Annotated in this window: 93 protein-coding genes and 1 tRNA gene (1 of these 94 only partly in view); 39 read left to right on the top strand and 55 right to left on the bottom strand. The window is 42.7% G+C overall.

Translation table 11 applies throughout. The annotated features are described in order from the left end of the window. The 7 genes from A3774_RS00750 to A3774_RS16715 form a co-directional block, all read right to left on the bottom strand. Window positions 1–2,835: the 5' portion of an efflux RND transporter permease subunit gene (locus A3774_RS00750; protein ID WP_067862022.1), read on the bottom strand. 312 nt of this gene lie to the left of the window's left edge; 2,835 of the gene's 3,147 nt are visible here — the first part of the coding sequence; the start codon lies at window positions 2,833–2,835; its stop codon lies off the left edge, out of view. Between the two features lie 3 nt (window positions 2,836–2,838). Continuing rightward, on the bottom strand, window positions 2,839–3,915 hold the full coding sequence (locus A3774_RS00745; RefSeq protein ID WP_231867904.1) for an efflux RND transporter periplasmic adaptor subunit: 1,077 nt from the start codon (window positions 3,913–3,915) through the stop codon (window positions 2,839–2,841). Window positions 3,916–4,066: 151 nt separating this feature from the next. Further along, complete coding sequence (locus A3774_RS00740) at window positions 4,067–5,362, bottom strand: TolC family outer membrane protein (protein ID WP_067862018.1); 1,296 nt, start codon at window positions 5,360–5,362, stop codon at window positions 4,067–4,069. A 13-nt stretch (window positions 5,363–5,375) separates the two neighbouring features. Beyond that, window positions 5,376–8,426, bottom strand: coding sequence for an efflux RND transporter permease subunit (locus A3774_RS00735; RefSeq protein WP_067862016.1), 3,051 nt, complete (start codon window positions 8,424–8,426; stop codon window positions 5,376–5,378). Window positions 8,427–8,432: 6 nt separating this feature from the next. After that, complete coding sequence (locus A3774_RS00730; protein ID WP_067862014.1) at window positions 8,433–9,491, bottom strand: efflux RND transporter periplasmic adaptor subunit; 1,059 nt, start codon at window positions 9,489–9,491, stop codon at window positions 8,433–8,435. A gap of 163 nt (window positions 9,492–9,654) precedes the next feature. Further along, on the bottom strand, window positions 9,655–10,239 hold the full coding sequence (locus tag A3774_RS00725) for a LysR substrate-binding domain-containing protein (protein ID WP_231867903.1): 585 nt from the start codon (window positions 10,237–10,239) through the stop codon (window positions 9,655–9,657). A gap of 65 nt (window positions 10,240–10,304) precedes the next feature. Beyond that, complete coding sequence (locus A3774_RS16715) at window positions 10,305–10,535, bottom strand: LysR family transcriptional regulator (protein ID WP_231867912.1); 231 nt, start codon at window positions 10,533–10,535, stop codon at window positions 10,305–10,307. Window positions 10,536–10,786: 251 nt separating this feature from the next. Between A3774_RS16715 and A3774_RS00720 the strand changes: the two genes are divergently transcribed. After that, window positions 10,787–10,981, top strand: coding sequence for an RSP_7527 family protein (locus A3774_RS00720; RefSeq protein ID WP_067862011.1), 195 nt, complete (start codon window positions 10,787–10,789; stop codon window positions 10,979–10,981). Window positions 10,982–11,043: 62 nt separating this feature from the next. On the opposite strand, the gene A3774_RS00715 is transcribed toward A3774_RS00720, so the two are convergent. The 4 genes from A3774_RS00715 to A3774_RS00700 form a co-directional block, all read right to left on the bottom strand. Then, the gene (locus tag A3774_RS00715; RefSeq protein ID WP_067862008.1) at window positions 11,044–13,035 is read right to left on the bottom strand and encodes a methyl-accepting chemotaxis protein; all 1,992 of its coding nucleotides are present in this window, start codon (window positions 13,033–13,035) and stop codon (window positions 11,044–11,046) included. A 153-nt stretch (window positions 13,036–13,188) separates the two neighbouring features. After that, the gene (locus tag A3774_RS00710; RefSeq protein ID WP_067862006.1) at window positions 13,189–13,644 is read right to left on the bottom strand and encodes a DUF4442 domain-containing protein; all 456 of its coding nucleotides are present in this window, start codon (window positions 13,642–13,644) and stop codon (window positions 13,189–13,191) included. A 181-nt stretch (window positions 13,645–13,825) separates the two neighbouring features. Further along, window positions 13,826–14,332 carry a disulfide bond formation protein B gene (locus tag A3774_RS00705; RefSeq protein ID WP_067862003.1) on the bottom strand — a complete coding sequence of 169 codons (507 nt, stop codon included), beginning with the start codon at window positions 14,330–14,332 and terminating at the stop codon, window positions 13,826–13,828. A 108-nt stretch (window positions 14,333–14,440) separates the two neighbouring features. Next, window positions 14,441–15,628, bottom strand: coding sequence for a pyridoxal phosphate-dependent aminotransferase (locus tag A3774_RS00700; RefSeq protein ID WP_067861999.1), 1,188 nt, complete (start codon window positions 15,626–15,628; stop codon window positions 14,441–14,443). 316 nt (window positions 15,629–15,944) lie between these two features. Here A3774_RS00700 and uvrB point away from each other — a divergent pair, with 316 nt between their 5' ends. The 4 genes from uvrB to A3774_RS00680 all read left to right on the top strand — a co-directional run bounded on the left by uvrB (window position 15,945) and on the right by A3774_RS00680 (window position 21,742). Continuing rightward, window positions 15,945–17,966: an excinuclease ABC subunit UvrB gene (uvrB, locus tag A3774_RS00695; protein ID WP_067861997.1), complete on the top strand. Its 2,022-nt coding sequence runs from the start codon at window positions 15,945–15,947 to the stop codon at window positions 17,964–17,966. Between the two features lie 42 nt (window positions 17,967–18,008). Further along, a complete protein-coding gene (locus A3774_RS00690; RefSeq protein ID WP_067861994.1) occupies window positions 18,009–18,752 on the top strand; it encodes a FecR family protein in 744 nt (247 codons plus the stop codon). Between the two features lie 112 nt (window positions 18,753–18,864). Beyond that, window positions 18,865–20,169, top strand: coding sequence for a porin family protein (locus tag A3774_RS00685; protein ID WP_156473631.1), 1,305 nt, complete (start codon window positions 18,865–18,867; stop codon window positions 20,167–20,169). A 10-nt stretch (window positions 20,170–20,179) separates the two neighbouring features. Further along, window positions 20,180–21,742, top strand: a complete 1,563-nt coding sequence (locus tag A3774_RS00680) for a FecR family protein (protein WP_067861988.1) — start codon at window positions 20,180–20,182, stop codon at window positions 21,740–21,742. A 17-nt stretch (window positions 21,743–21,759) separates the two neighbouring features. Here A3774_RS00680 and A3774_RS00675 read toward each other — a convergent pair whose 3' ends face one another. After that, window positions 21,760–22,527, bottom strand: coding sequence for an MBL fold metallo-hydrolase (locus A3774_RS00675; RefSeq protein ID WP_067861986.1), 768 nt, complete (start codon window positions 22,525–22,527; stop codon window positions 21,760–21,762). 457 nt (window positions 22,528–22,984) lie between these two features. Here A3774_RS00675 and A3774_RS00670 point away from each other — a divergent pair, with 457 nt between their 5' ends. Continuing rightward, window positions 22,985–25,180: a CHASE2 domain-containing protein gene (locus A3774_RS00670; protein ID WP_067861983.1), complete on the top strand. Its 2,196-nt coding sequence runs from the start codon at window positions 22,985–22,987 to the stop codon at window positions 25,178–25,180. 2 nt (window positions 25,181–25,182) lie between these two features. Here A3774_RS00670 and A3774_RS00665 read toward each other — a convergent pair whose 3' ends face one another. The 13 genes from A3774_RS00665 to A3774_RS00605 all read right to left on the bottom strand — a co-directional run bounded on the left by A3774_RS00665 (window position 25,183) and on the right by A3774_RS00605 (window position 41,783). After that, window positions 25,183–26,775, bottom strand: coding sequence for a GAF and HD-GYP domain-containing protein (locus A3774_RS00665; RefSeq protein ID WP_067861980.1), 1,593 nt, complete (start codon window positions 26,773–26,775; stop codon window positions 25,183–25,185). Between the two features lie 498 nt (window positions 26,776–27,273). Then, entirely contained in the window at window positions 27,274–28,662 is a 1,389-nt protein-coding gene (locus A3774_RS00660) for an ATP-binding protein (protein ID WP_067861977.1), read from the bottom strand. Then, window positions 28,659–29,324 carry a response regulator gene (locus A3774_RS00655; RefSeq protein ID WP_067861975.1) on the bottom strand — a complete coding sequence of 222 codons (666 nt, stop codon included), beginning with the start codon at window positions 29,322–29,324 and terminating at the stop codon, window positions 28,659–28,661. Before A3774_RS00655 ends, A3774_RS00660 begins: the two co-directional genes overlap by 4 nt. 22 nt (window positions 29,325–29,346) lie before the next feature. Next, window positions 29,347–29,970, bottom strand: coding sequence for a tetratricopeptide repeat protein (locus A3774_RS00650; RefSeq protein ID WP_067861971.1), 624 nt, complete (start codon window positions 29,968–29,970; stop codon window positions 29,347–29,349). Window positions 29,971–29,982: 12 nt separating this feature from the next. Beyond that, a complete protein-coding gene (locus A3774_RS00645) occupies window positions 29,983–30,768 on the bottom strand; it encodes an SDR family oxidoreductase (RefSeq protein WP_067861968.1) in 786 nt (261 codons plus the stop codon). Next, window positions 30,765–31,418, bottom strand: coding sequence for a TenA family transcriptional regulator (locus tag A3774_RS00640; protein ID WP_067861965.1), 654 nt, complete (start codon window positions 31,416–31,418; stop codon window positions 30,765–30,767). Before A3774_RS00640 ends, A3774_RS00645 begins: the two co-directional genes overlap by 4 nt. Window positions 31,419–31,434: 16 nt before the next feature. Continuing rightward, complete coding sequence (locus A3774_RS00635) at window positions 31,435–32,925, bottom strand: AMP-binding protein (protein ID WP_067861962.1); 1,491 nt, start codon at window positions 32,923–32,925, stop codon at window positions 31,435–31,437. After that, window positions 32,922–33,629: a thermostable hemolysin gene (locus tag A3774_RS00630; protein ID WP_067861959.1), complete on the bottom strand. Its 708-nt coding sequence runs from the start codon at window positions 33,627–33,629 to the stop codon at window positions 32,922–32,924. The genes A3774_RS00635 and A3774_RS00630 overlap by 4 nt, the downstream gene beginning before the upstream one ends. A 520-nt stretch (window positions 33,630–34,149) precedes the next feature. After that, window positions 34,150–37,449: an FG-GAP-like repeat-containing protein gene (locus A3774_RS00625; protein WP_067861955.1), complete on the bottom strand. Its 3,300-nt coding sequence runs from the start codon at window positions 37,447–37,449 to the stop codon at window positions 34,150–34,152. A gap of 37 nt (window positions 37,450–37,486) precedes the next feature. After that, complete coding sequence (locus A3774_RS00620; protein WP_067861952.1) at window positions 37,487–37,942, bottom strand: hypothetical protein; 456 nt, start codon at window positions 37,940–37,942, stop codon at window positions 37,487–37,489. Window positions 37,943–38,008: 66 nt separating this feature from the next. After that, window positions 38,009–38,677 (bottom strand): QcrA and Rieske domain-containing protein, encoded by a 669-nt coding sequence (locus A3774_RS00615; protein WP_067861949.1) that lies wholly within the window; start codon window positions 38,675–38,677, stop codon window positions 38,009–38,011. A 93-nt stretch (window positions 38,678–38,770) separates the two neighbouring features. After that, window positions 38,771–40,549 carry a PQQ-dependent dehydrogenase, methanol/ethanol family gene (locus tag A3774_RS00610; protein WP_197467982.1) on the bottom strand — a complete coding sequence of 593 codons (1,779 nt, stop codon included), beginning with the start codon at window positions 40,547–40,549 and terminating at the stop codon, window positions 38,771–38,773. A gap of 646 nt (window positions 40,550–41,195) precedes the next feature. Then, on the bottom strand, window positions 41,196–41,783 hold the full coding sequence (locus A3774_RS00605) for a CBS domain-containing protein (protein ID WP_067861946.1): 588 nt from the start codon (window positions 41,781–41,783) through the stop codon (window positions 41,196–41,198). Between the two features lie 725 nt (window positions 41,784–42,508). Here A3774_RS00605 and A3774_RS00600 point away from each other — a divergent pair. From A3774_RS00600 to A3774_RS00530, 15 genes are all read left to right on the top strand, one after another. Next, window positions 42,509–43,585 (top strand): TRAP transporter substrate-binding protein, encoded by a 1,077-nt coding sequence (locus tag A3774_RS00600; RefSeq protein WP_067861942.1) that lies wholly within the window; start codon window positions 42,509–42,511, stop codon window positions 43,583–43,585. 169 nt (window positions 43,586–43,754) lie between these two features. Next, complete coding sequence (locus A3774_RS00595; RefSeq protein ID WP_067861939.1) at window positions 43,755–44,291, top strand: TRAP transporter small permease subunit; 537 nt, start codon at window positions 43,755–43,757, stop codon at window positions 44,289–44,291. A gap of 12 nt (window positions 44,292–44,303) precedes the next feature. After that, on the top strand, window positions 44,304–45,593 hold the full coding sequence (locus A3774_RS00590) for a TRAP transporter large permease (protein ID WP_067861936.1): 1,290 nt from the start codon (window positions 44,304–44,306) through the stop codon (window positions 45,591–45,593). Between the two features lie 217 nt (window positions 45,594–45,810). Continuing rightward, the gene (locus A3774_RS00585) at window positions 45,811–46,878 is read left to right on the top strand and encodes a TRAP transporter substrate-binding protein (RefSeq protein WP_067861933.1); all 1,068 of its coding nucleotides are present in this window, start codon (window positions 45,811–45,813) and stop codon (window positions 46,876–46,878) included. 666 nt (window positions 46,879–47,544) lie between these two features. Beyond that, window positions 47,545–47,724: a hypothetical protein gene (locus tag A3774_RS00580; RefSeq protein ID WP_067861929.1), complete on the top strand. Its 180-nt coding sequence runs from the start codon at window positions 47,545–47,547 to the stop codon at window positions 47,722–47,724. A 110-nt stretch (window positions 47,725–47,834) separates the two neighbouring features. Continuing rightward, a complete protein-coding gene (locus A3774_RS00575) occupies window positions 47,835–48,902 on the top strand; it encodes a type II secretion system protein (RefSeq protein ID WP_067861926.1) in 1,068 nt (355 codons plus the stop codon). A gap of 190 nt (window positions 48,903–49,092) precedes the next feature. Continuing rightward, window positions 49,093–49,953, top strand: coding sequence for a prepilin-type N-terminal cleavage/methylation domain-containing protein (locus A3774_RS00570; RefSeq protein ID WP_067861923.1), 861 nt, complete (start codon window positions 49,093–49,095; stop codon window positions 49,951–49,953). Then, on the top strand, window positions 49,941–50,942 hold the full coding sequence (locus A3774_RS00565; protein ID WP_067861920.1) for a type II secretion system protein: 1,002 nt from the start codon (window positions 49,941–49,943) through the stop codon (window positions 50,940–50,942). Before A3774_RS00570 ends, A3774_RS00565 begins: the two co-directional genes overlap by 13 nt. Then, window positions 50,942–52,663 carry a hypothetical protein gene (locus A3774_RS00560; RefSeq protein ID WP_067861917.1) on the top strand — a complete coding sequence of 574 codons (1,722 nt, stop codon included), beginning with the start codon at window positions 50,942–50,944 and terminating at the stop codon, window positions 52,661–52,663. The genes A3774_RS00565 and A3774_RS00560 overlap by 1 nt, the downstream gene beginning before the upstream one ends. Next, the gene (locus A3774_RS00555) at window positions 52,663–53,298 is read left to right on the top strand and encodes a hypothetical protein (RefSeq protein WP_067861914.1); all 636 of its coding nucleotides are present in this window, start codon (window positions 52,663–52,665) and stop codon (window positions 53,296–53,298) included. Before A3774_RS00560 ends, A3774_RS00555 begins: the two co-directional genes overlap by 1 nt. Continuing rightward, the gene (locus A3774_RS00550; RefSeq protein WP_067861911.1) at window positions 53,298–54,386 is read left to right on the top strand and encodes a type IV pilus twitching motility protein PilT; all 1,089 of its coding nucleotides are present in this window, start codon (window positions 53,298–53,300) and stop codon (window positions 54,384–54,386) included. The genes A3774_RS00555 and A3774_RS00550 overlap by 1 nt, the downstream gene beginning before the upstream one ends. 4 nt (window positions 54,387–54,390) lie before the next feature. Beyond that, entirely contained in the window at window positions 54,391–56,022 is a 1,632-nt protein-coding gene (locus A3774_RS00545) for a GspE/PulE family protein (RefSeq protein ID WP_067861908.1), read from the top strand. Beyond that, the gene (locus tag A3774_RS00540; RefSeq protein ID WP_067861906.1) at window positions 56,019–57,233 is read left to right on the top strand and encodes a type II secretion system F family protein; all 1,215 of its coding nucleotides are present in this window, start codon (window positions 56,019–56,021) and stop codon (window positions 57,231–57,233) included. Before A3774_RS00545 ends, A3774_RS00540 begins: the two co-directional genes overlap by 4 nt. 7 nt (window positions 57,234–57,240) lie before the next feature. Beyond that, window positions 57,241–57,648 carry a hypothetical protein gene (locus tag A3774_RS00535; protein ID WP_067861904.1) on the top strand — a complete coding sequence of 136 codons (408 nt, stop codon included), beginning with the start codon at window positions 57,241–57,243 and terminating at the stop codon, window positions 57,646–57,648. Beyond that, entirely contained in the window at window positions 57,648–59,423 is a 1,776-nt protein-coding gene (locus A3774_RS00530) for a type II secretion system protein GspD (RefSeq protein ID WP_067861902.1), read from the top strand. Before A3774_RS00535 ends, A3774_RS00530 begins: the two co-directional genes overlap by 1 nt. Before the next feature lie 57 nt (window positions 59,424–59,480). Here A3774_RS00530 and A3774_RS00525 read toward each other — a convergent pair whose 3' ends face one another. The 3 genes from A3774_RS00525 to A3774_RS00515 all read right to left on the bottom strand — a co-directional run bounded on the left by A3774_RS00525 (window position 59,481) and on the right by A3774_RS00515 (window position 62,469). After that, entirely contained in the window at window positions 59,481–60,005 is a 525-nt protein-coding gene (locus tag A3774_RS00525) for a HugZ family pyridoxamine 5'-phosphate oxidase (RefSeq protein ID WP_067861899.1), read from the bottom strand. A gap of 8 nt (window positions 60,006–60,013) precedes the next feature. After that, on the bottom strand, window positions 60,014–60,427 hold the full coding sequence (hutX, locus tag A3774_RS00520; protein ID WP_067861895.1) for a heme utilization cystosolic carrier protein HutX: 414 nt from the start codon (window positions 60,425–60,427) through the stop codon (window positions 60,014–60,016). A 77-nt stretch (window positions 60,428–60,504) separates the two neighbouring features. Then, window positions 60,505–62,469 (bottom strand): TonB-dependent hemoglobin/transferrin/lactoferrin family receptor, encoded by a 1,965-nt coding sequence (locus tag A3774_RS00515; RefSeq protein WP_067861892.1) that lies wholly within the window; start codon window positions 62,467–62,469, stop codon window positions 60,505–60,507. 270 nt (window positions 62,470–62,739) lie between these two features. Between A3774_RS00515 and A3774_RS00510 the strand changes: the two genes are divergently transcribed. From A3774_RS00510 to A3774_RS00485, 6 genes are all read left to right on the top strand, one after another. Further along, window positions 62,740–63,600 (top strand): energy transducer TonB, encoded by an 861-nt coding sequence (locus A3774_RS00510; protein ID WP_067861889.1) that lies wholly within the window; start codon window positions 62,740–62,742, stop codon window positions 63,598–63,600. A 178-nt stretch (window positions 63,601–63,778) separates the two neighbouring features. Further along, window positions 63,779–64,183, top strand: coding sequence for a MotA/TolQ/ExbB proton channel family protein (locus A3774_RS00505; RefSeq protein ID WP_197467981.1), 405 nt, complete (start codon window positions 63,779–63,781; stop codon window positions 64,181–64,183). Next, the gene (locus tag A3774_RS00500; RefSeq protein ID WP_067861883.1) at window positions 64,180–64,599 is read left to right on the top strand and encodes an ExbD/TolR family protein; all 420 of its coding nucleotides are present in this window, start codon (window positions 64,180–64,182) and stop codon (window positions 64,597–64,599) included. Before A3774_RS00505 ends, A3774_RS00500 begins: the two co-directional genes overlap by 4 nt. A 59-nt stretch (window positions 64,600–64,658) precedes the next feature. Further along, entirely contained in the window at window positions 64,659–65,498 is an 840-nt protein-coding gene (locus A3774_RS00495) for a heme/hemin ABC transporter substrate-binding protein (RefSeq protein ID WP_075107879.1), read from the top strand. Next, a complete protein-coding gene (locus A3774_RS00490; RefSeq protein WP_067861877.1) occupies window positions 65,498–66,520 on the top strand; it encodes a FecCD family ABC transporter permease in 1,023 nt (340 codons plus the stop codon). The genes A3774_RS00495 and A3774_RS00490 overlap by 1 nt, the downstream gene beginning before the upstream one ends. 2 nt (window positions 66,521–66,522) lie before the next feature. Then, a complete protein-coding gene (locus A3774_RS00485; protein WP_067861873.1) occupies window positions 66,523–67,281 on the top strand; it encodes a heme ABC transporter ATP-binding protein in 759 nt (252 codons plus the stop codon). Between the two features lie 33 nt (window positions 67,282–67,314). Here the strand turns inward: A3774_RS00485 and A3774_RS00480 are convergent, their stop codons facing one another. Further along, complete coding sequence (locus tag A3774_RS00480; RefSeq protein ID WP_067861870.1) at window positions 67,315–68,193, bottom strand: ATP adenylyltransferase family protein; 879 nt, start codon at window positions 68,191–68,193, stop codon at window positions 67,315–67,317. 220 nt (window positions 68,194–68,413) lie between these two features. On the opposite strand from A3774_RS00480, the gene A3774_RS00475 reads away from it, so the two are divergent. Together A3774_RS00475 and A3774_RS00470 are read left to right on the top strand one after the other, a co-directional pair. Then, window positions 68,414–69,685, top strand: a complete 1,272-nt coding sequence (locus A3774_RS00475; protein WP_231867902.1) for a cache domain-containing protein — start codon at window positions 68,414–68,416, stop codon at window positions 69,683–69,685. A gap of 15 nt (window positions 69,686–69,700) precedes the next feature. Then, on the top strand, window positions 69,701–70,354 hold the full coding sequence (locus A3774_RS00470; protein ID WP_067861864.1) for a response regulator: 654 nt from the start codon (window positions 69,701–69,703) through the stop codon (window positions 70,352–70,354). A 148-nt stretch (window positions 70,355–70,502) separates the two neighbouring features. Here the strand turns inward: A3774_RS00470 and A3774_RS00465 are convergent, their stop codons facing one another. Beyond that, on the bottom strand, window positions 70,503–72,134 hold the full coding sequence (locus A3774_RS00465; protein WP_067861861.1) for a methyl-accepting chemotaxis protein: 1,632 nt from the start codon (window positions 72,132–72,134) through the stop codon (window positions 70,503–70,505). A 686-nt stretch (window positions 72,135–72,820) separates the two neighbouring features. Here A3774_RS00465 and A3774_RS00460 point away from each other — a divergent pair. Then, window positions 72,821–72,897, top strand: a tRNA-Val gene (locus tag A3774_RS00460). Between the two features lie 627 nt (window positions 72,898–73,524). On the opposite strand, the gene A3774_RS00455 is transcribed toward A3774_RS00460, so the two are convergent. The 6 genes from A3774_RS00455 to A3774_RS00430 all read right to left on the bottom strand — a co-directional run bounded on the left by A3774_RS00455 (window position 73,525) and on the right by A3774_RS00430 (window position 80,393). After that, complete coding sequence (locus A3774_RS00455) at window positions 73,525–74,307, bottom strand: IclR family transcriptional regulator (RefSeq protein ID WP_067861858.1); 783 nt, start codon at window positions 74,305–74,307, stop codon at window positions 73,525–73,527. A gap of 117 nt (window positions 74,308–74,424) precedes the next feature. Further along, a complete protein-coding gene (locus A3774_RS00450; RefSeq protein WP_067861855.1) occupies window positions 74,425–75,921 on the bottom strand; it encodes a CoA-acylating methylmalonate-semialdehyde dehydrogenase in 1,497 nt (498 codons plus the stop codon). Window positions 75,922–76,010: 89 nt separating this feature from the next. Continuing rightward, entirely contained in the window at window positions 76,011–77,168 is a 1,158-nt protein-coding gene (locus A3774_RS00445) for an iron-containing alcohol dehydrogenase (RefSeq protein ID WP_067861852.1), read from the bottom strand. A gap of 73 nt (window positions 77,169–77,241) precedes the next feature. Next, the gene (locus tag A3774_RS00440; RefSeq protein ID WP_067861849.1) at window positions 77,242–78,597 is read right to left on the bottom strand and encodes a TRAP transporter large permease; all 1,356 of its coding nucleotides are present in this window, start codon (window positions 78,595–78,597) and stop codon (window positions 77,242–77,244) included. A gap of 8 nt (window positions 78,598–78,605) precedes the next feature. Continuing rightward, entirely contained in the window at window positions 78,606–79,208 is a 603-nt protein-coding gene (locus tag A3774_RS00435; RefSeq protein ID WP_067861846.1) for a TRAP transporter small permease subunit, read from the bottom strand. 108 nt (window positions 79,209–79,316) lie between these two features. Next, a complete protein-coding gene (locus tag A3774_RS00430; RefSeq protein ID WP_067861843.1) occupies window positions 79,317–80,393 on the bottom strand; it encodes a TRAP transporter substrate-binding protein in 1,077 nt (358 codons plus the stop codon). A gap of 716 nt (window positions 80,394–81,109) precedes the next feature. On the opposite strand from A3774_RS00430, the gene A3774_RS00425 reads away from it, so the two are divergent. The 3 genes from A3774_RS00425 (at window position 81,110) to A3774_RS00415 (ending at window position 88,936) form a co-directional block, all read left to right on the top strand. Then, on the top strand, window positions 81,110–83,191 hold the full coding sequence (locus A3774_RS00425) for a putative bifunctional diguanylate cyclase/phosphodiesterase (RefSeq protein ID WP_067861840.1): 2,082 nt from the start codon (window positions 81,110–81,112) through the stop codon (window positions 83,189–83,191). Between the two features lie 65 nt (window positions 83,192–83,256). Continuing rightward, entirely contained in the window at window positions 83,257–87,999 is a 4,743-nt protein-coding gene (locus tag A3774_RS00420; RefSeq protein ID WP_067861837.1) for a CHASE domain-containing protein, read from the top strand. A 1-nt stretch (window position 88,000) separates the two neighbouring features. Continuing rightward, entirely contained in the window at window positions 88,001–88,936 is a 936-nt protein-coding gene (locus A3774_RS00415; RefSeq protein WP_067861834.1) for a diguanylate cyclase, read from the top strand. Between the two features lie 10 nt (window positions 88,937–88,946). Here the strand turns inward: A3774_RS00415 and A3774_RS00410 are convergent, their stop codons facing one another. From A3774_RS00410 to A3774_RS00395, 4 genes are read right to left on the bottom strand one after another with little or no spacing between them, the layout of a single operon-like run. After that, window positions 88,947–89,927, bottom strand: coding sequence for a magnesium transporter CorA family protein (locus A3774_RS00410; RefSeq protein ID WP_067861831.1), 981 nt, complete (start codon window positions 89,925–89,927; stop codon window positions 88,947–88,949). Window positions 89,928–89,947: 20 nt separating this feature from the next. After that, window positions 89,948–90,973, bottom strand: coding sequence for a succinylglutamate desuccinylase/aspartoacylase family protein (locus tag A3774_RS00405; protein WP_067861825.1), 1,026 nt, complete (start codon window positions 90,971–90,973; stop codon window positions 89,948–89,950). 5 nt (window positions 90,974–90,978) lie between these two features. Then, window positions 90,979–91,884, bottom strand: coding sequence for a 30S ribosomal protein S6--L-glutamate ligase (rimK, locus tag A3774_RS00400; protein ID WP_067861822.1), 906 nt, complete (start codon window positions 91,882–91,884; stop codon window positions 90,979–90,981). Continuing rightward, window positions 91,881–92,354: an ATP-dependent zinc protease family protein gene (locus A3774_RS00395; protein WP_067861819.1), complete on the bottom strand. Its 474-nt coding sequence runs from the start codon at window positions 92,352–92,354 to the stop codon at window positions 91,881–91,883. The genes rimK and A3774_RS00395 overlap by 4 nt, the downstream gene beginning before the upstream one ends. 359 nt (window positions 92,355–92,713) lie before the next feature. Here A3774_RS00395 and A3774_RS00390 point away from each other — a divergent pair, with 359 nt between their 5' ends. Next, entirely contained in the window at window positions 92,714–93,472 is a 759-nt protein-coding gene (locus A3774_RS00390) for a substrate-binding periplasmic protein (protein WP_067861816.1), read from the top strand. Window positions 93,473–93,546: 74 nt separating this feature from the next. On the opposite strand, the gene A3774_RS00385 is transcribed toward A3774_RS00390, so the two are convergent. The 8 genes from A3774_RS00385 to A3774_RS00350 all read right to left on the bottom strand — a co-directional run bounded on the left by A3774_RS00385 (window position 93,547) and on the right by A3774_RS00350 (window position 100,197). Beyond that, the gene (locus A3774_RS00385; RefSeq protein WP_067861813.1) at window positions 93,547–95,376 is read right to left on the bottom strand and encodes an ABC transporter ATP-binding protein; all 1,830 of its coding nucleotides are present in this window, start codon (window positions 95,374–95,376) and stop codon (window positions 93,547–93,549) included. A gap of 55 nt (window positions 95,377–95,431) precedes the next feature. Beyond that, window positions 95,432–95,941: an MOSC domain-containing protein gene (locus A3774_RS00380; RefSeq protein ID WP_067861810.1), complete on the bottom strand. Its 510-nt coding sequence runs from the start codon at window positions 95,939–95,941 to the stop codon at window positions 95,432–95,434. Window positions 95,942–95,951: 10 nt separating this feature from the next. Next, window positions 95,952–96,131, bottom strand: a complete 180-nt coding sequence (locus A3774_RS00375) for a CPXCG motif-containing cysteine-rich protein (protein WP_067861807.1) — start codon at window positions 96,129–96,131, stop codon at window positions 95,952–95,954. Between the two features lie 122 nt (window positions 96,132–96,253). Continuing rightward, a complete protein-coding gene (locus A3774_RS00370; RefSeq protein WP_067861804.1) occupies window positions 96,254–96,748 on the bottom strand; it encodes a DUF4405 domain-containing protein in 495 nt (164 codons plus the stop codon). Window positions 96,749–96,956: 208 nt separating this feature from the next. Further along, a complete protein-coding gene (locus tag A3774_RS00365) occupies window positions 96,957–97,304 on the bottom strand; it encodes a RidA family protein (protein ID WP_067861802.1) in 348 nt (115 codons plus the stop codon). Between the two features lie 10 nt (window positions 97,305–97,314). Next, on the bottom strand, window positions 97,315–98,391 hold the full coding sequence (alr, locus tag A3774_RS00360; RefSeq protein WP_067861799.1) for an alanine racemase: 1,077 nt from the start codon (window positions 98,389–98,391) through the stop codon (window positions 97,315–97,317). Window positions 98,392–98,479: 88 nt separating this feature from the next. Beyond that, on the bottom strand, window positions 98,480–98,863 hold the full coding sequence (locus tag A3774_RS00355; protein WP_067861796.1) for a Rid family detoxifying hydrolase: 384 nt from the start codon (window positions 98,861–98,863) through the stop codon (window positions 98,480–98,482). Between the two features lie 77 nt (window positions 98,864–98,940). After that, window positions 98,941–100,197: a D-amino acid dehydrogenase gene (locus A3774_RS00350; RefSeq protein WP_067861793.1), complete on the bottom strand. Its 1,257-nt coding sequence runs from the start codon at window positions 100,195–100,197 to the stop codon at window positions 98,941–98,943. Between the two features lie 141 nt (window positions 100,198–100,338). Here A3774_RS00350 and A3774_RS00345 point away from each other — a divergent pair, with 141 nt between their 5' ends. The 4 genes from A3774_RS00345 to A3774_RS00330 all read left to right on the top strand — a co-directional run bounded on the left by A3774_RS00345 (window position 100,339) and on the right by A3774_RS00330 (window position 104,255). Further along, a complete protein-coding gene (locus A3774_RS00345; RefSeq protein ID WP_067861790.1) occupies window positions 100,339–100,833 on the top strand; it encodes a winged helix-turn-helix transcriptional regulator in 495 nt (164 codons plus the stop codon). Between the two features lie 641 nt (window positions 100,834–101,474). Next, window positions 101,475–102,848, top strand: a complete 1,374-nt coding sequence (locus tag A3774_RS00340; RefSeq protein ID WP_067861787.1) for an alanine/glycine:cation symporter family protein — start codon at window positions 101,475–101,477, stop codon at window positions 102,846–102,848. A gap of 197 nt (window positions 102,849–103,045) precedes the next feature. Beyond that, a complete protein-coding gene (locus A3774_RS00335; protein ID WP_067861784.1) occupies window positions 103,046–103,519 on the top strand; it encodes a c-type cytochrome in 474 nt (157 codons plus the stop codon). A 79-nt stretch (window positions 103,520–103,598) separates the two neighbouring features. Then, complete coding sequence (locus A3774_RS00330; RefSeq protein WP_067861781.1) at window positions 103,599–104,255, top strand: cytochrome b/b6 domain-containing protein; 657 nt, start codon at window positions 103,599–103,601, stop codon at window positions 104,253–104,255. 103 nt (window positions 104,256–104,358) lie between these two features. Here the strand turns inward: A3774_RS00330 and A3774_RS00325 are convergent, their stop codons facing one another. The 3 genes from A3774_RS00325 to cydD all read right to left on the bottom strand — a co-directional run bounded on the left by A3774_RS00325 (window position 104,359) and on the right by cydD (window position 109,222). Continuing rightward, the gene (locus A3774_RS00325; protein WP_067861778.1) at window positions 104,359–105,729 is read right to left on the bottom strand and encodes a class II fumarate hydratase; all 1,371 of its coding nucleotides are present in this window, start codon (window positions 105,727–105,729) and stop codon (window positions 104,359–104,361) included. 156 nt (window positions 105,730–105,885) lie between these two features. Then, on the bottom strand, window positions 105,886–107,517 hold the full coding sequence (locus A3774_RS00320) for an amino acid ABC transporter ATP-binding/permease protein (RefSeq protein ID WP_067861775.1): 1,632 nt from the start codon (window positions 107,515–107,517) through the stop codon (window positions 105,886–105,888). After that, complete coding sequence (gene cydD / locus A3774_RS00315) at window positions 107,510–109,222, bottom strand: thiol reductant ABC exporter subunit CydD (RefSeq protein ID WP_067861772.1); 1,713 nt, start codon at window positions 109,220–109,222, stop codon at window positions 107,510–107,512. Before cydD ends, A3774_RS00320 begins: the two co-directional genes overlap by 8 nt. Before the next feature lie 100 nt (window positions 109,223–109,322). Here cydD and A3774_RS00310 point away from each other — a divergent pair, with 100 nt between their 5' ends. Beyond that, window positions 109,323–110,648, top strand: coding sequence for a sigma-54 interaction domain-containing protein (locus tag A3774_RS00310; protein WP_067861770.1), 1,326 nt, complete (start codon window positions 109,323–109,325; stop codon window positions 110,646–110,648). 99 nt (window positions 110,649–110,747) lie between these two features. On the opposite strand, the gene cydX is transcribed toward A3774_RS00310, so the two are convergent. The 4 genes from cydX to A3774_RS00290 form a co-directional block, all read right to left on the bottom strand. Continuing rightward, window positions 110,748–110,843 (bottom strand): cytochrome bd-I oxidase subunit CydX, encoded by a 96-nt coding sequence (gene cydX / locus A3774_RS00305; protein ID WP_067861767.1) that lies wholly within the window; start codon window positions 110,841–110,843, stop codon window positions 110,748–110,750. 9 nt (window positions 110,844–110,852) lie between these two features. After that, window positions 110,853–111,989, bottom strand: coding sequence for a cytochrome d ubiquinol oxidase subunit II (gene cydB, locus A3774_RS00300; RefSeq protein ID WP_067861764.1), 1,137 nt, complete (start codon window positions 111,987–111,989; stop codon window positions 110,853–110,855). Next, the gene (locus A3774_RS00295) at window positions 111,982–113,565 is read right to left on the bottom strand and encodes a cytochrome ubiquinol oxidase subunit I (protein WP_067861761.1); all 1,584 of its coding nucleotides are present in this window, start codon (window positions 113,563–113,565) and stop codon (window positions 111,982–111,984) included. The genes cydB and A3774_RS00295 overlap by 8 nt, the downstream gene beginning before the upstream one ends. Before the next feature lie 223 nt (window positions 113,566–113,788). After that, the gene (locus tag A3774_RS00290) at window positions 113,789–115,102 is read right to left on the bottom strand and encodes an FAD-dependent oxidoreductase (RefSeq protein WP_067861758.1); all 1,314 of its coding nucleotides are present in this window, start codon (window positions 115,100–115,102) and stop codon (window positions 113,789–113,791) included. Window positions 115,103–115,343: the final 241 nt, after the last annotated feature.

Below are 115,343 nucleotides of genomic sequence, written 5' to 3'. Positions count from 1 at the left end.
TTTGGCAAATTCGACTATAAGAATGGCAGATTTACTGGCAAGCCCAATTAACATAACAATCCCAATTTGCGCATATAGGTTGTTTGTTAAACCGGGGATGAGCCACAGAGGGAGAATGGCACCCAAGAGCGCGACAGTAATTGATAGCATGACCGCAACCGGTATAGTCCAGCTTTCATATTGGGCGACCAAGAATAAATAGGCAAAGAGAATAGCTAATGACATAATTATGATGACATAGCTGCCTGCTTCTTGTTCTTGTTGTGTGCTCCCTGTCCACTCTAAACTATAGCCATTAGGTAAGGTTTTTATCGCTAAATCCTCTAATAATTTAATACCTTCTCCACTCGAAACACCTTCATCTAATAGCGTTGTGATGGCTGCTGAACGTGATTGGTTATAACGGGTAAGTGATTGAGGCCCGAGAACGGGTTTGATTTCAATAAGCGCACTTACCGGGATTAGGTTGCCATTGTTACTTTTAACATTTAGATCGTTTAAATCATCTACATTGTCCCTGAAGGCTGAATCGGCTTGCAGCATAACGCGGTAGTTACGACCTAACATATTAAAATCATTGACATATTGAGTACCGAGCTGAGCTTGTAAAGAGCTAAATAGGCCACTTATGGACACACCTAACGCGAGGGCTTTGTCTCGGTCAACGACTAACTCAAGCTGAGGTACATTAGCTGAATAGGTGGAGTAAACCTGACTAAATTCAGCTTGCTGATTAGCGGCGAAAATTAGCGCATTAACGGCTTGTGCAAGGGCTTGAGGGGAGCCATTCTTTAAATCAAGAATGTTGGCTTCTAGCCCTGCAGCATTACCTAATCCAGGAATTGGTGGGGTAGGGAACGCCATAATATTTGCGCCGGGAATTGCCGCAAGTTTCTCATTCAGTTGGCCTAATATGTTATACCACGCTAGTTCGGACGTTTTACGTTCATCCCAATGGGTTAAGATAGGGATCGCCAAAGCTGAGTTGGGCGCAGCACCCCCCAGAATACTGAAGCCTTTAATGGCGATTCGGTTTTCTACACCGGGTTGCTCCGAGAGAATCTGATCAATTTGGGCAACAATTTCATCGGTTCGATTGAGAGACGCACCATCAGGTAACTGCACATTAATGAAAAATGCACCATTATCTTCGTAAGGCAAGAACCCCGTAGGTGTGGTACTGAATAGGTGGTAAACACCACCCCCCATTGCAGCTAATAGGCCTAAACTAAGCCATAAACGGCGGTTTAAAAAAGTAACTTTTTTGACGTAACCGGTGCGAGTCCAATTAACCAGCCGATCAAACCTTTTTAACAGAACATTGGGCTCGGAGGCAGGTTTCAACAATAAAGCACAGAGGGCGGGGGACAGCGTAAGTGCGTTGAGTGATGAAAAGCAAACAGCAACGGATATAGTAACAGCAAATTCGGTGTAAAGTTTACCCGTAATGCCCGGCATAAATGCAACGGGAACAAACACGGCTAATAGCACGAGTGTTGTGGCAATCACTGGCCCCATCACTTCTTTCATTGATACTGCGGTTGCTTCTTTAGCTGAAAGTCCTTCTTGAATATGCCGTTTAACGTTTTCAACAACGACAATCGCATCATCGACCACAATGCCGATTGCCAATATCAATGCAAAAAGAGAAATGGTATTTATGCTTAAGCCAAATGCGGAAAGAACTGCAAAAGTGGCAATAAGTGAAACTGGAATTGTGGCGGAGGGGATAAGTGTGGCACGCCAGTCAGCTAAAAATAGAAAGGTAACAAATACAACTAACCCAAAGGTAATAAGCAGTGTTTCGATTACCTCTTGTAATGAGGCTTTTACCGAGAGTGTAGTGTCATACAACACGCTATATTCAATATCATCAGGGAAACGCTCACTTAGCCTTTCAAGTTCGGCGTAAACTTCCTCGGCAACATCTAGCGCGTTAGCGCCTGGGCTTTGATAAATCGCGATTGTTGCTGCTTGATTACCGTTCATAATGGCTGAGGCGCTGTAGCTTTGAGAACCGAGTTCCACCCTTGCTACATCTCGCAGACGTACTGATGCTCCACTTTTACCTGTACGTAGAATAATGTTTTCAAATTCTTCGACATTTGCGAGTCGCCCTTTAGCGCGTAAATTATATTGAAACTGTTGGTCTTGAGCTAAAGGAGGCTGGCCGATAATGCCAACGGCCGCTTGAATATTTTGCTGTTCTATTGCACTTGATACATCGCTAGGGGTTAGAGAAAGGGCTTTTAAGCGATCAGGATCTAGCCAGACGCGCATACCATAGTCCATGGGGCTGAACTGAGAGGCTGAGCCAACACCATTGATACGTGCCAGAGAATCTTGGATATAAAGGGATGCGTAGTTACTTAAAAATAGCTCATCATAGCTCCCCTCAGGCGAAAAAAGGTTGATAACAAGCAGCATGTTAGCTGCTTGCTTTTTGGTGGTGATGCCCTGATTTATAACCTCTTGGGGGAGAGCTGATTCAGCTAAAGCAACACGATTTTGGACGTTGATCGCGGCCTGATCTGGGTCGGTACCTACAGCAAACGTGATATCTAAAGTGTAGCTACCATCATTAGATGCAGTTGATGACATATACAACATGTTATCAACCCCGTTCACTTGTGCTTCGATGGGGGTAGCAACGGCTTGCTCGACGACTTCGGCATTTGCGCCTGGATAAGTCGCTTGGACTTGGACTTTTGGGGGGGTAATGTCCGGAAATTGAGCAACAGGGAGGCTATACATTGATAAGCCCCCTGCGAGCATTAAAACGATGGAGATAACTAAGGCAAATTTCGGTCTATTAATAAAAAATATAGAGAACATCTTCTATTCCTCTACCGCATTAACCTGAATACCAGATTTAACCTTTTGAAGACCTTCTGTAATGATAAGATCGCCTACGTTTAGGCCGCTAAGTACCTGCCATTGCCCCCCAGCTTGTGGTCCCATTTCAACGCGTTGCATGCTGACCCGCTTTTCTGCATCAACCCGTAATACAAAATAGCCTTCTCGATCTCTCTGTACTGCGGATTGCGGGATTTGGATACCGCTTTCAGCTTGTTTGCGTTTGATCTCAACATGCACAAATTCTCCAGGTAGAAGAAGGTATTTGGGATTGGGAAAGGCTGCGCGTAGGGTGATTGTATCGGTGTTTCGATCAACTTCAGGTGAGATGAAATTAAAACTGCCTGGCTGCTCATAGATGCTGCCATCTGATAGCATCAGGCGTGGCGCCACTGGCGGGTTATCAAGATCGATACCTTTACGGCGAGCATCTAGCATCAACTTTTCACTAACAGACATCTCAACATAAACGTGGTCTATTTTTACGACGGTGGCTAAGGGGCCGCTGCTGGTATTTACTAGGTCGCCGACTGAAAATTGAGCCTTACCTATACGGCCACTAAAGGGGGAGCGCACTTCGGTATAGCTTAGATCTAATGCGGCTTTGCTTAAGCCCGCTTCTGCTTTAAGTACCTGTGCCTTGGCTTGATCCCTATCTGCTACCGATTGATCAAACTGGGCTTGGGAAATTGCTTTACGTTGACGTAGTTGGCTATTACGGTTGAGAGTTGCTTGTGCATTTTTTAAGGCTGCTTTAGCCGAAGCTAAATCTGCTTTCGCTTGTTTTAATGCAATCTCATAATTAGCTTTTTCAATACGGAACAGTATTTGCCCTGCTTCTATATCGCGGCCTTCTGTAAATAAGCGTTCTTCAAGAAAGCCGGAAACTCTTGCTAGAAGGTTGACTCTTTCTGTTGCTTCGATTCGGCCGACAAGTTTAAATGTAGGGGTTAAATCCGTTGTTACCACTTTATGCACAAGAACTGCAGGTAGCGGTTTTTCGGTGGCAGCCACTGTTATCGAAAAAACTAACATAAGTGATGCGAGTAATGATTTCAAAGCAAACTCCTTATTAAAGTGGTGCTAATGCTTGTGTCATTAGTTGGGAATAGCTAGGTACTTCGTTACTCATAAAATGTAAATGATTATAGATGAAGTGTTAGAGAATAGAGTGGGCGTAAGGCACCCACTCTGGAAGGTCTTAATCGATTTACTTTAACCAGCGATCTAGTTCGTTAATATCTTCAGGGTTCAGGGTGCCAATCTGTTGTTTGAACGTGGTTAAATTTTGTACAAAATTAAATCGCGCTGTTGCGTAATCTCTTTTTGAAGTATAGAGCTGTTGCTCAGCTTGAAGTACATCTACAACATTTCGAGTGCCTACGTTGTAGCCTTCTTCTGTAGCTTGTAAGGCAATTTCGCTAGATTTAATACTTTGTTTCAGGGCCCTAACACTTAATGCACCAGTACGCAGGTCACGTAAGAGGCTACGAGTGGATTGAGTAACAGCTCGTAACGTATCATCTTTGTTAAACTGAGTTTGAACGAGCCGTTGCTCTAATTCTCGTGATTTAGAGCTGATAGATCCACCCGAATATAAAGGAACTGACAGAGTTAATCCTATAGAGCTTGTGTCAGTTCCATAATCTGTTGATGAGGTACCATCATCGTAATCATAACTAGCACTTAGGCTCAGTGTTGGGTAGTGGCCCGCATGACCCGCTTGAGCTGCACGGCGTGCTGACTCAGTAGCGAGGTTGGCAATCTTTAGATTTAGGTTGCTCGTCATCGCTTTATCTAACCATGGTTTTGCTTGTGCAGGGGTCGGTTCTTCAATTGGGTAGTCTTCAGAAAGCTCCGCGATAACATCAAAGTTTTGTCCGGTTAAGCGTGCTAACTCTTCGTAGCTATTATCTAAATCACCTTCTGCAGCGATTCTAGCAACACGCGCGTTATCATATGATGCTTGTGCTTCTTGCACATCAGTATTAGCAATTAAACCTACTTCAAACTGAGCGTTGACTTGGTCTAAACGGCGTTTGATTGCTCGCTCTTGGGCTTCTGATGTTTGTAACTCGCTTTTTGCACGTAGGACGCTCAGATAAGCTTCAACTGTGCGACTAATGAGGGTTTGTTGTTCTACATCAAACTGGAGAGACGCTTGCTGAGAGAGGACCTTTCCTTGCTTGAACGTGAACCAAGATGCCGCATTAAAAACCGGTTGGCTCAATGATAAGGTGTAGCCATGGTTGTTGTAATGAGCTGTATCTGAATCCATGGATGTTGTATTTGCACTCAAGCTTAAGCTAGGTAAAAGAGACGCGCGGCTTTGGATTTCAATCTCTTTGTCTGCGTTATAGGCAGCTTCGGCAGCTTTTAATTGCGGATCATTATTCAGTGCAAGTTGGTAAATATCAGCAAGTTGCCCAGCATTTGCCGAGGTTGTAAGCACTGAGCTAATCGCTAATGTTAGACACGAGACTTGTAATAGCTGTGTTGTTTTCATGGAATAAATGTCCTTAAGCCTGTTCAGGTTGAACTTCTTTGAAAGTTCGCTTACCTAGGTAGCTGTAAACTGTTGGTATTACGAATAATGTTAATAGTGTACCAAATGTCATCCCGCCGACAATAACCCAACCTATTTGTTGTCGTGATTCGGCGCCTGCGCCAAAGGCAAAAGCGAGAGGGAATGTACCTAATACGGTTGCACCAGTTGTCATTAATATGGGTCGTAAACGTAAAGATGCCGCTTCTAAAATTGATTCTTGCAGTGTTTTACCTTGATCTTGTAGCTGATTGGCAAACTCTACGATCAAAATACCATGCTTAGTGACTAGCCCGACTAAAGTGATAAGCCCTATCTGGCTATATACACTTAAAGAACCGCCACTGTAGTGTAACGCAAACAGGGCCCCAAAGATTGCAGGGGGTACAGAGAGCATAATAATCATTGGGTTTTTGAAGCTCTCGAATTGAGCAGCAAGTACTAGGAATACAACAACTAGCGCTAATACAAAGGTGATCTGCATGCTATTGCTAGACGTTTTAAACTCCCGAGAGGAACCGGTGTAATCATAGGAGGCTTGAGGTGCAATTTCTGCTAACTCTTGTTCTAAAAACGCGAGGGCTTCACCTAGGCTATAACCGGGAGCGAGCTGTGTTTGTATTTTAACCGCCTTAACTTTATCAAAATGATTGAGCTCACGTGGGGCTACAGTCTCATTGATTTCAACTAAGTTAGATAGTTGAACCATATTGCCGTCATTCGTTCGCATATATAGGTCAGTTAAGTCACTGGGGTCACGGCGTTGCTCATCATCGACTTTAACTATGACTTCATATTGCTCACCTAGACGTTTAAAGCGGGTTACTTCACGGCCAGCCATGTAGCTTTCTAAAGTGCGGCCTAAATCGGAAACATCGACATCCATATCTGAGAGTTTGTCACGTTTTACATCGATCTGTAGTTCAGGTTTATTGAGTTTTAGATCAGAATCTGGTTGAGCAAAGCCCTTGTTTTCATAAACTTTAGCCATTAATTGATCGGTAATATTTTTTAAATCTTCATAAGTCCCATTTGTTTTGACGATGAATTCTACGGGGCGAGATATGAAACTCTGTCCAAGGGATGGGCGGTTAAGCGAGAAGCTCATAATGCCTGGAATACCGCCGAAAAGCTTAGGCGTTTGCTCCTGCACTATTGCTTGCTGTTTCTTATCTCGATCTTCCCAGCGTTTAAGGCCTTGGAATACCAGCGCGTTAGTTTCTGAAGGGAATCCGACAACGGTAAAGTAGCGTTCAGTTTCAGGTGTTTTGCTGATTGTTGCTTCGATCTGGCGAGTATAACGATCAATATAATCTACAGATGAACCGTCGGGAGCTAGGGCGAAGTTAAGAATTGTACCGCGATCTTCATAAGGTGCTAATTCTTGTGGAAGTTGTTGATAATAGAAGGCGGCACCGGCAAAGCTTAATCCCATAATAAGTAAAGCTAATAGACGGGATTTGAGTAGTTTCCTCAACAGCTTTTGATAGCTACGGGTGATCCAATTAAGAAAGCCTTCAATTAAATTGAAAAATGCAGAGTGGCGTTTTTCATGTTTAAGCAGACGTGAGCACATCATCGGCGATAAGGTCAGAGCGACAAAGGTCGATACGACTACAGCGCCTGCAAGTGTTAGTGCGAATTCAGTAAAGAGCTTTCCTGTACGCCCTTCAGAAAAGGCAACAGGGGCAAAAACGGCCACTAGCACAATTGTTGTGGCTAATACGGCAAATCCGATCTCTTTTGCGCCTTTAAAGGCTGCTTGAATAGGATGTAAGCCTTCCTCTACATGGCGATAGATATTTTCTAGCATAACGATTGCATCATCGACAACGAGTCCTATTGCTAGTACGAGAGCCAGTAAGGTTAGTGTGTTAATGCTGAAATCCATCCAATACATCATGGCTAAAGCGCCGATGAGTGATAATGGAATCGTTACAACGGGAATAAGTGTGGCCCGAATATTTCTTAAAAAGAAAAGCAGTACCAATATGACGAGAATGCCTGCTTGTATTAATGTTTGATAGACGGACTTGATGGATTCTTCGATAAAAATAGAGGAGTCATAAGCTACTTCTACCTTCATGCCTTCTGGTAGCGTGGGTATTACTTTATCTAGTGTAGCTCGGATGCCCGTGGATACGTCTAGTGGGTTTGCTGTCGATTGTTTTACTATACCAAGCGCAACGGCATTTTCACCTTTGTAACGAGTGATACGGCGAATGTTTTCTGGGGCGATTTCCACGCGAGCAACATCTTGTATACGGACAGGATAGCCATCAACATTACGAATAATAAGTTGCTTGAAGGCTTCGACATCGTTTACGTCAGTTTTGGCTAATAGTGTGAACTCTCGTTCTTTACTTTCAATACGGCCAGCGGGGATTTCAATGTTTTGATGGCTTAATGTTGATTCTATATCGTTCGGGATAACTTTATAAGCAGCCATCCGAGCAGGGTCGAGCCATATGCGCATAGAATATTTGCGTTCACCAAAAATTCTGACGTTAGCTACACCTGAAACTGTTTGTAATTGATCTTTAACACGCTGATCGGCTATTTCCGTCACTTCCATCATATTATGGCGGTCTGAGTTGAAAGCGAGCCAAATAATCGGTTGGGCATCGGCTTCTGTCTTTGTCACAACGGGGGGATCAACATCATCCGGTAACTGCCCAGTAATGCGGCTTACTCGGTCTCTGACATCGGCAGCGGCTGCATTTGGATCGCGTTCAATATTAAATGTGACACTGATTTGTGATGTTTCGGTACGACTGATCGAATTCATAAAATCGATTCCTTCAATACCGGACAGGGAATCTTCAATAATCTGTGTGACTTGGGTTTCAATAATGGATGCGCTTGCCCCAGGGTAGTTTGTTTCAACCGTGACTACAGGGAGGTCGATTTTTGGATATTCACGTATAGATAAACGATCATATGAAATAAAGCCGATGAGCAAAACCAATAAGCTCATCACTGTCGCCAGTACAGGACGTTTTATGCTGATTTCTGAAAGAATCATGGTGGCTTAGTCCTGTTTATCGTTTGTTATTTCTTTTTGACTACCATCAACAAAGATAGGGGTCACCGGCATACCTGGGTTAAGTTTGATCTGCCCAGCGATAATAAGCAGATCACCTGCAGACAGCCCTTCTGTGATTTGGACAACACCTGGACGGCGTTGGCCCATTTTGATCGGTGTCATTGCGACTGTATGTTCTTCTGTAACGGTCATTACAAAGAATTTACCGTCTTGGGGGATAATGGCTTGCTCAGGTACTACGACGCTTTCTTGTTGATCGACGAGTAATGAAACTTGTGCAAAAAGCCCAGGCCTTAGTTTACCTTCGTCATTGGCGATCTCTGCGCGGATCTCAATATTATGGGCATTGTTGTCGGCACTTGGGGAAACCGCGGTTACTTTTCCTTTAATGATTTCACCTGGTAATGCATCGACATTAACTTCGAGTATGCGGCCATTTTTTAGCTCTGAGAGATAGATTTCAGGGAATTTAAGGTCCAGTTTTAATTTGCTGTAGTCAGTCAATCTAACTAGATTTTCGCCCTGATCGACAAAATCACCAGGGCTTACCAGCCTTAAACCTGTATAGCCGGTAAAAGGCGCTTTTATTGTCATTTTATCTAGTTTAGCTTGAGCGAGTGCTTGGTGCGCTTGATCTACGCGTAGTTGCGCTAAAGTACTGTCCCTATCTTGTGCGGACCCGACTTTTTTCTTTAGTAGGCTTTTTGCGCGTTCATAATCTACACGGCTTAACTGCACGCTAGCTTGTGCTGATTTAAGTTCTGCAATGTAAACTGAACTATCTAGTTTAAATAATGGTTTGCCTTGCTCTACCTTTTCACCTTCTTCAAAGAGAATTTCTTCAATTCGTCCACTTTGTTCAGGGCGCAACATCACCGATTCATTGGCTCTCAAACTGCCTACTGCAGATATTTTCTTATCTAAAATAGAGTTGGCTACAGTGATAACTTCTGCAGGTAACCCTTTAGCGAAAGAGGATAAAGAGAATAGTGCGGTTAATATGGCAACCGCGAAAGTGAGATAGGATTTATTAAGCATACGCATTATTATCGTCCCTAAGAAATTGTAGATGCTATTGTAACGGGATGCATAGCGCTCACAACGCTTTATAGTGTTGAGAAATGCAACAATCTGTTCTTGAATCTGTGTTAGTTGTTGTGTCCGACCATAAAACCGGTCGGTTTATGCCAAGCATACATAAAGACCTTTACAGTTGTTGTAGTGAACGCTGTTCCGTTTGCATCTCATCGAGAATCCAATCTCTAAAGGCTTGCATGCTCTCCGTTAGAGGGCGTCCTTTTTGATAAACTAAATAGAACGATTTTTGTGTATCTAAGGATATATCCAGTGGGCAAATGAGTTGTCCATATTCCAGTTCTCGTTCTGCAAGACCGCGGTCAGCTAAGGTGATGCCTAAACCTTCCATTGCTGCACCTAATGCTAGTGATGTACTGGAAAACGTCATGCCCCGTGTATTCTCTATTTCATTGCCGCCGTTTTGTTCCAATAGGGATTGCCACTCGGTATCCCGTTTAGATATGTGGATAAGTGTGTGCTGTAGAAGGTCCTTAGCTGATTTTATTGGAGGCTTTCCCTCTAAAAGCTTAGGGCTGCATACCGGTACTAAGTGTACGTTGCGTAATAGATGGTAGTGGAGATCAGGCCAGTTACCATCACCATAAAACACCGCCATATCCATATCGCTGTAGCGAAAATCGATCTGGCTCATTGATGCGGTTAATCGAAGCTCCACATCAGGGCTAAGTGATTGGAAGTGATTAATTCTTGGCACTAACCAACGTGTGAGAAAAGCTGGCGCAACACTTAAATTAACAATATTAGAGTTGGGGACCGTGACTATTTTTTTGTTGCTTCATCTATTTCATCTAAAGCTGATTGAATAGCGATAAGGTATCGTTCGCCGGGTGGCGTGAGCGCTACACGTCGTTTAATACGTTCAAAGAGCTGGACGCCTAAGAAGGATTCAAGGCCCTTTATTTGATGACTTACAGCAGAAGGTGTAACAAATAACTCTTCTGCCGCTTTGTGGAAACTGCCTGCACGGGCGGCTGCTTCAAAGCTGCGCAGGGCATTAAGAGGAGGAAGGCGCCTGATAGAAAACTCCTATAGATGAGATAAATTCATCTATTTGGTGAAAAACTGTCGTTTGTTAATGTCCTTGGTAGACTTTAGTATGTACAACATCGTTAATCAACAAGTGATCTGTTTATCTTTAGTTACAGTAACTTATTTTTATTTGTAGCTTAGATTTGATGAATTTATTTGTTCGAGCAGCGGGGCTTCTTTTAATTGTTTTGTTGATTTAATTTGGTGTATGTGTGAATAACGAATTTGAAATGTCAGTACGTCTTAATGCTTGTGGTGATGTAGATACTGCATATTACATGGCTCTAGCCAAAGAGCAGCGTAGTGAGGCTTTTGTTGGTGCTATAGCGGTTGCTGTAGCGGCGGTTAAAAAGTTACTGAGCTCTTCTCATTCCAACCGTTTATCGGTACCTACATACACTTATTGAAATTGATTAGTTACATCCTGTTATTTTGCCCGCTTTTAAGCGGGCTTTTTTATACCTGAAATTTATAGTTTGAAGGTAGTAATGACGCTGTTTAATTTATTAGACAGGTCGCTCATTTGGCTACATGCTTTTGCTGTCTCATCAGCTCCTTGAGCCGTGAGTTCACTTGCCTTGTTTACGTGTGAAATACCGAGTTCAATATTTTGAGCGTTCTCTGATTGCTCCTCTGCATACAGAGTGATGTGATCGTTCATTTTTGAAATGGTAGAGATTGATTCTGTTATCTCATGTAAGGCTGTACCTATTGATTTTGATTGCGCTGCTGTTTGTTCTGCTTTTTTTGCACTGTTCTCCATAACAACCACGGCGCTATCGATCCCTTTTTTGAATTCGTTCAGCATGCACTCAATCTCTTCAGTAGAGCTGTGAGTTCGCTGAGCTAAGTTTCGCACCTCATCGGCCACGACGGCGAACCCCTTTCCTTTATCACCTGCTCGGGCGGCCTCTATTGCCGCATTCAGTGCGAGTAAGTTGGTCTGCTCGGCAATGCCCTTGATCACATCTAGCACTTTAACTATATTGGTGCTTTTTGCGGCCAGTTGGTCAATTGATTGGCTTGATTTACTTAAATGTGCTGATAGTTGCTCAATTTGATCTAATGCGCTTTGGACTTGTACATGGCTTTTGAATGCTAATTCATTGGTTTGAGAGGCTTCCGCAGAGGCGTTATTGACTTCGTAACTGATTTTTTCAGCTAAAGCGGACATTTCAGTAATAATTAATGACATCTCTGTGGTTTGTCGTTTTTGTTGCTGAGCTGATTGGCTAGAGTTGTAAGCGGTCGTATCTAAACTTTTTGACTGTTCTTCGACACTGCTTGCAGTATGTTTTAGTTGCTCAATTAGAATATGGATCCGCTGTCTCATCTCATTAAATTGATTACTCAGTTGTGCCATTTCGTCTTTAGATTGTAAGTCGATGGTCGTTGTTAAATTCCCTTGGGCTATTTGCTTTGCTGCATTGAGGACTTGTTTCATATTTCTTTGTACAGAAATATTAAATCCAAGATAAAAGTAGGCAGCTAAAAGAATAATTAAAGAGATTGCAGCGACTAAGCTATATAGCTGTCGTTTTTGTACTTCGAGGCGTTCTTTTAATATATGTGATGCATAGCCGAGGGCTAGATCAGAAAAGTGGAAGATATGTTCGAGATCCTGACTGGACGCGTTAAAAAAGGTTTCCCAAGACTGCTCCATATTTTCGCCAACAATAATATCTCGATCAAGACGATCAGCAAAATGGAGGAGTGCTTGGTGAGATTGGCGACTTAATTCAACTAATTGTGGGTCAATATCCTGAAGGTTCTCTAGTTTTTTTGTGATTGCGTTTAATGACATGGCGCTTTTTTGTAAGCGATCATAAAGTTGGTTTAAATGATCGAGTGCTGCTGAACCAAGATATCCGGTTGACAGCCCATGTCCTGCATAATCTCGTGTGGCGCCAATGTTTTCTAGGGTTGTGGGGATATCTTCAAGTAGTGCTCTTAAGATGATATAGATTCGAGTATCTAGATCGCGAGTGATACCTGAGTTAAAGCTTTCTTCTTCACTTACTTTGACTAAGGATAGACTTAACTGATTAAAATATTGGAAGCGGTTTTCAATATCTAAGTTCAATGTTGAAAACTGTGAGGTATCTATTTTTTGCCATAAATTCGCGAGGTCAGATTCAGGTATAAGCTGTGTAGTTATTATCTTTCTTAGCTCAGTGAATTGTTGTTCTTTTTCCGGTTTTAGTGGTTGATTTACGAAACCAATAGTAAATCGCAGGTCTCTATAATCTGTAAACGCCTTTAGTAATTGATAGTTAGTATGGAGCTTTTTTATAGCGATGGCTCTATGTTGTGTGTCAGTAATATCGGTTCGTAAATACTGAATTTGGACAGTACAAAGTAGAGCGAGAGGAAGCGTAAATACAGTGCTAACCAAGATGAATTTGTATAGATAAGGCAGTCTATCCATCAGTCGAATGACGGGGGTTAGAATGAAAGTCATTGTAAAGTTCCGGATGCTGTTAGTTGTTTTTATTTTAAGCGTGATCTAGTCAGATTAAGATTGTTTAAAAATTGATCCTTTATCTTAATTTAAAGGGCAATGGCGGCGGAGTCAGTGACAGAAAGCAGGTAATCTAGTAACAAATTGCTTCAGCTATAGGGTAGGGCGTCGTTTTACATAGAGAATCTTTTTAACATGGGCGATTAGGCTTTGATCGCTATCCCATATTTCTACATGAAACTCGGGAAACTGCTTTTCTCCTGTTTGGGCTGAGGTTTTGATCTGTTCTATCTGCTCGTCTAATAGGTGGATCTGTGCAGTTATTTTTTTCTTGGTTGCTTTTATAAAAGTAATTTCAGCTGCGCTATCCCAAACCCAATATTCCTTACCAAGTTTTTTCATAAGAATAAGCATGATATGTGGGTCGATCATTGAATAGATACTACCGCCAAAATGAGTGCCGACGGCATTACGGTTATACCAGCGGACTTTCATTGATACGGTGATATGGTTCCAATCGTCGGATATGTTTTCTACTTTTATGCCAGCACCAATATAGGGAGGGTATAAGTTGAGTAGATGTTTCATTGTTCTTGCTGACAGCTTCATACATAGGCTCAAAAGCAGAGAAGGGGAATGTTGTATTTTTAGGATAGTTGGTCGGTGTGTCAGTGACAGAAAAGGTTCTTTTTACTAACTGAATCGTTCAGTTTATGAGATGGCTTAAATAATCTGGAATGATTTAGGCGAATGAATAGATTATTTAAGCCATATGTAGCGTTAGTTGTGGCTATTTACGGCGAAATTGAAGTGCGCTAAATAAAATAGAAACACTTACAAGTAAAATAGATATAAGCATTAATCCTTCAGCCATTGTTATACCAAACAGAAGTTCTGGTGTGTATCCGCAAGGCTCCCAAGGTTCAAATACTTGCGGCATCCACTGATCTAATGCAAACCAGTTAGGTAGGCCGCTATTCATGCTACAGCTATCAATGATCCAACCGCGTTCAACGGCTAAGGTTTGCCAAGAGCGCTCAGTTAATCCAAGGCTAACAAGAAGCATCAGTAAGTGGGATAGTTTAGCCCCCCAGAGGGATTTTCTAACAAAGAATCCTAGAATCGCTACAAGAGTGAAAGCCATAACCCAGATACGAATATGGATGCAGAGTACGCAAGGGCCGTAATTTAATCCGTATTGAAAGAATAGTGCGACGCCTTCCATGCTAAGGCCAAGTATAATGAGCCCAAGCCAATACCAAGACGAACGACTTAAACCGCTTAATTTACTTAGCATCGACTATCTCCTTTTATATAAGTGGTTTCTCTGATGCCGAAGTCGCGAGAAGGTTCCAATAGATAGAAAAAACCGAGCATATAAGCTCGGTTTTTTGTGTTCACCCGTTTAGGCAGAAAGTGCTTTGCTGATACGTCCAAGCGCATCTTCAAGTACGTCCATGCTGGTCGCAAATGATAAGCGCATATTGCCGGGGGCGCCAAAAGCGGAACCGGGTACTAGTGCGACACCCGCTTCTATTAATAAGAACTCAGCGAGCGCTATATCATCTTCAAAGCGGTCATCATTATCGATCACTTCCTGAAAACTAGGGAAAGCATAAAAGGTACCGTCAGCAGGAATACAGCTCACACCGGGAATGCTGTTAAGTGTTTTAACAACATACTCGTGGCGAGCTTTGAAGGCGACGACCATCTCTTTAACACAATCTTGTGAGCCTTCAAGTGCTGCTTGTGCGGCGACTTGAGCGATCGATGTTGGGTTTGATGTGCTTTGCGATTGGATTTTTTTCATTGCACCAATCAACCAAGCAGGTCCCGCTGCATAGCCTATGCGCCAGCCAGTCATTGAATAAGCTTTTGAAACACCGTTTAGCACGATTGTACGATCATAAAGCTCAGGGCATGCATTTAAGATATTCACGAATGGCTTGTCATTCAAGCGAATGTGCTCATACATATCATCAGTTGCAATCAATACCTTTGGATACTTCAGTAGAACATCTGCTAATGCTTTAAATTCGTCGAGTGTATACGCAACGCCGGTTGGATTTGATGGGCTGTTTAAAACCATTAGGCGTGTTTTATCTGTGATCGCTGCTTCAAGCTGCTCAGGTGTCATTTTGAAGCGTTGAGCTTGTGTTGTGGAAACAATCACAGGCTTTGCGTCGGCCATAAGTACCATGTCGGGGTAAGATACCCAGTATGGAGCAGGCACAATAACTTCGTCCCCTTCGTTTAACAGAGCAAGGGAAAGATTAAAGAAGCTTTGTTTTCCGCCGCAGGAAACGAGGATCTGATTAGCTTCGTAATTTAGGCCATTATCATCTTTGAATTTATTAATAATCGCTTTTTTTAGGGATGGCGTTCCGTCTACAGCGGTATATTTAGTGAAACCTTCATTCAACGCCTGGATGGCAGCCTGCTTGATGTGATCGGGCGTATCAAAGTCTGGCTCACCAGCACCCAGGCCAATAATGTTCTTACCTGCCGCGCGTAATTCGGCTGCACGGTTAGTAACCGCCAGCGTTGGTGAAGGTTTTATGTTATTGACGCGGTCTGAAAGTTGAACGTTCAAGCCTAAATCCTCAAAAATTACCTGCTTGTATAAGTGATATGAAAGGGGCGCATCAGCAGGTGGCGATATTAATCAGTGTAGGTATTGCAAAGCAAAAACTACATCAGACGTCCCCAAACCCGCTAATAATACAGCAAAGAAAAGCCATCATGAATCCTGTTTTGGTTAAAAAACGCCTTTTTAGATCAATATATTGATCATAATTCTATTAAAGGAAACTTTATTGCTTCGATTATGTTCTTTGTAGGGGAAATAACTGCTCAAAATAAAAGGGAGTGGGATATAATGCGGAGTTTTATCTTCACATGGTTATGCTATGAAAGAGCGCTTTAAAGTTCATTCGCAATTCGCTCCGGCGGGCGATCAGCCGCAAGCAATTGCAGAACTCGTTGATGGTATACAGTCGGGCTTAGCTTCACAGACACTTTTGGGGGTAACGGGGTCTGGTAAAACCTTTACGATAGCCAATGTCATAGCTCAAGTTCAGCGCCCCACGATTGTGATGGCCCATAACAAAACCTTGGCAGCCCAGCTTTACGGTGAGTTTAAGGAGTTCTTTCCGGATAATTCGGTTGAATACTTTGTTTCCTACTATGACTATTACCAGCCCGAAGCTTATGTTCCCTCCTCAGATACCTTTATCGAAAAAGACGCATCGATTAATGATCATATAGAGCAGATGCGGCTTTCAGCAACCAAAGCCTTGTTGGAACGGGATGATGCCATTATTGTTGCTACAGTTTCTGCTATCTATGGTTTAGGTGATCCGAAATTGTACCTCGGCATGATGTTACATATAGATCGGGGCGATATTATTGACCAGCGTGCCGTATTGCGTCGTTTAGCTGAATTGCAATACACCCGTAATGATGTGGAACTACACCGTGGTACTTACCGCGTAAAAGGGGAGGTTATCGATGTATTCCCCGCAGAATCAGAGCAGGAAGCGATCCGTATACAGCTGTTCGATGAAGAGATTGAAGAGATCAGCTATTTTGATCCATTGACCGGCGAAATACTACGTCGGGTTCCCCGTGCTACCATTTACCCTAAGTCCCATTATGTAACCCCCCGTGAAACCTTGTTGGCGGCAGTTGAGAAAATTAAAGATGAGCTACGAGAGCGATTAAAACAGCTGCGTGATAATCAAAAGTTAGTTGAGGCGCAAAGACTAGAGCAGCGTACCCTCTACGATATGGAGATGATCATGGAGCTTGGATATTGCTCCGGTATCGAGAACTATTCCCGCTACCTTTCTGGTAGAGAGCCGGGAGCCGCGCCACCGACCCTATTTGATTATCTGCCGGATAATGCCTTGCTTGTACTGGATGAATCTCATGTCACTGTGCCGCAAATCGGGGCGATGTATCGTGGAGACCGTTCACGTAAAGAGACGCTGGTTGAGTATGGTTTTCGTCTACCTTCTGCATTAGATAATCGACCGATGAAATTTGAAGAGTGGGAGGAAGAGTCCCCTCAAATGATTTTTGTATCTGCGACACCGAGTAAATACGAGGCTGCTAATCAACAAGCGATTGTTGAACAGGTGGTGCGCCCGACGGGATTGATTGATCCAGAAGTTGAGGTTCGGCCTGCTTCAACTCAAGTGGATGACCTGTTATCAGAGATACATAAAGTTGTCGCTAAAAAAGAGCGTATTATCGTCACTGTGCTGACAAAGCGTATGGCTGAGGATCTGACTGAATACCTCGATGAGCACGGGGTTAGAGTTCGGTACCTTCATTCCGATATAGATACGGTTGAGCGTGTAGAAATTATTCGAGACCTTCGGATTGGTGAATTTGATGTCTTAGTCGGCATTAATTTACTTCGAGAGGGTATTGATATGCCTGAAGTGTCTTTAGTGACTATACTTGATGCTGATAAAGAGGGTTTCCTCCGTTCAGAAACGTCGTTGATTCAGACCATTGGACGTGCGGCTCGAAATGTTAATGGGCGCGCTATTTTATATGCTGATCGCATAACTGGTTCAATGCAAAGGGCAATAGATGAAACCCAGCGACGTCGAGATAAGCAGATTGCTTATAATGAAGAGCGCGGGATTGTGCCTAAAGGTATTACGAAGTCGGTCGCTGATATTATGGAAGGAGCGAGTACGATCCCAGGCCGCAAAGCAACACGAACGGCGAAGAAGGTTGCGGAGCAGACGGGTGAATATCAAATAGATCCATCACTGATGTCAGTTAAAGAGTTATCAAAAGCGATGACACGCATCGAAGATAAAATGTATGAAGCAGCTAAAAATCTAGATTTTGAAGTTGCAGCGCGGTATCGCGATGAATTGCAGAAATTAAAACAACATACATTTGTTAGTTGATTTTTTATCGATTTGACGACAGTTTAAAACAAGGAAAAAATCATGGCACGGCTCTCTAGAGTATTGATATTTTCAGCGGTGCTATTAATGAATGCAATCGGTTCAAACCTGAGTGTGGCTGCGGCTCAAGAAGCGGCCGTAGTTGTTTTAAGTATAGGGGGGAATAAGGCCCAACTGCCTCAGCAACCTAGTCGTGATCTCAAACGTAAATCTAGCATATATACGCAGGATTTAATCTCAACGGGGCCTAAAGGGCAGCTTCAATTGCGTTTTAGTGATAGTTCCCGTTTCTCTTTGCGAGAAAAAACTGTATTCAGTGTTGAAACCTACCAATTTAATAAAGATACACCGGAAACGGGGAACTCAGTTTATCGCCTATTAAAAGGTGGACTGCGGACCATTACCGGTGCGATTAGTCATACTAATGTGGAGCACTACCAAGTACATACACCTATAGCCACTATTGGGGTTCGAGGCACACATTACACGCTTTTCTACTGCGATAGCGCCTGCCAAAAAGATACACAGGGCATAATGGGGCTGTACGGCTATGTATTGGAGGGGGAAATCGTTGTAGAAAATGATTTTAGTAATGCGCCTGTTTCCGCTGGAAATTACTTCTTCTTAGCAAGTAGGGAGAGCCGAATAGAGATGAAAGGCACCCCTTTCGATATTTTTGAAACAGTTAAAGACCTAGGGCCTGTTTTAATCGATGGTGTTAATGATAAAAACATTCCTGCGACAGAGGTTTTGAACTCTAGAGCGTTACCACCACAATATCAGTAACAAAAAAAGCGCTAAGTTTTATTAAAATTGTAGATGTATCGTCTTTATATAGCTGTTAGCCTTAAACTAATAGTGTTTGAAAACCACTTATAATCTTGCTCAGGAGTCGTCAGTGTTCAGGAAATTATCCCTCTGTATAATGCTGAATTTTATGTGTTTGTCAGTAACGGCAATGGCCGATGTCATCAGTGATGTATCCCAACTGCTTGAGAAAGGAGAGTCTGTAAAAGCCTACCAGTTATCGCTTGATAACCTTGATGAGATGGAAGGTGACCCTGCGTTTGATTTTCAGTATGGCGTAGCAGCCATTGATAGTGGGCATCTTAGTGAAGGTATTTTTGCTCTTGAGCGTGTTCATATGTTGGAACCTAAAAACTCGCTAGCGACGTTGGAACTGGCACGTGGTTATTATTTGATCGCTCAATATGAAAGAGCGCAGGTGTTATTTCAGCAGGTTGATGCAGAAAATCCACCCGATGTAGTCCGCGCGCGTATTCAGCAGTTTCTGACCCTGATTACAGAAAAAACGTCAATTTCACCGACTAAATTTAAGAGCTTTGTCGAGCTGTGGGCAGGTTACGACTCAAATATAAATTCAGGTCCCGGCGGACAAACCAATGTGGTCATATTGAGTGACAACGCATTAGGTCGTGGCGATTCATATGCGCAAGTCAGGGTTGGGTCGAGTGTTGAGCATGCTTACAATCCCGACAATGCGCTTGTGTTTAGTGCCAATGTCGATTCGCGTATTTACGATAGCGAAGATGAGCAAGACTACAATAATATTAATTTAAGTGCTGGGCATATATGGAAAGGTGAAGCTAATCAATTTCAATTCAACTTCAACCTACAAAAGTACCAGTTAGCCAATAACAACTACCGCGACATGTTTGGTATCACAGGCACGTGGAGTAAGCAGCTTAGTAAACGTTCGGTCATGAAGTTTTTCGTAGGGGCCAATGACCTCGCTTATGATGACCAGTCATGGAAAGATGCAACCCTGAGTAATGTAGGTGCAAGCTATATCTATGCAGGGGAGGGTGGCTGGCGTCCTCTTTATTTTATCAGTGCTTTTGCCGGAACAGAAAATCCAAAAACCGCGGGTATTTTAGCAAATGGCCAAGTTGACCGGGTTTTCCACGGCGGGAACTTAGGGATTCAGCTATCGCCTACTAGCGATATTAAATTGACACCCGCTATTACTTATCAACGCAGCGAATATAAAGGTAAAGATTGGATCTATAATATTAAGCGTAGGGATGATTTTACTATGTTTAATGTGAATATGGAGTGGATGGTCGCGCCCTCTTGGACAGTGTTAGCTAATTATAGTTTTACCGATATAGGCTCGAATATTGAGCTTTATGAATATGACCGCCAGCAAGTAATGCTGGGTTTGCGTTATAACTTTCAGTGAGATTTAGACTATGAAAACCTATGTCACGGCGGCTCTATTTATTCTTTTTTCTAGTTTTGTTTCTGCTGCGCCTCAAAGCGTAGGTACCGTTATTCTGAGCTTTGGTCAGAATACGGCAGAGTCTGAGGGCACTCAGCGAGTTTTAAAGCGCAAGGTAGACATTTATGCCGATGACCTGTTGAAGACAGGAGATACGGGACGCTTACAGATACGCTTCACCGATGGCGCGCGCTTATCATTAAAGCCGGGTACTGAATTTAAAATAGCTGAATATCAATTTGATGAGGCTAATCCTGAAGATGGAAAAGCCGTTTACCGGTTATTAAAAGGCGGTATGAGAACGCTGTCTGGCCAGATAGGTAAAGTGGATAAAGAGGATTACACATTAGATGCGGTTGTGGCGACAATCGGTATTCGTGGTACTGACTTTACCGTTGATAAGCAGGGCGATGAGGTCAAGGGGAGCGTTAATAATGGTGCGATTAACGTAGCTAATAAAGGGGGAGCCAGTGATGTAGCAAAAGGCTTCTCTTTTCAGTTGGTGGGCGCTGATGGGGCGATCAATATATTCAGGACACCGGCGACGGTTCGTCGCTCCCTTGACAGTAAGGATGTTTCTGTTCCGGCTACTCAGGTGGAGAGTGAGAGCACACAGCAAATTACAGTGGCAGCGTCGCCTAATCCTACAGGAAATGGTGAAACCGCATCGGATGAAAGTGTCGTTGCTTTAGCTTTCTCGCAAGTTAAGCTTGGAGGTGTGGATGTCTCAGCAGGAAGTGTCGAAGGTACTGACAGCAATGCGGATATTACAATAGATCGTACGTTGGGTGGTGGGGATGTTGTAACGGGTGTCGTCTTTAACGATGAAAGTAGTTTGTCGTCCGATCCTTGCTCTCCTTGTGTTATATCTAGCCCGCCTATTTTGGGAGTTTTGCTTGATCAAGACGAAATGACCGTTGGTACTGCTGAAGTTAGTTGGGGGCGCTGGGGGAGTGGTTATACAGTAGTGGAAAATGGTTTTCCGACGGTCACATCGGGTAGCTTTCATTTTATGTACAGTGATGATTTGACCCCAGATTCGGTTATTACAAATAAAACAGGCGATTTTGTTTATCGATATGACGCTACGCATGGTGGATATACAAGCCCACAAAACGAAACGGGCGCCACAGGTACATTGAATGATTTTTCAACAGTCACTGGCACGGGTGGGCATGTATATAGTGGGACCTACTTTCGAGTCGATTTTGATGGGCAAAAGTTACTAGAAATAGGCGTTGAAGCCGATATATTGGGCAATTCTTATGAGTTGCGCGAAGCTGCGAGTGCTGATTTGAACTTAAGTAGTGTATTAAATGGTGAAGAGGTTGCATTAACCGGTACCTGTAGCGGACTAACCTGCGGTGCTGGTGTTGTGTCTACTGATCTTTCCGGTCATATGAGTATCGATTTTGTGGGTGATAATGCGGAAGGTGCTGTCACAAGTTATGCTGCTGAAGGGGTGAATGGATTGACCGGCGTATCGTCCAGCATCAATGGTACTATTTTTCTTGAAGGGGAGTCCTCTCCATAACTTAGGCAAGAAAGGCCTTAAGGAGAGCTTAGGTTAATTATCTGGTTGTGATGCAAACGATAAATCTGTTTATCAGGCAATAGTTGATGACACTGTTGCATAATGGTGTCTTCAAACCCAGGCTTTAAATGGGTGATCATGATTTTGCAATCATGGTTTAGCTGGGCTAATTGCTCTCGTAAGTGGCTTGGGGTTAAGTGCCCACTTAAGCGAGCAAGCTCATCTATCTCGTCGGTAAACGAGACATCAATAATCAGTAAATCCGGTTTGCGATCATTTAATATAGGCCAAAGTTCATCGTTAATACCTGAATCGCCGGTAAACGCAAAAGATGCGTTTGAGTCAGATATTAAATAGCCAACCGTTGGAGTAGGGTGCTGCGCGGGTAGCACTTCGATGTTTTTGTCTTGTAGAGAGAGCTTGTCGCCTTTTTTGATCTTGTGCAGGCGGATAATAGGCGACCCTTCAGGCAGGCAAGTGTAATCGGGCCAAATAGTCCAGTTAAAGATATGCTGTTTCAAGGCATCAATAACTTCAGGACGTGCATAAATATTTAGAGGCTCTTTATGCTGATCAAAGATAGTGGCAAGCATGAGAGGCAGGCCGATAATATGGTCTATATGTGCATGGGTAATGATAACATCGCGTATTTTTAACATACGCTCCATTGTTAGTAGTTCGAGACCTGTACCTGCATCGAGCAGTAACGAATCATCTACCAAAAATGTTGTAGTTTTTAAGCCTTGACCTATACCGCCACTACAACCTAACACGTCGATCTTCACGTTCCACCTCAGCTGTGGCTATCTAAATTAAGTACACTACTATGTACATTATGGTAGTTGGGTATGATAAAAGCGACAGCAGAAAGAATGCAGCAATTTTGTTCATAATTAATTGATAGCTTGCTAACAATATATCAAGCTAAGGCACTGAAGCTACGCACTTTTTGGTGAAACAAAATTTTTGCTGAATACAACGGTTTTATATAAACGCCAACGGTTATTCAAGATACAGATATTAGTCCGTTGCAGCAAATGAATCAGTTTGAAATTTCAGGTTATAAAAAGGTGTGCGCTTTCTATATTCGACTCTGTAGCGGAAGTTCAACATTTGACTTGCTTTATAGCTGTCGTGCGCAAATAAAACTGTTATTTTTATACAGTACAAATCTAATAAAGCGTATGCAGAATGGAGTGATCTTCCATAGTTACGCATTGTAAAACTGTTGCTGAGTAGTCAATGAGACAAAGAAAAATCAGAACATTGTTGGGCATTCTACTCACCGTTCTAATGATAGTTCCTGTGGTGACTGGCGATCGTCCTGAGTTATTTGAACGCTTTGAACATGATCTTTATGACTTACGTTTACGTCAGTTTCTTTCCAAAGAGGAAGATCCGCGTATTGTTATTGTTGATATTGATGAAAAAAGCCTTGCTGCGGAAGGGCGCTGGCCATGGAATCGTTCAAAGTTAGCACGTATGGTTGATCAGTTATTTGATAACTATGGTGTGGCCATCGTAGGCTTTGATATGGTGTTTTCAGAAGCGGATCAAAGTATTGATTTAGTTGAGCTTAAACAGTTTTTTGAAAATAAAAGTACCGATCACGATGTAACTACGCTGCTTAAAACGCTTAACTCGGATGCTCATTTTGCCCGTGTAATAGCTGATAGGCCTGTTGTATTGGGTTATCTGTTTGACCGTAGTACTAAGCAGCTACAAGTAGGCCATCCAGGAAAAGCGGTGATAGGTGAAGATCCCGCTTTAGCTGAGTTGCCTATTCCTGAAGCGAACGGTGTGATCTCTAGTTTGAATGCGCTACAAAGTAAGGGCGTTCGTAATGGCTTTTTTGATAATCCAATGGTTGATTCCGATGGTGTTTATCGACGCGTACCTATACTGCAGCGCTTTGAAGGTCAATATTATCCATCCTTAGCCTTAGCGATGCTGTTAGCGTTGTTTGAGGAAGATCAGGTGCTGCCGGTTATTGAAACGGATGCAACAGAGGAGAGGAGTGCTTTAGTGGCCGTTGAAGGAGCAGGTATACGTATCCCTGTTGATCAACATAGCGCAGTGCTGGTTCCTTATCGAGGTCCACAAGGGAGTTTTCCTTACGTTTCGGCAACCGATATTATTAATGGGGTTGTTGATCCTGAGGTACTTGAGGGCACGATTGTTTTAGTTGGAACAAGTGCGGCGGGTCTTTTGGATCTTAGGGTAACACCGATGAGTAATCGTTACGCTGGAGTGGAGGTCCATGCCAATATTTTATCCGGCATGCTGGATGGGAGATTTCAGCACCAACCTGATTACACGCTCGGAGTTGAGATTGTTCAGCTTATTTTTTGCGGCCTACTCTTATCGATTGTTATTCCTCGATTATCCGTATTTTTATCAACGATTATCACACTGGCTATTGGTGGGGTGGTCATCGCCCTTAATCTCTATGCTTGGCAGCAGTTACTATGGGTTATCCCTTTGGGTTATACCTTGATCTTAATAAGTGTTTTATACCTTTTTCAGCAAACGACAGGTTACTTTTTTGAAACCCGAAATATAGCCCAATTGGCGAATCAGTTCGGACAATATATTCCGCCCGAGGTGGTGGAAGAGTTAAGTCAACAGGACCAATCAGTACAGCTTTCAGGTGAAAGTCGAGAGATGAGTGTGTTTTTCTCAGATGTTCGGGGTTTTACCAGCCTCTCAGAGCAGCTGACGCCTCAACAATTAACCCGTTTAATGAATATCTATTTAACGGGGATGACTAAAGTTATTCATGAGCAGCGCGGCACAGTGGATAAGTATATAGGTGATGCTGTGATGGCTTTTTGGGGAGCGCCGCTTAAAGATGAAGATCATGCTCGTCATGCCTTGCAAGCCGCGTTAGAGATGCTTGCTTTGCTGCCGGAACTTAATCAGCAATTAGAACGTGAGGGGTTACCCGCGGTTCGTGTAGGTATGGGTATCAACAGTGGAATAATGAATGTGGGTAATATGGGCTCCTCTTTCCGTATGGCGTATACGGTCATGGGAGATGCAGTTAATTTAGGTGCACGTTTGGAAGGGCTGACCAAATATTATGGTACGCCGTTGCTTGTAAGTGGTGAGTTAGCGCAAAAAGTACCTGAGTACCTATACCGTAAATTAGATAGAGTGCAGGTTAAAGGTCGTAATGAGGCGGTGGATGTTCTAGAGCCTATAGGGTTACGTGAACAGTGCACACAACATGAAAAAAACGCAGTCGATCTATTCCAAAAAGGTATTCAGGCCTATTCGACAAAACAGTGGGATGAGGCTCAGGATATTTTTGAGGCTTATCTATGTCAAGCTACAGAAGATACAATGGCACGGATTTATCTGCACCGTATTGCTGAATATAAAGATGCTACGCTCCCCGCTGATTGGTGCGGAGTTTTTAGCCATACCAGTAAGTAAGCTTATTGCAAACCAGGCAGAGAGTGTATATCAAAGGTATCTATCTGGCGGGGTGTCATATGCTTTTGTGCATAAGTGAGATAAGCTCCACTTTCTGCAAACAGTTTGAATAAGTCACCATCTAAATGATTATCCTCTACCATACGTCCTAAAATGGTCATGGCTTGGGATAAAAACATGCCTTTTTTATAAGGTCGATCGGGGGAGGTTAGGGCCTCAAAAATATCTGCGATGCACATAATGCGTGCGCGGGTTGATAAATCGTCCGCCTTCAAACCACGAGGGTAACCACTGCCATCCAAGTGTTCATGGTGATTGCAGGCGATTTCTGGCACCTGTTTTAGTTGTTTAGGGTATTTTAGAGATTCCAGCATATCGATGGAAACCTTAATATGATCCCGCATCACCTGACGTTCATCTTCAGTTAGCGTCCCTTTGCGAATACATAGATTGTCGGTTTCATCTTTGCTCAAGAGTTGGCGGGTTTTCCCCTCTAAATCAACCCAGCTGATATCTGCAATACTTAGAATACGGGCGATATCCTCATCAGCCATAAACTCCGATCCAGCATTAGAGCGTTTAATAAAATCGAGATCAGCGTCTAGTGCCTGTTTTTGCTGTTCTAATTGGAGGTAGGCCTTTGCGCGCTCTTTATCAGATATCGCTGAGTTTGAGGTAAGAAATTGAATTTCTAAATGAAGCTTATATTCACGAAATCGGGACTCAATTAAGTGAATACGGTCAAACATTGTATGTAGTTTGGTGGCTTTATCGATTATATATTCTGGTGTTGTGATCTTGCCACAATCATGTAGCCACGCGGCGATGCGTAGCTCGTACATCTCTATTTCACAAAAAGCTTTATTTGCGAATTCGCCTTGGGTTGCCGTATTGACAGCATCGGCTAGTAGCATCGCAATTTCTGGTACCTGCTCACAATGCTTGCCGGTAACAGGAGATTTGTGGTCAATTGCACGGCCAATCAACTTAATAAATGATTCAAAAAGGTGGCGTTGAGCATCAATCAAACGTCGTTTGGTTAGGACTGTCGCCGCAAGAGAGGCAAGGGATTCTACCAAATGTTGTTGGGTCGCTAAGAAAGGGATGATCTGCCCTTTCTCATCAATGGCGTTTATTAACTGTAACACACCGATAATCTCCCCTTCATGATCTTGTAAGGGGACACAGAGAAAGGACTTAGAATGATAGTTTAATTGTTTATCAAAGTTACGAGTGCCTGAAAAATCATAATCTACACACTCATAAGCATCGGGAATATTAATGGTTTCTCGCTGAACAAAGGTTTGAACGACAACGAGTTTAGATGCTTGTTTTTGAGAATTAAAAATATCTATAGCGGGTAGGTCGTGAGGCTTACGGTGAATACCTAAAGAACGATTATGCAATATAGTAAATGCCAACTCATTCTCATTCTCTTCATTCAAGGTATATAAGGTACCACCATCAGCATTAGTCAGGTGCATACAACCGAGAATAATACGATCTAATAGTTTGGTATGATCATTCTCTGTCGTTAAAGCTCCCGTCAAATCAGCCAGTTGCTTTGCAATTTCTTCTGGATCTAAGTGAAGCATAGCTATTCCGATCTACCTATTTAGATGTAAGTGTCAATGTGGCGCTCAAGGGCAGTCGTGTCAAGGGGGAGCAGCGTTAAATCACCAAAATATAAAGGTTTTATCTCTAGTTAGGTTATAGGAGCGGATTTAGAGCGCTCTTATTGTCAACTTGCCCATTTTAGACAGCATAATAGCAGTATTAGAGGGAAAGCAGGTTTGAGCTAGGTTAGTTATTGTGAGTTTAAGGCTCTAGTCCTAGATGTTAGGCATAAGATTAAGCTAAAAAACATATAAATCAAACAGATGCATGCTTGGCAGAGATTGATATCTGAGGGTTTATAAAAAGGTTCAGCAATGCCTAGATGAATACATCTATGGGGGGGGATGGAGGATATATTCAATTTTAGCGCTTTTTTCCTGTTCAAACTGTTGTCGTTGTTTTAATTGATTAGGGTAAAGGCAGATATATGTCCCCGTAGAAGAAATCTTATCTAAGGGGTTAAGACTCAAAAAAGGCTAGTTGGGGATCTCTAATGTGACTGTTAAGCCTGATTCATAAATATCTGAGTCAGCTAAGGTTATGTTGTACCCACTACGGTCACATATCTCTTTGACTATAGATAAACCTATTCCACAGCCGTCGGTATCTTGGCTTGCTGCTCGGTAAAATCGTTCAAATACATGTGTTTTTTGTTCATCACTTAAACCGATTCCATTATCTGAAAGGACAAACTTAACTTTAGCATTGAGTTGTTCTGCTTTTATTCTGATTTCTCCCCGTTCCGGAACATATTTAACCGCATTGTCGATTAGATTTCGCAGTAAGATGGAGAGTGTTTCTTGATTTGCTTGAACAGAAATTTTTTCATCTATAAGTATGCTAAGTAGGATCTGCTTATTACTAATTACACTGTTTAGTTCGGATATAACCTCATTAACTAAGCCGTTAATATCGACCTTTTCTTTCTTGGTGGGTTCGGTAGAGGACTCAGTTTGGCTTAAGGTAATTAGTTGGTTGAAAAGATGGGTTAGTTTATCTATGCCCGAAATAATATGGGTTTGAATCTTGGTGAGCCTCTCATTCTCTGGGTGCATGTTTTGCGCGTGAACTTTTATCGCGGCTAGTGGTGTTCTTAACTCGTGAGCTGCATTACCGGTGAAGCGTTTTTGTCTTTCTAAAGCGGCACCGAGGGAAGACATTAGATGGTTGATTGATCCAACGACTTGTTGCAGTTCATTAGGTACAGAGGAGAAACTTAATGGGGTTAAGTTGTGATTTCCTCGCAATGAGATCTGCTTGTTGATCTCATTAAGTGGAGAAAGTCCTTTACGTACGATCAAGGTGATTAAGATAAAAATTACGGGTAATAGGATCAATAAAATTGATGCGTTAACAGAGGCTATCTTATGGGTTACATCCTCTCGTATCTCTATGGATTGTGAAACTTTAATCCAAATAGATAAGGTTTCACTGTACCTAACAAAGGTTCGCCACTGTTTATCTTTAATAGTTTCGTAGCTATAACCAGGCTGGTCTGAAAAACTCAAATCTGCATCATCTTCCCCACTTCCTAGTAGGGGAACCCCTTTACGACTCCAAACTTGAAAAGCTAATTTCTTCTCATATTTATGACCATCTTTGTTGTACTCACCCTCCGCAATAATCTCAGGAGAAATGATCAGTTTTTGTTTATCGTGGGTTGTTTCTGAAATATGTACACCGGTAAATTCAAACTCGATACTTAGTACAGCTTCTAGTACTCGGCTGATTTGAGCCAGCTCCGCGTCGTATAGTTCTTCGGTTTCGTGAGTGATACGTTGATAGCTCATGGCGATTGAGGCCGCAATGGCAAGGCCAATACCGATGACTAAGGTGAGTGTTAGATAGGCACGTATGGAATTCACTCTGAGGTGCTCCCTAATTGATAACCAATACCACGGACGGTTTTAATAATATCTTTGCCTAGTTTTTTTCTAAGATGATGCACATAGACTTCAACTGTATTACTGCTTACTTCATTGTCCCAGTTATATAATTTATCCACTAGAGCCTCACGGCTAAATACTTGGTTTGGGCGATTGATTAAGTGGAGTAACAGATCGTATTCATGGCGGGAAAGAGGTATAGGTTTTCCATATTGAGAGAGAGAAAAGTTGGCTGGATTGATCTCAATACTGCCATGAGTGATGATTGAGCTTTTCTGTTGCGATTCCCTGCGTTGTAAGGCCCTCAATCGCGCCATGAGTTCCGGTACATCAAAAGGTTTCACCATATAATCATCTGCGCCACGGTCTAGCCCCGTGACTTTTTCGCCGGAAGTGCTCCGCGCAGTGAGGATTAGAATCGGTGTTAATATTTTATTATTTCTTAACTCTTGCAGAACATCTAAGCCATCCCTATCAGGAAGGCCTAGATCCAGTATGATGACATCAAATTGACTTGCGTTAGCAAAACTAATCGCTTGCTTGCCGGTTTTCACCCACTCCACAATATATGATTGATAGGTTAACGCATCAGCTATACCTTGACCCAGCAAGGGATCATCTTCCACAAGTAATATCTTCATGGTTTGGTTAATAACCCTCAGCTTAAAGTTGCTCTAACAGTGCCTTTATCTCTAGGCGACGGCCACTATCAGCAACCTCGCGGCCCGGCCTTGGTGATGCCTCTAGAGCATGTTCTAAGAAAGCTTTAGCCTCATCTTTTTTATGCTGTTCAATCAGAAAATCGGCATTGAAAAAGTTACTATCAATACCATCTGGGTTGATTTCAAGTGCTTTTGTTAGAAACACTTTTGCTTTTTTATCACTACCAAATCCAATCGGCCAGCCGGGTACCTGATAATAAAGGCTTCCTAAGCTAGTGTATGCTGAACCTTGTAGAGCTGTTGGGTCAATCTCTATCGACTTTTCAAGTAGCTGTTTAGCCTCCTTTACTAAGCTTAACGCACCTAAACCACCTTTTTCGCCTGCATAAGTGCTAAGAATAATGGCACGCCAGATCATAATATCTGCCGACTCTGGAAATTGGGATAGAGTCTCTTCGGATTGTTCCGCAAGGGATTTAAACATTATCTCTTGCTGATCTTTTTCTAGCTCATATTTGATATGCGCCCACTCTGTTTGTAGTGTGAGCCGCGCATCATCAACGGGTGCAGCAAGTATACACATGCTGAAGAGTGTGAGTGCTGTAGTGATAAATAGGTTTTTCATAGTAAAACTCTCTTAGCCAATATATTTACGGACAATGGGAAGTTGTTTTTTTAACTGTTGGCTCACAATAGATGGCAGCACAGCGTTAACTTTTACAAACAGTTGTTCTGGCCAACCTAAGTGACAGCTATCTTTATCCGTTTCGAGGAAACGTATCAGTTCATTAGCAACGTACTGAGTGCTATCTGCTTTATTGCCCAGTTCAGTATTCATGGCGTTAGCACTATCGGAATTAATACTGGTTTCTGTGGTACGAGGGGCAAAGTATTTGATGTTAATAGGTTTGTCTGCCAGCTCGCGGGACAGTGCTTCACAAAAACCGCGCAGTGCAAACTTTGATGCGCAATAGGTTACATAACCGGGCAGGCCAATGGCGCCAAGCGTGGACCCGACGTTGACTAAGGTGCTATTACTACGTGTTTCTAATAGGGGAATTAGGTCGTGAGTCAGTAGCATAATGGCAGTGAGGTTGGTGTAAATCATCGCTTCAATTGATTCTGTTGTTTGTTGTTCAAATGCAGTTAACTGATTGATACCGGCTACATTAATAATAGTGTCAATCGGCGATCTGCTAACCTCAGTTACAATGGCTTCACGGCCTTGCGCACTGACGACATCAGCGATAAGTAATGTGTGTTGATCCTGATGTAGAAGATTAGCTTTTAGGTCTGCTAAAGCGGTTTCATTACGCCCGCATAGAAAAATGTTTTGTCCCTGTTCGGCCAGTTTTTTAGCGACGGCCTGACCGATACCGCCGGATGCACCAATAATCAGTGAGGTCTTGGTCTCTAAGCTCATTCTGCACCTTCCACTGATGAGAGCACTTCACCGTAAAGGTGATAGAACACTTGTGCTGCATGAATGATTGTTTGTTGAGCTGCAGGGCACTCAATTTTGTTCATTAGATCTTCAAAAAATTTCACATGGGCTATATCGAGCGAGCCATGGGAGCGAAGATAGCTAAAGGCTTCATCCGGTAAACCTAATCGGCCTTGTACTAACTCGGATGTGTGAGTGGCTAACGCGATACTGGTGCCTTCTAATACATGGACCATGCCGAAAAAGGCAAGTGGATGGACACGGTCGATTTGATTGTAAGCGTAAGCGACCATTACTTCAGTGGGCAGGGAAGGGATACCTACTTTGACACTTAATGGGTCTAGACCGGTTTGCTCTATATCGTTAAGAATCCACTGTTCATGACCAATCTCTTCTTCAATATATTCCGCAATCGCTTTTTGCAGCCAGTTGAACTCTTCAGGTAATCGAGAACCGCAGGCCATCAACAAAGGAACGGTGTGCTTAACGTGGTGGTAGGCTTCAGTTAAAAACGCTTGATAGCGAGCAAGTGAAATATCCCCTGAAAGTGTTTGTTGAATAATAGGGCGCGCTAGAAAGGCGTGCTGAGCGGCTACTGTTTCTTGTGACAACTTATCAAAAAATACCATGTTATTTTTCCTACAGTTATATAGTGACGCTGTGGTAGCAGTCTTCAATCTGCTGTGCGTAATAGTGTTTAATGGTTTCCCGCTTGATTCGACCATTAGCGGTTAATAATCCGTGGTTGGTAAGTACTTCAGCCGACATAGGTAGAGTGGCTTTGATCTGGGCGTAATCGGGGAGTGATTGGTTTAACTGTTGAATCTGCTGTTGAATCTGAGACTCACTGACTCCGGGTATAGTTTGAATGAGCGCCGTGATATAAGGTTTACCATCCCCGAAAATAGCGGATCGTATGACACCGGATAAACCGTTGATTTCAGCTTCAATCCACTCTGGACTGAAGTTGCGACCAAAGCTGTTGATCTGGATATTTTTTATACGACCTGTAATAAAGAGAAAACCATCTTCATCTATATAACCGAGATCACCTGTTGATATGTGGTCAGAGACTGATACCGGTTCATCTAGGTATCCACTCATATGCGGGCCATAGACCAGTATCTCACCACTGTCTGATATCTTTACATTACAGTGAAGTAGAGGCTTACCGACACTTCCTAGTTTGGTTGCATTAGGTGTGTTGAGTGCAACTACAGAGCCGCATTCACTTAAACCGTAGCCCTCATAAACAGGAATATTTAAGGCGCAGGCTTGTTGGAGTAGGCGTTTTGGTACTTTGCCGCCACCTACCGCAACAAGTTTCAAATAATCGAGCGCTTGGCCTTGCTGTTTTAGTAGGAGTAAAAGTTTCAGTAACTCCGGCGTTACAATCAAACTATGCGGTTGCTCCGCACTAAGGTACAGACCCAGCTGCTGAATATCTGGCTGTGATGAGCCCCTAAGTCCTGTGATTTCTGAGCTATCAATTACAATAGTTTCACCTGCATAAAGTGGCAAAAATGCCCCTGCAATATTTTCTAGCATGACAGCAAGAGGTAACAGGCAGAGGTGTTTTTGTACACCTAGGTTATGGGTGAGTGAATGTAGAGAGCTACACATTTGATCAATCAAATCAAAATCTATACACACTCCTTTTGGCGTGCCCGTGCTGCCCGATGTGAAGGTGACCAATGCTGTGCTTAAATTAGTCGTGCTGCCTGTATGAGTAGATTTTTGATAAGCGGATAAGCCGCTAGGTAATGGGAGTTGAGCGTTCGTATAGCTTTCAAAATCAACTTGTGGGTAGGCTAATTTTAATCGTTCATCTAAAACAATCAGCTCAATATTTGCGCTGTTAATCAGGTGTTGTACTTGAGAGGGACTAAAAAATATGGGCATCGGGATTACATTAATACCTGCAGACATCGCTGCTAACTGAGTAATCACCCACTGGGGGGAGTTGTCCGCCCAAATACCTAAAATAGCGCAGTGAGTCTGTTTTAAGTGTGTTGCAAGTGACTCTACTTGTTTATAGAGCTCAGCATAGCTGATTTGACCTAAGTGACTCTTAAACGCTGTTTTATCAGGTTGGGATATTGAGTAAGCTTGTATCTTTTTTAATAATTGACTCACTCGACTGTTCCTTCTTTTACCGCTGAGTTATGAGTGATTGATACGGCACAGTCGCTCACTGGTGTTTTTAAACGGGCGAGCAGTTTGCCAATGACAGGGTTGTTTTTGAGTACGTTAATACCGGCATCTATATCGCCTATATAAACCTCTGGGTTATGTTCGTAATAACTCCCCCAGTTTGAATTTGTATCTATAACTGCGCTTGCATCCGCCTTGCATACCTTGTGTAGGTCTAAGCCAATATTGAGTTTCTCAAAACTATTTTTGACGTGAGATGTCGCGGTGATGACTAACCATTTATAACCTTGCTTTTGAAAATGACAGGCTAAGTTGAGAATTAACCGTCGCGTCGCCCCAGGGGAGAGCGATGCGAGGTTACCTACTTCCAGTATTTCACTACGACGAGGTTTATCGATATTTAGCCGAGCGGCAATGGCATCTTCAATTGGCTGATCTAAATAATGTTCGAGATAGAGGCTATGTGATTCCGCTGATTGATAACCCACAGATGCTTGGACGGCTAGCTGGTTATCTAGTAGTGCAAGCATATGGGGAAGAAAGTCATTTACATCAGCGTTATATGCTGCTTTAAAGCGAGCCTCCGCAAATCGCCTGACCATCTCTTTATTCTCATGACGAGAAACTAAAAGAAGATCTGATTTTGGAATAAATTGCTCGCTGGGTTTGAGCATTACAATACTCATATGCCATCTCCATTAGTTGATGACATATAAATTAGCGTTGCTTTCTTAAGGGTTTCTTAAAAGTTTCAAAGATAGATCATGGGGTGAAGAAAGATTGTTTACCTTGTTGTCGATCCGTCCAATCAAACAAACAAAAAGAGGGACATGCACTCTTTAAGGAAGTATCTGGTTTTATGCTTTTCTTAATTTGCATTTTGGTTCTGCTACCATTCTAATGGTTGATTGATAGATTTGAGTATCTATAGGGTGTTTTTAAGACAGCCGTATATCTCAGTGATTGGAAAATCTAGGGGCAGGTTTAACAAGCTAAAAATATATGTCTTAGTCCTGTTATTGGCGCATATCAGTTACATTTGTAGTGTTTAGCTACTTGTCTAAATGTTTTATTGATCATCTTTGACAGATGAGATCATAGTTAATTTAAAAACTATTATATTGTATGTTTTTTCCGTTTATATGATAGGGCGAGAAAAATAAGCAGCTATAAGAATTATAATCGCTATAGCTGCTTATTTTTTAATTAATTAATACTAACCGCTGCTCTCGTTTCTGTTTCTGAGAGGGCTTGCTTAATTGTATAGAATTTATTGATTGGGATGTCTGTATGAATGCTTTCAGATCTATCTGGTCCTGGCCAGACGATTCTAATTTTATTGATAATATCCGCATCAGCCAAACCAAAATGTAACTCGGTAGGTGAACTGGAAATAAAATTACCGCCAGCCCTTACTTCCTGTAATTGCGTAATACCATTGGCTGTGACATACACTTTTGCGCCAACTGCTTGTGTGTTTTTTCCTAATCCTTTTAGCGTTAAGTTAATAAACCCGTTATTTGCGGAAATTGAAGCGTTATTTTTATAGAGTAAGAGTCTGTCTTGATGGTTACTCACTAAAATATCCACATCACCGTCTCTATCGTAGTCAAAACACGCAACTCCACGGCCTGATAAGGTATCAGTAATACCTAGTTCCGTCCCTTTTTCCGTAAAGGTACCGTCTTGGTTAGAGATAAAGAGTTTACTTGGTGTGTTTTCAAACTCCCGCATGGAACGTTTTAACTTCATATATGCATGGGGAGTCTTCCCTAAATGTTTGCGTAGCTCGCTGTCTAAGTCAAAGCCGTTAACATGGAAGATATCAGGCCATTGATCATTGTTGAAGTCAGCGAAGCATGCTCCCCAAGCCCATAGACCTTCGGCAACACCGGCAGTATCGGTTACGTCAATAAATTTCCCATCTTCATTGTTGTATAACCGATTACCTTCAATGCCCCAACTACCTTCTGCAATACCATTAGGATCTGATACGCTGCTGACAAACCAGTCTAGGTCGCCGTCATTGTCATAATCTGCAATGGCGCTGCCCATACCGTTTTTGTCGTTAATTTCAGATAAATTAGTGGCTTTTTCAAAGCGCCCATAACCACTGTTCATATAAACTTGGCTGGTTTCAAAGTCAGCGGCCATCAATAAATCAGGGTAACCATTATTATTGATGTCTGAAAAGGCGCCTGTAAAGGTAAAATCAGTATTACCTATCATTTCCATTAAGTTAGCTTTTCTATCGGCAGGTATAAATGATAGAGCATTGTCTGTACTTACATTTTCCCAGAGATGGTTCGGTTGTTGGCCGCCTAATCCAGGTCCGCGCCAATGGGTTGTGAGGGCATCTAAATCGCCATCCCCATCGTAGTCAGCAAAGGCAAATGACCAGCTGGTTAATTTAGCACCAATGCCTGAAGTAGTTAAAGGAGTGAACTTCTGGTTATCTTGATTAATGTATAGTGTAGGGTTTTGGGCTTGTTCATCGCCTTGCATACGGCCGGCAACAGAAGAGAGGTCGGTATGAATGAGGTTTGATGTGATGATATCTAAATCCTTATCTCCATCAATATCAACCATCGCTACCCCGTTTGATAGCTCTTTTGATGTAATGCCCCATTGTTTAGAGATGTTACTGAAGCTACCATCTTGGTTATTACGGTAGAGTACGTCTGGTAAGCCATCTCCTGTGGGCTGGAAAATGTCCGCCCAGCAATCACCATCAACATCTCCTGCGGCAACACCACCACTAAAGATCAATCGTTGTGCCGACTGAAGGTTATAAAGTGGCCATGAAATGTGATGTTGTTTGGTTAATCCAGACTTTAGTGCGACTTCAGAAAACTGAAGAGGCATTCTTTCTACTGTATTGGGTTGGGTGTTTGTGCAACCAAGTTCAGTCGATTCTATAATTACTGAGGTTTTTGTACCTGAGCTGGGTGCCGTATTGTGAGATTGTTGCTCTAGAGCATCGCTGTCTGACTTGATCGGTTTGGGTGGTGTAGAAAAACTACCGAACTTAGCTTTTAAGCGCAAATCGTCAGGAGCAGGCTCGTTTTCATTTGGAATCCAAGTAGATAAACATGCTTTATCCGTTAAGCAAGGGTCAGTCAATGCGTCTAAAAACGCGATGAGTGCTTTGCTTTGATGTGTATCCATTTTGACATTCGTAGGAAGCTTACTAGAGCCACTTATTTGCTGCCTAAGAAGCTGAATTAAGGGCTTTTGTGAATGCTCTTTAGCATGCGAATTTAAGGCGCTAAGATGCTTCATTTGTGGATTATTTGAGAAACTAAAATCGAAGTTCTCAACTGATTTTACAGGATTGATATGGTGTTCAATTACATCGGATAGTTGGGTAAAAGCACCGGAGTGAGTGTATGGACCGGTTTTGGCTACATTTAGTAAGGTTGGTGTTCTAAAGGCAAAACGATCTGCATCATTTTGTGTGACATTTCGGCGGCCAAAGTCTTCTCCATTTGGTTGTTTTCCTTTGCCAAATTGAGGTACAGCAATATTATGATATTGTTCATCAGTGAAAATTGGTGGTGTATGGCAGGCAACGCAGTCAGCTCCGCCTTCTTGCACCGTATTAAAAAATATTAAAGCCCCTTCAACCTGTAAATCCGTGAGTGCTTGCTCATCCCCATCAAGGTAAGCGTACCAATTATTGTTAATTAGCACTTGTGTCGATTGATAATAAGACAGTGCTTTTTCGATATTAGTGTAAGTAATGAGTGTTTCTGCATCGGCATCCGGTTTTGAAAAGGCAGCGCGAAACATGCCTAGCCAGGCTTTGTTTTTATCATCTTTCCTTAACCTTTCAACGAGAGCGTCACGGATACCCGCATGGGTTTTAGTGGTTGCAAAACTGTAGCCGAGCATTTCATCGTTGGAAACGACAGGGAAGCGAGCCTGACTAGCTAAAAGGTCATCGCCAGGGGCTGCATCGGCTTGCCATAAATTACTGTCAGGTGTGCGATGTGCTTGCCCTTGGCCGCTATCTTTGACTTCGTCATCTAAAACAAAAATACGGCCATCGTAAAACATGGCTCTATTGTAGAGAGATGAATTAAAAATACTTTGAGCATGGCGTGCTACATTTGGCCCGCCATCGGCTGTGGGGTCTGATGATGCTTTCCAGTCATGCCAGCGCCCAGGGCCAAGTAATTCTGGGTCGTAGGCTGATTCGCCAACAGGTAAACTTAATTTGTCCCCCCCTGCAAGATAAGGGTGATGGCAGCTGACGCACGCGACATCTTTGCTTCCGCTTAAGGTGCGGCTAAAAAAAAGCTCTTTACCCAAGGCAAACAGAGGTGTTGTTGTGGATTTTTTTTCTACTGTAGGTTGCAACGGGTATTGTTGTTCAAGCGAGCTTAAAACATCTTTAAGTTTTAATCGGTCAGCTTCAGCTTTTAATTGGGCTGCACTTTTTTCTTCAGTACACCCCATTAAAAGCAGCAGGAGAGTGGTAAAGCAAGCTAGTTGCTTTACCACTGTGGTGTATCCTGTTGTGCTCCGTTGTCGTTTAGCTTTATGGACTGACTGATGCACAATTTTTACCTCGCAGATAGGTATTGTTTACAAACCTAATTGCCAATTTACCGTCAGTTGTGTCGATCTTGTTGATTGGCTCCTTGCCTTGATAAATCAGCGATGATTGGCCTGTTACGCTGCCGATATTCATGCAGTTAGGACTGTAAATTGCGCTATATTGCTGCGCGTCATTCACTTCTTTGGCAAAGACAGTAATAACGCCTGTGCCGCATTGAACCATGGCATAAATGTCATCTGTTTGGTCATATACTTCAACATGTTTTTGGGTGGCTTCATCAATCCAATGAATATGTTTATCAGGTGTCCTTACAAAGAAGCCATTATTACAGGTAACACCTGCTATTGGTTTTGCTGCAGCTAGAGCTGTAGACGCAATACTTAGGCCTAAAAGTATTTGCGAAACAACAATTAAACTTATACTTATTTTTTTCATAATAAACTCTACTTAAGTTATCTATGGGTCAGATTACCCTGAGGCTTTTAATAGAACTAAGCCCGTCTATTTCGGTGGTTTTCCAAACCCAATCCAACTATTAAATTCAGCAGCAACAACCAGTTCACCATTTTCTTCGGTTAACGGTAATGCCGGTAAATTTCTGGCTGCTGGTCCCGAGACAACACTTCCGCCATTCTTAGGATCGAATACGGATTGGTGGCATGGGCACATATAATTTTCTTCATCTTTTACCCAGCCTGTAACAGGGCAACCGTTATGGGTGCAGATGGCGGTGTAAGCGACAATGCCATGTGTTGAAATTTTTTGAGTATCTTCAGATAAATGCTCTATTGATAACTTCTGAAGCAGAATCTGGTTGTAACGTGAACCATCACGTACTTCACCTGTATTAGGATCTATTGGTACAACGAGGGTTTGTTTATCTGAGATTTCAAGGTCCGATATAGTTAGCTTAGGCCCGCGTAAACGTTTATTGAAGTAAGTTAACCTATCACCCACTTGTGGAGGTAGCTTACTTTCAGGTGATTTTTTCTTCATTGCAGCTAGCGCTGTATTCCCTGTTAGTAGATTTGCTGCGGGAATGGAGGCAGCTAGGTATTTTAGGATGCTTCTTCTTTTGTTGTCTGTAACATTGTTTTCATTGGCTTGTGAACAAGCGCAGCATGTACTTTTGTTTAAATCGGCATGCATATCATTATTATCTTTTGTCATTGCGCACCTCAAATTTCAGCGGCTAAATAAAGTCTTTTTAGTTTTATTGGTTTAGGGAGAAAAGGGGGAGACGACAGCTCCCCCATAGAAGTATTAAGCGTCAGGTAACGCAAATACCCAAATTACACCACCTTCAGGTACGTCAGTGATCCATTCACCACTTTCGTCTTTGGCAGCTAGTACACCGTTAGTCCAGTGTGCATCAACGCCGTAACCTGCTGTGATAGCAATATATTGCTTACCGTCAACTTCGTAGCTAACAGGTGGCGCAATAGCAGTTGAGTTCAGAGGGAATTCCCATAGAACTTCACCTGTCTTAGCGTCAAATGCTCTTAGCATACGGTCGTTGGTACCAGCACTGAACACAAGGTTGCCTGATGTTGATAGTACAGGGCCCCAGTTCATAGTTTTGCCATAGTCGTGCTGCCATACTTTTTCACGACTATTTACACTCCATGCCTGCATTTGACCTACGCCTTTGCTTGGATCAGCTACGTAAACATCTAGCTCTGGAATGTCTATGCCTGCCCAGAATTGACCTGAAGCTGGCTCAATGTCATCTTGCCACTTACCAATAAAGGAGTTACAAAGATTGTCGTTCGCTGGAACGTACATCATGCCTGTTTCTGGGTTATATGATTCGTACGGCCAGTTTTTACCACCCCATAAGCTTGGGCAGTAGTCAACACGCTTGCCTGTAACTGGCACATGATCGTAATCATATGTGGGACGACCTGTTTTAGGGTCTAAAGATTTAAACGCGTTATTGTCTACAAACTCTTTACCTTCAAGGTAGCCGATCTTGCCTTCGGCCTTTCTTTCTAGCCAGTACATGTAGCCGTTACGTTGTGGTGAAACGAGGCCTTTTACTTTTTTACCGCCATCCTTAATACCATCGATTAACATTGGAGCATTCATTGCTGCCCAATCCCATGAATCGTTGTAATGGTATTGGTAATGACCTTTGATTTTACCGTCGTCAGGATTCATCGCTAACGCTGATGCAACGTATAAGTTATCACCTGGACGTTGATCACCTAACCAAGGTGAGCCGTTACCGACACCCCAGTAAAGCATATCTGCTTCAGCATCGTAGTTACCTGGCATCCACATACTACCGCCGCCGTATTTCCAAGCGTCAGGGCGTTTGCCTTGTTTTTTCCATGTTTCATGGCCTGGTTCTCCAGGTCCTGGAACACTGTAAGTTTTCCAAGCGGTTTCACAAGTATCTGCATCCATTGCTTCTAAGAAGCCTCGAACACCATATTCGCCACCAGATGGCCCCACCATTATTTTACCTTTAACTGCGAGAGGGGCAGAGGAAATGTAGGCACCAATGCTCCAGTCACCAATTTGGCTCTGACATAGACGCTCGCCTGTTTTCGCATCTAAAGCATTTAACGTACCGTCTAAGCCAGCGGCATATACTTTGTCACCCCATAGCGCAACACCACGGCTGGTGTTATGCATAACACTTAAATCAGCAGGGTTATCGTGCTTATAACGCCAGTACAATTGGCCTGTTTTCGCATCTAGCGCAATAACGTTGTTGTAAGGTGTAGATACAAACATTACGCCATCGTTTACTAGAGCTGGTGCTTCATGTCCTGAATCCAAGTTAGTGGAATAAGTCCATACAGGTTTAAGCTGTTTAACGTTCTTAGAGTTGATCTCTTTCAGTTTACTGAACATCCAGCCTTCGTAGTTACCTTTCGGTAGCAACCAGTCTTGTGGAGCTGCTTCGACTAAACGTTCGTGAGTGACTGTTTTGTAATTCTCAATCTTTTTATTCAGCGTTGTCAGGTTAGCTGCTGCGACTGAGTAGCTAGACATCAGTCCCACTGCCCCAATACAACAGCTAAGATATTTCATTTTAAATCCAAAAGGTTTCATTATTGTCCACGCCTCTTCTTTGAGTTTTTGATTGGCACACTGTTCAATCAATTAACATGCCAATAAGGCGGGCCTGTTTTTAAAAATTTAACTTATTGAAATATAATGATTTATTTTTAATGCTTTTCGTTGGGCCTAAATGGCTTTTTTAATTAGTACACAGTTGTCGCAGGAGCGCTGCGAAAATGATACACCGGTTTTTTGTAGTTATATGTTGTGCTGGGTCATAGTAAGTAAGTGTTCGGTGTTTGAATATTATAATGAGTAAAGTGGGAGAAGGGCTTTAAGTAAACAGTTTTAGATTAGTATTTGAGTACGTGTAGTCTTTAGTGAAAACTGTTCATATTTGCATGTAAATTTTTGCTGCAATAAGTGGCTTATGTGCTTGTATGGGTTATCTGCTGCGGTTAGCTCTTTGATTGTCTATATGATGTTGTTATTAATTTTAAATACGTATGCATTAGTTAATGTTTCGCGTCGAAGATTGAGACTTTGTCGCTAATTCGATTACATAAATACCTCAGATATAAAAGAAGCGTGATATCAGTACCTAGCGTTTAAGCGAGCTATAAAAAACCTCCTAGGTAGGAGGTTTATTTATAAAGGGGGTATCGCTTTGAGCTATTTAATACTCTTGCCCTGATGCAAGAATACCGACCACCTCTTGGAAACTATTTGCGCGTTTAGAGATATCAACAGAGATATTTAATCGGCGCGCAATATCACTACTTGATATCACACCGCGAATACTATTCTTCGTCGTATCCACAACCAAAATATGTGGTGTTCCCTCATGTTTCAGTGTTTGTAATAAGTTGCCTATTTTAGCGGACTGAATTTCTGATAAAGGGATTGCTTTTAGCTTAGCGCGTGGGGTCATAACATCTCGAATAGAGATGTCCTGGCGTTTGATACCTGCTGTTGTTGCAATGCTGAGTGCTGAACGGCTTTCTAGATCGGCAAGTGTCAGGAAGCCTTTAAAGGTTTCATCTGAGTCGATAACCAATACTGACCGTACATGCACCTTACGCATCATATGACGAGCATCATCTATAGATACGTCAAGCTCCATTGATAGAGGTTGGACGTGTAAGAAGTCAGTTAAAATATTTATCGCAGGAGTTTCTAACGTGTATTCAGTCAGTTCTTCAGGACGCATAACAAGATCTGACTCTTCCAAAAATACGGTATTAAGTTCGTTGTAATTTTTCATTGTTAAATCCTTGCCAATAGTGGCAGCACAAAAAAGATAAAAAGTTTAAAAGTATTTGTACTAGCCGTATTGTGGTGGGGCTTGTGACAAGGGTTTAAGCCATTTTTTGTGACTTAGGTTATGGTTTGTTGTTAGGTCTGCTTTTTGTCGTGGCAGAAATGGTGTATCTATCAGCGTTGAATGAATAGCGATGAGTTCATCATAATCATTATCAACAGCTGTAAAAGGAGGTGCAGACGATTGAAGATTAGTTTCGGATGATAGAATTAAATGGGATAGGGGTGATGTAGAAGGGATACTGGATATTTGGGAAACGATAATGAATAGAAATAACAATAGTCCCCGCACGCTATAGGTGAGGTTTCTTTTATTTTTATGATGGCATATAGAAAATCTAGCTATCTTATTCATAAAACTAGTCTAATCTAATTTAAGCTCAATAAGCTAAAAAAATCACATCTTGATAAAATAATTCATGTGCTACGTAATAGTACGTAGGTTAGCTAAGTATTCATGGCTAATCGCTTGCGCAGTAATTCTAATGGGAGAGCAGACTCTTCTATGTGATACTGTTTAGGCTGAATCATCGATTCTTAGCCGATTGATTCTTAGCAGATTGTGCTACTTATGGTCGTAATGTTGTTGGGCAGGAGATCCTTGCCATTACGACCAATTTTTTGACGGTTTTTCAAACGCAGTTATATAGCTAGAGGGCGATAATAAAAATGTTCAAAATGACTTATAAAAAAACCTTGATCACTGCAGCAGCGTGTACAGCTGTATTAGCCATGCCAGCGATGGCGGCTGATAAAGTTTACAAGTTGAAACTGGCTGAAACTTGGCCAACAAATTTTCCGATATTTGGCGATGCGCCAAAGAATATGGCTGATTTGGCAAATAAAATGTCTAACGGCCGCTTGCAAATTACTATTGATTCTAAGAATAAGCACAAAGCACCCTTAGGTGTTTTTGATATGGTGCGTGCTGGCCAGTACGATATGGGCCATTCGGCATCTTATTACTGGAAAGGTAAAGTGCCAAACACCCTTTATTTCACTACTATGCCTTTTGGTATGACAGCACCTGAACAATACGGCTGGTTCTATCATGGTGGTGGTCAGGAGCTTATGGATGAGGTTTATGGTAAATATAACCTTATGTCCTTCCCAGGCGGTAATACGGGTAACCAGATGGGCGGTTGGTTCCAGAAAGAGATTAATTCATTAGATGACCTAAAAGGTCTGAAAATGCGTATTCCAGGTTTCGCGGGTGAGGTTATGGCTAAGCTGGGTGCTAAGCCGACAAATATCCCACCAGGTGAGCTATACACTGCACTTGAGCGTCGTACAATTGACGCACTTGAGTGGGTAGGCCCATCACTTGATTTACGTATGGGTTTCCACAAAATTGCACCGTTCTATTATACGGGTTGGCACGAGCCTGCAACTGAGTTGCAGTTCCTTATCAACAAACGCTCTTATGAGAAGTTGCCAGCAGATCTACAGCAAATTCTTAAAACCGCTATGCGTACCGCAGCGTATGATATGTACATTCAGTCTTACCATGCATCTGCAGAGAACTGGGCTAGCATGAAATCTGAGTTCCCAAATATTCAGGTTAAAACTTTCCCGCCAGAAGTTATCGCAGCAATGCGTAAAGCAAATGATGAGTTGTTAGCGGAGAAAGCGGCAGCAGATCCATTAGCTAAGAAAATCTTAGATTCTCAGTCTTCGTACATGGCTAAAGCACGTGTGTGGACTAATATCTCTGATAAAGCTTACTTGAACAGTTTGTCTGACTAAGCGTATCTCTAATAAGGCCTGTTGAAGGGGCAGGCCTTATTTTATTTACGTTGATCTATTGGGTAATTCTTTAGTTACCTTTTATTATCTAAAGTTAAAGAACCTCCGTTGGTATTTTGAGTGTTGTCCCTATTCAGGGTGCCATTATCTATTTTTTCTTGGAGCTAGCATGTTTCTATTGAGACTGGAGCAGGTGATCAACAGCTTTTCAGAGCTGATGGGTAAGATCTCTGCAGTCCTGTTTGTGTTAATGCTATTCAATGTCTTTATCGATGTTGTTATGCGCTATGTTTTTAATGATGTTTCTATAGGGATGCAGGAGATGGAGTGGCACCTTTACGCTGCTGTCTTTCTTTTAGGCGTACCTTATACATTAAAGGCCGGCGGACATGTACGTGTGGATCTTATTTATGAAGGTCTCAGTGCAAAGACTAAAGCTGTAATTGATATGTTAGGTTGCTTGATACTGTTATTTCCTTTCTGCGCGTTAGTGGGCTGGTATGGTATTGATTTTGCGCGTGAGGCATTTGAGTTGGGCGAGACATCGGGTGATCCCGGTGGTCTACCTTATCGCTGGCTTATTAAGTCTGTAATTCCTTTTGCTTTCTTCGCTATGTTAATTAGCGGTGTGGGTTTGCTCCTTAAATCTTTAAACGTTTACCTAGGTAATAGCCAGGCAGACGATTATCAACCCCCACAACATTAAGAGGCCTTAGTAATGATTGGTATTGTCATGTTCGCGGTGGCGCTGCTTATGCTGCTTGTCGGCTTCCCAGTTGCTTTTACTTTTGGTGGCGTTGCTTTGCTTTTCGGTGTCTTTGCCGAAGGCGCAGAAATGTTCGCTTTTATGCCATTCCGTATTCAGAGCATTATGGAAAATACGGTATTGATGGCGGTTCCTCTGTTTATTTTTATGGGGATTGTTTTACAAAAAACTCAATTGGCTGAGCAGTTGCTTGAGTCGATGGGTAAGCTTTTTGGTGGGGTGCGCGGTGGCTTAGCGATCTCTACTGTATTAGTCGGTGCACTTTTAGCCGCATCTACAGGTGTTGTAGGTGCATCGGTTGTGGCAATGGGGTTAATCTCTTTGCCTGTTATGTTGAAGTATAAATACGACAAATCTCTAGCCTGCGGAACTATTTGTGCGTCAGGTACTTTAGGTCAGATTATTCCACCGTCGATCATTCTAATTATCTTAGGTGACGTACTTGGTATTCCTGTTGGTGATTTATTTAAAGCCGCGGTAGGTCCAGGCCTAATGTTGATCGGTATCTACGTTGTTTATATCTTGATTTATAGTTATTTGAAGCCCGAATCGGCTCCCGCACTGCCTTTAGATGATGATGTGAAGAACAAACGCGAGCAATATACTAAAGCGTTGATCGCTATTATTCCGCCGCTAGCATTAATTTTGATCGTTCTTGGTTCTATCTTTGCTGGTATTGCTACACCAACAGAGTCTTCTGCACTAGGTGGTGTTGGTGCGATTGTTCTGGCTGCACTTTACCGTCAGTTTAGTTGGAAAATGGTTTTAGACTCAGCTAAAGAAACGGTTAAAGTGACGGCGATGGTGTTTGCTATATTGCTGGGTGCTACTGCCTTCTCAATGGCATTTACCTACACAGGCGGTGATTACATTGTAGAAGAGGTTCTATCTGATCTGCCGGGTGGTGCGACAGGCTTCTTGATTCTGTCTATGCTAGCTATTTTAGTACTTGGCTTCTTTATCGACTTTGTAGAGATCAGTTTTATTATTGTACCAATTCTTGCGCCTGTGGCAGATGCTTTTGGTATAGCGCCTGTTTGGTTTGCGATTTTGATTGCGATGAATTTGCAGACCAGTTTCTTGACGCCTCCATTTGGATTTAGTCTATTTTATCTGAAAGGGGTTGCACCGCCGCAAGTCACTACAATAGATATTTACCGAGGTGTGATGCCGTTTATCATCATGCAAGTAGCCGTTGTTGTTTCAATACTTCTATTCCCAGCTTTCTACGGGCTTTCCTAAGGATCAGTGATGTATTAACGGCGGTTGTATCTTTATGGGCTAGTGATAGCCCATTTTATAATCGATTCCCATGCTTGGCTTTGTTATATGAGCTGATTACTTGCCTCGTTTTACGGGGCATTTTTTTATCTAATTTTTGTGTTTGATTTGAGAGGTGGGGTTGAGCATATTACTATGCAGGCTTTAGTTACTTAATGATGCTTAGGGATATCGATAGATGTGGGTGAAGAAAATAAGAAGCTGTATTTTACTGTGTTGTTTCCTGCTTACTACGCTGGTACAAGCAGAAGATAAGGTTTATCACCTAAAATTAGCTGAAACATGGGGTACTAATACCCCTCTGTTAGGGGATACGACAAAACGTTTAGCTCATTTGACCGATACGATGTCAAATGGACGTCTTAAGATTAGAATTGATTCTAGCAACAAACATAAAGCACCGTTCGGTGTGTTCGATATGGTGAGAGCTGGCCAGTATGACATTGGCCATACCGCTTCCTACTATTGGAAGGGCAAGCTACCTAATAGCCTTTATTTCACAACAATGCCTTTTGGTATGACAACCCCTGAGCAGTATGGTTGGTTCTATTATGGTGAAGGGCAGGCGTTAATGAATGAAGTCTACGCTCCTTTTGGCATGTATTCTTTTCCCGGTGGAAACACGGGCTTACAGATGGGTGGGTGGTTCCAAAAAGAGATCAATTCTCTTGAAGATGTGCAGGGCTTAAAGATACGCATTCCAGGTTTTGCCGGAGAGATCTGGGCGAAATTGGGAGCAAAGCCGGTTAATATAGCACCGGGTGAGTTATATACCTCATTGGAGCGCCGTACGATTGATGCGGTTGAGTGGATAGGTCCATCATTAGATATCAACATGGGCTTCCAAAAGGTAGCTCCTTTTTATTATACGGGCTGGCATGAGCCTGCAAGTGAATTACAGTTTTTGGTCAATAAAAAAGCATTTGAGCGCTTACCGGCTGATCTACAGCAAATTTTAAAGACTGCAATGCGTGTATCTGCTTATGATATGTATATCCATTTTTATCATGAGTCGTCTGTTCATTGGGCGCGTATGAAAAGTGAATTTCCAGATATACAGGTTAAAGTTTTTCCTAAAGATGTGCTTAATGCAATGCAACAGGCTAACATCGACTTGTTGCTTGAGTATGCGGAAAAAGATCCGTTAGCTAAGCGTATACAGCGCTCTCAAGCAGCTTATATGGCTAAAGCGCGTACTTGGACAGATATCTCTGACAAAGCTTATTTGAACAGTATGTCTGAGTGAGTTAACGACATATTTTTCATAAATAGAGGGATAAGTTAAGAAGGGAACTTCTTAGCTTGTCCCGACAGTTTTTATCTTTATCTATCGAGCTCCCTCCTGATCCTCTGTTGTTTTTTTAGCCCGCGCCTCTTTAGTCGCTATCTCTTTAGCGCTCGCCAGCCTGCTGTCTTCTATCCCATTAATTTTCAATAATTAAAACTTTTAGGGTAAGTTGGTAATTGCCGACTCGACTTTTATCCTGTTTGAAGGGCTATATATTCTGTTGGTAAGTATCGCTCGATTAAATGTTTAAAACAGATGCTGAGATTAACTGGTTAATAAACTTCATTAAAAAGGGATATTTTCCTGTAACGCGCTTTTCATTTATGAATATATTATCGGATGTATAAAGTTACACATAGGATGATAAAGCAGATTTTGGAGTCATTAAATGGATTTTTCCAGTATAAACAGGATGTTAACTTAGTGTGAGCTAATGAGTTTGGGAATATTTCCCGATAGATTTAGGAGAAAGGAATATCCCAAAGTTTCTGGGCTTTCTTCCTAAATACAATACTCTTAAACGCTAGCTGTCACTTAGTATCAATAGTAGTTATTACAAAATAGTTACGAATATAAACTCGCTGTTATAAACATTGAATTAAAAAGCAAGGTTGGAGCTGTCCCGTGCAAGTTAATAACAAAAACGCTGAGTCGGCGAAACAGAAGCTAATGGAATTGTTTGATGAAGTGCTTAAGCACGACGGCTTTGGCGAGATACGTATTGAAACCAAGATTCTTAAACGTCAGCAAAAAGAAGTTATTTTACATTGTGGAAAGCAATACCGCTTTGTTGTTGATGTGTAAAAAATAGATATGAGATAAGAGTGCAATGCGGGTTTGCATCTTTAAAAAATAAAATTAAGAAATCCAAAAGTCTGTACGAGACAGATGCGGTAAATGTGTTGAGAAAACCGATGAACACTAAAAAAATAAAAAATACGATAGCTAAATTTAAGAAAGCTGACTTATCCCAAGTTAAAGACGTGGAGTTGCGTAGTAAGGGTGAAAAATTACAATCGAAGCAGGGTGGTTTTACCTTGCTTGAGCTTTTGGTTGTAGTGGCAATTTTGGCCATTATTGCCGGTGCAGTTATCTCTAATATGGACGGTAAAGAGGAAGGCGCAGCACAAGCGACCGCTGTTCATACTATGGCGACCCTAGAAAATAGTATGAATATTTTTAGTGTTGCAGAAAAACGTTTACTGCCGGGTGGATTAGATTCGTTGATTTGTTCTGCTGGTGTTAGTGATTCAGGCGGTGAGTTGGTAGTAGATTTAACTTCTTTAAATGGAGCATCGTCAGCGGTATTGAGTGCTAGTGGACTTACATCTAATGTGCCGCGAGTACATGGTGGTCTTACTAACGATATGTATGAAAAGTTGGAATTGGTCGATGTGACGTCCGGCGCTTTAAGTGCATTATCTGCGAATGGTTTAACTTCCCTTCGCTATGCTCTTGGTACTGTTTGTAATGCTACGGCAGAAGAGACGATTGCTGGTAGTGCTGAGGATGTGGCACTGGTAGATGTTACTAAGCCATCGATGATTTTTAATGACCTTGTGGCAGACGACGATGAGTGGGAATTTGGTGCAGGTGCTGCTGCGGACTTTACTGATCTAACTTCTATGGGAACCGATACTGTTCCTATGGCATTCTTTAATGAGCCTGAAGAATTAGGGCAAGATGAAGAAGCTGTATTAGCTGTCTTTGGTGTTGGCCCAAGTGCTGATTTAGGTTCAGTGATTGCCCGTGCGCCACAGGATGGTAATGCACCTGCGGATAAATATTCTAACTTCTCTATTGTCGTTAAAGTAGCTGAATGTCCGGATGGTTCAAATATCGAAGATGATATTGCAGGTACTTGTGCACCTGCTTTGTGGGAAGACGTAGGCGAGGATATGGAAGTTATTGCAGTACTTGATGCTGGTGGCGATGCTTACGATGATGAGATTGCAGAAGCAAAAGGTAACGAGGAAGAGTAATCACTCCTAATGTTGGCAGAGGGGGAGAGCCCTCTGCCTTTTTTATTATTTAATCGAGTGATTGTATGGTTTGAAATGGTCGTGAGTGATGTCTAGCCAAGGGCTAGACATTATTTAACAGATCGACAGATCACATAGCTAGTTTGTTCTAGCAATTATTATAAAAACAATAAAAATCATGTGGCTATCAATGTATTTAGCAGACAGACAAAAAGAAGTTGTTCTATTAGACCGTTTGCCTAAAAGTGTCAAGGACGATCCTTTTAGGCAAGCGGTTTTCCGCTACCAGTCCGGTTTTACTTTATTAGAGATGATGGTGGTTGCCGCATTGTTGCTAGTAGTGGCGGGCGGCGTTGTCACTTCATTTCGGGATGTAGGTTCAGACGCATCTGAGCAAGCGGCCCGTTATCAAATGCAACAAATAGGTGACGCGATAGAAGCCTATTATACCGATACTGGTGTGATTCCTTCCCGTGAAACGCCTGCCGATCTGTCTTTTCTTTTTAAAAACCTAGACCCCAGCTATGACGAAGATGAGAGTTCTTGGAATCCCGATTATCGCCGCGGTTGGCGCGGCCCCTATTTAAGCGGCCATAAATATCTTTATGTGGATATAGGTGATGATCTGACTGCTAGTGGCGCTGATGCTACGCAGGGACAACCCTATTTCATCTATAACACCGAGTTAGAATCGGTGGTTGCCATTGCGGACCCATTTGATCATTACCCCGTGGATGAGGGGGTCAGTCGTAGTAACGATGGATGCCATAGCTCTCCTTGTTTATTGGAATGGCGCAAAGTTTCAGAGGCCGATAGTACGTTATTTTCTCAGCTAGGGAGGCCTTATCTGGCCATAGATTTGGATCTATTGGCAGGCGAGCGCGATCCATTTGTGCCAGGAGCTGCGCGTTTGGTGAGTTTGGGTTCTAATGGTGTGTATGAGCCCAATAGCTGTGATTACGCTGAAACAGATGACGAGGAAGACGATTATTGCAGTCAAGATCTACTATGTAGCAGCAGCGGGGATGATATCGTTTTATGTCTACGTTAATTGCTACGCATTCAATTGGCAAAAACCGGTGTCGTGCTAAGGTTAAGCAGCAAGGCTTCACATTGCTCGAATTAGTCTTAGTCATGCTCATTATCGGTTTAATCGCTAGTACCCCTTTAGCTTTTATTGATAACCAAGATAATCAACTTCGTTACGATGAAAGCTTAGCGAAAATGAAGCTTATTAAACGGGCTATTTATAACCAATCAACCTACCAAAACCAATCACTTTTATCGGGTTTTGTGGTCGATAACGGTGTGCTACCACCCACTAGCGGTACGGCCTCGCAAGCTGCTTCTGAGTTATTTCCATTGATTTATAAAGATGACGTGTGGAACAAAGATGGTAGTAATGATTGGGCTGCTTTTGGCAGTGTAACTCCCTACCTGAAGTTGAGTGCTTCAGGTAGTTCTTTAGCATCTTCCTCATATGCTCAGCTAAAAGGTTATCGCGGGGCTTATTTGCAGGAAGGTATCGATAGTAATAACGAGTTTTTAGATGGTTGGGGGGTAGGTTTTGAAGTGAGTAGCACAGCGGTTGGTGACTACTACTTTAATTTTAAAGGCGATGACAGGCAACATCCTTCACCCTTCGATGTGCCTGTTTCTGGTGCGGTTTCGAGTTTAGATTGGCAAGTTCCGTTGAATCAGCTTGATATTCAAGTAACGAATTACAGTGCAAACCCTCAGAAAGTTGCGCTAGCTGTTTTTAAAAATAAAGCAGTTTCCACCCCAGCGGAGCGTTGGACTACCTATTATTTCTCAGTAGCTGCGGCTTCTGGGGGAGTACCTTCAATCGAAAGGTCTCGCTTGTTTACTTCATCAGAGTGGATGGAAAGTGGTGCTAGTGTCACGCCTTCAAGTACTTATATTCCCGCAGGGCAGCATGCTGTTTTTGTGATTGATGACGCTAATGTCATTACAGGCTATGACCGTCTCTTAGTTATCCCTCGTTCTACGCAACCATCTTTACAGTTCGAGGTTGATTAATGTTGTCGTTCCTTCATAAAAAAATAGCGGGAAAAGGAATTCTTGTTCTTAAAGTCAACGGTTTTGATTTAAAAGCGACAGTTATTAATGGGAATCGTGATGAATTAAAAGTAACAGTTTCTGTTACCTCTCATAAGGTTGAGCCTATTGCTGCTTTAGGTGATGTCTTTGAGCAGTTGCAAAATGTATTAGGTAAAAATATGCCTAATACAGTGCTATTACTGCATGTTAGCGCGATCTCCGGTTTGGTTGAGGTGACCGAGAGTTTTGAATCTGAAGATAAAGGCAATCTTCTGGAGATGCTGCGTTGGGAGATGGAAGGCATTGTTGCAACTCAATCGCCAAATTGGGACTTAGGTTGGTTACTGATGGGGCGTGGTTATATAAATGCTGAGCAGCGCGAGACACTAACAACCTTAGTAGCTGAAGAAAAGGCTCAACCAAGTGGGCGAGGTCCGATGCGGTATGGTGAAGTCGCTATTCGTGAACAGATGGTATCTAAAGAGCAGATTTCAGAATGTTTACATATTCAACAGCAGTTGCAGTTATCTGATCAACGTTTAGTTACTCAATGGCGGCCTCAATTGGATAAAGCGTCTGATCCCGTGGGGATGCTGGATGCGGGCGATGCAGCCAAAAAATATTTATGTACCTCTATGCCTATTGCCCAGCATCAACAATGGTTGGAAGCTGTCAAAAAAATAAGTGGTTCAGCTAAAGTACCTCGCCTTAATTTAAGACAGGTCTACCCCTTTGCTGGTTCGACAGTCCCTTTGCTAGGTGAGAGTGACGAAACCATTCTACTGACTGAATTTCACCAAGCTTATATTTACTGCATGGTACTTTCTAATGGCCGCGTATTAGATGCTGCAATGATTAAGTGTTCTAACCAGCCGGTAGATATCTCATCGGTGGCTGACCTTATAGGCAATGGGGCTTTTGTTGATATAGCACGTTGGTTTGTTGCTGATTTTGATCATGCTTATTCCGAGCAGGTCTCATATCTTGAAACTGTTTTGGGGCTGACGCCAGAGTCTCTTGTTAGTCGTACGCAACTCAATGATGAGGCGCTGTTATGTGAACTTGGTGTTGCCCAACACTTTTTGGGGGCATCACCACTCTTATTAGCTCCACTAGCGGGTATGCCGCCGCCAGATCCTTTTTATCGCAGTAAAAACTTTAAAGTCTTTATGGGAGTGCTAACTGTTCCGCTTTTTATTGCCGCTTATGAAGGTTATTACCATTGGACGCTTGAAGAAATTAGGCAGGAGCTGATTGCGAAAGAGGAGCAGCTTAATCGATTTAAAGCGTCTAAAAAAGAGCTGCGTAAAGAATCTCAAGAAGCGGAAAAAAATATCCAGCTATTTAAGGAAAAACAGAAAAATCTAACGCTGCTCCAATCTGAAAAGCAGCTGGTAGAACAAGTTATTGTTAAACGACAAGCATTTATGGCGCGTTTATTACCCGTACTGTCAGAAAGTATTAATGATGGAGTGGTGCTTGAAACACTCAAAGAAACCAAGTGGTATGAGTTTTCGTTGACAGGAAAAGCGGTAGATCAGGCCAGTATTGATGACTTCAACCAAGTGCTATCTATCAGTTTAGAGGCGCTGCATATGTATGTAGCTAAAAGCCCTAGTAATTTTAGTGGTGATACGGCTTTGATGCAAAACGGTGTTTATGCTTTTGAGTTTTTGCTTAAACATCAGGAGGCAGAATAATGTCGTTGTTTGAGACTATGGCGCCGCGGGAAAAATTGTTGTTACTGGTTTTAGGGTTGGCTTTGGTTCTAGGTGGCTACTTTTTTACTCGAGGGGCAGATCTAAATACACAAGTTTTGATTTTAGACGAGCAGTTGCAATCGGCTAAAAATAAACTATCCCGCGAACAAAAGAGGGGTAAGAAAGTTGTACTTCCTGAACTAAATGGTAAACAGATTAAATCCAAAGACATTAAAAAACTGGATCAGCAGGTTGAGGAAGAGAAAGCACTCTTATCTGGGTTTGGGCATGTATTTGTTGACCTACGCGATAAAACTAAAGTTGCTCAATTGGTAGGCGATGTGAATCGTAATGCGAAAGAAAGTAACTTGCAGCTGCTCTCAAAAGTTCAAAGCCAAGCGAACCTTATTCAGTTTGTCTCTACAAAAACGAAGAAGGCTTCTGCCTCATCGCTGAATAGACCATTGTACGACCTGCATTTACAGGGTGGTTATAGTGCATTGCATGGTTTTATTCAAAGACTCTCTAAATTGGAATACTCAGTTGTTCCCATCAAAGTACAGATTAGCCGAACTGACCGTACAGCATTGGGTGGCGGGCATGTGTTAGATATTCAGATTACGTTGGCATTGTAATGAATAGTCATTTTTATAAACAACAATTTGAAGATCTTTTGGCGTCTATGTTGGCACTCGGTGCCTCTGATATGCATGGCTCTGTAGATGTTTATCCGGTTTTTCGTATACAGGGAGAATTACTCGAACAGAACCAGTTGCCTGTTTTAGAAAGAGGGACGCTGAAAGGGATGGCCGAGGCGCTTTTATCAGCAGAGCAGTTCGAGCATTTAACAACTCAACGTAGTTGTGATTTAGGTTATAGCAACGCAGAGGGTGAACGTTTCCGTTTAAATTTTTATTTCGAACGAGGAGGCTTAGCATTTGCGGTACGTGCCTTAAATAATGCGTTTTGTACTTTCGAAGAGTTACGTCTTCCCGAGCAACTAGAAGTGATTGCAGGCCAAAAGGATGGGCTGGTTCTTGTTACGGGTACTACAGGCAGTGGTAAATCCACAACCTTAGCGAGCATGATTAACAAAATTAATGAGGAGCGTGCTTGCCATATTTTGACGATTGAGGACCCGATAGAGTTTGTTCACCCTAATAAATGCTCTGTCGTCCATCAGCGAGAAGTAGGTGAGGATGTACTGAGCTTTGCTGATGCTATTCGCAGTGCTATGCGAGAAGATCCTGACGTTATGCTGTTAGGCGAAATGCGAGATCTTGAAACTATGCATGCGGCAATTACTGCTGCGGAAACTGGACACTTGGTTTTTGCCACACTGCATACTAATGATGCTGTAGGTGTGATCGATCGTCTTGTCGGTATGTTTCCCGGTGATCTACAAAATACTGTCCGTCAGCAACTTTCCATGAGTTTGCGTGCTGTTGTTACGCAAATATTAGTGTCTTCCGCAGACGGATCGGGTCGTGTACCTGTGAATGAAATCCTGATGGTTAACGGTGCAGTGTCGAATCTGATCCGTGAGAAAAACTCTGCACAGATTCGTTCAGTGATGGAAACAGGTCGCTCACAAGGTAATCAAACCCTTGAATATGCTTTAGCTCTGCGTGTTAAAGATAAGCTAATTACTTATGAAAAAGCGCTGCAGTTAACCTATAGAAAAGAGCAGTTTGAAAACGCGCTCAAGGTTTTAAATAGGTAGGCTTATGGCGATTCGAGGAAAGGCTCTGCTTGAGGCAGCATTAAATCAAGGACTTATAACTCCTGAACAGCAAACAGGGGCGCGCTTAAATGCACGTCGTTTTCAGTTGGATGAGGTGACTGCACTTTGTTATCAGCAGCGTCTATCTTTGAGTAGCTTTTACCATGCTTATGCCAGTGAACAGGGATTACTCTTCGTTCGTTCATCACAGGTTCGGGTTAATAAGAAACAGCTAAACTTAATACCTCAAAGTCTTGTTCGTCAGTGGCGTATTTTACCGATTGAGGTTGCATCTAATGAAGATGAGGCGATCTATGTTGTTACTGACTCGCCTGAAAACCCTGCACTGGAGAAGCAAGTACAACGGATTTTTAAAACCGATATTAAGCTTTGTGTAACCGATCCGGAAACCTTCGAAAGCTGCTTACGTATAGATCTAGAGATACACACCCCTGAAGTAGGGTTTGATGCGGTGGAATCATTTAAGCAGCTATTAAATTCTGCCTATATGCACCGCGCTTCGGATATACATATTGAGCCTCAGACTGAATTTTATTTGATTCGTTTTAGGGTTGATGGACGTTTACAGCAGTATGGTAAGCGTTTTTCGCTAGCTGAAGGCAGCTCTTTGGTTAGTCGTATTAAAGTAATGTCCCATTTAGATATTGCGGAAACGCGCATGCCCCAAGATGGTGGTGCTGATTATGTAACACCTTCCAATATAGAGTTTGAAATGAGGGTGGCGACTGCGCCAACCAAACATGGTGAAAGGGTTACACTGCGACTATTAGGGACTGATAATCAATTATTAACCTTAACCCAACTGGGTATGTCATCTGAAAGCTTACGCCAGTTTAGCCGTGTTATTGCGCAACCTCATGGCATCGTTCTTATTACAGGGCCTACCGGTAGTGGTAAATCAACAACACTCTATGCCGCGCTTACTCAGTTAAAGTCCGAAAGTACTAATATTCTAACGGCGGAAGATCCTGTGGAGATGGTTGTCGAGGGTGTTTCGCAAGTACAGATGAATGCCAAAGTAAATTTCGCCTCAGCGCTACGTAGTTTTCTACGTCATGATCCCGATGTGATTATGGTGGGGGAGATACGTGATCCAGAAACGGCTGAAATTGCACTTAAAGCCGCGACTACAGGTCATATGGTTCTGTCCACTTTGCACACTAACTCGGCGATTGCTAGTGTTACAAGGCTTAAAAATATTGGCTTAGAGCCGTTTATGATCGCTTCTAGTTTACAGGGAGTCGTGGCACAGCGCTTGGCGAGAAGGCTTTGCCAGCATTGTAAGTTAGAGATGGAGGCTGACTTAGCTGAGTTAGATGCTTTAGGTATAGAGGAAACCGATCAAGTGGTAATGCTGTCCCATCCTCAGGGTTGTTCTCTTTGTGATGGCACAGGTTTTAAAGGTAGGATCGCGCTGTTTGAAACCTTGTGGGTGGATGATCTCCTTCGTGAGTTAATTACCCAGGGTGCTGACGAACAACAGTTACGTAAGCATGCGCAATACTATGTCAGCCTAGCCCATGATGGCTGCGAGAAAGTGATTCAGGGGTTAACTACATTAGATGAGCTTAAGCATTTAGGTTTAGTGCATAGGTTAGTGGAGGAGGGTAGATGAAGTTCTCCTACAACGGTATTAGCACATCGGGCGATGCTCGCAGTGGCACTATTTCGGCGGTCGATCATGATGCGGCAATCGCCAAACTGCAGAATAAAGGTATCTATATTACCGATATTCATGAAAGTACATCTAAAAACGAGAAAAATAAGCCGAATGTTGGTTTATTGGATGAGATCAGTGCGCTTCTACCGATTAAAAATTCACAAAAAATATTTTTCTTTAGGCAGTTTGCGTTAATGCTTCGCTCTGGGCTTTCGGTGACTGAAGGGCTCAATATATTAAGGGGAATACAGCGGGGAGGAATGCTTCGGATCATTGATGATATGAATGATCAAATTAGCGCAGGCAGATCTTTCTCCCAAGCGATGGAAAAGCATGAAGCTATATTTACGCCTTTAGCCTTGCATATGATTCGAAGCGCAGAAGCTAGTGGTGAATTAGAACCAGCGTTAGTACGTATCGCGAGTTTTATGGAGCGTCAGGCGGAGATTAAAAGCCAATTAATTTCCACCATGACCTACCCTGCGGTTGTGCTGTTTATGACGGTGGGTGTGTTTATCTTCTTGATGTCTACTGTCATACCTAAGTTTGCTGCTTTCTTTGCAAAAACGGGTCGCGTTCCGCCACCCGAAATGCTGCAGATGATGGGTATTTCCAATTTTATTCATCAATATTGGTGGCTGATTATCGTTTGCATCATTGCCATCTTAGTTTCCATTTTTATTACCTATAGGCAGCCCAAAGGGCGTTTGTTTCTAGACCTGATTCTTCTTAAGACACCGCTTATTGGCAAGATGATTTCGGCTAGCTCAATGTCACAGATTACTTGGGGGTTAACCAGTATGTTGCAAAGTGGCATATCTGTTGTGCAGTCGTTACAGATTATTAGCTCTTTGATTAATAACAAAATGATTGCACGGGATATATCTCAAGCAGCTGAGGATATTTTGCGTGGCGATGATATGGGGAAAAGCTTTCGTAAACCTTATATTGAAGGGCTTATTCAAGAGATGACGCTGGTGGGAGAACGTACCGGAAATATGGTGCAGGTGATGCAAGATGCTGGCAGTTTTTATGAGGAGCGGGTGCGTTCTATTACGAAAGCGTTGGCCGCTGCGATGGAGCCTATATCAATTCTGATGATCGGTGGGATTGTTGGATATGTTTACTATGGCTTCTTTAAATCAATGTTTGCTGTATCGGGTTAGGTGTTTTATGAATCGGATTTTTTTACTAATTACTTTGGTTGTTTGGAATACCGCGCATGCAGAGGAAGTTTTGGTGATGCGTGACCCTTTTAGTGAGCCACAAACACTTAAAAATACAGATGAGGCCGGTGGTCTTAACGGGGTGTTGAATACGTTTGGTCGTGGTTTTAGACGTATGCCTGATGATGTCAAAGTGCCGGTGCTGTTGTTTAAAGGGTATGTAGATAGGGGAAAAAGCCTCCCACCTATGGCATTGATCGAAGTTGCTGGGGATCGTGTTCACATGGTAACGGTAGGGGATGAGATTAATATTGATCCAACCAATCCTAGGCACGCAATAAGAATAACAAAAATTTCAAGGTTAAGTCTCACGATTGAGGCGGGTACTTTGGGGCAGATGAAGGTGCTTCGCTAATGGGTAATATCAAGATAATAATCAGTGCTGTATTACTTGCTTTCGCTCTTAATACTTCAGCTGCGGTTAAAATTTCTGAGATTGAGTTTTCTGAAACCCGCTTGGGTGATGTCGTTAGGGTGCTATCTGAATTATCACAGTCCAATATTATAGCGACCCCGAGTGCGATCAATAAAAGCATTACGATACACCTTAAGAACGTTTCAGAGGTTGATGCAATCAAATCCATCTGCCGCATTAGTGATCTCTGGTATCGTTATGATGAAGATACTCACACTTATCGAATCATGGGGCGAGAAGAGTACACGCGCGATTTAGTTGTACGAGAGAGTCAACGGATTGAGGTGTTTAGATTACGTAATGCAAATGTGCAAATTGTTGCTCAAGCGATTGAAGATCTTTATGGAGATCGTGTTGAGCTATCGCTAGGTATTGAAGCAGGGCAGTCTACATCGAGCCGAAGCGGCAGTCGCTCAAATAGTACATCCAGTCGTTCTTCAAGCCGTTCTTCAAACAACTCGTCACAGCGCTATGGCAGTAATGGCAATGCAGATACCTCTGAATTTTCAGTAGCGCAGATAGAGCAGCTGACACGGGTAAACAGCAGTAACAGTGTTATGCCTTTAGATCCTAATAAAATACAAGCGGTCACCTTACAACCCCAGCCTATCTATATAACAGTGAATAACGAGCATAATATGATCATCGCCCGAACAGACGATGATAAAGTGCTGGCCTCCATTTCTAGTTTGGTTAAGCAGATGGATATCCCTGTTCCACAAGTGATGCTGGAAATGAAGATTCTTAGTATCTCGTTGGGTGAAGATTTTAACTCTATTTTTAATTTTGAATTGGCCCCTTTTGGTAGTAATGATTCACTAACACCAACCTCATTTGGTAATAATGGCCTCTTAAATTCAGGCTCATTCCTTTACGAATATCTGAATGATCGTTTACGCGCTAACATTGAGTTTCTTGAAGAAAATAAGCGTTTAAAAGTCTTGTCCAATCCGATGGTATTGGCGTCTAACCATCGCGAGGCTGACCTCTTTATTGGTGAAGAGAGCCTTATGACGCGTGGTTTTACGTTTAACCCAGCGACCATCGATAGCGGTGTTGTTATTTCCCCTGCTTATATTGAGACGCAAACGGAGCTCAGAGAGATTGGTATCTCGTTAAAGATTACACCACGTATCAACTCTGATGGTTCTGTCCTGTTGGATTTAGAACAAGAGAGCTCAACCTTGAACCCCGGTGGCGGGACTGTTCCTGTGACCGACGGAACAGGTAATGTCGTTAACCTTTCGATAGATACAATTAATACGTCTCGCTTAAGAGGCGTAGTGGCGGCTCAAAATGGATTAACCGTTGCCGTAGGTGGTTTAATCCGCTCTACGGTTTCAAACAATGAGCGAAAAGTTCCACTTTTGGGTGATGTTCCTGTTTTAGGTGCTGCTTTTCGCAGTACGATTGAAGAGGAAGAAGAAACTGAAATGGTGTTGTTAATTACACCACGTATTTTGAATACACCGTCTAGCAGCCAAGAGTTAGAAAGAAGTAATAACCGTTTTTATCAGCAGTATAATCAGGGATTTCCTGATTTAGAAAAACCAGAACCGCGTTTTTTTAAGGAAGAAAATAAAGCCTGGAATAGCCGAGCTCAACAACCGGAAGTTAAGCCTGTTCAGCCACTACCGTCAAAGTCATCGAAAGGTACAAGTGCAACACAGGAGTGGTGGGATGCTGCGGATGAAGTTATGTTTGATGCGGGTTAATAACTGCTTTTAAAGAGAGGTGAGTGGCAGGATACCACTCGCCTTTTTTAAATATTCTTATGCCGCGTTGCGTTTTGTATGTCCACCGGTCATATGCTGCACTTCGCTACCCGTTAGCCCATCGCCTGCTAACGTGTAAGCTTTACCAAACCCTTTAACGTATCGGCCGCCTGTGGGGGTTAATTTAAATAGCTTAAAGTCTGATAATTGGCTGAGTTTATTGATTCGATCCCCATGACGTTCCGCTAAGGTATTGATGCCTAAGCTCCACTCTGGGCTGTCATAAGATAGAAGTTCAGCTTTTATAGAGTAATTAACACGCTTACGTGCAAACAACTCTTTGGCGCTGTCTTCATCCTGAATAATCATAACGGCAGCAACTGAATTTTCTTGCAGATTGGTCGCATGTACGGCCATTTCACTCAGTAACACGTATAAACAATCATCGCCAATTGCGAAGGGGGAATATGAGGCATAAGGCTCGCCGTTTTTTCCTGCAGTCGCTAACTGTAAGCTTTGGCGGCTATTGATAAATGTTAAGACTTCTTCCTGTACACGAATTTGTAGTGAATCATTGCTCATGGGAATTCCTATTCTTTTCTTAAGCTTAACTGCTGTTTGATTTGTTTAAAACGGGCTACTTGATCGGCGATTAATGTACCGTCCTCTGTTCGTCCTAAAAATACTTTAAAAATGTTGCTATCGTCTTTATCTTGGAAATTGAAGGCGTAACTTTCCTGACCTCGATGAGGTTTATCTTGAAAGTTAATATGATGAATGAGGTTTAAATTGATATGTCCATGAAAACCAGGAACCGGACCTGTTAGGTTGTAGTAACCATGGCCAATTTCACCTTTTGGAAAGGCCCCTTTAAACTCAAATACGGACCCACCATGTAAAATAATCGTAGTGGTATTGCCCCAAGTTGCTAACTCCTTCAGTAGTGCTTCAGCTTGATCACCAGTAAGTTGCGTATTTAGGGGTTGAGTATCTTCTTTATTCATTACTTTTTATGCTCTAAGTGGAAAATTAGCAGGGTGATTTGAAGGGGGAATCACCCTGCTAATTTAGGTGCTTTTATTTAGAACTTATACGTGGCGGCTAAAGATACTTCGCGACCCGCTTCATAAATTTCAGCCCATGCACGGCGGTAATATTCATCTGTTGCATTATTAACCGTGAGGTTGATGGTCAAATCTTTGAGAGCTGCTGGCTGCCAAGCTGCATATAGGTCGGTTATAGTGTAGTCATCATAGACATCACCTGTGGATAAGTCTTGCTCTTCCGCATGTAGCACACGTACCCCAGCTTTTAACTGGTTATTTAGGAAGCTAGAGCTTAGATCTGCAGACCAAGTATTAGCGGGAATATTGTTGAGTGGATCACCTGTCGCAAGGTCTTTACCACGTGTTTGGCCATAACCTAGTGCTAAATTAATATCGTTCTGGCTATACAAGGCGTTAATCTCAAACCCGTGCAGTTTTGCTTTATCAACGTTTTCCCAATAAGTGTTACCGGGGAATGGATTCATCGATACGGTCTGCTCAATAAAGTCATCTACACGGTTTTCAAAAATAGATGTTTTCAATGTCCATGCATTATTGATCTTTAATTTGGCCATTAACTCTGTATTAGCGGCTTTTTCTGCTTTTAAATCAGAATTGGGTAAAAAGGTGTTACACATGCCTGGCCCCATACAGAAGTGGGTGCCTGTACTGTAAAGCTCCTCAGCTGTTGGTGCTCGGAAGGCTCTGTCGTGTCTAAGGGTCAGTTCTAAGCTATCGGTTGTTTGCCAGATCAGTGCTGCGGAAGGGGATAGTTCATTATCCGAGCGGCTTTCACCTATGTTTTTTGCTTCTGTAGAGAAATAGTCATAGCGTGCACCTAGCTCCACTGTCCATTTATCTGATAGTGGAATAACCCCTTGGGCAAAAGCACCCCAGACATCAATGTCTGCATCAGGAGGGGTTGGACGATCAGCACCACTACGTTCAGCAGAAAAATTACTATGTGATCCATCAATTCCATAAAGCAGTGTGAAATTATCAAACTGTGATAGGTTATTAAGGTTTAGACCGTATGTGTCTTTTTCGGTGTTATCAATCCGACCATCACTTACCCGTGATTCATCCACATCGACACTATTCCAGTAAGCCATTACCTGTGCATTGAGTAGTGGTGATTCTGTATTGATTCTATAGTCTGCAGATAGGCTATTATTAACTTGATCTTTGTCTATCAGGAAAACACTGCTGCCATTGACATGGGATGCTCCATTAGAAGGAACCCCGCCTTCAACCGTTGCATGGCGCGCATTAAAAGCGATGGATTGGTCTTCGTTAATTTGCCATTCAACCTTAGCTAAAGCGCCTTGATCTTCTGAAGCCGAGTCTTCTAACGGCTGGCCGTTACCCATTTCTATGTTATTAGAATCACGACCATAACCACTAATTAGCCAGTCGACAGAATCGGTACGACCAGCGACAACAGCTGTTGTCGTCAATTGATCATTGTTAAAGTTAAAGCTACTTTTTACTAAACCGCCGACATCATCATCGCTCTCTAAAATATCAGCGGCATCAATAGTAGTTTGTGCGACTACACCGCCTAAAGCGCCTGACCCCCAAAGAGTACTAGCAGGTCCTTTAACGACCTCAACTGACTTCAGTATTATTGGATCTAAAAAGTAGCTTGCACGGTGCCCAGATTCAAAATCTTGTCGTACACCATCAACGGTTTGTAGCACACGATTGTCGCCTAAACCTCGGATATTAATGGTTTGGAAGCCAGGGCGAGAGCCCCCGTCAATTAATATATTAGGTTCATTCGCTAGGACTTCAGCGATCGACTGCGGTTGAATGTTATCGATTGTTTCCTTATCAACAACAGTGATAGGGCGTGAAACTTCATCAGATTTCTGTTCCATTCGGGTTGCGTTCACAACCACTTCACCGACATTAAAGACTGGGCTGTTATCAACAGCATCGGCCATTGCTGGAGCTGAAATAATACTACTGATGAGCACCGCTAAAGGTTTAGGTTTCATGAATTCCCCTATTACGTCAATGAGAATTGAGTTTTCTAGCTTGCTGCATATAGCGTTATCAGCAATGGCTAGCTCGTTAAATTTAGAGTTTTTTCTATCTCTCTAGGTCCTGATTGAGGGGATGCTACTATTTAATAAACACAATGTAAATGATAATGACTTGTATTTGCATTAGGTTTTATCCTGTTTTATTATGGCGGTCATTATTAGTCTTAAAGAATCATCGGGCGCTTTTTGCGCAAAGGTTATAGGGTTAGGTAACGGGTATTTATGACTCAGTTGGTTAAGAGAAAATGGGGTTTACTTGGCTGGCGAGTGCTGTTCATTAGTGCACTTATTTTGCTGCAAGAATGGGCTTTCGCTGCGTTGGAAAAACCGAGCTTTATGGATGAGGCCTCGGGGAAAGGTAGTCAGCTATCGCTCGCGATCTCGTTTAGTCGGCCACAGCCTGAACCTACTCAGGGGAAAATAGTTAACTCTTTGCCTGCTCAAGAGGCATTAAGGCATACAGAGCCTAAGCCTGAGACAACAGCGGATAGACCTGTACCTAAAGAAGAGGTCACTAAGGCGCCTGTAGTCGCAAATAAAGTAACAAAGAAAACAAGTAAACCGGCTATTACACAGCCAGTATCGAAAGAGGTTTTAAAGCCATCCCCCGTTCTCAAAAATAAGAGTGAAGCGCTAGCCAGTACATCAGTGGCTAAGGTGGAACCGAGTATTAAGCAGGTAAATCCTGATGCTAAAACAGTTGAGCCATCATCGGTACAGACTAATTCAGATACTCAATCCCTCACAGACCTAGAGGCTAATCCTCCCCATCGGAGCACAAGTGATCAGATGGAAGTGAGCGAGAAAATTATTACTAAGCCTGTTTTTGCGGCACAGCCTAAGCCGCCTCGTTATCCGGTGGTTGCTCGTAAACGAGGTCAGGAGGGTACTGTTTGGTTAGATATTTGGTTGGATGAAAAAGGTAACAAATCAAAGTTGGAAGTCACTCAGAGCTCAGGTTTGGCCCTGTTAGATAAATCAGCTTTAAAAGCTGTCTCCGAGTGGAAATTCAAACCTTATGAAAGGAACGGTATCCGTATCGCTTCGCGTGTCAGGATTCCGGTTGTTTTTTCACTTAATTGATCGTTGTTATAGGTTTTTAATATTATAAATTATGAATATCTTTGTTTTAACGCAACAGTATTTAGGGCCGCTAGGAATCCCATTATTAATCTGCTCTGTTCTTACCCTTTTGATATTGCTTGAGCGTATAACTGTGCTTTGTTATCACAGTATTCAGCGGAGCCTTCCTAGCGCTGGGATGGCGCTACTTAATCAACATGCAGATCAATCACGGGTTATGAGAACGGATATTGCGGCAATATGGCTGCATAACAGACAGCGAAAACTGAGTCATGGTATTCGTATGCTCCAAATTATAGCGTTAATTGCACCTTTGTTAGGGCTACTCGGGACTGTGATTGGTCTGATTCAAGTGTTTGATAATTTAGGTGATCACCAAGGACCGATTAACCCATCTATGATGGCCGAAGGGCTAGGAATCGCAATGAAAACAACCGCCGCTGGTTTGATTGTTGCTGTTCCCGCGGTTATTGGGGCGCATGGCTTTCAGCTTTGGGTGGATAAATTGATAGCAATGACAGAGCAAGTACTTAATGTAGGTAATCTTCGGATCGAAGGTGTTTGCACTGAGGCGCTAAAATGATTCGTGCACAGCAGAAGAGCCAAATAAATAGCAGTTTAGAACTTACCCCATTGATAGATATTATTTTTATAGTGGTGGTTTTTTTACTGTTAACTGCAAATACGCGTTTGCTCTCATTGCCGGTTGATATTCCTGATAGCGACAGTGAAATAGCCCTCCATGAAGAGTCTGAAAAACCGCTCACAATAAGTTTGTTGGATAAATCTCCAATCTATGCAATTGGAGAAGATCGCTTTTATGAATGGGCTGAGTTTAAACAGGCGCTGTTGGTAAATATTGCAGATCAAAAAGATCGGGCACTTTCAATTGCTGCTGCCCGTGATTCAGACGTCGAACCTTTGTTAAAACTTTTAGCCCTCCTCAATGAGCAGCAAATAACTAACACTCAAATTTTAATGGAAGACGCACAGCCATGATCTCTTTGCCGTTTCGATTATTTACACAAAAAAAGAATAGGTTTTCAGTCGTGAACTGGATGAAACTTATCCTATTAATTGCGTTACCTGTTTCAGTTTATGCAGCGGATGAACAGCGTTTAATTAGTACTGATGCGGGTGTTACTGAACTGATTTTTGCTCTTGGCTTTGAAGATGATTTGATTGCCGTAGATGTGACGAGCAAGCTGCCAGAGGGGTATCCTAAACTCCCTAATATTGGTTATCACCGCACCTTGTCTGCTGAAGGTTTAATGAGCTTAAATCCATCGGTAGTGATAGGGAGTGAACATATAGGTCCTTCATCCGTTGTGACGGCACTAAAGCAAGCCGATGTTCAATTTGTACAGTTAAGCAGTGCAAAAAATAGTGAACAACTTCGTGACAATATACGTTCGCTATCTATGGCTTTAGAGCAGAAGGAAAAGGGGCAAGCCTTGCTTGAATCTGTTGACCAAAAACTAGCGACACTTGATAAGGTGAACTTATCGGGGGAGCGCGTAGCGTTTTTATTATCTATGGATGATAGTAAATTACGTTTAGCAGGAGAGGGGACAACGGGCCATTCCTTTATCGAATTGATGAAAGCTAGCAATGTTGCTGACTTTAAAAACTACCGAAATATATCGGCTGAATCACTGTTTGAAATGAAACCCTCTGTGATTATCGTTGCAGGTAGTGATGTAGAGAATGCAGTGCAAAGCTTGCTTGCGGCTAATCCTGTACTCGCTCATACACCCGCGGTAAAAAATAAACGTATTGTGGCCGTGAATGGCTCCGCTTTAGTTGCTGGTTTGAGTGTATCGGCTATTAATGAAGCGATTCGTTTAACTCAGCAGTTATCTAATCCCCACACTCTTGCTCGTCAGGAAAATAATTGATGCAAAGGTCCGTTTCAATATGCGCCTTAGCATTAGCGAGTCTTTTGATTGCCTGTGCTCTGTTATCACTTGTGTTAGGGGCCATGAATCTTCCGGTATACGATAGTTTATTGATTGTTGTAGATGACCTTTTTGGTGCTAATTTCAGTCAACTAGAAGGTTATCAGCAGGTCGTTGTTTTAGAACTTCGTTTACCTCGTTTGTTATTATCTATTTTTGTCGGGGCCATATTGGCCCAATGCGGTGCGGTTGCTCAGGGCTTATTTCGTAATCCGTTGGCAGATCCCGGTATTATTGGCGTTTCATCGGGTGCAGCGGTGGGTGCTATTTTAGCTATTGTTGTGTTTCCAGCTGTTTGGGGAAGTTGGACAATCCCTACGATGGCCTTTGTTGGTGGTTTGCTCACTACTTTGCTGGTCTATGGTTTAGCGCAATCAAAAAATGGGACCTCAGTCTTAGTCTTACTGCTTGCCGGTGTCGCTATCTCAGCTTTCGCCGGTGCAGCCATTGGCTTCTTAAGTTATTTTGCTGATGATGCCAGTTTACGTGAACTGAATGTGTGGCAGATGGGCTCATTAACCGGTGCGAGTGATGCTAACTTATGGCTAGCTTTTACAACAATGCTGCTATTAATGATCGCCTTTCAGCGTCGGGCCCAAGCTTTAAATGCATTACTTTTAGGTGAACCCGAGGCGCGCCATTTAGGGATAGATGTTGAACAGCTTAAATTACAAATGATTATTCTTACCGCGATTGGTGTAGGTGTCGCCGTTTCTTGTTCAGGCATTATCGGTTTTGTTGGCTTAGTGGTACCTCATTTGGTTCGTTTAGCCACAGGGCCGAACCATCATTTTCTACTGCCTTTATCTGCTTTGCTAGGTGCTGTTCTGCTGATGGGTTCCGATCTGTTAGCGCGTCTTGTTGTGCAGCCAGCGGAACTTCCCGTAGGTTTAGTTACGGTGCTATTGGGCGCCCCGTTCTTTCTGATTTTGTTAATCCAACAGCGTAAAAACTGGAGTTGATCATGTTGCAGCTTAATAATGTCAGCTTTAAACCACAGGGAAAGCTGCTATTAGATCAAGTCTCTGTCTCGGTAAAGGCTGGGGAGGTCTACGGCCTGTTGGGGCCGAATGGGGCCGGTAAAACAACTTTATTAAAAGCAATTAGTGGTGATATTAAAGCCAGTGGTTCTATCAAATTCTATGGTAAAGAGCTAACACAGTGGAATCGCCGTGAATTGGCTAAGCATCTGGCAGTACTTCCCCAAGCGAGCCAATTGACCTTTCCTTTCAGCGCCAGAGAAGTAGTTGCTTTAGGTTTAACTCCATTATCGCTGTCTAAAGCTCAAGCCAATAAGTTGATCGATGAAAAAATGTCGGCGACTGATTGCTGTAGTTTTGCGGATCGCTCATATCCTTCGTTGTCAGGGGGAGAAAGGCAGCGAGTTCAACTCGCGCGGGTTTTATTGCAGCTCAGTCAAGCGAGTCACTCACCTTTACTACTTCTTGATGAGCCGACGTCGGCACAAGATTTAGGACAGCAACATAATCTGTTAACGTTGACTCAACAGCTAGCAAAAAAAGAGGGGTTTGGTGTTATTGCCATTCTGCATGACCTTAACCAAGTGCTTCGTTATTGTGATACCTGTTGTTTGTTAGATCAGGGGCAGGTGAGTGCTGTAAACAGTCCTGATAAGGTGCTATCTGATGAGCGGATAAAAGAGCACTGGCAGTATCAGCCACAACGAGTGATCTTAAATAATGGACAGACCGCTTTAATCTGATCGTTGCAAAAGTCTTTGGATCAAGGGGGTATTTTAAGACCGACTCACCACATTTAAAGCCGTGGAGAGTCCAGCCTCTATAATCTCGTGAGCTTGTGCCTCGCTTTTTACTAAAATCGAGCCACTAAAGGCAAGTGCATTAAGTGAAACACCGGAAAAATTTTCACCTGTTCTAGGTACCATCAACATCCAATGGTGGCTTAAGAGAAGATTATAAGCGCTGGCTATCTTCTCTCCGTCTTTTTCGATCCCTAAGGTCATTCGCAGCCGATTATAAAAGTTTTGTAATTGAGCAGCACCATCACCATTCTGTATTTTCTCTTCTGTAAAAATATCTTTAGGTAAGGCCAGTGCTGCATGGCGAAAGGGTAAGCTATCTAGCTCCCTAGGTACTTCGTCATGTAGTTTTGACAGTTGTGGATTAAAAGCGATTAATTGTTCCACTGTTTCTGGCACTTTTATCAGCTGTAGGTGCTTATGGGTTTGACTGGCCCCAGCCGTTTTACCACTATTGTAAAAAGCTAATGCCGGCGCGGCGAATAGGCACCGGTGTAAGGCATAAAAATCGTTTTTATTAAGGGCTGTATTCTGTTCTTCAAAGGTTTGAGTTACTAAGAGCAGATGTTCATCGACTACATTATATTTATTCAATAAACATTTATGTTTATCACCGATGTTGGTGACAAATAAAGCTTTTTCATGAGGTAGGAATGGGTCGGGTTTACTTTGATTGAGCTTAGCTAGGGAACTATCGGGTGTTGGTTTGTTCTGGAGATTCTCAAGTATACGGACATGAAAATTAAGACCTCCTTCTTGGACACTAAGCATAGATGTTTTGAAACTGTTTAATGCGCCAGCTTTAGTGGCACTTTTTGCAACTTCCGCAGCATCTTTCCACAATGTAAAAACCATCGGGTGTTCTCCCTCAGAGTACTTTATACTGATTATATAAGTGGTTATTAAGCTTGTGGGTTTGCCGTTATAGGCTGTTCTTTAGTCATGCGTTAGTTGTATTCTAGCGTCAGTTAAAAATCATAATTATTCCAATATGAAAAGCGTCACAGCTTCATTAAAAGCAAAAATGCTACTGCTTTCAATACTGCCACTAATTATAGTGACGGTAGCTATCACTATGATTAGCTTAAATCAGGCGCATATTCTCTCAGAACAAGAGATTGAAACCTTCGAAGAAAATTTACTCAACTCTAAACATCAAGAGCTACAGCATTATGTCGCCTTAGCGATGAACGCGATAGAGGAAGTTGTTAATGAATCTGAGCCTGGGGATGAAAATGCAGAAAAGCGTATAAAGGATATGCTGAACACTCTCACTTTTGGTGATGATGGCTATTTCTTTTTATATGACATGCAGGGCATTAATTTAGTTCATCCTACCCAGCCGGAGTTGGTTGGGCAGGATCTAATCGAGCTGCAAGATAGTAATGGTAAATATGTAATACGCGATTTGATTAGGATTGCTGATGAGGGGGGCGGATTTTATCGTTACCTCTGGCGAAAACCTTCAGCAGGGCATCAGGAAAAGAAATTGAGTTTCGTGGTTAAAATACCGAAATTTAATTGGATGATGGGAACCGGTTTATATATTGATGATATTGCAGAAGAAGTTGCCCATACGCGTTTAAAAGTAACCCGTAATATCAGAAATACATTTTTTACCGTGGTCGTTATTCTAGCGGGTACAATTATTATTATTGCGCTCATTGGTATTGCGATCAATATGCATTCCTCCCAATTAGCGGATGTGCGATTACGTGAGTTAGCCCATCGCTATGTTCAATTTCAGGTGAGTCAGCGGCGTAATTTTGCACGTGAACTGCATGATGGCATTAATCAGCTAATGGTATCGGTAAAATTCAGATTGGAACTTGCCAGAGATAAATCGCTGAAAGGGGATGAAAGCGCGGTTGATGATATCACTAAAGGCTGTGATGTTTTAAATATGGCGATTCAAGAGGTGCGACGTATCTCCCATGACCTTCGACCTATACAGCTTGATGATCTAGGGCTTGAGTCCGCACTACACAGTATGGCCAATGACTTTTCTGAGCGCACGAACATCCGAATGAATGCCAGAATAGAGTTACCAGAACAGCGTCTACCTGATGATATTGAGATTACGCTGTATAGAATTGCCCAAGAAACCCTGACAAATATTGAAAAGCATGCACAAGCTCAGAATGTAGGTTTAAAAATTTGGTTTCGTGAAGGCTATATCTGGTTAGAGGTATCAGATGATGGACGAGGCTTTATCCCCGAGAAGACAGAGACAGGAATCGGTCTTCTAAATATGCGTGAGCGTACAGAATTGCTCAGTGGACGTTTTAGTATTAAGAGTCGTTTGGGTGTAGGTACACGTATTAAAGTGGGTTTCGCAATTTTTTAGGAGATACAAACGCTAATGCCGAATGACAATAAAATCCGAGTATTATTGGTCGATGATCACCCTCTTGTACTAGATGGAATTAGTGCGCGCTTAGAAGGTGAACCCTCCCTTGAAATTATCGGCATGGCTAATGATGGAAAGCAAGCCTTAGCGTTGGCATCAACCCTTCATCCAGATGTTGTTCTTATGGATATCTCTATGCCCGTGATGAATGGTTTTGAAGCATCGGAGCGATTCCATGCGGAACAGCCGGATGTGAAAGTACTAATTTTAAGTATGCATGATGATAGAGAATATATTGTTAAGCTGATTAAATGTGGTGCGGCTGGCTATGTTTTAAAAGACGTTTCATCTAACGAGCTAATTTCAGCGATTGAAACGGTTTACGGCGGTGGAACATACTTTAGTTCAGGAGCATCACAAAGCTTATTTAGCCAGTTTGATCAGGAGGGTGGGCATGCAAATACTCAACAGGAAGAGCTTACCGGCCGTGAAAAAGATGTCTTGAAACTAGTTGCTGAAGGCAATAGTAATAAAGAGATCGCTAGAGAGCTCGATATTTCTGTACGTACAGTTGAGACCCATAGACAAAATATCAAACAAAAATTAGATATACACACAGCAGCAGGGCTCACCCGTTACGCGATAGAACATAAGCTGGTGGATTGAGCGTTAGGCTGTAAAAGGATTAAAACGCTCTCGCGCTAATACTTCCCCATTTTTAAGACAGAATCAATAACGTCAGAATATCTAAAAAATTATTCAGCATATTTTGACGTTATTTTATAAGTTGAGCATCCCATCACTCTACTCAACCTTAGCCTACGCGAAATTTCGCGATCATCGCTTTCAGCTCGTTGGAAAGGGAGTTTAGTTCAGTACTCGATTGAGAGATCTTTTCCGCCCCATTACTAGAGATATTAGACGCATCATGTAGGTTAATCAGTGACCGGTTGATCTCTTCAGACACACTGGTTTGTTCGGTTGATGCGCTAGATATAAGAGCATTCATATCCGTTATGCTGATAACTGCTTTTGAGATCTCTTCGAGTGAAGAGCCTGCTTCAGTCGCTTTAGAACCGGCGGTCTCCGCTTTTTTCTGTCCTTCACTCATTGCAGTTACGGCATCGGTAGTGCCCGACTGTAAACGCTCAATAGCTACTTGTATCTCTTGGGTGGAGACCTGCGTGCGTTGTGCCAATGTACGTACTTCGTCCGCTACGACAGCAAATCCACGTCCTTGATCGCCTGCCCGGGCGGCTTCAATAGCAGCGTTAAGTGCTAGTAAGTTTGTCTGCTCGGCAATGCTCTTGATCACATCCACAATTGAGCCAATATTTTCACTATCAGACTCAAGCGTTTTTATTTTACTGGATACACTTTTAACATCAGTGACAAGTGCGTTTGTGGCCACGACCGCTTGATTTACAATCGTAGTGCCTTGATGTGCTTTCTCTCTTGTATTGCGAGCATCACTATCCGCTTGCTCCGCATTGTGTGATATCTCTTGTGATGAGGAGACCATTTGATTCATGGCTGCTGCCACTTGTTCTATCTCTGCACGTTGCGTGTTAATACTGGATTTTGTTTCAACGCTAACATCGGTCATATCCTTAGCCGCGCTGGCCAGTCGGTTAGTCGCCGAGGTGATTTGACTAACAATATCACGCATTTGCGCGATCATTGCGTTAAAGCTTTTACTTATTGTTCCTAATTCGTTTTTACCTTCTGTTTGCAGTGTGAGAGTTAAATCAGAAGATTCAGAAATACGTTCAATAGTTTCCTGCATATGTAGCAGTGGATTAATCATGGAGCGATAGTTATAAGCTGAAATAGCGATCAGTAAAACCATGATCAGTATTGATAGTGTAGAGAGCAGAAAAATACTTTCCTTATAAACCTGTTGAATGGCCTCATATTCTTGTTTAGCAACGCGCAGCTGTAAATTAATTAACTCAGTAACTTTTTCGCTAATAGGGTCTATTTGGGTATAGAGAGGGCCATCCAGTGCATCAAGCTGGCCTTTAGGGGGCCCAGATATAGTGGCTAGGATCTGTAGTGTATTATCAATAGCTGCATCAGCGGACACAAAAAGGTTTTGAGCTTCATCAGCTAAAGCTTTCTCTTCTGGTGTGAGGTTTGTTGCTAGATATTTTTTCCACTTAAGGCTGATCTCTTGCTTAGAGCTTTCTATATCGGCTACGGTTTCGTCTAAAGTATAAATGCCGGCATTTGCTTTATTGATCGCATCAATAACGAGCACCGCATAATCGTCGGCGATTATTTTTAAGTCTTCAAGGGGAACAACCCTGTCATGATAAATCCGTTTCGCGCCGCCTTCCGTCAATTGTAGTTCTTGAAGTGCAAACAAAGTAATACAAATCAAGCCAATAATAGGTAGAACGACCATTACCGTCAGTTTTGTCTTTATGGAAACATCTTTAAGCATAGCTATTATCTCTTTTTGGGATCGGCGCTGTTCAATTCTTTCTGGGCAAATGGGTTATTGACCTGCGCGATTAAAATTTAGTTAATCGAAGGCAAGTCTTATAGGGTGTTGATTTTCATGTATATCGAATGAGTGCAAAAGGCCTGAATTTTAAAAACTAATAAAGTAGTGAAACACTAACACTCGGTTACTGAACCTGTACTAAATGAGCTTCAGTAGGGGAGGTGATAAATTGAACAGCTTCCTCGCGAATGCTTTCGGGTTATTCTCAAAATCTACACCTTAGGCCTAGGTTATATGAGGTAAATATACCAATAGGTTCCCTATAAAGTTCACAGTTCTAAAGCAGATAATACCGTACCTTACAGCTTAGAGTGTACTGATAAATAGTATCTAATTTTACCACTATGGAATGATTAACGGTTGATAAACACTCAGTAAACATAGACGCAAGGATGTTTTCTGTAAATGATCGATCGGGTTAGTGATTCAAAAAGAACGGAACCTAGAACTTAATATTAAAGATGCTACTTACAGTGTGATAAGCGGCAGCAGTGTAAGGCGTTTTAGGCTAATAGCAGTGACCCAACCCGTTTAATCGTTGTATTTAAGTATCAAAGTGGTAAATCGAGTGAAAAAAATCTTGAACTGATTAAACAGAGTCGTATACTACGCACCACTTATTTAGGACTATAGCTCAGTTGGTTAGAGCGCTACCTTGACATGGTAGAGGTCAGCAGTTCGAATCTGCTTAGTCCTACCAGATTTAAAAAAGCCTCGCGAATGCGGGGCTTTTTGTTATCGGGACTATGCAGATGAGAACTGCGCAGTTCGAGCCGAGCGCAGCGAGACCACATCGGAGCTTGCGACGATAGCCCGAAGGGGAATAATCTGCTTAGTCCTACCAGATTTAAAAAAGCCTCGCGAATGCGGGGCTTTTTGTTATCGGGACTATGCAGATGAGAACTGCGCAGTTCGAGCCGAGCGCAGCGAGACCACATCGGAGCTTGCGACGATAGCCCGAAGGGGAATAATCTGCTTAGTCCTACCAGATTTAAAAAAGCCTCGCGAATGCGGGGCTTTTTGTTATCGGGACTATGCAGATGAGAACTGCGCAGTTCGAGCCGAGCGCAGCGAGACCACATCGGAGCTTGCGACGATAGCCCGAAGGGGAATAATCTGCTTAGTCCTACCAGATTTAAAAGAGCCTCGCGAATGCGGGGCTTTTTGGCTATTTGGGTTAGGTGAAGTTCTATTTTTTATAAATAGCAGTGTACATATTGATCTTTGGTTGATTAATAACAAAACGGCCAATCGCAAAGATGCATATAGATCTCCAAATCTGTTAGGGGCCTACCGTCAAACAGTAGTGATTAAGTTTTATAGAGGGTTACTTATCATTGTCTGAGTCTGTGCCGATCAGTTGGCCTAGTTCTTCAGCCGCGGAGCGTAATAAAGGTTCAAACTCTTTAAGTTCGTCCAAGTTCTTTCTTATGATTGGAGCGTGAATAAATAGGCACGCAAAGAGTTTTCCTGTTTTATCCCTTATAGGAACAGAGATCGCGACCATTCCGTCGACTAACTCTTCGTTATCGACACCGAGATCTTGTTCGGCACTTTCGATGGCTGCTGCTTCTAATGCCTCTGCTGAGGTAATAGTGTTTCTAGCTCGTTGATCGAGGGGCAAGTTTTTAATAATGCTCTGGCGGCGGTCGGGGGGGAGAGAACCAAGGTACAGTTTACCACTGGCAGAGCACGATACAGGGGTATGGCTACCTATCGGAAGGTGTACTTGCAGTGGCCAGTTAGTTTGTTCTCTATCGTAATAGATCATCTCAATGCCATCAGGAATGGAGATACCACAGGTTTCGCCGACTTGAGCTGCTAGTTTTTTTAGAATGGCTTTACGTAGTGCTTTAAAACGGCTGGTGTATAAAACGCCAAGAGCAATATTATGTAAGCGGTCGGCAGGTACGATTAAACCTCGCATATTGGTTTGCAGATAACCGTCGGCCTCTAATTGTTGCAGTAACCGGTGGATGCTAGGTTTTGGAATATCGAGAAGTAAGGATAAATCCGCAGGGCTTAAAGGACGTTCTGCTTTAGATACGGCTTCAATAATTTCCAGTACTCGGGCAATAGATGAACCTTTTTCTCTGCGTTTACTTGTCATGCGTTAATTTATCTCCTAATTGAAGCCACTATTATAGGTCGCTATTAACATTAATAAAGGGGAAAAAGCCCCCGCCCAATAGGGAGGGGGAATGTCCATCAAGCATAGACGGGGAGCTTACTTCATCGTTGGCATGGAGAAGGATGCGCCTTCTCGGACACCGGCTGAAGGCCAGCGTTGCGTGATCGTTTTACGTTTAGTGTAAAAACGCACACCGTCTGGACCGTAGGCATGCAGATCACCAAACAGGGAGCGTTTCCAGCCACCAAAGCTGTGATAAGCCACGGGTACAGGGAGGGGGATATTAATACCAACCATACCTACTTGGATATGGTCGGAGAAGTAACGTGCTGCTTCTCCATCACGTGTAAATATACATGTGCCATTACCATATTCATGGTCGTCGATAAGCTGCATTGCTTCTTCCATTGTATTAACACGAACCACTTGTAAAACTGGTCCAAAGATCTCTTGCTGATAGCTTTGCATGGTCTGGGTTACACCGTCGATCAGTGTTGCGCCGACAAAGAAGCCATTTTCATAACCGGCTATTTCAGGGGCGCGGCCATCGACAACAATTGTTGCACCATCTTTTTCTGCGCTATCAATAAAGCCAAATACTTTTTGTTGATGCTGGCGAGTGATAACGGGGCCAAAGTCATTTGAGCTGTCCGAAAATGCGCCGACTTTTAGGTCTTTCATCGCTTCACTCATTTTAGCAACGAGTGCATCACCTGCTTCATTTCCTACTGCAACGGCTACAGATAGGGCCATGCAGCGTTCCCCAGATGAGCCAAATGCTGCTCCTAACAGCTGGTTTACTGCATTATCCATATCTGCATCGGGCATAATGATAGCGTGATTTTTAGCGCCGCCGAGTGCCTGGCAGCGTTTACCGTTGGCATTCGCTGTGCTGTAGATATATTCCGCGATAGGGGTTGATCCAACAAAGCTGACTGCTTTAATACGTTGGTCACTAAGGAGCACATCAACTGCTTCTTTGTCACCATTAACAACGTTCATTACACCATCAGGTAACCCAGCTTCTTGTAGAAGTTGAGCTATATATAGTGTTGAGCTTGGGTCGCGTTCTGAGGGTTTAAGAACAAAGGTGTTGCCGCAGGCAATGGCCAGTGGGAACATCCACATAGGTACCATGGCTGGGAAGTTAAAGGGTGTAATACCTGCGACGACGCCAAGTGGTTGTAGTTCGCTCCAAGAGTCGATACTGGGACCAACGTTTTTGCTGTATTCGCCTTTTAAAAGCTCAGGAATACCGCATGCATATTCAACATTTTCAATACCTCGTTGCAACTCACCGGCGGCATCATGACTAATTTTTCCGTGTTCTTCACCGATCAGTTTGCAGATATGATTGGCATTTGCCTCAAGCAGTTCTTTAAATTTGAACATAATACGAGCACGTTTGATGGCGGGAGTATTACGCCATTCAGGGTAGGCTGCTTGTGCTGCGGTGATAGCCTCCTCTACTGTTTCTTTTGATGCGAGTGCAACCTGTTTTGAAATAGTGCCCGTTGCTGGGTTAAATATATCTTGATAGCGTGTCGAATCGGTAACAATTTCGCCGTTAATTAAGTGTCCGATGTTACTCATTGTTGATACCTCATTTTTATTCTGCATAGCCGCTTAGCGGTGCTTATTTTAATGATAAAAAGTCTTTAAAGTCTGTCTTAAGTGGTTATTCACCACAGTTTTTTGTACAGGGCAACAATCTCTTCAGCACTTGGAATACGGGGATTGTTGTTAGGTGAGCCTGAACTCAGTGCTTGTTCTGCCATTGTTGGCATCAAGTTAAAAAATTGTTCACAATCGATTCCAAATTGTGCGGGTGTGGGGACGTGAAGTTGATCGTTTAGGGATGTTAGTTCGGCTAATAGTTTAGCGTTGGCTGTATCTGTACTATCCGTTTCGTTAGCGACTTTCATGGCGCGTGCACAGTCGGCATAACGCTCCGGTGCTGCAGGGATGGAAAACTCAGTTACGGTTGGAAGTAACATGGCGTTAGATAAACCATGGGGTACATGAAACGCCGCGCCGATAGGTCGGCTCATACCATGGACTAATGCAACAGAGGCATTTGAGAATGCTATCCCCGCTAACGTAGAGCCAAGCATCATCGCTTCTCGTGCTGCTTTATTATCACCATCACTATAGCTAGTGCGTAAATTAGGGGCTAAAAGTCCCATGGCTGCTAAAGCTTGAGAATCACTATAAGGGTTGGCTTTTTGGCTCACATAGGCTTCGATGGCGTGGGTTAGTGCGTCTATTCCTGTATCAGCTGTAATACGAGGTGGTAGGCTCAAAGTAAGGCTGTAATCTACTAAGGCAGCAACGGGCATAAAGCCAATACCTACGCAGAGCATTTTTTCGTCACTGACTTCATCGGTAATGATTGTAAAACGAGTGGCTTCTGAGCCTGTGCCCGCGGTAGTGGGTATAGCAATAACAGGCAAGCCTTCTTCATTAACAATACGGGGAAACTTGTAATCACGCATCTCTCCACCAAATCGGGCTAGGATTGAGATCGCTTTAGCGCTGTCGATTGGACTACCGCCCCCTAAGGCAACTATACAGTCATAATCGCCGTCTCGGGCAGCATTCACACCGGCTTGGATAGATGCGACCGTAGGCTCAGGTACGGTATCGTCAAACACATCGGCAAACATCATATGATTAGCAAGGTTTTCTGTGATAGTGCCGGTATAACCTAGCTCTACCATCATTTTGTCAGTAATAATTAAAGGACGTTTGCAGTTAAGGCTAGTTAAAATATTAGGTAGCTCTTTACTTGCGCCTTCGCCAATTTGCATGATGCGTGGCAGAATAATTTGATTAGACATATCGACTCCTATCGATGGAATAAACAGGGAGAACCATGTATGGAAATTTAATGTGGCCATAAATCATTAGTGGTTACGGCGCGTAAGCGATAGCAGGCAGCCAAGTCACAATGCCTTGCCAATAAAAAACAATGCATAAGCCTGTTATCTGAATCAGAATAAAAGGGATAACTCCGCGATAAATGTTGCCAATTTGAATGCCATTAGGTGCAACGCCTTTTAAGTAGAACAGGGCAAAGCCTACCGGTGGGGTTAGGAAAGATGTTTGCAGGCATACGGCAAATAGAATGGTGAACCAGACTAGATCAAAACCTAGGTTTGCTACAACAGGTGCAACCAGCGGAAGAATGATCAACGTGAGTTCTATCCAATCGAGGAAAAACCCCAGAATAAACGTTACGGCCAAAATACAGATCACTATGCCTGTTGGGCCAAAAGGTAATCCGGTTAGCGCTTCTTCAATGAGTTCATCGCCGCCTAAGCCACGCAGTACCAGTGAAAAGGCGGTAGCTCCGAGTAAAAGTGCAAAAATAAATGCGGTTGTTTTGGTCGTTTCACGGCCTACATCTCGAACTACTTTGAGTGATAAGCGTCCCTTACTTAGAGCTAATAAAGTGGCTCCAAAAGCACCGACCCCTGATGCTTCTGTCGGTGTTGCTATACCGAAGAAAATAGAGCCGAGTACAGCGAGAATAAGGCCGGCAGTAGGCAAAACAGTCCAAATAACATTTAGTAAAATGCGTATAGATACTTTTTCGGCGCTTTCAGAAAGGGGAGCGGATAGTGGTTTAAAATAACTATGTAGCAATATGTAGGTGACATAGAGCCCCGCCAGTAGCAACCCAGGGAAAAGCGCTCCTAAAAATAGGTCCCCTACAGATAAGCCGATACGGTCGCCCATCATAACTAGCATAATACTGGGGGGAATAAGAATACCCAGTGTACCTGTTGAGCAAACAGTTCCACATGCCAGCTCCTTGCTATACCCTTCGCGCATCATCAACGGTATACCTAAGGTCGCCAGTAACACAACGGATGCGCCAATGATTCCGGTTGATGCTGCCAGCAATAATCCGACAAAGGTCACCGTTACTGCTAGCCCGCCACGTACACGTCCAAAAAGGCGCGACAGATTGCTCATTAGGTCTTCAGCTACGCCAGAACGATCAAGCATTAACCCCATAAAGATAAACATAGGTAAAGCTACGAGTACCCAATTTGTCATTACCGACCAAATGCGGGGGACTATAATCGAGAGATAGTTCCAATCAATTCCAATGAATGCGTCAAATTGTGCATCAGCAAACATTGCTATCGCCGCAAAAACAATTGCAACCCCGCCCATTACCCATGCCACAGGGAAACCGGTGAAGAGTAAGAAAATAAACGTACCAAACATGGTAAGTGCAAGAATTTCATTAATTTCCATGTGAGTTCCTAAGCCTTTGTTGTGAGTGGGCGAGTCGTCTCTTTTGGGTAAAACAGTAAAGAGATAACTTTGGAAAGACGTGATAGGGTTGCCAGCGTCAGTAATGCAAAGCCTACGAAAAGCACACTTTTAATAATCCAGCGGTAGGGCAAGCCGCCTGGTGCTTCCGAGACCTCACTCAGCTCATAGGAATACGTGATAAAGGGAATCGCATACCAGAGGACAATCATAAGAAACGGGGTTAGTAAAAAGATGATACCTACTAACTCAACCCATGCTTGAGTTTTAAGAGATAGTCGATCATGTAATAGATCCACACGAACATGGTCATCAGCGACTAAGCAATAGGAGAGGCCTACGAGCCAACCGAGTGCATAGAGGTGCCACTGTAATTCTTCAAACTCAATTCGTCCTTCATTCAAAATGTAACGCATGAGCACGTTAAGAATGATGACGCCCATTAATACGACCCAAGTCCAAGAAAATAGATGACCTATCGCTCTAATAAAACGATCAACCGTTTTTGATAGCGCGGTCTCAGGCAGTGCTGTGTGATGAATCAAGGGATCAAGTTCAAGGTGTTTAATGGAAGCGCTAGATTCAGGTTGCATAATTTCTCCCAGAATTTGCCTTTTTATTCTGTTTGTTAGGCAAGCCGCCCCCAGCTTGTGTTGGTTAAACGCAAGTGGGGCGGTAGGATTTGTGTTGAAAAGTACTTATTAGAAATCGCGTGGTAAGTACGCCAGTTTCTTCCACTGTTTGTACTCGTTGATGAAAGCTTGCTGAGATTGATAAATCTTTTTGAAATCTGCATCTTTCTCAGAAATTTCAGCCATCACTTCATCGGTCAGCGCTTTTAGGGAGCCGAGCATGTCGTCATTGAGTTTATGGGCTGTAACGCCTTTCTCAGGGAAGCCAGCAAGGACTTTACCTTGTAGGGATTCACCACGGGTCAGGGCTCTAAATGTACCTGCTGTGCAGGCCATATCTATGGTTGCTTTATTGGCTTCACTTAAACCGTCCCAAGTTTCTTTATTGACTACAAGATGTGATGCAGTGAACGTTTGATGCCAGCCTGGGAAGTAATTGTTTTTAGCAACCTTATCGAACCCCATTAATTGATCTACAGCGGGCATTGAGAACTCAGATGCGTCTATTGCACCCTTTTCTAAAGCGGGAAAGATTTCTCCACTGGATATTACAGTAACGGATGCCCCTGCTTTTTGAAGGACTTTACCCCCTAAACCTGCGAAGCGTATTTTGAGACCTTTTAAATCATCCATTGATTTGACCTCTTTGACGAACCAGCCCGCTGTTTCTGGGCCGATAACACTACATAAAACAGGGTGTACACCGTGCTTTCCGTAGAGCTCTTCTGCGAGTTTTTTACCTTCGCCTTCATACCACCAAGTTGCGTATTCCCATGGTTCCATACCGAAAGGAACAGCGGAAAGTAATGCTGCGGCAGGGATTTTTCCTTGGTCATAGCCAAGCCAAGCATACCCTGCATTGAGCTGTTTATTTTTAACCGCCTCAGTGATGCCAAAAGGAGGAACTAATTTTCCGGGTTCGTAAACTTTAAATTGAATATTCCCAGCGCTTGCCTGCTTTACCTGTTTTGCAACCTGTTTTATTGGATCACCTAGCCCAGGTAAATGGGTGCCGAAAACAGCTTGAACTTTCCAGCGGATTTTCTCATCTGCTGCTAGGTTTGCAGAGATTGTGCTTGTAAGTAAAAAAGTGCTTGTAGCTAAGGCTGTTACAAAGGGCGTTAGTGACTTTGCATGATAATGCATGACTTATTCCTCATCGGTTTATATTTGAGCGTATGCTCAGGATTATTTTTATTTTTCAATATAACGATACGATATGTATCGTTATTCATATGAAGAGAAAGGTCAAGTTGTTTTTTATAATGATACAAAATGAATCGTTATTCATTCTATTCTAAGGGTTTAAGCTTGTTATTCTGGAGTGCCTGTGTGTAAGGTCGCTAGAGAGTCTTTAAGCTAGTCTGTTATGAGGGGACGCGTTTGAGGACTGAGCTACAGAGCTCAATTTGGGACTATTATCAGGTTCAGGAAAAAGTGCTGGCTGTAAAAAGTACTTAACTCAATAGATCGCTGGTTTAAATGAAGGGGGGTTATTGCGGGGTGACTGAGGGTGTACTACTGTTGAAAGGGGTAGTATGTATTGTGATTGGGTAAAGCATATCTAGGGAGATGATTAGTTATGGAAGTGAGCCGATCTCTGTCGCTAGGCATTCATTCCTAGTACAGATATAGATTGCTAAGTTTATATGGCTCGCTGTAATAATAGGCTACTGTCAATTCAGTTGTTTTAATTTTTATCAGTGCCTTTCAACGTTACAAGTTAGTTTTATAGGATGGCAGGCTTACTCTCATATTAGTGTTAAATTTGTGTCTTAAGGTTGTCGGGTGAAAAGGCAAAAAAGGGAGCGTTTTTTGTCTACAAGAGCAATGTGTAAGTAAAGCGTTCGCATGGAGTATTAATGTTTTTAGCTAACAGTCGGCTACCCCGTATATTATTGGTGGATGATGATGCCAATCAAATCACTATTTTAAACAAAACGTTAAACGCTATAGGGCAGGTGTTCTTTGAGCAGGATAGCTTATCCGCTTTAAATCAAGCGATTAAAATTTTACCCGATGTTATTTTGCTCGATATTGAGATGCCTCATCTTAATGGTTATCAGGTTCTGGCTGAGTTAAAAGCAAATGAAATAACCCGTAATATTCCCGTTATATTTATTACGGTGCATGAATCTATAGAGGAACAGTTACTTAGTTTAAAAAGAGGCGCGGTTGATTTTATAGTCAAGCCTTTAAGGCCTGAGGTGGTTGCTGCTCGCGTTCGAACCCACCTTCGATTACGTGATAGGGAGCGCGAATTAGTTCAGGTTCACCGACACGCAAAAGTCACCTTGGAATCTATTGGTGATGCCGTACTAACCACGGATAAGAATGGCTGTGTGACGTACATGAATAAAGCGGCCGAGTATATGATCGGTATAACAGAGACTGAGGCTAAAGGGCGAGTGATTGAAGAGATAATGCCGCTACGCGTTGGTGATAATGGCCCTTCACATATTAACCCTATTCGTATTTGTATTGAGGAGTGCCGTGTTGCCAATATGGCAACTAACTGCCAAATGATGAAACAAAATGGGCGTTGGATGCCAGTTGAAGATAGTGCTTCTCCATTAGTTTCAGAATCGGGTGAAGTAGTAGGTGCTGTCATTGTTTTTCGCGATATTAATGAGTCACGCGCAATGGCAATTAAAATGTCTAATACCTTTCAGTATGATCAATTAACGAATCTTCCTAATCGCTTTTTGTTGATGGAACGCCTTGATGCAGAGATGAAGCGAACTCAAAGTAATGGCTGTCAGTTGGGTTTGATTATGCTCGATGTTGACCGCTTTAAGTTAATTAACGAAGAGTTCGGTTTTGACTTTGGTGATAGGCTGCTCAAAACAATAGCATCACAAATTAATACCCAACTACAATGTAATGAAACACTTAGTCGGCACAGCGCCGATGAATTCATCGTGTTAGTTCCCGAACTTGAAAGGCTAAGTGATTTAGCTAATTTAGCGGTGAAGATTAGAGAGAATGTAATAGAAACTGTTTTACAGTGTACTGATATCAATACCTTTTCTCTTAGTATGGGTGTGAGTGTTTATCCGGACGATTCACTAGATGCTCAGTCATTAATGTTGCATGCAGATGCGGCTTTACATCGGGCGAAAAGTGATTCATTGCATGAGGGGTTGTGTTTTTACTCTAAGGATATGGAGTTACACTTTATAGCAAGACGTCAGCACTATATGCAGCTAAAAACAGCTATTTCAGATCATAAGGTAATCGCCTTATATCAACCGATCGTAAACTCACAGACGGGGGCTTTGGAGGCTGTTGAAGCCCTTGCCCGAATACAGGGCAACAATGGATATCTAATCCCACCTGATGAATTTATTCCGCTTGCTGAAGAAACACGTTTAATTATCCCTCTTGGCGAAAGAATGATTCAGCTTGTTTTTGCTCAGCTGCAGATATGGTGTAAGGACGGTTTAAGTATTCGCGTGTGCCTTAATATTTCACCAATACAGTTTCTTGATCCCCATTTTTTGTCTTTCTTATTAAAGGCGATGGAAGAATATAGTATCGATCCAAAAATGATCGAGCTTGAAGTAACTGAAAGCATAATGTTAGAGACTAGCCATAAGATCACCCGAGACCTTACACGTCTTCGAGAATTGGGAATATCGATCTCTATTGACGACTTTGGCACAGGGTTCTCTTGTTTAAGTTATCTCAAAGAATTACCCATCGATGTATTGAAAATAGATAAAGCATTTATCGCTGAATTGGGCATTGATAGGCCTCAAGATGTATTAGTTAAAACAATTGCAAATTTGGCACAAAGTCTAGGCCTTAAATCTGTTGCTGAAGGTGTTGAAACAGAAGATCAAGTGCAGTTCTTACAAATGCTAGGCGTGTCTTTTCTCCAAGGTTATTACTTTTCTCCACCTATTCCCGCAGGGGAAATTAAGAGTCATTACTCCCTATGAAATTTATAAAACTGAACCAATACGGTTTTACGGCATTGTGGTTTCTCCTGTCTATGGGGCTTTTGATGACTTTTTTAAGCGCATGGGTGCTTGATTATCATAATAAACACACAATTAAAATCTACACGGATGGCCTTGCAGATAAGACGGAAACGCTTATTAAAGAGCGTTTTCAACAGTTCGAGTATGGTTTACGTAGTACACGAGGTGCTATCGCTTCTGTCGGGGTAGATAAGCTTAGCAGGGAACAATTTGAACGTTACACAAATAGCCTAGATATAAATAATGAGTTTCCTGGGGCTTTAGGGTTTGGTTTTATTCGACGAGTTCCGGCGTCAGAAGAGGCTCGTTTTTTAGCCGATGCTCGTCAGGATGGAGCGCCTGGTTTTACCATTAGAGCGCTAGACCCTCACGATGAAGATCGTTTTGTTATCCAATATATTTATCCTATATATAAGAACAGGCAGGCTGAGGGATTAGATATTGGCTCTGAAGCCAATAGGCGTTCGGCGGCACTTGCTGCTGCTAGAGACGATAGGGTTTATATAACAAACCCTATCACTTTGGTTCAGGCGAATAAAAAAGCGCGCAGGGGTGTGCTTATACTTTTGCCTATTTATTCAAATAATACGCTGTTAAATACACCGCAAGCACGTAAGGATGCGGTGGTGGGGTGGTCTTATGCACCATTAATTATTGATGATGTCTTGACTAATCTTGATGCCCTCACAGATAACTCCGCCGTTACTTTGAGTAATAAGGAAGATGCTTTTTTTACTTCAAATAATACAGCCGCTCAGTTTCTCGATGACAGTAAGGTCGTAAGAGAGGTATTTGTAATGGGGCAGCATTGGAAAATGCAATTAACCCCTACCGCTAAAGCGACTAACCGGATAAAACCTTGGAATATAGACTGGGTAATTGCCGTTGGCTTAGGATTAACATTTTGTAGTTTATTAGTTATTAGTTTATTGCGTAATGCTCAGGTGGGAGAGGATCAGCGCGATGAAATATTAAAAGCGGATATCCATAGCTTATCCATTTTTTTTAAGAGTGCTAGATTTAATCGTTCTGGGCCATATATTTTTCTTTTTCTCTTTTTTGTATTTTCGGTATCGAGCTGGTTTATCGTAAAAAACCACCTGTCTAGTGTTAGTAATGAGCTGCTAAAAGTAAAAGAATCTGTTCTTCTTGAGCTTGATAATGAAACAACTCAATTCAAGCGTGATGTGATATTTCTTGCTAATACCCCCTCTATTTCTGACCTTTTAAATGATCAAGTCGAGGGTGTAGATTCACAAAAACGCTTATTATCGCATCGCTGGTACGGTACGCTGGCGGACATTTTTAAAGCGTATATGCTGGCCATTCCTGATGTGCATCAAGTGCGTTTAATTGAGGCCAGAAATGGTTGGAAAGAAAGCGTTAAGGTTCAACGTGATGGAGATGAGCTTGGGGTATATGCTCAAGAAGAACTTCAGTTTAAGGGTGATGAGCCGTATATCGCAAAAACACTTCAAGTGGGGGCAGGCAAGGTTTACGTCTCAAATATTAATTTAAACCGAGAATACGGAAAAATCGAGCAGCCTGCCCGACCGATGTGGCGTTTTTCAACGCCTATTTTTAATGAGGATGGCACGCCGTTAGCTATTGTTATTGTGAATGTCAGTGCAGATAGGATCTTAAACTCTTTTGCCTCCAATTTACCTGTAGAGTCCGAGCTTTACATCACAAATCAAGCTGGCGATTTTTTGCTCCACCCTAATGTAGAGAAAACGTTTACTTTTGAATATGGGAATCCATATCGTTGGGATAATGAATTTAAGGAAGCTACTTTTTTACATAAATTAAGTGCTTTTAATATGCTGCGTTTTGAAGGGCAAAAAGGATATGTGTTAGCCGATCAAGGTCGTTTTTCGCTTGATGAGCAGACTCAAGGAGGTCGTTTAGAAATTTATACTGTTATCTCTCAGTTTTTCGTTGTAAAAAAAATCGTCTTTAATATTGCCGGCGTACTTTGTGTGTTTTTGATTTTAGGTTTCTTAATTTTCGCTGTTCAATATTGGATGTGGCTAAACGAAAAAATACGTCAAAGAAATGCTCTTGCTGTAGAAATAGAAGCCCAACGGAACAAAGCGATGCTGCGTTTCAAAGCGCTGCTAGGGTCTGCGCCTGATGCAACCTTTGTAATCGATCAGATAGGTATTATTAAAATAGTCAATGCTCAAGCAGAGAGTATGTTTGGCTACGACCGCGTTGAATTAGAAGGACTTTCTATATACACAATATTACCCGCTACGGCAGACGATGGAGATGCGGTGCATCTCATGGAGTATGTGGAGCAGCCTGAAAAACTGCCTTTTGGTGGTAATGAAGAGTTTCTTGCACTTAGAAAGGATGGGAAAGAGTTTCCAGTTGAGATTAGCTTAAACACCGTCAACATTGATGAGAAGTTACTGGTACTCGCTTCAGTACGTGATATTAGCGATCGGCTTGCTATTGAGGCAAAGCTTAGAAAGGCGTTACGTGATGCAGAGCAAGCAACGGAAGCGAAAAGTGCATTTTTAGCAAATACCAGCCATGAAATTCGCACACCTATCAATGCAGTCATTGGTTTAACCTATCTATTGAATGAGGAGCAATTAACTGACTCGCAACATCGACTAGTTTCTAAAATTCAGATTTCAGGTAAATCCCTATTGGGTATTGTTAACGATGTATTAGATTTGTCGAAAATAGAAGCGAATGAAATGGCATTGGAACAGTGCCCGCTAGATTTACCAGAGTTCTTTGAGGAAGTATCTAGTGTCTTTGCTGTACAGGCAGAAGCTAAAAATATAGATTTCACTTGTAAGCTTGATCCGAATTTACCCTCGTGGGTACTGGCAGACGAAGTCAGGCTTCGTCAAATTTTGGTTAATTTACTAAGTAATGCGTTTAAATTTACTACCATAGGTAAAGTTTCTGTTCGTGCTGAAGTTCAGTCCGAAGTAGAAGGCCTGCCAGATAACCATGTGAGCGTACGTCTTAGTGTATTGGATACAGGGATTGGCATTTCTGATGAGTCTAAAACGCGCTTATTTAATCCTTTTATGCAAGCGGATTCTAGTACGACACGCAGTTTTGGTGGTACTGGATTGGGATTATCCATCGTCAGTAAATTAGTTAGCCTTATGGGCGGAACGCTAGGTGTTGAAAGTACAGAAGGGGTAGGAAGTGTTTTTTGGGTTAGTTTGCCATTGAAAGTCCAAACATCTGACGAAATTATACTGCAAGAGAATCAAAGCCGAGCTCTGTTTGTATTGATTGCTGAGGATAATCCAAATGATGCTAAGCAGCTGCAAGAAATAACACGCGCCTTAGGTTGGCGTTCTGAAATAGTCAGTAATGGTAAGCAGTTAATTCAATCTTTTGTTACACGACAAGAAGAAAACCTACGGCCACCTGATGCTATGATCGTGGATTGGCAGATGCCAGAGATGGACGGGTTAGATGCGATTAATATTCTTGCGAACAAAGAGGATAGCGAGAAATTACCAGCGATTTTAATGATTTCAGTCCATGATAGTGAAACCATTAAAAAGCATGATACGGAGCATTTGGTAAATCGATTTTTACATAAACCCGTCAATGCTTCGGCACTATTTAATGCAATTAATGATGCGGTGACGTTACACACGGGTAATGCTAAACGTGTATTACAATCCACCCATACTGAAGCTGTCAGCGCAAGGTGGTTGCCGGGGATTCGTTTGTTGGTAGTGGATGACAGCCCGATTAATTTAGAGGTGGTTAGTCATATTCTTGAGCATAACGGGGCGTTGGTTGAGACAGCGAATAGTGGTGAGGAGGCCCTTGAAAGATTACAAGATAGATCTAATGACTATGATGCAGTACTGATGGATGTACAAATGCCAAGTATTGATGGTCTTGAGGCAACGCAGCGCATTCGTCATCAACTAGGTCTTAGTTCTTTACCTATTATTGCATTGACCGCAGGTGCTTTGCTGGAAGAGAAAAAACGTGCGTTGGATGCTGGAATGAATAACTTCCTTACTAAACCTATAGATCCATCAAAACTTATCAACGTGTTAAGAATATCTGTAGAAGCTTATCGAAGTAAGGATATACCTATTGAAGCGATTAATGCGGCGGCGCCTGATCGGGATATTTGGCCAGACATAAGCGGTTTAAATCAAGCTCAAGCCAAAAAAATGCTACTAGGGAATGAACAATTACTCTTAGATATGCTGGATAACTTGTTACAAGAGCATGCCAACCTTATGATTCCGCCAGCCGTGGATTTTGATAAGAACAGGGAGACTGGTCAGCGCTTGCAGATAGCATCTCAAGTTCATAAATTGAGAAGTGTTTCTGGAATGGTTGGCGCAGAGAAAATACAGTTGCTGGCTGCTGAGATTGAGACGGCTTTAAGAGCTGAAAATGAGCCGGTAATGAACTTGTTATCAGAACTGGCGCTTGCATTACAAACACTACAGCAAGCGAGCTCCAGTTTCATAGAGGCTAGGCGTAAAGAGAAAGATTCCGCTGTAAATCAGGAGTCACACTTAAGTTCGAACTTGTCAGAGCCTGTCTTTAAACAGGATGTAGCAGAAGATATTCTGACCTTGTTAACCGAGCAGGATTTAAGCGCTTTGGCTAAAGTGGAAGAGCATAGTGCCATGCTGCGTGAGGCTTTGGGCCATAAGGGGTTTAACGAACTGAATGATTGCTTGGTGAAACTTAACTTTGAACAGGCGGTCTCTTTAATGGCTGCCCTTATAAAAACGTCTGGAGCTGAAGGGTAATATGATCAAGCCTAAGAGTGGTGAACTACCAGACATTCTTATTATTGATGATGACAAGACAGTCATCATGGCTTTGAATAAAGCGTTAGAGGAGATCGGACGAATTCGTTTTGCGTTAGATGCAAGGCAAGCGTTATCGATGATCAAAGCACAGCCACCTAAGCTTCTTCTGCTCGATATGGATTTACCTGACATTAATGGATTAAAGGTGTGCCGCACACTAAAAGGCAATCCCGATACTGCTGATATCCCTGTCTTATTTATTACAAGTAATAGTGAGCTTGGTTTTGAAGAGGCTGTATTTGATGCGGGAGCCGCTGATTATATTATTAAGCCACTTAACCCACGTGTGGTAGCGGCACGTGTACAGACACATTTGAATTATCATCAAGCCATTCAGTTGCTTGAGCAGTTGGCGAAAATTGACTCTATGACGGGGCTTGCCAATCGCCGAGCATTTGATGAGCGGTTAAGTGTTGAGCAAAGACGAATGTATCGTGAAAGAGAGCCGCTGACAGTTGCTATGATCGATATTGATCAATTTAAAAAGTACAATGATCACTTTGGTCATATAAAGGGTGATGAATGTCTCAAAGGCATTGCGCAAGCACTGGCTAATAATGTTCGGCGTCCGGCGGATGTTGTTACGCGGTATGGTGGTGAAGAGTTTGCGTTAATTCTACCTAATACAAGTAAAGAGGGTGCTGATATATTACTTCAGAAGCTTATTCGACTAATCGAAGAGTTGAATGTAGAGCATGCGCCAGACGCTATATATAAATACGTCACTGTATCTGTTGGGTACAGTACTTTTTATCCAGAAAAAAACAATCAAAATCATTTAGATGATTGGGCTGTCGTTAAAGCGGCTGACCGCGCTCTTTATGCCTCTAAAGATAAGGGGCGAAACCGACTGAGTTATCAGTCGGTGGAATGAGTTTAGCGTATCAGATCCATTTCTTACGTTTAAATAGCACAATGAGCGCAAAGGAGATGATAAACATCGTACCTAGCAGCACATAATAGGCATTAGGGTGGTGCAGCTCTGGGATATTATCAAAGTTCATTCCGTATAAACCGGCTAAGAAACTTAGCGGTACAAAAATAGCGGTAATGACTGTAAGCACGCGCATTGAGACATTTTGTTGGTGTGAGCTTATTGATATATAGCCTTCAACCATATCCGAGCACATCTCGTAGTAGAGGCTAGATAAACTGTAAATACGTTCAAAGCGTTCATAAACATCAGTGAGATAGTGTTCATGCTTTGATAGTTGAATAAATGAGGCTTTATCATCATTTGCGTGGGAGCAGAATTCTGCAAACATCTGTTGATGATAATTAAATATGCGCTTTAGGCGTAGAAGCTTTATCCGATAGCCTGCTAAAGCGGCCATATGCCTTTCTCCTTCACCAGCTAGAAGGGCGTCTTCTTGTAACCCCAATTCATCTTCAAAATTCAGCATATTAGATAGATAGGTATCGGATGACTTATGCATTATTTTTAGAGCCAGTAGCATTGGCTCCTCTATATAATCTGTAAGTGAATCTGATTGGATAATTTGGCTTATCCCCATGGAGTGTTCAGGGTGTACGGTGACTAAATATCGATCATTGATAAAAAAGCCGATCTGTTGGTGATTGTATTCCAACTCATTAATAACGTCCGATATACCGCGGTACAAGATAAAAGTTTGATCTTGAAAAAGCTCTATTTTGGGTGGATGGCGTGTCCTAAGTACATCTTTCACTGCAAGGGCATTGCAGTTTAATGATGAGAGAAGCTCGCCAACCCATTGTTGATCCATCCCAGTGTACTGGATGTCTATCCAAATAAAACTTGATGCATCGTTTTGCCAAGCCGCTATCTGGTCTTCATTGCCGATCAACATAGGTTGACCGCTCTTTTTCCAATATGTTGTGACCATTTACTATGGCGTCCTATAGATTAACGATTAAGTTCGTCAGAGAGATCTTCTTGAAACTCATCAACTTTGGCTTCAATCTCTTCAATGTCGCCAAAGCGGGCAATGTGATAAAGCGCATCTCCTTCATTAACTAAGGGGAGATTGGTTTTTCCAATCACAATGCCGCTATAGGGAGAGGTGATTTGCGCTTCTTTCTCACCAAAAGGGTCAGACACAACACCCAGTAAGGTGCCTTTGCTGACACGACCGCCAAGGGGGATAAGTGCGCGCAAAATACCACTTTCAGAGGCGCGTACCCATGAGCTAGAGCGGGCGACTACCGGTTCTTTATAGGATTTACGTGTGCCTCGTGAAGGGGGAAGCATACCTAATGAGCGCATGACGTTTACAATCCCTTTTACGCCGGCCCTGATCGCCATCTCATCGAACCTTAGCGCTTCACCTGCCTCATATAACAGCATTGGAATCCCATGTTCCGCTGCGGCTTCTCTAAGCGAACCATCTCTAAGGTTGGACGATATGATTACCGGAACATTAAAGGCGCGTGCGAGTTTGTCGGTTTCTTCATCATCCAGGTTGGCACGAATTTGGGGAAGGTTCGTACGGTGTACCGCGCCAGTATGTAGATCTATACCGTGAGTACTTTGACAAACTATCTCCTCCATAAAGAGGTGGGCGATACGCGCTGCAAGGGAGCCTTTTTCACTGCCAGGAAAGGAGCGATTAAGGTCGCGCCGATCTGGTAGGTAGCGAGAGTGGCTCAGTAATCCATGCACATTAACGATAGGCACGGCGATTAATGTGCCTTTAATACGTTTAAGTGCTGGCAGGGTTAACACGCGCCGGATAATCTCAACCCCATTGATCTCATCGCCATGTATTGCGGCGCTGAGAAATAGTCGAGGACCATCTCGTTTACCATTGATGACGTGAACAGGGATGGTCATAGGCGTATGGGTGTAGAGGCGGCCTGCCGGAAGCTCAATGGTCGTCCGTGTACCTGGGGCGACCTTTGTTCCGTTAATAGTAAACGTTGTATCTGCCATAGATATTAACCTTTACCCCGTGTTTTTGTTCGATGAGGTTTTGCATTTTTCTCAATGAAATCAATAATCATACCCGCTATATCTTTGCCAGTTGCGGATTCGATTCCCTCTAACCCAGGTGATGAATTCACTTCCATCACCAACGGGCCTCGCTCTGAACGTAAGAGATCAACCCCAGCCACATTGAGCCCCATGATTTTGGCTGCATTGACTGCGGTGGCTCGTTCAGCAGGGGATATTCTAATCAGTGATGCACTGCCGCCACGATGAAGGTTGGAACGGAATTCCCCCGCCATTGCTTGGCGTTTCATCGCAGCAACGACTTTATCACCAATAACTAAGCAGCGAATATCGGCACCGCCAGCTTCTTTAATATATTCCTGCACCATAATATTCACTTTTAGACCCATAAAGGCTTCAAGTACGCTTTCGGCTGCTTTTTGTGTTTCAGCAAGGACAACGCCTATACCTTGAGTACCCTCAAGTAACTTGATGACGAGAGGTGCACCGCCAACCATTTTGATTAGATCGCCTATATCATCAGGGTTGTTCGCAAATCCAGTAAAGGGCATACCTACGCCTTTACGGGAAAGTAACTGCATAGTACGTAGTTTGTCTCTAGAGCGAGAAATAGCGACTGACTCATTTAAAGGGTAGGAACCCATCATTTCAAACTGACGTAGAACCGCAGTGCCGTAAAAGGTAATAGAGGCGCCAATACGAGGAATGACGGCATCAAAGTGGGGTAGTGGTTCGCCTTTAAAGTGAGCCTGTGGTTTATTTGATGCAATATCCATATAGGTTCTTAAGGCATCTACCACCATAGCTTCGTGGCCACGCTGCTCGCATGCTTCGACGAGACGGCGAGTTGAATAGAGCTTTCTGTTACGTGAAAGGATGGCGATATTCATTTGTCTGCCTTTTGGCTTGAATTGTGTGTCACATCATCGGAGGAACCTAATAAAAATGTGGCTGCAGGATCTACGATGAGCCGTCCGTCAATTGCTGAGTGGCCTAACACTAAACGGAATGTCATTTCATCCATGTTGGTAATTACTAACTCAACAGGCCACTGCTCGTTCCCCATTTGAATCGTCGTTTTTATAAGATAATCGTCTTCTTTTTTGCCGTACTTATTTGTACCTTCGAACTTGCTGAGGATGGGGGCTTCGCAGAGTACAGCTTCTGTCCGATCATTCTGTTTTGGATGAATACAAAAGCGGACGTGAGGCTGCCCATCTTTTTCAAACTCCTCAGTCATAAAGGCATGCAGGGTCGATGTTTGCCTTCCTGAGTCAATTTTGGTTTGTAGTGGCGTTAAACCAAGCTCTGGAAGTAAGGCCCATTCTTGCCAGCCTGTTGATATACGTTCTTTACCCATGGTGCATACCTATAATGTATAAGCCTAGCGGTTATTTTGGCGTGGATAAGTCAGAAGTGCTGTAGGTAGAATTTACGTTTCTCCTTTTACCAAGGAAAGTCTGTTATTGCACTCTATTTCAGTTAATCAAGGCTATTTAAAAATAATCTATTGATTGGCGGTATTCCAAAGAGGAGCTTATTGATAGTTAACCCTAAATTAACTTTAGGTAGAGATATCTATTTTGTCGACTAATGGGGTCTCTTCTTATTGAAGAAGGGAGGTGGTAATGGGATTAGGCTATGTATCGTTCTATTCGGTATACTCTAATAACATAGGATACTAATTCTAGTGCACTTATATTCTAATTGTTGATATTTATGCGTCATATATTGATTTTAATTTGTTTGTTCTTTGTTGTTATGCCTCGGGCTTATGCTGAACACATATTAATTGCGGCAGACCGCTGGTGTCCGTTTAATTGTGAAGTAGGTGCCGAACTGCCCGGTTTTATGGTGGAGGTTGCCCAGCGGGTATTTTCAGACCATGGACATGATGTTGAATATATAGAGATGAATTGGTCGCGTGCTATTCAAGAAACGCGAAAAGGTAATATTAATGCCATTATGGGAGGCTTTAAGAGTGATGCTCCACAGTTCATCTATCCTCAAGAAGAGTTGGCGGTTTTGGGAAACTCTTTTTTTGTGCGTAAAGATAGTGACTGGACTTATGAGGGAGTTGAATCCCTTAAAAATGTGCAGTTAGGGGCTATTTTAGGCTATGACTACGGTGATGAGTTAAGGAGTTATATCCAAGAGAGTGGTGCTGAGAGAGTCACTATGCTCAATGGGAATTACCACTTGTTATCTCAGGGTATTAAATTACTTGATAGACATCGTATTGATGCGATGATCGAAACTGATCCTGTGTTTTGGTATACAGCAAATCAGTTGGGACTAGCAGATCAATTTAAATTTGCTGGCACAATGCAGCGGGAAAAAGCGTATATCGCTTTTTCTCCAGCACTGAAAAGTTCAACAGTGTATGCAAACCTTCTATCTGATGGCATAAAGAAGCTTAGGGCGTCAGGAGAACTCTCCACCATTTTAGCTAAATATGGCCTGAAGGATTGGAAATAATAGAGAGACCTAATAGAGAGTACCTATCTGATACGGGCATGCTAGGTAACAAGGTTATAGCATACAGTTTATTATCACTTTCCACCTAAAAAGCCACCGCTTTGATGGGCCCATAACTGGGCATAAATTCCCTGTTTTTGAATTAATTCGTTATGGGTTCCCTGTTCGAGTACTTCCCCTTCATTCAAGACAACTAAGCGGTCTAAAGCTGCGATAGTCGATAGGCGATGGGCAATCGCTATAACGGTTTTGTTTTCCATTAAGGTATATAAGCTAGATTGGATTGCGGCTTCGACTTCAGAATCTAATGCAGATGTTGCTTCATCTAAGATAATTATAGGTGCATCTTTAAGTAATACGCGGGCGATAGCGATCCGTTGGCGTTGGCCACCGGATAGTTTTACACCCCGTTCGCCCACGTGGGCATCATAGCCTGTACGTCCGGCACTATCGCGTAGGCCTAGAATGAAGTCGTGTGCTTCCGCTTTTTTAGCGGCATAGATCATCTCTTCTTTGCTTGCTTCAGGTCGACCATAAAGTAGATTATCGCGCACTGAACGATGAAGGAGTGCGGTATCTTGAGTGACCATTCCTATATGCGCGCGCAGGGAGTCCTGCGTTGTGTCTCTAATATCTTGGCCATCAATTTGTATAGAGCCACTTTCAACATCGTAAAAACGCATAAGCAAATTAACAATGGTTGATTTCCCAGCACCAGAACGACCTACTAAGCCTATTTTTTCACCCGGTTTTATCGCTAAATTTAGCTGATCTATGATCTTTTTCTCTTCACCATAACCAAAGCTGACAGTATTAAAATCTATAGCACCCTTTTTTATTTGAAGTGCTTTTGCATGGGCTTTATCTTGGATCTGGAGTGGTTTTGATAGTGTGCTCATGCCATCGGCAACTGTGCCAATATTCTCAAAAAGTGCACTGATCTCCCACATAATCCAGTGTGCCATACCATTTAACCGCAGAGCTAAAGCGATAGAGATAGCGATGGCACCAACAGATACAGCATTTTCGAGCCAAAGCCAGATGGAAAGTGAGGCTACAGAAAATGAGAGCAAGTGGTTTATGCATTGCACACTAAGGTTAAGCCCTGTGGCAAGACGCATCTGTTTATGGACAGTCTTTAAAAATAGATCCATGCCTTCTTTAGCGTATTCAGCTTCTCGCTGAGTATGGGAAAACAGTTTGATGGTTGTAATGTTGGAATAGGAATCGACAATTCGTCCGGTCATCATTGAGCGAGCATCTGCTTGCTCGGTGGATATTTTTTTCAAGCGAGGGACAAAATAGGTTTGGATCCCTACATAGAATAATAACCAAATGGCCATAGGTAAGGTGAGGCGCCAGTCTGATTGAGCGACTAATACTAGCATGGCAAAAAAGTAGACAACGATAAACACCATGACATCTAGTAGTTTCATTACTGATTCACGTATAGAAAGCGCAGTCTGCATCACTTTTGTTGAGATTCGTCCGGCAAAGTCATCGGCATAAAAGGAGACGCTTTGTTTTAAAAGATAGCGATGGGCGAGCCAACGGATAGACATAGGGTAGTTACCCAAAAGAGTTTGGTGGGTAATTAATGAATGTAGTAGACCGGCAATGGGCAGTGCAATCAAAGGCACTAAGCTCATTAACAGAAGTTGATCTGCTTCTTGCTCAAGAAAGGTGGCTCTATCTTTAGTTGATAGCCAATCAACTAGTTGTCCCATAAAACCAAATAGAGTGACTTCTAAAATGGCAACCGTAGCGGTGAGTAAAGACATCGCTATTAATGGCCATTCTGCGCCTTTTGTATAGTGACGACAGAACGCATAAAGGCCTTTGGGTGGTTGGCTAGGCTCTGCAGGAGGAAAAGCGGGAATCAGCTTTTCAAAAAATGAAAACATAAGTCTCTCTAACAGTGAATAAAGTAGTTATGAGTGGTGGGGTCAGTCACAGCAGTTAAAAAAGGTCTTGTTGGGTATTGAGCACATGTAAATGATCGCCAACTTTGATCTCACCTGAGCGGATGATTTTACAGCATAATCCGCCGTGGCCAAGCATTGCACTAATACCATTATGACCTAAGGCGGCTTCCATTCTTGAGCAGGGGTGGCATAAAGCGCTGGCTTCAAATACAGCACTGCCGATTCGAAACTGTTGGTATCTTAACGCATTGAGATTAATGCCGGATACAACAAGGTTTCTCCGTAAAAGATCGGGGGCTATCGTGTTCTTGTTAGCGTAGTAAGCGATTTGTTGAATAAACTCTTCAGAGATAAGCGTTACTTGGCGTGCAGAACCGGGCGTTTTTATGCAGCGATGGCCTCCTTCTAAGCCTTTGTGTTTTATGGCCATGACATGATCAAGTGAGATAAGAGGCTGTTTACGCTCTGGTCTAATGCCTATCCAGTTAAGCGTTCCGGGAGGTAGATCTTTTGCGTAACGTAAAAATAAATTATGTAAGCTCATAACGCGATGGCTACTCCCATTCCTGCTTTGCTTCCACGTAGATCTTTTGATCGCTTTCGGTGATGAAAAGTTCAATCGGTTGGCAGCAGATCTCGCAATCTTGAATCATCTGCTGATCAATATCGTTGTCCGGATCTACTTCAGCAGTATTTGGGGTCATACAGTAAGGACATTCGAAAGATATGAACATAGCACCTCTTTTAAGATCAATTTGAACAAGAGTGTGGTTTTCGTTTATCGCTTGTGGAAAGGGTTTGGTAGCCTGTTTAAATTTAAATGATACAGGCTAGGTTTAGAATAGCTGAAAGGCGGTTAGTATTCCGGATTAATTATGGCATTGATTAATTCAAATGGGCGCGCATGATTTTCTTGAGCAATATCTTTCAGGCTTAGTTGTTCTGAACTAACGCTAAAATTGGCGATCTCTAAATCAATCAGTAATTGCTCTATATTACGCTCTTCAAAGGAGGCTATCTGTTCTAGTGACTTCTCTGAGTAGAGTTCAATAAGTTGCTTGTCTGGATGTGGTTTATGCTCTATTGGCGTTAAGGCTAGAGCGCTAGCTCCTAGTAATATAAAACTTATAACGGCAAGGCCCGTTTTCTTTGAGAAGTATTGTTTAAAGGAGCGCCAGTGAAACTGAATATGTAGCAGAGTCGCTGCGGCCATGATAATGCCAATCCACTCATGCATTAATTTGACTACATCTTTCCCTATATGGAAAAACATCATAACGCCACTAATCGCAATAATTAGACCGCTAGCGATGATGAGGGGCGTTGAAAAATTACGGTGGTTGTATTTCATAATGATGATCCAAATAAGCTATCTCTCTTTATAGAAATTATGCCGTTAGGAAGAGTTAACTAGGGTTTATAAACTGTAAAGAAAAGTAAAGGAGGGTCTTAAGGTTAAGGCGAAGGCGATTAAGAGGGTGAGCTCTTGTTATTGAGCATAAAAAAAGGGGGCGTTAAATGCCCCCTAGAAGTTTCTATGAATATGATCGATTGAGCATTTAATATGCGGCAGTGACACTCAATTCGACAAGTATCTCAGGACGCGCCATACGTGCTTCTACACAGGCACGAGCTGGCTTTTCACAGTCTGCTACCCATGCGTCCCAGACTTTATTCATCGCAGCAAAATCTTTCATATCACGGATATATATAGTGACAGAAAGTAATTGATTACGGTGGCTGCCCGCTTTAGCGAGTAAGTCATCAATTTTATCTAGGCAGCGTTGCGTTTGTTCTGCTATATCCCACAGGGCTTCGCCAGCGGTTTGGCCGCAAAGGTAAATGGTATTGTTATGCTTAACGATACGGCTCATGCGTTCGGTAGATTCCATGCGCTCAATGCTCATAGATATTTCCTCAACTATATTTTTTGTGCACACGGCGAGTAATGCCGGTGAATAAGGTGTAGGGGATAGTGTCGCAACAAGCGGCGACGTCTGAAGCTAGTAAGTTCTCGCCCCAAAGCTCCACATAGCTACCAACTTTAGCGTCTGGAATATCACTGAGATCAACGGCCAGCATATCCATAGAAACGCGACCAATAATGCGGCTTTTATGTCCATCCACAAGTACGGGGGTGCCATTTTTCGCATGACGTGGGTAACCATCGGCATATCCCATAGCGACCGTACCTACACGGGTGGGTTTGTCACAGGTCCATGTGGCGCTGTAGCCTACACTTTCACCCGGCTCGATTTCGCGAACGGCAATGACTTCTGAGCTTAATGTCATAGCTGGTTTTAGCTGATCGGCTAACTTATGTGCTTCAGCAAAAGGGCTTGCACCGTAAAGGATAATACCTGGACGCTGCCAGTCCCTACGTGCATTATCATGTTCAAGGGTTCCGGCTGAATTGGCCATACTGATCGGCGCTTTGAGCTCATCAGCGAGAGTGTCCAAAATTTGGATTTGTTCAGCTGTTGTATTAAGTTCAGGCTCATCGGCAGCAGAGAAGTGGCTCATTAATACAACATGTTCAACTTGAGGTAGAGCCGATAGCTTATGAAATGCCTCTTTGTATTCACCTGGAGTGATACCTAAACGATGCATGCCATTATCTAATTTCAACCATGCGGTGATAGGTTTGTTTAGTGGAGCATTAGCAATAATATCGATCTGATCTGCGTTGTGAACTGCGCACCACAAGTTTTGGTCGCTGATAATAGGTAGCTCATCCGCGGTGAAAAAACCTTCTAGTAATAATATAGGTAAGCTAATACCTGCATTGCGAAGCTCAATGGCTTCCTCAATACAGGCCACGCCAAACCCATCTGCATCTTTACTTAAGGCTTTGGCAACTTCTACGGCACCATGTCCATAGGCATTGGCTTTTATAATAGCTAAAGCACCTTGTTTAGGCGCCACAGATTTAGCCAAAAGATAATTCTGACGTATAGCATCTAAGTTAATTGTAGCGGTGGCTGGGCGTGCCATGGGAACTCCTAATCGGTGGTGCTTCTAGTAATAATAAATAGCGCTAAAAATAAAGATGATAATCTCGTAAAAGCTATTTTAAGCTGTCTTATAAAACCATAATCGCTTCGATTTCTACATCAGCATCTTTTGGTAATGCTTTGACCGCATAAGCTGCACGCGCAGGATAAGGTGCTTGAAAGTACTTTGCCATGATTTCGTTAACCTGGGCAAAGTAAGATAGGTCAGATAAAAGCACTGTTATTTTAACAAAATCGTTTAGGTTACCACCAGCGGCTTCTGCTACCGCTTGTAGGTTTTCGAATACTTGTACGGCTTGTGCTTCAAAAGATTCTGTAACCATCTCCATTGTTTCTGGATTTAATGGGATCTGGCCAGACAGATAAACGGTGTTGCCAGCTTTTACTGCCTGGGAGTATGTGCCGATCGCTGCTGGTGCTTTATTGGTAGAGATAATTGATTTATTGCTCATGATCATTCCTTCAGGATAAAGAGAGGTTGGTCAGTGAGCTGAGCAACCTCGACATGTTAAGTGTTATGACGTGGTGATTAGCCGTAGCGGGCTACAGATAAGCCTTCGTTATTGATATCCGGTGCTTTTTGGCTGATGACATCAGTAACGTATTTGGCGGAACCTAATGACATAGTCCAACCTAAAGTACCGTGGCCGGTATTTAAGAACAGGTTAGAGATATTGGTTTCGCCAAGAATCGGTGTACCATCGGGTGTCATCGGACGTAAGCCTGTCCAAAATTCAGCCTGTTCTATATCGCCACCACCAGGGAAGAGATCATTTACAACAAACTCAACATTAGCACGGCGTTTTTCTTTGAGTTCTTTATTGTAGGATGCGATTTCTGCGGTGCCGCCCACACGAATACGATCATCAAAACGGGTAACCGCTACTTTGTAAGTCTCATCCATAACCGTAGAGGTTGGTGCTTTGGATGGATCTATAATCGGTATTGTTAATGAGTAACCTTTGATAGGGTAAACAGGTACTTTTAAACCAATTTTTGAGAGCATTAAGGTTGAGTAGCTGCCTAATGCAACGAGGTAAGCATCAGATGTCATCTTACCTCTTGAGGTGCTGACACTCACGACTTCATCGCCATCAGTGTTGATGTTAATAATATCGGTCTTCATCTTGAAGACGACACCTAACTTTTTACACTCTTTCGCAAGAGCGTTAGTGAATTTGAAGCAATCACCCGTTTCATCACCGGGTAGTCTAAGGCCGCCAACGATTTTTTCTTTTACCATTGCTAGGGCTGGTTCATATTCAATACAACCGTCGGTGTCGAGGGCTTGGAAATTAACCCCACACTCTTCTAAAACAGAGATATCTTTTTTAGAGTCGCTGACCTGTTTATCTGTACGGAACAGTTGCAGCGTACCTTTGCTGCGCTGTTCATAATCTATATCAATCTCTTGACGTAGGTTAATAAAGCAATCACGGCTATATTCAGCTAAACGCATCATGCGTGCTTTATTCGTGTGGTAAGCATCTTCTGTACAATTAGCCAGCATTTTTGTCATCCAGCCAAGCGTCTGAACATCAACTTCTTTACCGCTAATCATAAACGGAGCGAGGTCTTGCATTAACCATTTAATCGCTTTTAGGGGGATGCCAGGACCAGCCCACGGAGCAGAGTATCCAGGGGATATTTGCCCTGCATTGCCATAACTTGTTTCTAAGGCGACATCTACTTGGCGATCGATTATAGTGACTTCATGGCCTGCTTTGGCTAAATACCAAGCACTCGTAACGCCAACCACGCCTGCACCTAAAACCAATACTTTCATTGTGTGACCTCATTTATTAAAATTATTTTGCTAATGAGAAAACACTAGTTTATTGGCTTTTTTGTATTAAATGGATTTGAATTTTTTTATAATTGAGTGATATCAACTAATTAATTGATTATATGTAGTGGATTTCTCTATATGACGAATAATAAAAAACGTGCATTAGATCGTTTGGATATCAGTATACTGCGTACGTTACAGTCTGATGGTCGAATTAGTTATGTCGACTTAGCGGAGAAGGTAGGATTAAGTTCTACACCTTGTATTGAGCGTGTAAAACGGTTGGAAAAGGAGGGTTATATAGAGGGCTATTATGCTCGCTTGAATCCACAGCTGCTTGATTACAATATGTTGGTATTTGTAGAGATCTCGTTGTCTTATCAGACACCAGACGCCTTTCGTATGTTTAACAGAGCTGTTTCTGATTTGCCTTATATACTTGAGTGTCATTTAGTATCGGGCGATGCAGATTATTTACTTAAAGCTCGTATAAATGATATGTCGCAATATCGTGCGTTGTTGGGTGATATGTTATTGACCTTACCTGGAGTGAAAAACTCTAAAAGTTATATAGTAATGGAAGAGGTGCGAGAGACACATGCCCTGCCTATTGAGTATAAAGCGAATCCCTAGCTTGGGCTTATAGATGGATAGGAAATTGACGCTAAAGTGTCTGTGTTATGTGGAACTTTCTCTTTGCACAATCACATTTTTTGAGTACAGCGGGGATTAATTCTTAAATTCCTAGTATTCATTATTCAAAAGGAATCATTCGCTTATTAGCTTTACTGTGTCGCTATTAGCTTTGAAACTTGTCTATAGCAGTGGAAACATCTGTTTATTTAAAATTTTTATTATAGATCGCTGCAATCTCTTAATTTTTCCTATAAAAAAGTATATTTCCCTCTCTTAGGGGGGGATATAAAGTTATTTATTCGGAATATCTATTAATTTCAAAGCCATTATCTAGCTAAATTGACTTATCTTATTGGGAACTACTATTTGTCATAATAGGGCCATAACTGTTAAAAGAGTATTTCTTTTAGTTGGCAATAAATGATTTTGATGAGTATTGCTTCTGCTGTGATCGAGGGGATCTGCATGTTAAGCAAACTGATTGAGTCAGCCATTGGTTTGCTGTTTTATTGCAGGTAGTTGTTAGCTGTTCTTTTGTGTTACTAAAAAACATAAAAAGTGCAGTGCAGCATGTACTAATAATAAAAAGCTCAAGAGTAAACAAACCTCAATTAAGACAAAAATATCGAGGAAAAATGATGGAAGCATTAACCGGTTTTATCACTATGGTCAACGGCATCGTATGGGGTCCCATGATGCTTGTATTGATTCTAGGTGTAGGCTTGTTTTTACAGCTAGGATTAAAACTGATGCCAATCTTTAAGCTTGGTACTGGTTTTAAACTTATGTGGAATGGTCGTAAAGCGACTGATTCAGAAAGGAAAGAGGGTGACATTTCTCCATTTCAAGCGTTGATGACTGCTATGTCGGCAACGGTTGGTACTGGTAATATCGCAGGTGTTGCTACTGCGGTATTCTTAGGCGGTCCTGGCGCTCTTTTTTGGATGTGGTGTACTGCGCTAGTGGGTATGGCGACTAAGTTTTCCGAAGCGGTACTAGCGGTTAAATACCGTGAAGTAGATGAAGAGGGTAACCATGTTGGTGGCCCGATGTATTACATCAAAAATGGTCTTGGTAAAAAATGGGCTTGGATGGGTACACTTTTTGCCATTTTCGGTACGATTGCCGGTTTTGGTATTGGTAACACCGTTCAATCAAACTCAGTTGCATCTGTTCTTGAATCGAATTTCGGTACGCCATTATGGGTGACGGGTGTTGTTTTAATGGTGCTAACAGCAGCTGTTCTATTGGGCGGTATTAAACGTATTGGTGCTGTTGCGGGTTCGCTTGTGCCTTTGATGGCGATCAGTTATTTGGTTGCTGGTCTTGTTGTATTAGCGATTAATGCTGATGCTATTCCTCATGCACTTGATCTTATTTTTACTTATGCATTTACAGAATCTGCTGCCGAAGGCGGTTTTGCCGGTGCAGCGGTATGGGCAGCTATTCGTTTCGGTGTGGCGCGTGGTGTGTTTTCCAACGAAGCTGGTTTAGGTTCTGCGCCTATTGCCCATGCGGCGTCCCAAACTAAAGATCCTGTTCGTCAGGGTTTGATCGCGATGTTAGGTACATTCCTAGATACTATTATTATCTGTTCTATCACTGGTTTAGTAATTATTACATCAGGTGCATGGACTTCCGGTGAGTCCGGTGCAGCATTGACCTCAGCAGCCTTTGCTCAGGCGCTTCCTGGTGTGGGTAACTATATTGTTGCTATCGCGTTAGCTATTTTTGCTTTCACAACTATTTTGGGGTGGAGTGTTTATGGTGAACGTTGTGCTGAGTACCTGTTTGGCGTGAAGATTATTGTACCTTTCCGCATCCTTTGGATTCTAGCTGTACCTGTGGGCACAGTGGTTGGTTTAGAGTTCGTATGGTTGCTGGCTGATACGCTTAATGCGTTGATGGCGATCCCTAACTTAGTAGCCCTTGCGCTATTGAGTCCGGTTGTATTCAGCCTAACGCGAGAGTACTTTGAGAAGCAAGCTGCTGAATCATTAGCAGGTAAGTAAACGGAAAATTAAAGCTCAAGCATAAGATTCTGGGTTTTAATAGTCGAATTAACCGGGCTTAGGCTCGGTTTTTTTTGGTCTGTTTTATGGTGTTTTTTACATAACTTTACAGATTAATTTTTAATATTAGATTATTCTTACTTAGTGGGAATGATATGATTAGTTCTAATAAATAAACACGTGAGGAGAGTCTGATAATGGAAAAATTTTTTAAGGCCGCATTATGCGCAACACTACTAACGACAGCCGTTTCACCTGCCATGGCGGAAGATTTTCCCTTTGAAGATCAAATTGAAGGCCGTCAAGGTTTCTTCCAAATGATGAAGTTTAATATGGGTGTACTTGCTGCGATGGCTAAAGGGAAGCGTGATTATGATGCTGAATTGGCTCAAGCGATTGCCAATAACTTGAAAAACGCGGCGGCAATGGATAATGGGCTGATGTGGCCTAAAGGTTCTGATATGGATGCTGAAGGTTTGTCTGACGTGACAAAAGCTAAAGCAGACATTTGGGCGGCAGATTCAGATATTGGTGAAAAGCATAAAAACTGGGTAGCGGCGACAAATACTATGGCTGAAAGTGCAGGTCAGGGTCTTGACGCATTACGTGGTGCGATTGGTCCTTTAGGTAAGTCATGTAAATCTTGTCACGACAATTACAAAGCTAAGTAAAAAGATCTAAAGGTAGCCTTATTGTTTAATAGGGCTACCTTCTATTGAAACCTTTAATGGTATAAGGAGTATTAAATTGATGGTTAAAATTTGGGATCTACCGACCCGGATTTTCCACTGGGTGCTAGTTTCACTGTTTCTGTTTCTGATTTATAGCGGTAATTGGGATGACAGCCTGATGCAATGGCACTTTTATAGTGGCTACTTATTATCTGGTTTGATTCTTTTTCGTGTTTTATGGGGTGTCGTGGGTACTTATTATGCGCGTTTCTGTTCTTTTATTGTTTCACCAATCAAGGGGCTGAGTTATCTAAAATCGACTGTTAAAGGTGATACATCAGAGCATTTTTATGGCCATAACCCTGCTGGCGCCATGATGGTTGTGATGCTTATTTTACTGCTTATGCTGCAAATCGCTTCAGGCTTAATAACCTCAGACGAGGTTTTATGGGAAGGCCCTTTTTATGCGAGCGTAAGTGATGAGCTGGCAAGTTTAGGCGCAGAAGTTCATCATACTGTACAGCTTATCCTACAGTGTTTAGTTGGGTTGCATATTTTGGGTGTTATTACACATAGCATCTTATTTAAAGAGAAGCTGGTGGCTTCTATGGTGACGGGAACGAAGAAAGACTTAGGTAACGCAAAGCCTAGAGAGTCTGTTAACCCTGTTGCTTTGTTAATGTGTATCGCATTGAGCGTTGCTTGGGTGTATTACCTGTTTGGTTTACCTATCTAATATATGCCTCTTTTAGTTTAAGGGAGAGTTCTGACCTCCCTTATCCATTTCTTATACTGACTTAAATTTAACCTCTAGCGCTTAGACTATTTTAGATAAGGGTTTAGGTTAAGTTCTTTGGATCCAATAATCGACTTAACTCATCAGCGTCCATACCTGTTACCTCGATTGCTACCTCAAGTACGGTTCTTTTTTCGGCGTAAGCTCGCTTAGCGATGATTGCGCCTTGTTCATAGCCGATAACTCGATTGAGAGCGGTAATTAAGATAGGGTTTAGAGCTAAGGTTGATTCCATACGGTCAATATTGATCGTCATTTTTGAGATCGCTTTATCTGCGAGTAAGCTAACGCTGTTGCTTAATAGCTCAATGCTTTGAATTAGGTTGTGAGCAACAAGGGGTAGCATTACATTAAGTTGAAAATTACCGGATTGACCTGCAAGGGTGATACAACAATCATTGCCTATTGCTTGCGTAGCAGCCATTGCCACGGCTTCTGGAACGACAGGATTCACTTTACCCGGCATGATGCTGCTGCCCGGTTGTAACACCGGCAAGCTAATCTCACCTAATCCAGCTAATGGTCCACTGTTTGCCCAACGTAGATCATTAGAAATCTTTACTAAGGCTACCGCTAAGGTTTTGAGTTGGCCGCTTAACTCTACGGCGGTATCTTGGCTGCTGATAGCAGCAAAGTGATTTGGCGTGACTTCAAATGGTAAGTTAGTGAGTTGGCTTAACTCAGCGCATACTTTTTCTGCAAAACCTTCAGGGGCATTGATGCCTGTGCCTACCGCTGTTCCACCAATCGCTAGTTGAAATAGCCGTGGTTGTACATCGAGTAATCTATCTTTTGATTGTTCTATTTGTGCTTTCCAACCACTTAATTCTTGAGCGTAAGTGACAGGCATGGCATCCATTAAGTGAGTGCGTCCGGTTTTAACGACCTGTGTTAAGGCTTCTGATCGGTCATTAATAACTTGCATCAGCTGTTCTAGGGCAGGGATGAGACGTTCATTCAGTAGTAGGGCTGCACTTAAATGGATGCAGGTCGGTATGACATCATTGGAGCTTTGGCTCATGTTAACCTGATCATTAGGGTTAACGGGTGAATTTAGTTGTTTAGCGGCCAAGTGGGCGATGACTTCATTTGCGTTCATATTGGTGCTGGTGCCAGAACCTGTTTGGAACACATCCAAAGGAAAATCATGGTCATAATGCCCACAACTAACATCTTTAGCGGCACACTGGATCGCAGCTGATACCTCTGCATCCAGTATCTTTAATTCTGTATTGGCAGCTGCACAAGCAGCCTTTACCAAGCCAATAGAGCGAATAAATACTCTAGGCATGGTGATGCCGCTGATGGCGAAATTATCTACAGCACGTTGGGTTTGAGCGCCGTAAAGGGCGTCGTTTGGAACTTGTACGTCACCTAGGGAGTCGTTCTCTATTCGGTAGTTATTTTTGTCCATGAGTTCACCTGTGATAGGGCTTATGTCGCTTTTTAAGTTTAGTCTAGGTGTGGATAAATATGGATTCCCTTCTGCCTAAGACAAAAAAATAACCTTGGCTATCCTTTGATACTAACCACCCTGCGATAGAGTTGTTCGCTATTATTTAGGCTGTTTTTACACGGCGGTTAATTCAAGGCGTTGATCCTTCGCTGTGATGAAATCATGCTCATGGCTGCTGCATAACACGATCTTGTCGGCCCAGTGTGCTCTTAATTGCGAGTAAATTTGGGCTGCAAGGGTGCTATCCATACCGGCAGTAGGCTCATCGAGTAGGATAAATTGAGGGTTTTGGAGTATCAGGCGAGCTAAACCAATTCGCTTACGTTCGCCGCCGGAAGGTTGCCATTCACCCTCGCCTAACCACGTGTCTAGACCGTTAGGAAGCCTTTTTGCCCACTCTCCCAATTCAACAATATTGAGTGCATGCCTAATGGCTTGCTCTGAGGATGTGATATTAAGTGTTAGGTTATCCCTAAGTGTGGCGCGGAGTATATCGATACGTTGTGGCATAAAGCGGATCTCATCTGCGTTTAAACCGGTAAACTCTATGCTGCCAGCACTAGGAGCGAGTTGTCCATAAATCAGACTGAGCAAGGTGCTTTTACCTACGCCGCTACTTCCATTTAGCCAGATCCAATTCGGTCCATCATACCTAAGGTTAAACTGCTTAAATATGTCAGTTTTTTGCTGTGGGTAGCGGTAATTAAGCTGGTTGATGTGCAGGCCGATAGTGCTGGAATCCGTTTGCGTGAAAGTCCGTTTGTCGAGTGTTTCTGTGTTGTTCGTGAGGTTGTCTTGGAGACGACCTAACGCGGCTAAACCAAGACCTAGGTTTGCTAGAGCTGGGCAGTTATTAAGTAATACTTCAGCACTGCCTAAGGTTAATAATAGGAGCATAAAGGCATAAGCGCCTTCAAGCTGACCTTGCTGGAAAGCTAATAAACCCTGCCAAAATATGAGTACGGTCATAATAATCAGAATGGCTTGGGTGAGTAGTAATATGTGTTGTTGGCGTTGTACTGCCATGGATTCGTAGTTATCGGACTCTTGGGCCTGTTTTTGTAGGTATTCTCCACTGTGTTTTAGGCGCTCAAATAGAGTCAGTGTTCTCATATTGCTTAATAATGCACTGGCAGATAACCATTGTTCGCTGTGACGTTTATGTAAAGTGGACTCAGATTGTAAGACGCGATGGCTATACAGCCAAGGCATAATAAACGTTGCAAATATTAAAGGGATGATAACCCATGGTATTAACGCTGGTAGTACTAGATATAAAGTTACTAAATAGGCGACCATAACCAAAAAGCTGACTGCAGCAGGAAGTATTGCGGAGAGATAGATCGCTTCGATATTTTGAATATCTTGTAAGAGACGGCTGGAGGTTTCGTGGCGATTAAGTTGTTGTTCGTTCCAGTTCAAGCGACTAATGAGACGGAATAGATCTGCCCGCAAATTTGAGATGATTCTAAAGGTTGCTTCGTGACTACTTAAACGCTCGCCGTAGCGCCCTGCGGTTCGTGACATAGATAAGCCGCGGACTATAGCGCCTGGGGCAAAGAAATTAAAAGAGTGTGCGGCCACAGCGCTTAGCCCAGCTAAGGCCGCAGCACTGATAAACCAGCCCGAAACCGCGAGTAGAGCGATACCTGAATAGGCAGTAATAACGGCAAGAAGAACCCCAAGCAACGCCATTTTATACTCTTGCCGGAGTAGTTTTAAATAGTGCCGTTTGACATTATTCATGTGATTCTCCTAAGGCTTGCATAGTAATGACTTTATTGAAAAAGTGTTGATCTGTGGGCCGGTGGCTGGTCATGATGAGTATGCCCCCTTGCTCCACATAGACGGCTAATTGCAACATAAAAGCTTGAGCGGTTGCTTCATCAAGGTTGGCGGTGGGCTCATCTAAAAGTAATAAACGAGGTTTGTGCAGAAAAACGCGAGCTAAAGCGATACGTTGTGCTTGCCCACCTGATAGATAGCCACCCTGATCACTAATTATATAATCCAGCCCGCCGGGGAGTGAGCTAATAAGCTCCTCTATTTGTGCGTCTTTGAGGGCTTGAAATAGTGTTTCATCTGAGAAATCACGACCAAGGCAAAGATTCTCTCGAATACTGGCGAACAGTAGTTCAGGGGTTTGGGTCATATAGCCAATTTGTTGCTGCCAGTCTGGATGTTGGTAGATGTTATGTTCAACCTCATTAAGTTTTATCTTGCCTTGATGAAGAGGATATAACCCCGCCAAGGTATCTAGCAGTGTTGTTTTACCTGAACCCGAGGGGCCGTTGAGTAACACTCGATCTTTCATCTCTAGAGTAATAGAGATAGGCGTATGAAGAGGTCGCTCTTTAGCTCCCGCTTGAACGGTATCAAGTTGTAAGCTGTCTATTTTAGGGAGAGGCTGTTGTTCTAAATTTAATTCGTTGCTCGATACCTGAGAGGCTAACTTATTAAGCGTGAGCAGATGTTCGGCAACGCTCGTTGCGTCCGCTTTGGCGTGATATAAGGTGCCGAGACGACGTAAAGGTAAGTAAAATTCAGGCGCAAGCATCAGGAGGAATACACCTTGGCTCAAGCTTAGGTCATCGCTCCAACTCCCCAGTTGATATTTATCGAGAAAAAATAAGCCTAGATAAACAGCGACTAATGCCACACTAATGGCGCTAAAAAACTCAAGTATAGTGTTTGATAAAAATGCGAGACGTAAAACTTTCATGGTGGTTTCGCGGAATGATTCTGACTTTTGGAATAATTTATCCGCTTCTTGCTCTGTAGTGCCGGCAAGTTGGAGTGCTTGTAGATTTTTTAGCCGGTCAGACATTAAGTTGCCAAGACGGTTAAGCTGTTGGAGATTATCATGACTTGCTTGCCCTGCTTTTTTCCCTACTAGAATCATGAATAAAGGCACTAATGGGGCAGTTAATGCCAATATAATAGGCACTAGCCAGTTAACGGTAGCCGCTGCAATGATTACCGCAATTGGCATCAAAACCGCTAAATATTTTTGCGCACTATAATCCGCAAAGTAGAGCCGGAGGCTATTAATTTCAGTACTGAGCAGGTTGCTAAGCTCCGCGGTCTTAAATCGAGGGAAAAGTCGAATATTAAGGGTAAAGCAATGGTTGAGTGCAAATTGCCGTAATTGACTGCGTATCTTAATGCTAGCCTGATTAGCGATGTTGTTTTGCATGTAGGTCGCTACGGCTTTTGTCAATAAACTCAGCGTTAAGATGAGCCAAACTTGCGCAGTGGGTAGTGTTTTTTCCGGTTGAAATAGGGCGTTATCTAAAATATCAGCCACGACAAACGCAAATAGAATTGTCATAGCGATTTGCAGAAGACCAAGCAGTATGGATAACCGGTTTTCCCGTTTGCCATGCAGACTAAATTGGCGAAGCAGATCTGCTGCGTCCTTAAACTGTGTTTTTTTAGACTCTTTACCCATGGTTTATATGTTAACTCTAATGTTTGGCTATTTATGCTAGCTCTAAAAGTAGGTTTTTGTCATTATTGACAGATCTTTGACAAATTTTGGGGTGGAAACGATGACCTATAATAACTGGCTTGCATCCATCACTAATGTTTTGGAGAGCTACCATGAGCCTGCGGTGCTTTTGGATGAACACTATAATGTAGTGGCCTCTAACCAACACTATACTCATCGTTTTAAGCCCTTGCCTAGGGATGGTTATGCTAAGTGTTATGAATTGTCTCACGGTTATCAACAGCCTTGTGATATGGAGGGTGAGAGCTGTCCAATGAAGGCAGCGCTTGAGAGTGGCTCTACCTCGAGTGTTTTGCATATTCATAATACGGCGCAAGGCAAAGAGCATATGCGCATAGAGACCACTCCTATTACTGATGAACAGGAACGTCGTTACTTTATTGAAGTAATGAAACCCGTTAGTGAAGTGAGTGCTGAACCTATCGCCAATAAAATGATTGGGCGAAGTCCTGCATTCAATAAACTGGTCGACCTGATTCAGCGTGTAGGTAAAACGGAAACGAGTGTCTTGCTGACCGGGCCGTCGGGTAGTGGTAAAGAGTTGGCTGCACTGGCTCTGCATGATGTGAGTCAGCGTACTCGAAAGCCTTTTGTTACGGTTGAGTGTTCTGGTTTGACCGACACACTTTTTGAAAGTGAAATGTTTGGCCATATTAAAGGGGCTTTTACGGGGGCAACGAATAACCGTAAAGGTTTGGTGGAGTCTGCACGGGGAGGGACTCTGTTTCTTGATGAGGTGGGCGATATCCCTTTGCATCTGCAGGTTAAATTGCTGCGTTTGATTGAAACGAGAACATTTCGTCCAGTAGGGGAGAGTCAATCTTATGAGGCTGACTTTAGGCTGATCTGTGCTACTCACAAAAATCTTCCAGAGATGGTCGCAGCGAATGAATTTCGTGAGGATCTTTACCATCGTATTAGTACCTTCCCCATTCGATTGCCCTCGCTTGCGGAGCGTAAAGAAGATCTGCCTTTGCTGGTTAAAAGTATTTTGTTGAGGATTGATAGCGGTTCGCCTCTTAGGCTTGATAACGAGGCTATTGCGTTGCTGGAGAAGCAGCCATTTACAGGTAATATCCGCGAATTGAAAAATATTCTTGAACGAGCTGTTGTGCTCAGTGATAGACCAGAGATCAATGTTGCGACTCTGCAGCAGGCTTTGGCATTGAGCCTTTATGTGCCAGAGAATGGTAAAAATACACCACAAGGATTGTTGGCGTTGGCACAAGCTCGTTGCAGTCTGGTAGAGGTTGAGCAGGCTTATATTAGACAGCTTCTGGCTCATTATACTGATAAGTCCGAAGTCGCAGAGATTGCTGGATGTAGTCTGCGTACTTTGTATAGAAAGTTAAAAGAGGGGGAGTGACCGTGCTTAATTCAAAGGTACTGAATCTTGTTTAGTCTTCCCCTATAAATAGGATGATTTATAGGGGGCTAACATGAGGTTAGCCCCTTAAATGTTTTTCTATTCTTCGTCGAAGTGATTTTCTAGCCACATAGCGTTGATAATACCAAAGCTACATGCCAGCAAGACGCCTAAAATCCAAGCAAAGTACCACATATATCTCTCCTAATAATTAGAAACGCTGTTCTGTTCAATAAATTCAGGTTCGATTCTGCGCCACATTTTGTAGTACCCCCACAAGGTGTAAATCAAAATAATAGGCACAAAGAACATGGCTACCCAGAACATTATCTCTAGTGTAAGTATGCTTGATGTTGCATCCCAAAGGGTTAAGCTGCTTGCCAAATCAGTTGAAGAGGGCATTACGAACGGGAATAACGTGGAACCCGCTAGTAAAATGATCGCAGTAATATTGACTGCACTGAAGGTAAATCCCCATCCCGCTTTTCCATATTTTGCCAAGAGACTAACCAATAGTGGCAAGACCACAGTTCCTGCGGCTAATAGCCATAAAGCAGGTAGCGTCGTAAAGTTACCTAACCAGTTTTCGGTTAGAGCGACCTCTTTACTTAGCGGGTTTGAATTTGCGTCAGAGATCACCTCAGAGGTAATTTCATAACCTGGGATCATCCACATAATAGCAGCACCCGCAATTAGCATAAGCACGGCCAATACAGGCCCAAGTAATGATGCGTATTTTTGCGCACGAACTTGAACATCACCCCCTGCGCGCATCTGTAACCAGACAGCGCCATGGAGTAATAGCATTGCGACACTTGCAAGACCGCAGACCAATGCGAATGGGTTAAGCAGTGCCCAGAATGAGCCTGTATAAGTTGAACGGGTTAGTTCATCAAAGTGGAAGGGCACCCCTAAAAATAGGTTGCCAAATGCCACACCAAATACAAGGGCGGGAACAAAGGAGCCTAGGCATAAACCAAGATCCCAGTTATTACGCCAGCGCTTACTGTCCATTTTACTACGATATTCAAAACCTATAGGGCGAAAGAATAAAGCAAAAAGGACGAGCAGCATTGCCCAGTAGAAGCCAGAAAATGCGGTGGCATAGACTAAAGGCCATGCAGCAAAAATAGCGCCGCCGGCAGTGATAAACCAAACTTGGTTTCCATCCCAGTGAGGCCCAATAGTGTTGATGATGACACGTCGTTCTGTATCGGTTTTACCGAGCAGGGGTATCAACATGGCAGCACCTATATCGAAGCCGTCAGTGACTGCAAATCCGATAAGTAGTACGCCGATCAGTAACCACCAAATGAGTCGCAGAGTTTCATAATCAAACATGTTGAGCTGCTCCTTTATTTTCATCTAGCGAAGGTTCGTTATCATAACGCCCGGTACCTAAAGCACTTGGGCCTTTGCGGATGTACTTAACCATGAGGAACACTTCAATCACAAGGAATACGGAGTAAAGCGCCGCAAATCCGAAAATACTCATCCATAGGTCAGTTTCGCTGAGCGTTGAGGTCGCAACATAGGTGGGTAAAATCTCACCTATCGCCCAAGGTTGACGCCCAAATTCTGCAACAAACCAGCCCATTTCATTTGCGATCCAAGGTAGAGGGAGTGCAAACATTGCGAACTTAAGCAGCCAACGTTTTTTGTACTCTTGGCGACGGGCTGTGTAGTAAAACGATAGGGTGAACAGAAGCAGCATTGTAAAGCCGCAAGCTACCATTACGCGGAAGGTCCAAAACATTGGTGCAACCTTCGGAATTGTATCTTTTGCTGCTGCTTTTATTTGCTCTTCAGTCGCGTCCACAACATCGGGCGTGTAGCGTTTGAGGAGCAAGCCATAACCAAGGTCATGATTAACAGCAGAGAACGCCGCTCTGTTTTCTGGCGTATCTTCACCATTACGCAACTTCATCAATAGAGCATAAGCGTTGATGCCGTTACGAATACGGCCTTCAGCATGCTCAATCAACTCTTTTATCCCCATGATTTCTTCATCGACTGATCGAGTTGCGATCAGACCGAGTACGTAGGGAATACGTACAGCCATGTCGGTTTCTTGGGTTTCTTCATTGGGTAAACCAAAGAGAGTGAAGGGTGCTGGTGCTTCGCTGGTTTCCCACTCGGCTTCCATTGCTGCCAGTTTAACTTTTTGTACTTCGCCTATTTCATAGCCGCTCTCATCACCTAAGAGAATAACCGACATGATAGAGGCGAGACCAAACGCTGATGCAATTGCAAAAGAGCGACGTGCAAAGCCCATATCTTTATTTCTTAGCATGTAATAAGCGCTAATAGAAAGTACAAAGATAGCACCAGTGACATAACCGCCGGATACAGTGTGAACAAATTTAACTTGAGCGACAGGGTTAAAAATTACTTCTGCAAAGCTGCTCATCTCCATACGCATAGTTTCGAAGTTGAAATACGCACCGACTGGGTTTTGCATCCAGCCATTTGCAATCAAAATCCATAATGCTGAGAAGTTGGAGCCTATAGCAACAAGCCAAGTCACCCCTAAATGTTGTACTTTTGTTAGTCGATCCCAACCAAAAAAGAATAAACCAACAAAGGTCGACTCAAGGAAAAAGGCCATTAAACCTTCTATGGCTAAGGGCGCTCCAAAAATATCACCTACATAATGAGAGTAGTAAGCCCAATTGGTACCAAACTGGAATTCCATCGTTAGACCAGTCGTAACACCAAGAGCGAAGTTGATACCAAAGAGCTTACCCCAGAAACGGGTCATATCTTTGTATACTTGCTTGTTTGTCATCACGTAAACAGATTCCATGATGGCTAGCAAGAAAGAGAGTCCCAATGTTAGTGGGACAAAAAGAAAGTGGTATAACGCGGTTAAGGCAAATTGCCACCGTGATAATTCCACAACAGTTTCAGATACCATAATTAATACCTTTACTTATTGCCGATTCATTCGGCTATGTAGATGTGATAAATCTTAATTAGGCAGAAGCCGTGCCAGTTATTTCCTTGTAACTTAATAAGTTAAAAGCAAATAAAGTATACGCCTTGCCACTTTGAGCCGAATAGTCTTTTTTCTAGACATATTCAGCGCTAATGTTCTTTTAATTTGTTCTTTACTCGAACTTCGATACTCGATTTTTACTTTAAACTGGGGTGTAACCATGCAGCATCACATCATATACGGGACGTATAAGTGACTTCTCCATAACCCAAGCGGTTTCACTTTTATCAAGAGGGTCTACAACCGGGAAGGGTAATGTGGTCATGGGCTCTAGGCTATAATCAAACTCCCAAAGCATGGCGTGTCCAACATCTAAGATCATGGGGCAAGATGTATAACCATTCCATTGAGCGGTTAATGGCTGATCTGTGATTAATGCTTGTAGGTTTTTGGCAATAATCGGTAATTGAGATTTAACTGATGCCGCTGTTTTTCCTATAGGTGTACCTACAGTGTCTCCTAGGCCAAACACATTGGGGTATCGTTTATGCTGCAGTGTGTATTTATCGACCTCTAAATAGCCTTTAAAAACTGTCTCATCAACTAACTCTGACTCCCGTATGCTTTTTACAGTTGTCATAGGCGGTACTATATGTATGAAGTCCCAATCCACAGTACGTTGTGAATTATCAGCTAAAGTAAAGGTTGCGGTATGGGCTGCGCTGTCCAATGAGGTTAGTGTCTGCTCATAATTTGGAGTGATTTGTCGCTCAGCCCAAATCTCTTGTAAGCGTTTATCAAATGCTTTAACTGCAAATAAGTAGTTCTCAGCGGTAAAGTATTCAAAATTAAATGCATCTCGATTACCGGCCTTACGGACAAAATACTCTATTAGGTTTGTTGCTTTCATCGGAGCGCCTGCACATTTCATGGCTCCTTGGGGGCGAGTAAACAGAGCTTGGCCACCTTTGCTTTGTGCAAATGCTAGCGCTTGCTTGTGACTGGCGATACCTGCTTCAGGGCTTAGGTAAATACTCGCGATATTGCCTTGTCCAATTTCGTTGATATCTAAGCCTTCAATCATGTCGTAGCGTAGTTCTAAGCCTGTAGCAACAATGAGGTAGTCATAGTTGAGTGCCTGTCCTGATGATGTAATTACTTGATTATTATCAGGTTGATACTCTCTTACGGCTTCTGAAATCCATTTTACTTGGCTGTCTAAATAGGTTTCATTATCTTCGATAACTTTATCTTTGCTTTTATAAGCACCGGCCAAGAGTAATGTTTGCCCAGGTTGGTACCAGTGATAGCCGCGTGGATCTACGATAGTGATCTCTGCGCCATTAAAATAATGTAGCAGCTTATTTGATAAGGCAAGACCACCCGCACCACCACCGGTAATAAGGATTTTTGCTTTTGTGTCAGTTTTGCTTAACTCCCAAGCACCAAAGCCAAACGCCCCGGCAACACCTAGGGCTGCTCCGGTTTTAAGTAAATTTCGACGATTAATGGACATAGTTATCACCTTTTTATAAATACTTTATAGGCTCTTGAAAGGGCTGAGAGTCTATGATTAATAGGCGTATCTGCTTTGATCAGAGCTGGCTGTTATGTTTTATCTTTAAATATTTAAAGCAGATTGCATGCCAGTTATATTCTTTCTGGTTATTTGCATATAATCAAAGGAGAGTGGTGGTAGAGCTAGCAATTTGAGCCGCTTGTTTAGATTTCATTTGATCTAGTATTTGTCATATATG

This window comes from Neptuniibacter marinus, from assembly GCF_001597725.1.
Lineage (GTDB): Bacteria > Pseudomonadota > Gammaproteobacteria > Pseudomonadales > Balneatricaceae > Neptuniibacter > Neptuniibacter marinus.
The sequence above is the reverse complement of the archived record's forward strand: the minus strand, read 5'-3'. Positions and strand labels throughout refer to the sequence as shown.

What these genes read in the sequence shown, in the direction of transcription:
- A3774_RS00740 (WP_067862018.1), bottom strand. Translation starts at nt 5,362, where the DNA reads ATGAAAACAACACAGCTATTACAAGTCTCGTGTCTAACATTAGCGATT.
- A3774_RS00735 (WP_067862016.1), bottom strand. Translation starts at nt 8,426, where the DNA reads ATGATTCTTTCAGAAATCAGCATAAAACGTCCTGTACTGGCGACAGTG.
- A3774_RS00730 (WP_067862014.1), bottom strand. Translation starts at nt 9,491, where the DNA reads ATGCGTATGCTTAATAAATCCTATCTCACTTTCGCGGTTGCCATATTA.
- A3774_RS00715 (WP_067862008.1), bottom strand. Translation starts at nt 13,035, where the DNA reads ATGACTTTCATTCTAACCCCCGTCATTCGACTGATGGATAGACTGCCT.
- A3774_RS00710 (WP_067862006.1), bottom strand. Translation starts at nt 13,644, where the DNA reads ATGAAGCTGTCAGCAAGAACAATGAAACATCTACTCAACTTATACCCT.
- A3774_RS00705 (WP_067862003.1), bottom strand. Translation starts at nt 14,332, where the DNA reads ATGCTAAGTAAATTAAGCGGTTTAAGTCGTTCGTCTTGGTATTGGCTT.
- uvrB (WP_067861997.1), top strand. Translation starts at nt 15,945, where the DNA reads ATGAAAGAGCGCTTTAAAGTTCATTCGCAATTCGCTCCGGCGGGCGAT.
- A3774_RS00690 (WP_067861994.1), top strand. Translation starts at nt 18,009, where the DNA reads ATGGCACGGCTCTCTAGAGTATTGATATTTTCAGCGGTGCTATTAATG.
- A3774_RS00680 (WP_067861988.1), top strand. Translation starts at nt 20,180, where the DNA reads ATGAAAACCTATGTCACGGCGGCTCTATTTATTCTTTTTTCTAGTTTT.
- A3774_RS00670 (WP_067861983.1), top strand. Translation starts at nt 22,985, where the DNA reads ATGAGACAAAGAAAAATCAGAACATTGTTGGGCATTCTACTCACCGTT.
- A3774_RS00665 (WP_067861980.1), bottom strand. Translation starts at nt 26,775, where the DNA reads ATGCTTCACTTAGATCCAGAAGAAATTGCAAAGCAACTGGCTGATTTG.
- A3774_RS00655 (WP_067861975.1), bottom strand. Translation starts at nt 29,324, where the DNA reads ATGAAGATATTACTTGTGGAAGATGATCCCTTGCTGGGTCAAGGTATA.
- A3774_RS00650 (WP_067861971.1), bottom strand. Translation starts at nt 29,970, where the DNA reads ATGAAAAACCTATTTATCACTACAGCACTCACACTCTTCAGCATGTGT.
- A3774_RS00645 (WP_067861968.1), bottom strand. Translation starts at nt 30,768, where the DNA reads ATGAGCTTAGAGACCAAGACCTCACTGATTATTGGTGCATCCGGCGGT.
- A3774_RS00640 (WP_067861965.1), bottom strand. Translation starts at nt 31,418, where the DNA reads ATGGTATTTTTTGATAAGTTGTCACAAGAAACAGTAGCCGCTCAGCAC.
- A3774_RS00630 (WP_067861959.1), bottom strand. Translation starts at nt 33,629, where the DNA reads ATGAGTATTGTAATGCTCAAACCCAGCGAGCAATTTATTCCAAAATCA.
- A3774_RS00620 (WP_067861952.1), bottom strand. Translation starts at nt 37,942, where the DNA reads ATGAAAAAAATAAGTATAAGTTTAATTGTTGTTTCGCAAATACTTTTA.
- A3774_RS00615 (WP_067861949.1), bottom strand. Translation starts at nt 38,677, where the DNA reads ATGACAAAAGATAATAATGATATGCATGCCGATTTAAACAAAAGTACA.
- A3774_RS00610 (WP_197467982.1), bottom strand. Translation starts at nt 40,549, where the DNA reads ATGAAATATCTTAGCTGTTGTATTGGGGCAGTGGGACTGATGTCTAGC.
- A3774_RS00605 (WP_067861946.1), bottom strand. Translation starts at nt 41,783, where the DNA reads ATGAAAAATTACAACGAACTTAATACCGTATTTTTGGAAGAGTCAGAT.
- A3774_RS00600 (WP_067861942.1), top strand. Translation starts at nt 42,509, where the DNA reads ATGTTCAAAATGACTTATAAAAAAACCTTGATCACTGCAGCAGCGTGT.
- A3774_RS00595 (WP_067861939.1), top strand. Translation starts at nt 43,755, where the DNA reads ATGTTTCTATTGAGACTGGAGCAGGTGATCAACAGCTTTTCAGAGCTG.
- A3774_RS00590 (WP_067861936.1), top strand. Translation starts at nt 44,304, where the DNA reads ATGATTGGTATTGTCATGTTCGCGGTGGCGCTGCTTATGCTGCTTGTC.
- A3774_RS00585 (WP_067861933.1), top strand. Translation starts at nt 45,811, where the DNA reads ATGTGGGTGAAGAAAATAAGAAGCTGTATTTTACTGTGTTGTTTCCTG.
- A3774_RS00575 (WP_067861926.1), top strand. Translation starts at nt 47,835, where the DNA reads ATGAACACTAAAAAAATAAAAAATACGATAGCTAAATTTAAGAAAGCT.
- A3774_RS00570 (WP_067861923.1), top strand. Translation starts at nt 49,093, where the DNA reads ATGTATTTAGCAGACAGACAAAAAGAAGTTGTTCTATTAGACCGTTTG.
- A3774_RS00565 (WP_067861920.1), top strand. Translation starts at nt 49,941, where the DNA reads ATGTCTACGTTAATTGCTACGCATTCAATTGGCAAAAACCGGTGTCGT.
- A3774_RS00560 (WP_067861917.1), top strand. Translation starts at nt 50,942, where the DNA reads ATGTTGTCGTTCCTTCATAAAAAAATAGCGGGAAAAGGAATTCTTGTT.
- A3774_RS00555 (WP_067861914.1), top strand. Translation starts at nt 52,663, where the DNA reads ATGTCGTTGTTTGAGACTATGGCGCCGCGGGAAAAATTGTTGTTACTG.
- A3774_RS00550 (WP_067861911.1), top strand. Translation starts at nt 53,298, where the DNA reads ATGAATAGTCATTTTTATAAACAACAATTTGAAGATCTTTTGGCGTCT.
- A3774_RS00545 (WP_067861908.1), top strand. Translation starts at nt 54,391, where the DNA reads ATGGCGATTCGAGGAAAGGCTCTGCTTGAGGCAGCATTAAATCAAGGA.
- A3774_RS00540 (WP_067861906.1), top strand. Translation starts at nt 56,019, where the DNA reads ATGAAGTTCTCCTACAACGGTATTAGCACATCGGGCGATGCTCGCAGT.
- A3774_RS00535 (WP_067861904.1), top strand. Translation starts at nt 57,241, where the DNA reads ATGAATCGGATTTTTTTACTAATTACTTTGGTTGTTTGGAATACCGCG.
- A3774_RS00530 (WP_067861902.1), top strand. Translation starts at nt 57,648, where the DNA reads ATGGGTAATATCAAGATAATAATCAGTGCTGTATTACTTGCTTTCGCT.
- A3774_RS00525 (WP_067861899.1), bottom strand. Translation starts at nt 60,005, where the DNA reads ATGAGCAATGATTCACTACAAATTCGTGTACAGGAAGAAGTCTTAACA.
- hutX (WP_067861895.1), bottom strand. Translation starts at nt 60,427, where the DNA reads ATGAATAAAGAAGATACTCAACCCCTAAATACGCAACTTACTGGTGAT.
- A3774_RS00515 (WP_067861892.1), bottom strand. Translation starts at nt 62,469, where the DNA reads ATGAAACCTAAACCTTTAGCGGTGCTCATCAGTAGTATTATTTCAGCT.
- A3774_RS00510 (WP_067861889.1), top strand. Translation starts at nt 62,740, where the DNA reads ATGACTCAGTTGGTTAAGAGAAAATGGGGTTTACTTGGCTGGCGAGTG.
- A3774_RS00505 (WP_197467981.1), top strand. Translation starts at nt 63,779, where the DNA reads ATGGCGCTACTTAATCAACATGCAGATCAATCACGGGTTATGAGAACG.
- A3774_RS00500 (WP_067861883.1), top strand. Translation starts at nt 64,180, where the DNA reads ATGATTCGTGCACAGCAGAAGAGCCAAATAAATAGCAGTTTAGAACTT.
- A3774_RS00495 (WP_075107879.1), top strand. Translation starts at nt 64,659, where the DNA reads ATGAAACTTATCCTATTAATTGCGTTACCTGTTTCAGTTTATGCAGCG.
- A3774_RS00490 (WP_067861877.1), top strand. Translation starts at nt 65,498, where the DNA reads ATGCAAAGGTCCGTTTCAATATGCGCCTTAGCATTAGCGAGTCTTTTG.
- A3774_RS00485 (WP_067861873.1), top strand. Translation starts at nt 66,523, where the DNA reads ATGTTGCAGCTTAATAATGTCAGCTTTAAACCACAGGGAAAGCTGCTA.
- A3774_RS00480 (WP_067861870.1), bottom strand. Translation starts at nt 68,193, where the DNA reads ATGGTTTTTACATTGTGGAAAGATGCTGCGGAAGTTGCAAAAAGTGCC.
- A3774_RS00475 (WP_231867902.1), top strand. Translation starts at nt 68,414, where the DNA reads ATGATTAGCTTAAATCAGGCGCATATTCTCTCAGAACAAGAGATTGAA.
- A3774_RS00470 (WP_067861864.1), top strand. Translation starts at nt 69,701, where the DNA reads ATGCCGAATGACAATAAAATCCGAGTATTATTGGTCGATGATCACCCT.
- A3774_RS00465 (WP_067861861.1), bottom strand. Translation starts at nt 72,134, where the DNA reads ATGCTTAAAGATGTTTCCATAAAGACAAAACTGACGGTAATGGTCGTT.
- A3774_RS00455 (WP_067861858.1), bottom strand. Translation starts at nt 74,307, where the DNA reads ATGACAAGTAAACGCAGAGAAAAAGGTTCATCTATTGCCCGAGTACTG.
- A3774_RS00450 (WP_067861855.1), bottom strand. Translation starts at nt 75,921, where the DNA reads ATGAGTAACATCGGACACTTAATTAACGGCGAAATTGTTACCGATTCG.
- A3774_RS00445 (WP_067861852.1), bottom strand. Translation starts at nt 77,168, where the DNA reads ATGTCTAATCAAATTATTCTGCCACGCATCATGCAAATTGGCGAAGGC.
- A3774_RS00440 (WP_067861849.1), bottom strand. Translation starts at nt 78,597, where the DNA reads ATGGAAATTAATGAAATTCTTGCACTTACCATGTTTGGTACGTTTATT.
- A3774_RS00435 (WP_067861846.1), bottom strand. Translation starts at nt 79,208, where the DNA reads ATGCAACCTGAATCTAGCGCTTCCATTAAACACCTTGAACTTGATCCC.
- A3774_RS00430 (WP_067861843.1), bottom strand. Translation starts at nt 80,393, where the DNA reads ATGCATTATCATGCAAAGTCACTAACGCCCTTTGTAACAGCCTTAGCT.
- A3774_RS00425 (WP_067861840.1), top strand. Translation starts at nt 81,110, where the DNA reads ATGTTTTTAGCTAACAGTCGGCTACCCCGTATATTATTGGTGGATGAT.
- A3774_RS00420 (WP_067861837.1), top strand. Translation starts at nt 83,257, where the DNA reads ATGACTTTTTTAAGCGCATGGGTGCTTGATTATCATAATAAACACACA.
- A3774_RS00415 (WP_067861834.1), top strand. Translation starts at nt 88,001, where the DNA reads ATGATCAAGCCTAAGAGTGGTGAACTACCAGACATTCTTATTATTGAT.
- A3774_RS00410 (WP_067861831.1), bottom strand. Translation starts at nt 89,927, where the DNA reads ATGGTCACAACATATTGGAAAAAGAGCGGTCAACCTATGTTGATCGGC.
- A3774_RS00405 (WP_067861825.1), bottom strand. Translation starts at nt 90,973, where the DNA reads ATGGCAGATACAACGTTTACTATTAACGGAACAAAGGTCGCCCCAGGT.
- rimK (WP_067861822.1), bottom strand. Translation starts at nt 91,884, where the DNA reads ATGAATATCGCCATCCTTTCACGTAACAGAAAGCTCTATTCAACTCGC.
- A3774_RS00395 (WP_067861819.1), bottom strand. Translation starts at nt 92,354, where the DNA reads ATGGGTAAAGAACGTATATCAACAGGCTGGCAAGAATGGGCCTTACTT.
- A3774_RS00390 (WP_067861816.1), top strand. Translation starts at nt 92,714, where the DNA reads ATGCGTCATATATTGATTTTAATTTGTTTGTTCTTTGTTGTTATGCCT.
- A3774_RS00385 (WP_067861813.1), bottom strand. Translation starts at nt 95,376, where the DNA reads ATGTTTTCATTTTTTGAAAAGCTGATTCCCGCTTTTCCTCCTGCAGAG.
- A3774_RS00380 (WP_067861810.1), bottom strand. Translation starts at nt 95,941, where the DNA reads ATGAGCTTACATAATTTATTTTTACGTTACGCAAAAGATCTACCTCCC.
- A3774_RS00375 (WP_067861807.1), bottom strand. Translation starts at nt 96,131, where the DNA reads ATGTTCATATCTTTCGAATGTCCTTACTGTATGACCCCAAATACTGCT.
- A3774_RS00370 (WP_067861804.1), bottom strand. Translation starts at nt 96,748, where the DNA reads ATGAAATACAACCACCGTAATTTTTCAACGCCCCTCATCATCGCTAGC.
- A3774_RS00365 (WP_067861802.1), bottom strand. Translation starts at nt 97,304, where the DNA reads ATGAGCATTGAGCGCATGGAATCTACCGAACGCATGAGCCGTATCGTT.
- alr (WP_067861799.1), bottom strand. Translation starts at nt 98,391, where the DNA reads ATGGCACGCCCAGCCACCGCTACAATTAACTTAGATGCTATACGTCAG.
- A3774_RS00355 (WP_067861796.1), bottom strand. Translation starts at nt 98,863, where the DNA reads ATGAGCAATAAATCAATTATCTCTACCAATAAAGCACCAGCAGCGATC.
- A3774_RS00350 (WP_067861793.1), bottom strand. Translation starts at nt 100,197, where the DNA reads ATGAAAGTATTGGTTTTAGGTGCAGGCGTGGTTGGCGTTACGAGTGCT.
- A3774_RS00345 (WP_067861790.1), top strand. Translation starts at nt 100,339, where the DNA reads ATGACGAATAATAAAAAACGTGCATTAGATCGTTTGGATATCAGTATA.
- A3774_RS00340 (WP_067861787.1), top strand. Translation starts at nt 101,475, where the DNA reads ATGGAAGCATTAACCGGTTTTATCACTATGGTCAACGGCATCGTATGG.
- A3774_RS00335 (WP_067861784.1), top strand. Translation starts at nt 103,046, where the DNA reads ATGGAAAAATTTTTTAAGGCCGCATTATGCGCAACACTACTAACGACA.
- A3774_RS00330 (WP_067861781.1), top strand. Translation starts at nt 103,599, where the DNA reads ATGGTTAAAATTTGGGATCTACCGACCCGGATTTTCCACTGGGTGCTA.
- A3774_RS00325 (WP_067861778.1), bottom strand. Translation starts at nt 105,729, where the DNA reads ATGGACAAAAATAACTACCGAATAGAGAACGACTCCCTAGGTGACGTA.
- A3774_RS00320 (WP_067861775.1), bottom strand. Translation starts at nt 107,517, where the DNA reads ATGAATAATGTCAAACGGCACTATTTAAAACTACTCCGGCAAGAGTAT.
- cydD (WP_067861772.1), bottom strand. Translation starts at nt 109,222, where the DNA reads ATGGGTAAAGAGTCTAAAAAAACACAGTTTAAGGACGCAGCAGATCTG.
- A3774_RS00310 (WP_067861770.1), top strand. Translation starts at nt 109,323, where the DNA reads ATGACCTATAATAACTGGCTTGCATCCATCACTAATGTTTTGGAGAGC.
- cydX (WP_067861767.1), bottom strand. Translation starts at nt 110,843, where the DNA reads ATGTGGTACTTTGCTTGGATTTTAGGCGTCTTGCTGGCATGTAGCTTT.
- cydB (WP_067861764.1), bottom strand. Translation starts at nt 111,989, where the DNA reads ATGTTTGATTATGAAACTCTGCGACTCATTTGGTGGTTACTGATCGGC.
- A3774_RS00295 (WP_067861761.1), bottom strand. Translation starts at nt 113,565, where the DNA reads ATGGTATCTGAAACTGTTGTGGAATTATCACGGTGGCAATTTGCCTTA.
- A3774_RS00290 (WP_067861758.1), bottom strand. Translation starts at nt 115,102, where the DNA reads ATGTCCATTAATCGTCGAAATTTACTTAAAACCGGAGCAGCCCTAGGT.